Below are 112569 nucleotides of genomic sequence, written 5' to 3' on the forward strand. Positions count from 1 at the left end.
GGCAGCTCCGCCGTGAGGTCGTCACTGTGCGGCCACCATGCACCGTCGACGTATCCGCTCTGGGGCGCTTTGGCTTTCAGCCTCAGGCGCGGTGTGTGCGCCGGCGGGGTATGCCGGTTCCCGGCGTCCATGTGGTCATCTTTCGGCGTCATAGCGACGCTCCTGTCTTGACCGCGAGACCGGTCAAATCAATCGAATCGGCGACGACATGGCATTGAATAGTCAGGCACGGGGTATCGCCAATGTCTTCCACACTACACGCGCGGTGCAGGGCTACCGGCCGCATGGTGGTTGCCGCTTCGGCCCGATCGGGCGGGCTCAGCGGATGGATACCAGGTGGTCGATCGAGTCCACCGGCAAGTCGCCGTCCAGGACGGCGGTGACGACCAGTTGATTCAGCGTGATCGCGCCTTTGTGATTGTCGAGGAACGCGGTGTCGGAGGCGTCACGACCGGTGGCTATGCGAACCAGGGTCTGTCGCGGCGCTAACAGTGTCGCATCGACCACCCGCCATTGCCCGTCGACAAAAGCCTCGGCCACCGCGTGGAAGTCCATCGGGTACAGGCCCGGCGCATACACCGACACCAGGCGGGCGGGGACGTTAACGGCCCGCAGCAGGGCCACCACCAGGTGCGCATAGTCGCGACAGACACCTTCGCCGGAGAGCAAGGTGTCCACCGCCCCGTCGATTGGATCGCTTGAGCCGGGCACATAGTTCAGCCTGGTGCCCACCCATGAGCTCACATTCTCCAGCAGCGTCGCCGAATCACCGTAAGTGCCGAATTCGGTTGCGGCGAAACCGTAGAACTTATCGGCCTCGGCGTAGCGGCTGGGTCGCAGATACATCGACAGGTCGTACTCCGTCACCGGTGCGGGATCGGTTTGACCGACGATCGTCGCCGCATAGTCGGCCTTCAGTGTGCCCACCCCGGCTTCGAACTTGTGGATGCGGTTGCCATGCACGCCGCTGATCTCCGACGGCCGGATGGGCTCTCCGTTCCAGACAAAGCGCAGCGATTCGAAGACCTCGGTGCCCGGATGCGGGGCCACCGCAATCTGAAATTCCAGCGTCGTGGGAGCGGTGATTTCGACTTCGATCTCGGCGCCCACTTCGCGTCTCATAGCGTGATGATGCGCCAAACGGTGCGGATCCGCCAGGCGAGCGACGGAGCCGTCGCGGACGGGCGTGTCGCCTGCCAGTCCCGCCGCGGCTCGCATTCGAATCTTCTCTCTTCGCCCGGTTTCGCCTACGGTGGATGGCAGTGGCGGATCGAGCAGGTTGCGTTCGAAATGGTCTGCCGCCAGATGGCCGTTGGTGCGCAACTGTGGTGTTAAGCAGTCAGCACCAGGCCGGCCGCCGTCGATTAAGCACTGTGTGTACAGACGCAGCACGGCTCTCCGAGGGCCGGGACTCGTGGCTGCGGCGCCGGCTGACCGTCGCTGTCCAGACCCACCCGACCGGAGCGGGGTGCGACCCATCGGCGGCGTCGCGGTCGCGATCGCCCTTGGTCGCCGCCGATTGAAGTGAGCTGGCCGTTGTCGCGGTCAAGGAGATGGTGCGCTAATGGTCACGCGACTGTCGGGGATGGATGCGCTGTCGCTGCACACGCAGAGCTCGAGGATGCCCGCCCACACGGTCGCTCTGGTCATCATCGACGCGTCCGATCAGCTCAGCCACCAACGGCTACGCGAACTGGTGGCCGCGTCGCTGCCGCAGATGGCGCGCTTCCGCAGCCGACTGGTGGCCAAGCCGCTGGGGATTGGGCAGCCGGTGTGGGCCGAGATCGAGGACTATGACCCCTCCCCGCAGATTCATTGCGCAACGGTGCGCGCGCCCGGCGGTCGGCGCGAGTTGGCCGATCTCATCGCCCAGCTGAGCACCGGGCGAAACGATCGGCAGAATCACCTGTGGGAGGCGTGGAGCATCAACGGTCTGGCGGGCCGCCGTTGGGCACTGGCGGTGAAGATGTCGCCCGCACTGAATGACGGGGCCGCAGGGGCGGCGTCCTTGTGGCCGCGGCTACTGACTGCCGGGCCCCATGCCGACCCTGCCAAGAATCTGCCGACCGAGCCGAGCCTCGGCTCGGCTCCCACCGGCCGCGAACTGATTGCCGACGTGGTGACCGAGCTGGTCGAGAACCACGTCACCGGCATGTGGCTGATCGCCGACACCGTGTCGGGTGTGCTGCAGGCCGCCAGCAGCCGGCTGCTCCGCGCGCGCCAACGTCGACCGACGACCCCGTCGACGTCGTCGATGAGTGGGCCGGTGCCACGCACGGTGTTCAACGCGCCGCTGACCAAACGGCGCGCGGTGGCATTTGCCTCCATTCCGTTGGCGGACGTGAAGACGGTGAGCGATGCGTTCGGGGGCAGCATCACCAACGTCGTTCTCGCCGCGTGCGCGCTGTCTTTGCGCGCCTGGCTGCAACGACACGACACGGTGCCCGACGGTCCGCTGTTAATGCGGATGCCGTTCGAGTTGCCGGCCACGGAATCCCCCCGGATGGGCAGGGCGTTGACGGTGGGGCGACTCCGCATCCCGGTACACCTAGACGACCCTGTGCAGGTCCTGGCCAATCTCCACACCGCCACCGAACGGCTGAACGCAATCCGGAGCCGCAGCAACGAAAATAGTCCCGCAATTGATTCGGAGACGATGGCCTCGCTCATCCCGCCGGCGGTAGCTCACGTGGGTGCGCAGCTCTACGCTCGATCAGGCCTGCGGCGTCAGCTCGAGCCGATCTGTCATGGCAGTGTCTCCTCGACTGCCATCGAGCCGGTGCCGGCGTACTGTGCCGGCGCCAAGGTCATCGGCATGCACACCGTGGCACCACTGGCCGAGGAAAGTGGGTTGAACATCGCGATGACCTCCCGCGGCGAAGATCTGGATGTGAGCGTGTGCGCGTGCCCCGACAACGTACCGGCGGTCGACGATCTCGCGTCCGGGATCGCGCACTCACTCGACATTCTGGTGGCGGCCGCACAGGAATCTCCTCGGGGGCAAGGCCGTTCCGTCGTTACAGAGATGACGACGCACCCCGTGAATCGTTCACGCGGCAGAAGCTCTGACTGGTTCAAGTGAGCCCCCGCTGCCGTCGCGAGCGGCAGCTTGTCGTCCGTTCATGCATCCGCCCGTGGCCACTGCGGGAAGGATCAGAAGCTCCCGTACGGCGTGCCGGTCAGGATCGAGTAACCCGCCTCCCCGAGGACCGCGACTTCCAAACCGCCCAGCATCGGCAGCAATCCGACGTCGGCGGCGACCGGGTTGCCAAACGCGTTGATGAGCCCGTCGAGGGGCTGGCCGTTGACCATTTGCGCGATCCCGTTCAGGAACAGGTTGACGTCATACGACGGCAGGGAGGCGAGGGCGGCCGTCGCGATGTCTGCCGTCGGAAGCAGCGTCGAGTAGGCGGTCGAGAATGCCGTCGTCCCGGCGCCGACGATCTGGGTGTTCGCCGCCTCCAGGCCCGAGAGAAGGTCGGTGATCGTGGGCGGCCCGGCGGGCAGGGCCGGTGTGCCGGACCCCGGCGCACCTGACGCAAGCGCCTGCGCCATGTCCTGCAGCGACGGCAGCTGCGGTGGTCCCTCGGCGCGGAAGTCGCCGATCGCGGCGCCGATTCCCTGGTGGATCCCACTGATCAGGGCGGGCCCTAGGGCGGTGGTGTCGCTGCGCGGCGGCAAGAATCCGAAGGGGGTGGTCACATTGGCCGGTCCGGTGGACCAGCCGAAATTCGGGTCGCCGTAGCCCCAATTGACGACAGGCGTCAAAACCGGTTGCACCAAATCCGCGATCGGGTTCCCGACGTAGGGGATGAGCCGCACCGGATCCAGCAGCGGCAGGTTCTGGTTGGGAATCATGTAGAAGGTGGTCTGGGTGGGGCCCTGTGTCGGCAGCACAATCGCCGAATTGACCTGAGTCGACGTCAGGGTGTCATAGCCCGTGTGCACCGTCACCATGCCCGCCAGGGCATTCAAGTCGGAGAAGATGTCGATCGGGTATCGCGGGAAGTCGGCCCAGCCGTCGTATTCCAGGGTGTAAACCTTGGTGACGAAGTCGTTGGTCGGCATCGGGCCGAGGGTCGAAAAGCCCAGCGTCGGCAAGTTAAGACCCGGGAACCGCGCGTCCCAGCCCCCGTTGGGGTTCATCGAATTGCCAAGCAGCACAAAATTTATCGGTAGATTGCTCGGCGTGCCGCCGGGATCCAATAACCGCATTTCGAGCGCGGCGATGTTGGCGCCCTGCGAGTAGCCCAGTACGTTGACGGTGTTTCCGGCGGCAAGTTGCTGTTGGATCGCGTTATTCAGGGTCGTGACGCCGCGGGCTATCGATATGTTTTGCATCAGGTCTTTGATGCCGCTATCCGGATATTCTCCGGCCGGCATGGAGAGGGCTTGGACGAGGCCAACGGGGAAATTGGGCATGACGTACTTGGTGACAACGTTGGTCACGAAGTCTTGCGGAGGTATCGGTGTTCCGCTGCCACCCAAGACGAAAGTGACGACCGGGTCCCCCAGCGCCGCATTCGTCATCGCGGGCAGCGCCCCGGCGCCGCCGCCCACGCCGGCAGTGGAGCCGCTGGTCGCGGCGAGCGCGGCCCGGCCGGCGGCCTCGGTGTCGGCGTAGGCGTCACCCGCCGCCCCCAGCGCCCGGGCGAGCTCACCGTGGACCGCCGCCGCCCGCCCGATCAGCGTTCCCCACTCCTGGCCGTACGCGTTGAACAGTCTGGCCACCGCGGCGGATATTTCGTCGGCGGCTGCCGCCGCCACTGCGGTTGTTCTGCCCGCCGCGGCCGCCGCGGCCTCATGGATCGTCGAACCAATCGCCGCTACATCCGCGGCCGCTCTCGCCATCACCTGCGGCTGAGCGAGCACGTACGTCATCGGTCCCTCCCTCCCACGCCAGCATAAAGGGGGCCGGGGGGCGGGGCGGGCGTTCAGGCCAGACGTTCGTCGGGCAAGTCTTCGGCCGCAAGGCCTTTCACTGGCTAGCCGAGCACCGGGATCAGCAGCCGCGACGACGAGCGAACCGTGTTGAGGCTGCTGGTCCCGACGCCGGCGTGCCGGAAAGACATGATCGCCGGGGCCGGCGGGTCCTGGTCGTCGCTGGTGAGTATCAGGCGGATGCGGTGGCCGACCCCGAACCGTCGAGCGTTGGGGACTAAGGGGATTCGATACGCGACATCCTCGCCCAGCGGCAGGCCCCGCGCGTTGCGGCACGGCAAGACCGGCGCACCGGGCCGGCTGGCCGCCTCGTCGACCTCGCGCAGGCTGGCGCGCAACCAGCCGGCGGTCACATCGGTGGTGGTGCCGTCGGGCGCCACGTCCTGCAGCGTCGCCATCCACGCGGTGTCGAGCGCGGTCGCCGAAGCGACCAGCCGTAGTTCGATGTCGCCGACGACGTCGAGGTCCTCGGCGAGCGGTGCGCCGGTCCAGGTCAGTGCCGACGGCGGGTCGATCTTGCTGGGTTTGACGCGACCCAGGCCCGAGCCAAGGACCATGAATTCGCGACCGCCCGGCTCGCCCTCGTCCTCGCCCAGGGTGCCGTCGGCGCGCAGGGCGAGTTCGCGATGCGGGGCCCCCGATGGCGGCCACGATTCGGCGGTGCGCCACTCGTCGGCGCCGGGCAGGAAATACCGGATCGCTGGCCCCTCGGTGATGCCGGTGTCGCGGCCCTTGAGCCAATGGTCGTACCAGGCCAGCGCCTCGGTATGCATGCTTTCCCAGGGCCACGTCAGCCCGAACTTGCCCAGCATGCCCATCCGCACGCAGGCGTTGTCGGACAACCCTTTCCACGTGGCGAACGTCGAGGGGAGGTGCAGCGGCACGTTCTCCCAGTCGCAACCGAGGTAAACGGGAATGTCGATTTCCTTCAGCAGCGGCAACAGGTTTCGCGCCTCCCACCATTCGTCGCGGGTCGGATGCTTGACGGCCGCCTCCTGCCAGAGTTCGTCCCACGGGTGCGGGTTGTGCGGCAGCCTGAGCACGTGGCGCAGCATGGTCACCGCCGCCTCGCCGTTGGCGGTTTCGAACTTCTTATGCACGCGTGGGCTTTTCAGCACCCGGCGGGCCAGGCCGACGGGCTTGCTGCGCCACAGCCTGTCGCTGCGCTCGGAGGTCAGTCCCGTCATGGCCAGGAACGGCGTCACGAAAGACGAACTCAGCAAGCCGTGGTGGTTCGCGCCGTCGTACAGGTCCGCCGTCACGGCCAGCGGGAAGATCGCCTTGAGGTGGGGCGGGCGCTCGACGGCCGCTTCGAGCTGGGTCATCGCGAAGTAGCTGATGCCGATCATGCCGACGTTGCCGTCGCACCAGGGTTGCGCCGCGACCCACTCGACGAGGTCGTACACGTCGCGGCGTTCCTGAGCGTCGAACAAAGTGAAGGTGCCGCCCGAGCCGCAGGTGCCGCGCAGGTTGGCGATGACGTGCGCGTAGCCCCGCGGCACCCAGAAGTCGGTGACGCCCGCCTCGACGAATCCGGCGGGGGCGCCCAGGTCCTGCAGCTGTCGCGGGTAGGGGGAGGCGGCCAGCAGCGCCGGGAACCGGCCGTCGGCGTCGGGCCGATGGATGTCGGCCAAAAGCCGTGTGCCGTCGCGCATGGCGATGGCGGTGTTGATGTCGCTGCGCTTCGCGCATTGGGGCTCGCTGAGGTTGCGGTATTGCCGGCCGGTGGTCTGCGGGCCGTTGAGCGCCGGGGTGGTTCTTGCCATAGTTTCACGCTACGTTGAGACTAGTCTCAACGCAAGATGAAATTTCACGCTATGGTGAAACGATGCCGAAGCACCCGGGGCCGCGCGACGAGCGGGGCGTGCTGGCGGCGCGCATCCTGTCGGCGGCGCGCGACGAATTCGCCGAACACGGCTGGGCCGGCACCGCGATTCGGGCCGTCGCCCGCTCCGCCGAAGTCGACCCGGCGTTGATCTACCACTACTTCGGCTCCAAGGAAGGCCTGCTCGACGCCGCCACCACGCCGCCGCAGAAATGGCTCGATTCGGTCACCCAGACATGGGCCACGCCCAAGGCGGAACTGGGCGAGCGACTGATCCGCAACGTCCTGGAGATTTGGGCGGACGAGGACGTGGGGTCCGTGCTGCGCGCGGTGGTGCTGACCGCGGCCCATGAGACGACAACCCGCGACAAGCTGCGGCTGATCGTCGAGCGCGGGTTGATCGGTGAATCCACGCTGGGCGATGACGAGGACGAGCGGCTGCGTCGCAGCGGCCTGATCTCCAGCCAGTTGATCGGCTTCGCGTTGTTGCGTTACGTCTGGAAGATCGAGCCGATCGCGTCGATGTCCGACGACGAGGTGGTCGCGGCGCTGGGGCCCAACCTGCAGCGCTACGTCGATGGCGACATCGCCCCGAATTGACCGGGATCCGACCCGGCGGGCGGCGACAATTGCTCCCATGTTCCGGTCGTGGCGGTGGCTTTCGCTCGTGGCGGCCGCCGAACTGCTCACGCTCGGCGGTGCCGCCACCGCGCAGGCCGGGCCCGACGTGCCGCCCGTCAGCGACGCGGCGCGCGCGGCTGGATTCATCGACGTGCGCACGGTGGTGCCCGACGCGATCATCGACCTGCGCTACGCGACGACGAACAATTTCACCCACACGCAGCTGTACCCGTCCGACGCCCGATGCCTGGTGCATCAATCCATGGGCCCGGGGCTGGCGGCGGCCGCGACCGCGCTGCGCGCACAGGGTCACGTGCTGGTGTTCTGGGACTGCTACCGGCCGCACGACGTCCAGGTCGAGTTGTTCAACGCGGTCCCGAACCCCGCCTGGGTGGCCCGCCCCGGTCAGTACGCGCACAGCCATGAGTCCGGGCGTTCGGTGGACGTGACGTTCACCAGCGTGCAGGACCAGTGCCCGGCGGAGCGCCACGCCGACGGCCTGTGCCTGGCCGACATGGGCACCGACTTCGACGATTTCTCCTCGCGCGCAACGGCATACGCCACCCAGGGCGTCAGCGCCGAAGCCCAGGCGAACCGCGCCCGGCTGCGGGACGCCATGAAATACGGCGGGCTGGCGCCGTACTCCGGGGAGTGGTGGCACTTCGACGGCCCGGGTGCCGGTGTCGACCGCCCGATCCTCAACGTCCCGGTGGACTGAGTCGTCTCGCAATGCGAGATATATGTTTCATATCATGAATCTGGCGGTAGGCTTCACGCCATGAATGCAGGGCCGGCCAAGTACACGCACGGACATCACGAGTCGGTGCTACGCAGCCACCAGCGGCGCACCGCAGAGGACTCCGCGGCCTATCTGCTGCCCCACCTGAAGCCGGGTTCGTCGGTGCTCGACATCGGCTGTGGCCCCGGCACGATCACCGCCGACCTCGCCGAGCGGGTGGCGCCCGGAACGGTGCTGGCCGTCGACCAGTCCGCCGATGTCCTCGAGGTGGCCCGCGCCGAGATCGAGCGGCGCAACCTGCCCAACGTCACGTTCGCCACCGCGGACGTGCACCGGCTCGATTTCCCCGACGACGCGTTCGACGTCGTCCACGCCCACCAGGTGCTGCAGCACGTCGCCGATCCGGTGCAGGCGCTGCGGGAGATGCGCCGCGTGTGCCGGCCGGGCGGCATCGTCGCGGCGCGCGACGCCGACTACGCCGGCTTCATCTGGTTTCCGCTGATCCCCGGGCTGGATTTGTGGCTCGACCTCTACGGCAAGGCGCACCGCGCCAACGGCGGCGAACCGGATGCGGGCCGGCGGCTGCTGTCGTGGGCGCTGGCGGCCGGCTTCGACGACGTCACGCCGACGGGCAGCGTCTGGTGCTACGCGACGCCCGAAACCCGCGAGTGGTGGGGCGGGATGTGGGCCGACCGGATCCTGCACTCCAGCGTCGGTCGCGAGCTGATCGCCTCGGGCCTGGCCACCCCCGCGCAGCTCGACGACATCGCGGCCGCATGGCGCTCCTGGGCCGCGGCGCCGGACGGCTGGCTGTCGATCCCGCACGGCGAAATCCTCTGCCGGGCGTAGTGAGAAACGCAACGTCCCAGGTCAACGCTACGGTATTGGCATTCTCTTTTTTTGCAAGTACGTTATTCATCGATGGATAACGCTGCTCAGACACCGTCCGGCATCCCGCTGCGGCCCGTGTACGGGCCGGCGGACAGGACCGCGGAACCGCCGCCGCCCGGGGAGTTTCCCTTCACCCGGGGCAACTTCGCATCGGGTTATCGCGGCAAGCTGTGGACCTTCCGGCAGTACTCCGGTTTCGGCACCGCCGAGGAATCCAACCGCCGCTACCGATACCTGCTGGACCAGGGCGGGACGGGCCTGTCGGTGGCGCTCGACCTGCCCACCCAATGCGGGTATGACTCCGACGATCCCGAGTTCGGCGAGGAGGTCGGCCGGGTCGGCGTCGCGGTGGACACGTTGGCCGACTTCGAGATCCTGTTCGACGGCATCCCACTGGACAAGCTCAGCACGAGCATGACGATCAACGGCACCGCCGCGATCCTGCTGGCCTTCTATGTGGCCGCCGCCGAGCGAAAGGGCATCCCGCGGGCCAAGCTCACCGGGACCATCCAGAACGACATCCTCAAGGAGTACGCCTCGCGCGGGACCTGGATCTGGCCCCCCGAACCGTCGCTGCGGCTGATCGCCGACACCATCGAGTTCTGCGCGGCCGAGGTCCCCAGGTTCAACGCCATCTCCGTGGCCGGGGCGCACTTCCGCGACGCCGGCGCCAACGCCGTGCAGGAGATGGCGTTCACCCTGGCCGACGGCGTCACCTATTGCGACACCGTCGTCCAACGCGGGCGGATGACCATCGACCAATTCGCCCCACAGATCTCGTTCTTCTTCTATACCCACGGCGACTTCTTCGAGGAGGTCGCCAAATACCGTGCGGGACGGCGCCGTTGGGCGACGATCGTGCGGGAGCGCTACGGCGCGACGACGGACAAGGCGTCGATGTTCCGCTTCGGCTGCGTGTGTGGCGGTGCCTCCTTGTATGCCCCGCAGGCGCAGAACAACTTGGTGCGGGTGGCCTACGAGGCGATGGCGGCGGTGCTCGGCGGCGTCCAGTCGATGTTCACCGCGGCATGGGACGAACCGTTCGCGCTGCCCACCGAGGAGTCCACGACGCTGGCGCTGCGCACCCAGCAGATCCTGGCCTACGAAACCGGTGTCGCCAGCGTCGCCGACCCGCTGGGGGGCTCCTACTTCGTCGAGGCGCTCACCGACGCCACCGAGACCCGCATCATCGAGATCATGGACGACCTCGAGCGCCACGGCGGCATGGTCAGCGCGATCGAGGACGGGTACCTGCAGGGGCTGATCGCCGACGAGGCCTTCCGCGTGCATCAGGACATCGAGGCGGGCACCCGTGCCGTCGTCGGGGTCAACCGATTCGTCTCCGAAGAGCCCGAGCCCGATGTCGTCACCTACGAACTCGACGCCGAGGGCCGCGACCTGCAGCTGAAGCGGCTCTCCAAGGTGAAGGCCGAAAGGGATTCGGGCGCAGTGCAATCCACGCTCGCGGAACTGTCCCGGGCCGCCGAAGGAACCGACAACCTGATGCACAAGCTGGTCGACTGCGCCAACGCGTACTGCACGGTCGGTGAGATGGTTGCCGCGCTCAAAGGGGTGTGGGGCGAATTCCAGCAACCGGTGGTGTTCTAAATGGCGGTGCGGATTCTGGTGGCCAAGCCCGGCCTTGACGGACACGACCGCGGCGCCAAGATCGTCGCGCGCACCCTGCGCGATGCCGGCTTCGAGGTGATCTACACCGGGATCCGGCAGCGCATCGAGGACATCGCCTCGATCGCCGTGCAGGAAGACGTGGCGGTGGTGGGCCTGAGCATCCTGTCCGGCGCCCACCTGACGCTCACCGCCCGCACCATCGAGGCGTTGCGGGCGGCCGATGCCGCCGACATCGCCGTCGTCGTCGGCGGAACCATTCCGCACGCCGACGTACCCAAGCTGTTGTCCGCCGGAGCCGCCGCCGTGTTTCCCACGGGGACATCGCTGGACGACCTGGTGCGCCAAATCCGGGCGTTGACCGGCACCGCGGACCCCGAGCAGAAGGAAACACCGTGCGCGTCGGAGTGATGATCGGCGCCGAGCGTGGCGACATGACCCGCAAGGTGAGCAAGCTGGCCTCCGATATCGAATGGGCCGAGTCCGCGGGTCTGGACACCGCGTGGATGCCGCAGGTGCCCGACGACTTCGACTGCCTGACGATGGTGTCGCTGATGGCCGCGCACAGCTCGCGCATCGAGCTCGGCACCGCGGTGGTTCCGCTACAGGCCCAGCATCCGATTGCCCTTGCCCGCCAAGCGCTCTCGACCCATGCGGTGGCCGGCGGACGGTTGGCGCTGGGCGTCGGACCGTCGCACCATTGGATCATCCGCGACATGCTCGGCCTGTCGTATGAGAAGCCGGCGGCCTACACCCGTGACTACCTGCAGGTGCTCAACGCCGCCATCGCCGGACCGGGACCGGTTGACGTCGAAAACGATTCGTTCGCGGTGCACAATCCGTTGGCGATCGGGGCCGACACTCCGATGCCGGTGCTGGTCGCCGCCCTGGGGCCGGTGATGTTGCAGCTTGCCGGCGAACTCGCCGACGGCACCGTGTTGTGGATGGCCGACGAGCGCGCGATCGGTGACCACATCGCGCCGAAGATCACCAAGGCCGCCGCGGACGCCGGTCGCCCCGCACCGCGGATCGTCGCGGGCATCCCCGTATGCCTGTGTGCGCCCGCGGAGGTCGACCAGGCCAGACAGCGGGCCAACCGCATCCTGGGCGAGGCCGAGGTGTCTCCCAACTATCAGCGCCTGCTGGAACGCGGCGACGCCCGCGACGTCGGCGACCTGTGCGCGGCCGGCGACGAGGGGGCCATCCTGGCCCGGATGCGCCGCTTCGCCGACGCCGGTGTGACCGACCTGTCGGTGCGGCTGCTGCCGATCGGCGACAACCGGGACGAGTTGGTCGCCTCCAAGCGCCGCACCCGCGAAATGATCGCCTCCCTCGCGGCGGAATTGCGTTGACTCCGAGCCACATCGGGCCGCTCGCGGGGATACGCATCCTCGAGGTCGGCACCATGCTGGCGGGTCCGTACGCCACCATGTTGCTCGCCGATCTCGGCGCCGAGGTCACCAAGATCGAACCCGCCGGCGGCGAGATCTCGCGCAGCGTCGGCGCCGCGTACTTCGCCAGCCTCAACCGCAACAAGTCCAGCATCACCTTGGACCTGAATTCCGATGCGGGACAGCAACGTCTGGGCGAATTGGCCGCCGAATCCCACGCGCTGCTGGTGAACCTGAAGCCGTCCGCCATCCGCCGGCTGGGTCTGACCTACGAGGCGTTGCGACGGCACAACGAGCGGATCGTCTGCGTGGCCATCACCGGCTTCGGCCTGTACGGCGGTGACGATCCGGCCTTCGACTACGTGGTGCAAGCCGGCGTCGGCACCGCCGCCCTGACCGGCGACCCGGACGGGCCGCCGACGCTGCCCGGCTATTCCTCGGCCGACAATTCCACCGGAATGTGTGCGGCGCTGGGCCTTCTGGCCAAGGTCATCTCGGGCACGGGCGGGCAAGTGGACGTGTCGCTGCGCGACGTGATGCTGTCGCAGCTCAATTACCACGCCTCCGCCTACCTCAACAACGGCGTCGAGCCGCAGCGCCGGCCCAACGGGGCGCATTCGTACTACGTTCCGGCGCAGCTCTTTCCGACGTCCGACGGGTACCTAGCGCTGTTCATCACGCATGACGGTTTCTGGAAGTCGTTTGCCACCGAGGCGGGTATCGGCGGTTTCGACACCATGGCCGAGCGGGTCGCCCGCCGCGACGAGGTGCTGGCGGTCGTCACGGCGATCCTGGCGACCGACACCGCCGCCGGCTGGGAACGGCGACTGCGTCCCCTCGGCGTTCCGGCCGCGGCCGTCAGGACGCTGCCCGAGGCGCTCAAGGCGACCCCGGAAGTGGTTGTGACGGCGGGCGATTTCCGGCTCGTCGGGAGCCCGATCCGTGTCTTCGGCTATGAGCCCGACTACCGGCCGCCGCCGGAGCTGGCCGAGGGCTGAATTCCCGCCGCACCTGCAGGCAACGGCGGGGTCAGGTGCGCTTCGGCGTGTTTGCGGAAGGCCGCCACCAGACGGCTGCGGTCCCCGGCGCGGGTCGCCAATACGACATGGCTGGGCTCCACGCCCTCCAGCGGCACGGTCGTGATGTCCGGCCGCAAGCTGTTGCCGTGAAAGCCGGCCGTGATCGCCACCGCCTGACCGGAGGCAATCAGTTCGAACTTGTCCTCGAGCGCGTCGATGACCGGCCCGTCGGGCGCGCGGCGCCCGTCGGGACGAGGGTCGATGCGCCAGAAGGCGCTCCACGCCGGATCGGAGTGGCGCACCCGCGGCATCGGTTCATCGGCGATGTCGTCGAGCGTCACCGATTCCCGGCCCGCCAGGCGATGGTCGACCGGTATCGCCAGCACACGCGGCTCGTCATACAGGACGGTCACGTGCAGCTGGTCGGTGGGGAACGGCAGCCGGGTCACCACCGCGTCCACCCGATGATCGAGCAGCGCATCCCGCGCCTTATCCCAATCCAGGTGTGTCACTTGCACATTCGCGTCAGGTTGCTCGCGACGCAGTTCGCGCACCGCCGGCGTGACGATCATTCCCGTCGTATAGCCAATGGTGATGCGGCTCGGCTGGGCGGCGGCCCGGACCTGCGCCGTGGCTTGGGCCGCCGAGCGCAGCAGCGCCCTTGCCCGGGGAAGGAACACCTCGCCCGCCTCGGTGAGCTCGGTGCCCTGCGGCGTGCGGTCGAACAATCGGGCGCCCAACTGCTGCTCCAACCGGCGAATTTGGCGGCTCAGTGACGGCTGCGCGACGCGCAGCGCCGCGGCCGCGCGGCCGAAGTGACGATGCTCGGCCACCACAACGAAGTAGCCGACCAGCCGCAGGTCGAGATCCACGACCGGCGATACGCGGTCCGTCATGCGCCCAGTGTAGCCACCCCGCTTGCCGTGTCGTCCGCAGATACCACCGTCTTCATGCGGTGATGCGGAAATCGCATCGCGTTATATGAAAGAGGTCTTGGACAGCCCCGCCGGTCCGTCATTGACTTGACGGCATCGACCTGAGGGAACAGAAGGGACTTCCACAATGCACGTCTTTGTCACCGGCGCGACCGGTCACATCGGTTCTGCCGTCGTCGCCGAACTCCTCGAAGCCGGCCATCGAGTCACCGGGCTGGCCCGCTCCGATGAGGGAGCTGCGGCGCTGACCGCCAGCGGTGCCACGCCGCACATGGGCGATCTCGACGACCTCGACGACCTGCGGGACGCCGCCGCGGCGGCCGACGGCGTCATCCACCTCGCCTTCAAACACGACTTCGACGACTTTGTGGGAGCCGCCCAAACCGATCTGCGCGCCGTGCAGGCCCTGGGGGAGGCGCTCGTCGGCACCGACAAGCCGTTTGTGAGCACCTCGGGAACCCTCTCGCTCGCCTTCGCCGCGCCGGGGCGCCTTGCGACCGAAGACGACACCTTGCCCGCAGGACCACGGATCGACTCGGAGAACGCGGTCATCGCTCTGGCCGAGCGCGGGGTGCGTTCCTCGGTCATCCGGCTATCACCTCTGGTGCACAGCGACCTGGATCACCACGGCTTCGCCCACCATCTGATCGAGACGGCCCGCGACACCCGGATATCGGCTTACATCGGCGACGGCTCCAACCGCTGGCCCGGTCTGCACACCCTCGATGCCGCGCACCTATATCGGTTGGCCCTCGAAAAGGCGCCCGCCGGAACGCGTTTGCACGGGGTTGCCGACGAAGGGGTGCCGTTCCGTGACATCGCCCGCGTCATCGCCCGCCACCTGGGCGTGCCGGCGGTCAGCATTCCCGCCGAACAAGCCGGCCACTTCGGGTTCCTCGGCCTGTTCGCGTCTCTGGACAACCCGACGTCGAGCGCCCTCACACAGAAGGTGCTGGACTGGAAGCCCGAACGGCCCGGCTTACTAGAAGACCTCGATGCCGGCCATTACTTCGGCGAATGAACGGCGCCGTGGCCAGCTCCGTGATCGATGCGGTGCGCAACGCGTTGGGACCGGTTGGCGCGTGCCTACCGGTCTCCTTCACCAGCAATCCGCACGCCGATCTGCAGCGTGAGGCCGCCCGCCGGCTGGAAGGCGCCGGATGCCGCGCAGTCTGGACGAACGAGGTCATTGGCAAGGACGCGCTAGTGCAACTGGCCACGCTGCTGTCCGCCACCGGGAGTATGGCTTTCGGCACGTGCATCGCCAACATCTGGGCGCGGCCGGCGCAGACCATGCACGCCGCGGCCGCCCAACTGGCCCAGGCCTACCCGGGCCGCTTCGTGCTCGGTCTGGGGGTGGGCTACCCGGAGCAGGCCGCGAGCGTCGGCCAAGAATTCGGTAGTCCGCTGACTACCATGCGCGAATACGTGAATCGGATGGACAACCCCACCTGGCCGCCGGCGCCCGAGGCGCCCTATCCGAGGATCATCGCCGCGAACGGGCCGAAAATGCTTGAGCTGGCTGGTGATATTGCCGATGGGGCATTGCCGGCCATGTTGCCCGCCGCGTTCACGGCACACGCCCGGCAGACGCTGGGACCGGACAAGCTCTTGGTTGTCGGCGTGTCCGTGGAGGGTGACCCGATCGACCCGGCGGCTGTCGTCGCTCAAGTGGGCGAGCAGCTGACCGCCGGCGCCGACCATGTCACGCTGTTGCTGCCGATCGGCATCGAATTCGCCTCCGGTATACGGCAACTCGAGCGGTTGGCCGCCACGCTCGCCGCACTGCCCGGCTGCTAGCGACCACACTCGGTGGTGGTCTCGAGCAGTCGCGGGACGGGCGCGGGATTCAGTTGCAGGGCATCGGACATGTGCAACTGGCCGGCGTTGGCGATCATGTTGTCCAGGATGGCCTGCAGGTCCTCGCCCTCGAGTTCGTAGATGGCGACATACGGCCCGTTGCCGTCGACCGGGCGCAGCCGGCGCGCCGCGACGATGCCGTCGAGCTTTAGCAGTTCCGGTATGTGTATTTCGTCGTACCAGGTGTTGTACTCGTCCTCGCGATCGGGCGAACTGGGCACACTTTCCACGAGCATGATTCCCTTGGCCATTGTCGCCGCCTCTCCGTGACCACTACTCGTAGCGCACCGTGACCGAGGTGTCGGGCACGCCCTGGCACGTCAAAATGTAGCCCTCGGCCACCTCGTCCTCGTCGAGCGCGTCGTTGACCCGCATGCTCGCGTGGCCTTCCTCGAGCCGGGCCATGCACGTGCCGCAGTTGCCGGCCTCGCAGCTGAAGGGTGGCTCAAGGCCGGCCCGCCGCGCGCTCTCCAACAACGTCTCGCCGGGCACCCGTGGCACCGTCACCTTCTTCCGGTCGAGGTGGATCGTCACGGTGCCGACCTCGGCGGCATTCGTGGATGCGGGATCTACCACCCGTGGAGTCTCCTCGATGATCGTGGTGACCGTCACCATGACCGCCCCCTCCCGTACTTGCATTCTTCAGTATAGAGAATACTATTCTCACAGAGCGATAGGGTCTTCTCGAGACGGTGGGACTGCTGGAAGGAATTGGACGTGAGCGAGCCGGCGGCGCTCGTGTTCGAGGAACGTCGATTCGGCCTGCCCGAGCTCGATGCGTTGGCCGCCGGCCTGGCCGTGATGCTGGGAAGACGTGGCGTCACCGGCGGTGAGCGGGTTGCGGTCATGGCGTCGAACCGGCCGGAGTTCGTCGCCGTCCTGCTGGCGATCTGGCGGCTCGGCGCCACGGCCGTTCTCATCAGCCCGGCGTGGAAGCGCGACGAGGTCGACCACGCGCTGGGGCTCACCGCGCCGGCGCACGCCGTCGGCGACCATCCGGTACTGGCCGGTCTGATGCCCATGTTGCACCTCGACGAACCGATCCCACCCGGGGAGCCGGTGGCCGGGTCGCTGCCGCCGCGGGCCGACGCGGTGCTGGTGTTCAGTTCCGGCACCACCGGTCTGCCGAAGGCGGTGCGGCACACCCACGCCGCCTTGGACGAGGCCGTCGGGCACTGGCGCGCGGCCCTGCAGCTGACCCGGCGGGACCGCATCCAGGTCGCCACGCCGCCGTCGCACATACTCGGACTGCTCAACATCCTCACCGCGCTGCGAACGGGCGTCTGGATGCGGCTGCACAGGCGCTTCGACGTCGACCGGATGCTGCGGCACATCGAGCAGGACCGCATCACCGTCGAGATGGCGGTCGCGCCGATCGCACTCGCCATCGCGTCGCACCCCGACCTCGAGTCCTACGACCTGTCCTCGCTGCGCTTCATCATGTGGGGGGCGACGCCGGTCAGTCCGAGCGTCGCGGAGACCGTCACCCGCCGAACGGGAGTCGGTTGGGTCCCCGCCTACGGCACCACGGAATTGCCCGTCATCGCGTGTAATCCGTTGCAGGAAGCCCGGCTTGACTCGGTCGGGCGTCCCGTGCCCGGGGTGGACGTGCGGGTGGTCTCGCTGGAGACCGGCCGGCCAGTCGGCCCGGGGGAGGTGGGTGAAATTCAGGGCCGGTCGCTGTCGCTGATGGCCGGCTACCTGCCGGCCGAGGCCACCGCGGAGACCATCTGCGACGGCTGGTATCGCACCGGGGATGTCGGCTGGCTGGACGACGACGGTTGGCTGCGGATCACCGACCGTCTCAAAGAGATGATCAAGGTGCGCGGCTTCCAGGTGGCGCCGGCCGAGATCGAGAGGGTGCTGCACGGTCATCCGGCTGTCAAGGACTGTGCGGTGTTTGGCGTGCCCGACGGGATCAACGGTGAGGCGATCATCGCGGCGGTGGCAGCCCGCGGGAACGTCGACGCGGGCGAGCTGACCGCCCGGGTCGGCGAGAGGCTAGCTTCGTACAAACGCCCGAGCCGCGTCGTGTTCGTAGACGATATCCCGCGCCTGCCCTCGGGCAAGGTGCTGCGCCGCGTATTGAAGGAGACTTATGGATGTACGTCTGACCTCTGAACAGCGGCAACTGCGCGACGCCGCCGCCAAGCTGGCCGACGATCTCGGGCTGGGGGCGGTCCAGGACCTCGACGACGAGGGCCGAATCGCGCGGCTGGACAGGCAGATTGAGGCGACCGGGTGGCGGTCGCTGCGTTCCGATGGCGCCTCCGGCGTCGAGGTGGCCATCGTCGCGGAGGAGTTCGGGCGGCGCCTGCTCGACGCGCCGTTCCTCGGGCCGGCGCTGGCCGACGACCTGGCCCGGCACATCGGCGCCGACGGCGCGGGGGCGACCGTCGCGGTTGACGGCCGGGCAATCGACGCTCGCGGCGCCCGGCGCGCCCTGTTGCTCTCCGGCAACGGCGTTCTGGCGGCAGAGGTCGAAGCGACCCGCACCGGCGCCGACTTGACGCGCATCGAGGGGAACCTGGCGGGATCCCCTGAGCCCGTCGGCGAGGTGACGCCCGCGGCCGCCGCACGCTGGCGGGCCCTCGCGCTGGTCGCCACGTCTGCGGACCTGGTCGGTATCGCGCGAGGCGCACACGCCGTCGCCTGCGATTACGCGAAGATCCGCGAGCAATACGGCAAGACGATCGGGTCGTATCAGGCCGTCGCGCACCTGCTCGCCGAAAGCCTTGCGCTGATCGAGGGTTCGGTCAGCGTGTTACGCCATGCCGCGTGGGCGGTCGACGAACTCGCTCCGCCCGAAGCGATGCGGGCCGCTCAGGTCGCGAAGGTGTATTGCGCCCGAGCCACCCGCACGGTATGCGAGACCGCCGTGCAGGTGCACGGCGGCATCGGCAACACCTGGGAGTGCCTGATCCACGTCTACCTGCGCCGCGCGCTGACATCCACCGAACTCTGGCCCGTGACGCTGAAGGAGATCGACTTTGGACTTTCGTGACTCGCCGGACGAGGCCGCCTTCCGCGAGCGGCTGCGCGCCTGGCTTGCGTTGCACGCCAAGCACTATTCCGGCTCCGGGGACGAGTACTGGGAGCGCATGGCCGACTGGCACCGGGCCCTCTACGACAACGGCTTCTTCGGCCTGTCCTGGCCGCGCGACTACGGCGGCCGGGAGCTCGCGCCGGTGTATGACGTCATCGTCGACGAGGAACTGGTCCGCGCCGGTGCCCCGCCACGCCCGAGCGTGGGCTATCTGGTGTACGGCATCGGCCGGCACGGGAGCGACGAGCTGCGCAAACGCTTCCTGCCCGGCATCATCAACGGCACCGAGCGGTGGTGCCAGGGTTTCAGCGAACCCGGCGCCGGCTCCGATCTGGCATCGCTGACCACCACCGCCACGCTCGAGGGCGACACCTATGTGGTGCGCGGGCACAAGATTTGGACGAGCTACTCCGACGTCGCCGACTGGTGTCTATTGTTGGCGCGCACCGATCCCGAGGCCAAGCGCCACCGTGGGTTGTCGGCGTTCGTGCTCAGCATGAAACAGCCCGGCGTGCAACAAAGGCCGTTGCGCATGATGAACGGGGTCACCAACGAATTCGGCCAGGTGTTCATCGACGGCGCCACGGTGCCCGCGGACCGGATGGTCGGTGCGCCGGGTGAAGGCTGGGCGGTCGCCATGACCGTCGTCGGTCACGAGCGCGAACCCTCCACGCTCGGCTACGCGGCCCGATACGGAAAGCTGGTCCGAAACCTGTTCGCGCGTAACGCCGGTCCGGTGCCCGAGGAGCTCGCGTGGGCGGCGATCGAGTCGGAGATGCTGACGCATCACGTCCGGCGCCGGTTGTCCGAGCAGCTGGACGGCGTCTCGCACGGTCCGGAAGGATCGCTCGACAAGCTGCTGATGACCTGGGTCGAGCAATCCGTCGGGCACGCCGCGCTGGCGGTGGCAGGGACCCGCGATCCGGACCTGCTCAGCGCGTACTTGTACAGTCGCGCGCAGAGCGTGATGGGCGGGACATCGCAGATACAAAAGAACATCATTGCTTCGCGAATCCTTGGATTGGGAGTCTGAATGTACGACATGCCAGCCGAAATCGACGTCCGAGCCGACGGGGCGCTTCGGATCATCACGCTGAACCGGCCGGACGACCTGAACGCGGTCAACGACAACCTCCACGTGGGACTTGCCAGGCTGTGGCAGCGTTTGACCGACGATGCCACGGCCCGCGCAGCGGTGATCACCGGGGCCGGCAAGGCGTTTTCGGCCGGCGGCGATTTCGCCTACCTCAAGGAGCTGTCGGCCGACGCCGATCTGCGCGCTAAGACCATTCGGGACGGCCGCGAGATCGTGCTCGGCATGGCGCGTTGCCGAATTCCAGTGGTGGCGGCCGTCAATGGGCCGGCCGTCGGGCTCGGCTGCAGCCTGGTCGCGTTGAGCGACATCGTCTACATCGCCGAGGACGCTTTCCTCGCCGACCCGCACGTGCAGGTGGGGTTGGTGGCCGCCGACGGCGGACCGCTGACCTGGCCGCTGCACATCAGCCTGCTGCTGGCCAAGGAGTACGCACTGACCGGCACGCGAATCAAAGCGCAGCGCGCCGTCGAACTCGGGCTGGCCAACCATGTGGCGGCGGACCCGGTTGCGGAGGCGATCGCCTGCGCGAAAAAGATTTTGGAGCTGCCCCAGCAGGCCGTCGAGAGCACCAAGCGGGTGCTCAACATCCATCTGGAGCGCGCGGTTCTCGCCAGCCTGGACTATGCGCTTTCGGCCGAGCACCAGTCGTTCACGACGGAAGACTTCCGGACGATTGTCACGAAGCTGAACGAGGGCAAGAACTGAGCTACGCAAACCGCGAGCGTAACCCACTGCGCATTTTCGTCCGCTTCTTCACAGTGACCTTACGCTCGCGAGTCGTGTGCCCGCAGAAAGTCACGCATCACCGAATCGAACTTGTCCGGCTCCTCGATGAACGGCATGTGCGCGCTGGACTCGAACAACTCGAACCGTGACCCGGGAATCCGCTGGTGCATTTCCCAGGCGTGTTCCGGCACGCACTCGTCGTACCGGCCCGCGAGAACCATTGTCGGCAGGGCGATCTCGGGGAGCCGGTCGAACACGTTCCAGTCGCGGATGGTCCCGACGATGTGAAAGTCGCTCGGGCCGAACATCGTCTCGAAGACATCGGTCCCCATGTTCCTGAACGCTTCCTCGAGTTCCCTGGGCCACGGACGCACGCGGCACAGATAGGTCTCGTTCCAGGTCCGGATGGCGGCCTGGTATTCGCCCGAGTACGTCGTGCCGGCGGCTTCGTGGCGGTCGATGGCCGATTGCGTCGCCGGGTCCAGTTCGGATTTCAAGCGCGCCACCATGTTCGAGAATTCGGGTATCGACGCGATGGTGTTCGAGAGGGTCAGGCTGGCGGCGCCGGAGGCCACGTCGAGCGCGTACTGCTGTGCCAGCATCCCGCCCCACGAGTTACCGAAGACATGAAAGCGAGTCAGGCCCAGGGTATTCACCACCGCGTCCATTTCGGCCACCGCGCGCTTCATCGTCCAAAGCTGAGCGTCGGAGGGCCTTCTGGACTTTCCGCAGCCGAGCTGGTCCCAGAAAACGACCTCGCGCTCGTCGGACATCCGTTCGAGCGAATTCAAGTAGTCGTGCGGCAGACCCGGTCCGCCATGAACGACGAGCAGCGGGAGACCGGGCCCGCCGCCGACTCGCTTGAACCAGACCTTCCCGCCTGGAACGGGCACCATTCCCTGACTCATCCACCCACCATCGCAAATTTGCGCCGTTGCCGTCGCCGGTGACGCGCGCGTTCGACCCGAGGGCGCCTACTTGCAACTCATACTCTCGAAATGAGAGAATAGCATTCTCCGTTCGTGCGGTCGGCTCCCAGGCCGCGCACCGTGCCCGCTGGAAGTGGAGAAGCCCGTGCCCGAAGCCGTCATCGTGTCCGCCCTGCGCACGCCCATCGGCACCGCCCGCAAGGGCACGCTGCGCGACACCAGCGCATTCGACCTCGCGCACCACGTGCTCAGCGAGGCGGTCAAGGACCTGGACCCGACGCAGGTCGACGACGTGATCCTGGGTGAAGGCCTCTACGGCGGCGGTGTCGTCGCCCGCCACGCGGCCATCACGGCGGGTCTGCCCCACGTGCCCGGTTTGGCCAACAACCGGCACTGCGCGGCCGGTCAAGCGGCGGTGCAGAGCGCCGCGGCCAGCGTGCGCGCGGGAATGGATCAGTTGGTGATCGCCGGCGGGGTGAACTCGGCTTCGACGTCGCCGCGGTCGCGCATCCAGGTGGACGGCGAGTGGGTCGACTGGTTCCCGCCGACCCACCCGGACCGCCCCGACGCCCCCAACATGGACATGTCGATCACCGTGGGCTGGAACGCCGCGATCAAGGCGGGCGTGAGCCGCGAGGAGATGGATGCCTGGGCGCTGCGGTCCCACCGCAACGCGATCGCCGCCATCGATGAGGGCCGGTTCAAGGAGGAGATCGTTCCCATCGCCACGCCGCATGGGTTGTTCTCGGTCGACGAGCACCCGCGGCGCGACACGACCCTGGAAAAGCTCGCCGCGCTCAAGCCGCTGCACCCGGAAATCGAGGGCTTCTCCATCACCGCCGGCAACGCCTGTGGGGCCAACGACGGCGCGGCGGCGCTGACCATCGCGAGCGACGCGCTCGGCTTGCCCGGGCTGGCCACCGTGCGGTCCTGGGCGTCGGTCGGCGTCGACCCCGCGATCACCGGCCTGGCGCCGGTGGACGCCATACCGAAAGCGCTTGCCCGCGCCGGTCTTTCGGTGTCGGACGTGGATCTTTTCGAAGTCAACGAGGCCTTCGCGGCCATGTGTGTGGCCACCATCAAGCTGCTCGACCTGGACCCCGACAAGGTCAACGTCAGCGGCAGTGGCTGCTCGCTGGGCCACCCCGTGGCGGCGACCGGGGCCAGGATGCTGGTCACCCTGGTGCACGAGTTGCGCCGCCGCGGCGGCGGCATAGGGGTCGCGGCCATGTGCGCCGGCGGCGGGATGGGTTCGGCGACCGTCATCGAGGTTGCTGCGCCATAATGCACAAATGACGATCGCCGACCTGATCGCGGGTGCGCGCAACGGATCTCCGCGCGCGGCGGGTCGGTTGCTCAGCCTGGTCGAAGGCGACCGCCGCGACGAGGTGCTGGCGATTCTCGAACCATCAGCGGTTCGCGTCATCGGCATCACCGGACCGCCCGGCGCGGGTAAGTCGACGACGATCGGAGCCCTGGTCGGCGCCTACCGCGAGCGCGGCAGCCGGGTGGCCGTGCTGGCCGTGGACCCGTCGTCGCCGTTCAGCGGCGGCGCGCTGCTGGGTGACCGAATCCGAATGACCGCCCACATCAACGACTCTGATGTCCTGATCCGCTCGGTCGCCACCCGCGGTCACGTCGGGGGTCTGGCCGCCGCGGTTCCGGCGGCCATCCGGCTGCTGGGCGCGATCGGCTACGACGTGGTGCTGCTGGAAACGGTAGGAGTGGGGCAGTCGGAGATCGAGATCGCCGCCGTCGCCGACCCGACCATCGTCATCCTCAATCCGGGGGCGGGAGACGCGGTGCAGGCCGCGAAGGCCGGCGTGCTGGAAGTCGCCGACATCGTGGCGGTCAACAAGGCCGACCGCGAGGGCGCCGACCAGACGGTGCGGGATCTGCGCGCCGAAACCGGCGCCCCGATCGTGAGTCTGGTCGCCGCCCGAGGGGACGGCGTCGCGGATCTGGTGGCTGCCATCGACGATCACCACCGCACCGACAGCCGGGAGCGCCGGGTGGCGAGGACCCGCGCGCAGATGCTTTCGCTGGCGCAAACGCTGCTGCGGACGCGGCCGGATCTTGACCGGATCGCCGAGGCGGTGGTCGACGGCCACGATGATGCCTATACCGCGGCCGAAAAGCTGTTGTCGCCCCCGCCGACCGACGGCTGACTCGCCACGTCACACCGGTCGTGACGCTGCGGCTTAACGGCCAGCCCAGGACGTGTCGTGTGAAGTTATGTCTTTTCGTGTGAACTGAGGGCGGGATTCGGGCGATTTCCCCGCCTTGGCTTCACTGCCAGAGCCATGACTTCACGCCCCAACGCCTTGGCTTCACTGGCACGTGGCCTTGATCTACCGCGTTGCATTGTGTTGCATGAAAATATGACACGTTCGGCCGACGACCTGGTAACCGAATTCTGCGCGCGGTGGGCCTCCCCCGACCCCGACCAGCTGGCCGGATATTTCACCGAAGACGCTGTCTACCACAACATTCCGATGCAGCCGTTACGCGGCCGCGAGGCGATAAGAGACTTCATCGCGGGGTTCGTCGCCGCATTCGACGGTATCGACTTCAACGTGCACCGGCAGATCAGCGACGGCACACTGGTGATGAACGAGCGCACCGACGTGATGCGCCGCAAGGATGGCCAAACCGTCCCCTTGCCGGTGATGGGCGTTTTCGAGGTGCGGGACGACCGGATCGCCGCGTGGCGTGACTACTTCGATATGGAAGCCGTCACCAGCGCCTTCAGCTAGGCCTCTGGCCAACTCGACGGCGGCCCATAACTTTTCCGCACCGGAAATGCGGCCCACGTTCTCACCGCTGATCGCTGATGAGTAGGCGGTAACCGGCGTCAAGCAGCTGTTGGTCAAGGAGGTCGGGATATCGTTGATGCCATCGTCGGGAACGCAGGTCGCCCGCAAGGCGGCCTAGGCCCTCGGCGAGGGCGGCGTCATCCGCATAAGCCAGCATGGACATGCCCGCGCGGACGGTGGGATCTAGGTAAGCGTCTGGGCGCCGCCAGTAGGCGGCGCCGAACCCATCGGTGCAATCGTGTGGCACCGGCACTGTCTGTACCTGCGCGCCTCCCAACAGCTCGACGAGCTGGTCGATCGGTACCCACAACTCGTCGCTGATTCGCGCGGCGGCGGGCAAGTAATCGCGCAGCAACCAGAAGTTGCGGGTCACCGATTGATCCCAAGTCAGGATGACAATCCGATGGCGGGTCACTCGGCGTAGTTGGTCGATCCCAGCGGCGACATCGCTCCAGTGGTGCACGGTCAAAATGGCCATCGTCGCGTCCACACACTTGTCGCGCAACGGCAAAGCCTCCGCGATGGCCTGTACACATGGCGCAGATACGGCAGGTCGCTGGGCGATCATCACCATGCTGGGCTCGATAGCGGCGACCGTCTGGGCCGGTTCGTAGGAACCGGCGCCAGCCCCCACGTCAACTACGGTGCCCATCGTGGAGAGTGCGGCGTGAATCTGGGACGCGATTCGTGGGTCGGGCCGGCGCGTCGTGCAATAGCCAATGCCGATCCGGTCATAGGCATCCATCGATTCAGGATGACGGAGGTTGAACCGGCTCCGCCAGCGTTCTCACGATTCTCATGACCTGCCGGTGGGACGCGTCCAGAGCCACTTCCTACCAAGCCACGTTTCGTCGGCGAGGTGCAACGGTGAACGCGGTATCGCCTCGCAAGCGCCCGGGCGGTGAAAGCGAGGTGCTGATTGGTCAGGCGGGCCAGGCGTGTTGGGCGACCCGGTAAAAGTTCCCGGCGAGGACGGCTTCGATGTCGGGGGCGGCCCACCCGCGACCGCGCAGGTGCTGCCCGAGGCCCAAGAAGGTTTCGGGCGGCATCCACTGAATCGGTCCCCAGCGGGTGTAGCTGTCGTCGAACAGGTGCGGGTTGCGCGCGACTTCGTCGCGGAAATCCGCGAAATCAAACGAGAAGTCGGTGCTGACACCGACGTGGTCGATGCCGACGAGCTCGACGGCGTACTCCAGGTGGCGCGCCATCGCGTCGAGGGTTGGCGTGTTGGGTCCCAGGAAGATGCCGACGCCGGTGATCCCGATGACGCCGCCGGTCGCGGCGCAGGCCCGGGCCTGGTCGTCGGTGATGTTGCGCGGGTGATCCCAGACCGCACGCATGCAGGAATGGCTGTAAACAACTGGGCCACCGGAGATTGCGCACATGTCGAGGCCGGTGCGGGCGCTGCAGTGCGATCCGTCGGGAACGACGCCCACCCGGTTCATTTCGCCGACGAGCGAACGGCCCCATGCGGTCAGGCCGCCGTCGGTGGCGTCCAGGCAACCGCTGCCGGCGCGGTTGGCGTGGTTATAGGTGGGCAGCATGGTCCGCACGCCGAGCGCGGCGAGGGTGGCCAGGTTGTGGAGATCGTCATCGAGGGGACCGGAGTCCTCGAGGTCGAACACCACGGCAATGCGGCCGCCGCGGGTGATCGCGTCGACGTCGTCGAGGCTGTCGGCCAACTCCAGCTGTGGGTGAGCATCCACCGCCGAACGATAATGCCGCAGCAGGGCGATCGTGTCGTCGAAGGAGTGGGGCGAATACCCCGCATTGACGGACACCAATGCCCCCGCTGGCCGTCGGTAGCGGGTCAGCGGATCGACGTCGGTGTCCGTCTGCAGCGGCAGGCAGGTGTGCTGGTCCCACAAGAGCGACGTCATGAACACACGTACTGCATGATGTTTCGTCCAAGTTCGGGATCTCTATCAATGAAAGAATATTAAACCGCACGACCTCGACGATTTCGCCGCGTGGCGGCCCATTAGGGGTGGTCGTGTGGTTCCAGTCCGAGCGGCAGCCCGCGCTCGCGCAGCCAGTCGTGGTGCTGTTTGCCTAGCGGAGTGATCGGTTTGGCGATGCCGTCCATGTCGTCGGTAATAGCACGGACATGCATGGTCGCTTCCAGCGCGGCGAATAGCGGGTTCATGATGAGGTTGTGCCGCGAGAAGAAAGCCAAGTCGTCCGGGACTGACATGCGGCGAACGGGATGGTCAGGCGAGCGCAGATCTATCAGGCCGTGGATCGCTCGGGCTAGGGAGTCGGACGTAAATGCAACTGGTTGGGGCGCGAGAAATTCGTACCCTATTTCTGCCATCAACTGGTATGTATCGTCGGCGGTCAGTGTGGAATCGGGGCCGAAGAAGCCCGTCTTGATCATCAAGGCGTGCATGTCGCACTTGCGTCCGTCGATTGCCGCACGAACCATCTCAACGAATGAGCGTCGCCGACGCTCAGGGATGACGGTGACGCATCCGAAGTCGACGAATCCAACCCGGCCGTCGGTACCGAAGCGGTAATTTCCGGGGTGAGGATCACCGTGTAAGAGGTTCGCATGCCGGTAGGAACCTCCGATGAATCTCCAAATCACTTCGGCCCATGCGTTTTTGACGCCTTGGGCGGCGGATTGAGCTGCGGCCCAGTCCAATCCGTCGAGAAAGGTCATGGTCAGCACTTGATTGCCGGAGGCCTCATCAATTACCTCCGGTACCCGGATGAAGGGATGCCCCCGGTAAATCCTGTTGAAAGCTGTGATATTGGCAGCTTCTTGGCGGTAGTCGGTCTCTTCGGAGATCCGCGCCGCAATCTCGCGCGCGGTATCTCGTGGATTGGCCGGCAACGCGACACCCGATACTGACGCCGCGACTTGGAAGAACGTCGCTAGCAATTCGGCGTTGGCCAGGTCGCTGCGAATCGCATGGGCGACACCCGGGTATTGAATCTTGACCGCCACATCTCTGCCGTCATGCAGGACCGCGCGATGGACTTGCCCGATCGACGCGGCTGCCATCGGTTCGTTGGCGAATTCGGCGAAGAGGTCGTTGGGGTGGCGGCCTAGGTCCTCACTCAGGACCTTTTTGGCCAAAGCGGGTTCCATGGGTGGCGCGTCTGCTTGCAGTTGAGCCAATGCCTTCTGATACGGAGAAAAGCCGCCGCTGCCAATGGAACTGCTGTCGAGCATTGACAACAGCTGACCCGCTTTCATCAGCACACCCTTGGATTGCCCAAGGAGTTCGGTGTAGCGCGCTGCGGCGCGTTCATGAAAACTCGCTACGGCGCCGACATCACCGGTCTTTTCCCGCATCGAGGCGACGATCGCCCCACCGGCAGCGCGGGCGGTGAACGCGGCCAAGGGCACGGTGCGGCGGACCCTGCCCCGAGGTACCGGATCCTGACTGCCCATAAGTTCTGTTCCTAGCGGCGATGCATTCCACTCGCCACACTATCAACTTGTGATGACCAAGTATACACTTAGGAAATGCAAGTCAGCGATTTACCCACACGAGAACGGCTCGTCATCGAGGGGATGCGGCTGTTCAGCGAGCAGGGCTACCAGGAGACCAGCGTCGCTCAAATCGAAGCCGCTGCGGGTTTGGCGCCTGGGTCGGGGGCGCTGTACCACCATTTCAAGTCAAAGGAAGCGCTACTCGATGCTGGCATCGACCGCCAGCTCGATCGTCGCAATGCCATGCGTGACATCCGCGCTCTTTTCGCGGGCCTTGGAGACATGCGAAGTGAACTGACGATGCTAGGTCGATATGTGCTGGCTGTGCTCGACGAGGAGACACAGCTACTGCAGATCGCCTCGCGAGCTCCATCGGACCACTCGAAGGCCCGACTGACCAACGCCTACGCCGCTTTGTTCGAGGGTCTCTACACGGAATTGTCCGAATGGATACAGGGCTGGGTGCCCGGGTTGAGCACACAGGGGGCAGCAACCGTCGGCGCGGTCGCGGTCAACGCCCTGCTCGGTAAGCGCGCAACGCGCACCCTATTCGGCGCTACCACAACAGATTTACCCGATGAGCAATATATCTCCGAGTGGACCGCCTTGATGGAGAACCGGATCGAATCGCTGCGCTAGGAGCCCCCATGGTAACGACCTCGGAAACGCTAGCCGGCTACCTACACGACCAATTGCAGGGGCCACTAGCGGCGCTGGGTGGATTCTTCCGGATGTGCGTCCTGACAGGGAAAGCGCTGTTCCGCTGGCCTTTCCAATGGCGCGAGTTCATCCTGCAGTGCTGGTTCATCATGCGGGTGGCGTTCCTGCCGACGATCATGGTGTCGATCCCGCTGACGGTTTTGCTGATCTTCACCCTCAACGTTCTGCTGGCGCAGTTCGGCGCGGCCGACCTGTCCGGCGCGGGCGCCGCCATCGGCGCGGTCACTCAGCTCGGGCCTCAAGTCACGGTGCTCGTGGTCGCGGGCGCTGGGTCGACGGCCATCTGCGCGGACCTCGGCGCCCGCACCATCCGCGAGGAGATCGACGCGATGGAGGTGCTCGGCATCGACCCGATCCACCGGCTGGTGGTGCCCCGGGTGATCGCCGCGACCCTGGTCGCCACCTTCCTCAACGGCCTGGTGATCACCGTCGGCCTGGTGGGCGGCTACCTGTTCGGCGTGTACCTGCAGAACGTGTCGGGCGGGGCATATCTCGCCACCCTGACCACCATCACCGGCCTGCCCGAGGTCATCATCGCCACGGTCAAGGCCGCGATCTTCGGCCTGATCGCCGGGCTGGTCGGCTGCTTCCGCGGGCTGACCGTGCGCGGCGGCTCCAAGGGACTGGGCACCGCCGTCAACGAAACCGTGGTGCTCTGCGTTGTCGCCCTGTTTGCGGTCAATGTGGTGCTCACCAGCATCGGGGCGCGTTACGGGACCGGGCACTAGACAAACGCCAACTCGAAGCGGTGATCTATATGGAACTAGTCTAGATCGACCGACTTTCCGGTCGCCGCCGCATGCCCCGCCCGGTAGCCGAAAACCATTGCCGGGCCGATCGTTCCGCCGGCGCCGCCGTAGGCCCGCCCGGTCACGCCGGCCATCGCGTTGCCCGCGGCGAACAGGCCCGGTATCGGTTCCCCGCTGACGTGCAGGACGCGGCCGTCGGGATCGGTGCGCGGTCCGCCTTTGGTGCCCATGGAGCCGATGCACACGGGCACCGCGTAGAAGGGGGCGGTGTCGATCGGGCCGAGGGTCTTCCCGGCCAGGGTGGTGGCGGTGTCGTCGCCCCAGTAGCCGTCGTAGGCGCTGGAACCGCGCCCGAAGTCGGGGTCGGCGCCGGCGGCCACCTGGCGGTTCCACTGCGCAACGGTGCGGGCCAGACCGTCGGCGTCGATGCCTGTCTTGGCGGCCAACTCGGCCAGGTCCGCCGACTCGCAGAACCAATCCGGTGCGGGCTGTCCAGGCTCGATGCCCAGAAATCCGTAGCGCTGCAAGTGAACCGAATCGAAGACCATCCAGGCGCGGTCGTTGACGTAGCCCCCGCGAGGGTCCAGATACTGGAAGGCACCGGCCATCGAGTTGTAGTCGCATGCCTCGTTGACGAAGCGCCTCCCGGCGCGGTTGACGATGATGCTGCGTGGGCGTGTCCGTTCCAGCCGGACGCTGCGGCTGCGAGGCTTGCCTTCGATGGTGTCGCCGGGGATCTGCACGATCGGCACCCACCACGCTTCGCCCATGTTGGCCAGGTCCGCGCCGTGTGCCATCGCCATGCGCAGGCCGTCGCCGGTGTTGTACGGCGGGGAGACCGCGCCGTGCATGGGGCCGCGCAGAAAGGCTTGTGCCAGAGCGGGATCCCATTCGAAGCCGCCGGTGCCGAGGATGACGCCGCGGCGGGCCCGCACGCTCACGGTGTTGCCCGACAGTTCGACCCGTACCCCGGTGATCTCCCCGGCCTCGGCGATGAGTTCTTCGGCCCGGGCGTTCACCCGCGGTGTCACGCCGGCGTCCAGCAGACCCCTGAGCAGGCCCGCGATCAGGGCGGTGCCGGCCACGCACAGGTGGCCGGTGCGTTCGTCGATCGCCGCGTGCAGGCGGGCCCTGGTCTCGGCGTCGAAACCGACGTTGGACCAGTCGGCCGGAAACGAGGTGATCCGCGTCGCCCATTCGCCCAACTCGGTGAGGTCAAAGGGAACCGGGCTCTGCGACCGGCCCCCGGTGGGGCGCCCGCCCGGCAGCTCCGGCTGGTAGTCGGGGAAGCCCGTCGCGATCTCGAAGCGCACGCCGCTGTGGGCCTCGACAAACTCGAGCATCGCCGCACCGGTGCGCACGAAGGTCTCCACCAGTGCGTCGTCCATCGAACCGAGGGACTGTGCGCGCAGGTAGCGCAGGGCGTCCGCGACCGTCAATTCCCCGTCGGGAGAACGGTTGTGGGCCGGGATCCAGGCGATGCCGCCCGACACGGCGGTGGTCCCACCGACGGTCGGGGCCTTCTCGAAGACCTCCACCGAGGCGCCCGCGACCGCCGCGGTCAGTGCCGCCGTGAGTGCGGCGGCGCCGCTGCCCAGCACGACGACGTCGACTTCATGGTCCCAAGACATCGACTGCGATCCCTTCAGCTCGGTGGCTAACTCAGTAGCTCGGACAACTGCTTTGCGGCCCTGACGACCGCGTCCCTGCCGCGCAACACGACGTCTTCCCGGTGCGAGATGAGGTTGATGCAGGTGGGCGGTGACGGCGCTTGGCGGCGGACCGCCACGGCCAGGCCGTAGGTGTTCGGTTCGATCTCCCCGTGCGTCATCACCCAGCCACGCTCGCGGGTGCGCGCGACGAGCTCCCGTTCCCCCGGCCGCGGCGGCATGCTCGCGAGCAAGGCGATGCCGGCCGCGCCGCGGTCGAGCGGATACCGGCTGCCCTCGTGAAAGGAAAGTTGGTAGGCGACATGGCTGGGCACGATCACCGCGATCGCCACCTGCTGGTCGCCTTCGGCGATGAGCAATGACACGGTGGTGCCGAGTTCGTCGGCGAGCGCGCGCAGCGTCGGCAGGCTGAGTTGCCGCACGTTGCGGTCGAACGACGCGCCCAACACTGCGAGCCCGGCCCCGGGACGATAGCGCCCGTCTTCGCCCTTGGCCACGAGCCGGAATTGGGCGAGTGTCGAGAGCAATCGGTAGGCGATGGTGCGGTGCACACCGATCTGGTCGGCGAGCTGTTGCACGGTCAATCCGCTGGGGGCATCGGCCACCATCTGCAGCGCGGTGAGTCCCCGGGCCAACGTCTGAGAACCCGCTCCAGAACCCGTCATGGCCTTGACAGACCTGGGCGCGAGAGCGAAGCTCTATATATATCGCACATCAGTGTGCGATATTAGCACACCGGCTCAGCCGAAATCGAGAAAAAGATTTGCACCGTTCGAGGCCAGAGAGGAACCGTGGCGGAGTTCGAGAGCGTCTGGAGCGATCTACAGGGCGTTGCGTTTGAGCAGGGCTACCTCGAGGCAGGGGGAGTGCGGACTCGGTATCTGCGCGCGGGCGATCCCGGCAAGCCCGTGCTGGTGCTGCTGCACGGATCGGGCGGCCACGCCGAAGCCTACGTTCGCAACCTGGCGGCGCACGGCGAGCATTTCTGGACCTGGTCGATCGACATGCTCGGCCACGGCTACACCGACAAGCCCGGCCACCCGCTCGAGGTTCGCCACTACGTCGAGCACCTCATGGCCGTGCTGCGCACCATCGGTGTCGATCGCGCCTGCGTGAGCGGCGAATCGCTCGGGGGCTGGGTGGCCGCGCGCGCCGCGGTCGACCATCCCGACGTGGTCGACCGGCTCGTCCTCAACACCGCCGGCGGGTCCCAGGCCGATCCGGTGGTGATGCAGCGGATCATCACACTGTCGATGGCCGCCGCCGAGAACCCGACCTGGGAGACGGTGCAGGCGCGGATCAAATGGCTGATGGCCGACAAGTCCAAGGACTACGACGATCTGGTCGCCAGCCGCCAACGCGTGTACCGCCAACCGCGGTTCGTCGAGGCCATGCGCGACATTATGGCGTTGCAGGATCCCGAGATTCGCGCACGCAACCTGCTGGGGCCGGAGGAATACGGCGCCATCATCGCCCCGACGCTGGTGCTGTGGACGAGCGACGATCCGACCGCCGACGTGACCGAGGGCCGCCGCATCGCCTCGATGATCCCCCATGCGCGCTTCGAGGTGATGCCCGGCTGCGGCCACTGGCCGCAGTACGAGGACGCCAAGACCTTCAACCGGCTGCATCTCGATTTCCTGCTGGGACGGTGATGGGCGCCAAGGGGCAGAAGACACCGGAAACCGACGTCGACGTGGTGGTCGTCGGCGCGGGGCCGGTGGGCCTTACCCTCGCGAACATCCTTGGCCTGCAGGGAGTCCGGACGCTCGTCATCGACGAACGCGACAGCCTGATCGACTACCCCCGCGGGGTCGGGCTGGATGACGAGGCGTTGCGCACTTTTCAGTCGATCGGGCTGGTCGACCGGATCCTGCCGCACACCGTGCCCAACCAGATCTTGCGTTTCGTCGACGGCAAGCGTCGCGTGCTGGCCGAAATGGCGCCACCCGATGCGCGTTTCGGCTGGCCCAAGCGCAATGGCTTCGTGCAGCCGCTCGTCGACGCCGAATTGCTGCGCGGCCTGGACAGATTCGACCACGTCGAGGTGCGGTGGAACCGGCCGATGACCTCGTGCGTACAAACCGACGACGCGGTGCGCGTCGAATGCGGCACCGAGTGCGATGCCGCCAGCGTGCGGGCGCGCTACGTCGTCGGATGCGACGGCGGGCGCAGCATGACCCGCCGGATGATGGGGGTGTCCTTCGACGGGACGACTTCGTCGACGCGGTGGCTGGTCGTCGACATCGCCAACGACCCGCTGGGCCACCCGAACAGTGAGGTCGGTGCCGACCCGGAACGGCCGTACGCCTCGATCTCGATCGCGCACGGAATTCGCCGCTTCGAGTTCATGATTCACGCCGACGAAACCGATGAACAGGCCGAAGACCCGGCGTTCCTGACGCGCATGCTGGCGCGGATGGTGCCGCACCCCGACCGGGTCGACGTGATCCGGCGGCGCGTCTACACCCATCACTCGCGGATCGCCGGCGCGTTCCGCAGTGGCCGGCTGTTGCTGGCGGGCGACGCCGCCCACCTGATGCCGGTATGGCAGGGACAGGGTTACAACAGCGGGATCCGGGATGCGGCCAACCTGGGCTGGAAGCTCGCGGCGGTGGTGACCGGGAGCGCCGAGGACCGGTTGTTGGACACCTACGACATCGAGCGGCGCAAGCATGCTCGGGCGATGATCGACCTCTCCACGATGGTGGGCCGGGTGATTTCGCCAACCGACCGCAGGATCGCCACCGCCCGGGACCTCCTCGTGCGGTCGGCGTCAATTGTGCCCTCCCTCAAGCGGTATGTGCTGGAGATGCGGTTCAAGCCGATGCCCCGCTACGAGCAGGGTGCCGTCGTGCACCCCTCCCCGAGCCGGGCCGACTCCCCGGTGGGCACCCTTTTCGTCCAACCCCGGGTGGATACCCGCACCGAGCAGGACGTGCTGTTGGACGACGTGCTGGGCGACTGGTTCGCCGTGCTGTGCTGGAACAACAACCCGCGCAAGATACTCGGCGACACGGCGTTCGCGAAGTGGAAAGCCCTGGGCGCGCGCTTCGTTGCGCTGCGGCCCGTGACGCAGCTGCATTGGACCGGCCACGACGATCCCGATGTCGTGGTGGTCGGCGATCGGGGTGGCGCTGTCAAATCCTGGTTCGACACGCATCAGGAATCGGTGCTGTTCCTGCGGCCCGATCGGTGCATCGCCGGCGCCTGCATCGCTCAGCTCGCGCCCGAGCTGAGCGCCGCACTGCTGGACACCCTGGCCCTCACACCGGGAGGGGGTGATCTGAACAGTGACACTGGCTCTGTGCTGTATGTCGCACAGCCCGCTCCTGAATCTTCCGGGGCCGTCGCGGGACCTGCTTGACGACATCGAAGGCGCAATCGCACAGGCGCGAGAATTCGTCGAGGATTACGATCCCGAACTGGTCGTCATCTTCTCCCCGGACCATTACAACGGGTTCTTCTACAAGGTGATGCCGCCATTCTGTATCGGGTTGCGCGCCAACGGAGTTGGCGATTACGGTACCCACGCCGGACCGCTCGATGTTCCGGAGGGGCTGGCGGGAGACTGCGCGAAGGCCATCCTCGACGCCGGCGTCGACATCGCGGTGTCGGCCGGCATGGACGTCGACCACGGCACCGTGCAGCCGCTGGAGAAGCTGTTCGGCGACGCGACCGCGCGCCCGGTGATCCCGATCTTCATCAACGCCATCGCGGTGCCACTGGGGCCGTTGCATCGCTGCCGCGCGCTGGGTTCCGCCGTCGGCGCCTACCTGGCCACCCTGGACAAGCGGGTGTTGGTGCTGGGCTCCGGTGGGCTTTCCCACAGCCCGCCGGTGCCGACGCTCGCGACCGCGCCCCCAGCGGTGCTCGAGCGGATTGTGGACGGCCGGCCCATGACCCACGAGCAGCGGCAAGCCCGGCAGGCGGCCGTGATCGAAGCGGCCAAAGACTTCGCCGGCGGCCACAGTGACCTGCAGCCACTGAACCCGGCGTGGGACCACCGCTTGCTCGAAATCATCGACGACGGAAACCTCGCCGATCTCGACGGGTGGTCGAACTCGTTCGTCGCCTACGAAGGCGGATCCTCGGCACACGAAATCAGGACGTGGGTTGCGGCTTTCGCGGCGCTTCAGACAGCCGGGGCCTACCAGACCACCGTCCGTTACTACAAACCGGCAGCCGAACTGATCGCGGGCTTCGCCATCCGAACGGCGGTGCCGAAATGAGCGCCGCGCCCTCGACAGCGGACGGCTTCGACCATGTGGTCGACGTACTCATCGTCGGATCCGGCGGTGGGGGCATGGCGGCCGCGTTGACGGCCCAAGCCGCGGGGCTGGACGCGTTGGTGGTGGAGAAGTCGCCATATTTCGGCGGCTCCACCGCCCTTTCGGGAGGCGGCATCTGGGTGCCCGGGGCACCCGCGCAGCGCAGGGAGGGCTATCACCCGTCGCCCGAAGAGGTCGCCAAATACCTGCTGCAGATCACCGACGGACTGGTCAGCGAGGCGCGGATACGGCAGTACGTCCAGTCAGCGCCACAAATGCTGGAATTCCTCGAAAACCTCTCGGGGTGGTTCGAGTTCGTCTGGAAGCCGGGCTACGCCGACTACTACCCGGAGCTGCCCGGCGGCTCGGAGTTGGGCAGCACCATCAACGTGCCGCCGATCGACCTGCGAAAGCTGGGCGACGACGAGCAAAAGCTGCTCAAACCTCTGGCGCTCGCCCCCAAGGGAATCTGGTTGGGGCCCAAGGAATTGCGGACGTTCTACCGGATCAGGCAGTCGTGGGCCGGCAAAGGCGTCCTGCTCAAGCTGATTGCGCGGATGGTCCGGGCCAGGGTCTTCGGCGAACGGATGGCGGCGATCGGGCAGTCACTGGCGGCCCGGCTCCGGCTGGCCATGAGAGAACGCGGCATTCCGCTGTGGCTCGAGACGCCGATGGTGGAGTTGCTCACCGACGCCGCCGGATCGGTGACCGGCGCGTTGGTGCTCAGGGAGGGCAGGACGGTCAGCGTCGGGGGGCGCCTCGGAGTCATCCTGGCGTCGGGGGGTTTCGACCACGACCTCGCGTGGCGCAAAGAGCAACTGCCGGTGCTCGACCAGGACTGGAGCTTCGGCAACCCCGCCGCGATGGGCGACGGCATCCGCGCGGGCCAAAAAGTCGGCGCCGCAACGGAGTTGCTCGACGAGGCCTGGTGGTTTCCGGCGATCCAGTGGCCCGACGGCCGCATGCAGTTCATGCTCAACGAACGGATGATGCCGGCGCAGTTCATCGTCAACGGCGAGGGCAAGCGCTTCATCAACGAGGCGGCGCCCTACATGGACTTCGGTCACGCCATGATCGACGGCCAGAAGTCCGGAGTCACCCACATCCCCTGCTGGCTCGTCACCGATCACAGGTCGTGGAATCGCTACGTCGTCGGCGGCCATCTGCCGATACCGAAGATCCCGGGGGCGCCGGTTCCGACCGGGCGCAAGGTCCCGCGGGCGTGGCTGGAGTCGGGCGTTGTCAAGGCGGCGACGAGCTGGGACGAGATGGCGGCCAAGATCGGCGTCCCGGCGCGGCAGCTTGCCGAGACCGCCGCGCGCTTCAACGAACTGGCGCGCAAGGGCCACGACGACGATTTCAACCGCGGGGACAGCGTGTACGACAACTACTACGGCGCCCCCACGCTGCCGAACCCCAACCTGTACCCGCTGGGCGGCCCGCCGTATTACGCGTTCCGCATCGTCCTCGGCGATCTCGGCACCTCGGGCGGCCTGCGCACCGACGAGTACGCCCGGGTGCTGCGCGACGACGACACGGTGGTGCGGGGACTGTACGCGGTGGGTAACACCGCGGCACCGGTCATGGGTCGCAGCTACGCCGGCGCGGGGGCGACCATCGGGCCGGCCATGACCTTTGGCTTCGTCGCAGCGAAACACGTTGCAGCCCACGCCGCAAAGCAGACCCTGTAGTTCTCATAGGAGGTAGTAAATGAAGATCTCACTGTTCTACGAATTCGCCCTGCCGCGACCCTGGGCGCCCGACGACGAGCGGATCCTGCTGCAGGATTGCCTGGACGAGGTCGAGGCGGCCGACCAGGCCGGGTTCTCCACCGTCTGGCTCACCGAGCATCACTTCCTCGAGGAGTACTGCCATTCCACCGCGCCGGAGATCTTCCTGGCCGCGGCCAGCCAGCGGACCAAGAACATCCGGCTGGGGTTCGGCATCATGCACCTGTTGCCGGCGGTCAATCACCCCGCCCGGGTGGCCGAACGCATCGCCACCATCGATCTGCTGTCGAACGGGCGGGTCGAGTTCGGCACCGGCGAGGGCTCCTCGGTTGGCGAATTGGGCGGATTCGACGTAGATCCCGCCGACAAGCGCGCACAGTGGGAGGAGTCCCTCGAGGTCGCGATCCGCTGCATGATCGAGGAGCCGTTCACGGGATTCAAAGGCGAGCAAATCCAAATGCCGCCCCGCAACGTCATCCCCAAGCCGATGCAAAAGCCGCATCCACCGGTCTGGGTCGCGTGCACGCGCCCGGCGAGCGTACAGATGGCGGCCCAAAAGTGCATCGGCGCACTCAGTTTCGCCTACACCGGCCCGGGGCCGCTCACCGAGCGGGTCAACGGCTACTACAAGGAGTTCGAGGAGAGCGGTGTGCCCATCACGCCGCGGATCAACCCGAACATCCTGGCCATCGGCGGCGACCTGTCGATGATGGTCGCCAAGACCGACGAGCAGGCGCTCGAGCGTCTCGGGCAGGGCGGCGGGTTCTTCTCCTTCGGGATCATGCACTACTACCTGACCGGGATGCACAGCCCGGGCCGGACCGGCGTGTGGAAGCGGTATCTGGAGGAGGTCGAGAAGGACCCGACGCTGGCCTACGGCCCCGGCCGCGGCGCCATCGGATCACCGGCCACGGTGCGCGAATTCCTGCGGGGCTACGAGGAAAGCGGCGTCGACGAGATTATCCTGCTCCTCAATCCGCGTAGCCACGAGGGCACGATGGAATCCATCGAGCTGATGGGCAAAGAGGTGCTGCCGGAGTTCATCGAGCGCGACGCGAAGGCGGTGGCCGACAAGGCCAAGCGACTGGCGCCGGTCCTGGAGAAGGTCGAGGCGCGCCGGCCGGTCTCGACCGCACCGCAATTCGATGAGACCTACGCGTTCGGCGGGCTGCCCACCGGCCGCGACAAGTTCACCGCCAGCGAGATCCCCGAGGCCATGGCGGAGATCAACGAGGGCCGCGTCCAGGCGGCGCAGCGCCTCAAGGAACAAAAAGAGCAGGGGAAGTGAGACCGGGAAACATTTCGATTTAGGACCATTGGTGGGACGACTCGAGGAGCTGTGGCGCTACGACGGCCGCCGCGCCGTGGTGACCGGATGCGCGTCGGGCATCGGCGAACACGTGGTGCGGCAGCTCAGCCAACTCGGGGCGTATGTTATCGGCCTCGACAAGCGCCGGCCCTCCTTCGAGCTCAACGGGTTTCACGAGATCGACCTCGCCGACCCGGAGTCGATCGATCGCGCGGTGGCATCCATCGACGGGCCGGTCGACGCGCTGTTCAACGTGGCCGGCGTCTCGTCCGGGATCGGCGACCCCCCGCTGGTGGTCACCATCAACTTCCTCGGGCTGCGGCATGTCACCGAGGCGCTGATCGAGAAGATGCCCGCGGGGTCGTCGATCGTCAGCGTCTCGTCGCTCGCGGCCGCGGGATACCGTGACCATATTCCGGCGGTGGCGCCGCTGCTCCATACCGCGACCATGCGGCAGGGTGTCGAATGGTGTCGGGCGCACCCCGATGCGCTGGCCGGTGGCGGCTACCAATTGTCCAAAGAGGCGATCATTCTGTACACCATGCGTAATGCCGTGCCGCTTGGCGCCCGGGGCATCCGGATCAACTGCACCGGCCCGGGGGTCACCGAAACCCCGATCCTCGATCAGCTCCGCACCGCCTACGGGCAGGGGTTCCTCGACGACATTCCCAAGCCTTTGGGGCGTGTTTCCGGGCCCGACGAACAGGCCTCGGTTCTACTGTTTCTGAATAGCCGCGCGGCCAGCTATATCTCGGGCCAGGTGCTGTGGGTCGACGGTGGAAACGTGGGCGCGGCGATCGCCCGTGAGCTCGAGGAAGGGGCGCCGTGGCCAGCGTAGGCGATTTCCGGCGGGCCGCCCGCGAGGTCTCCAACTGGGGTCGCTGGGGAGCCGACGACGAGCTGGGCACGCTGAACTTCATCACCGCCGACAAGGTTGCCCAGGCCGCCGGCCTGGTGCGCCACGGCAAGGTGTTTCCACTCGGCGTGGACTTCGGTGCGTCGGGCCCGCAGGGCGCCTTCGAGTTTCGGCACAACCCAGTGCACGTCATGACCGTGGACGGCGGCGACGTGAACACGCTGGCCAAGTATGGCCCCGACTGGACGCGAAATCCATTGGCCAAGCAGCTAAGTGGATACATGACCGCCGACAATCCGTTCCGCTTCAACGATGACATGATCATCATGCCGTTGCAGGCGGCCAGCCAATGGGACGCGCTGTCGCACGTCTACTACGACGACCAGCTCTACAACGGCTTCCCGGCGGATTCGGTGACCAGCATGGGAGCCTTCCACTGCGGCATCGACAAGGTTGACGGCAAGGGCATCACCTCGCGGGGTGTCTTACTGGACCTCGTTCGCCATCGCGGGGCGGAGGTCTTCCTGGAAGCCGGTAACCCGATCTCGCCGGAGGAACTGGACGACGTCGTTCGCGCGCAAGGGGTGACGGTCGGGCGGGGCGACATCGTGTTGATCCGCACCGGTTGGTGGACGAAGTTCCTCGAGACCGGGAACAAGATGGAGGGCTATTCGGGCCTGGACTGGCGCTGCGCCTCGTGGCTGCACGACCACGAGGTGGCGGCGGTCGCGGCCGACAACCTCCAAGTCGAAGACCTGGTATCCGGCGTCGATGGGATAACCTTCCCCCTCCACCTGCTGTGCCTGCGGGACATGGGGCTGATGTTCGGCGAGTACTGGGATCTCGGCGCGCTCGCAGCCGACTGCGCCGCGGACGGGGTGTACGAATTCCAGCTCGTCGCGCCCCCGCTGAGAGTCGTTGGCGCCGTGGGCTCCCCGGTGAACCCGATCGCGATCAAGTGATGGAGGTTCACCGCAAGACGACGCTGGTCGACGGGCTGGCCACCAGCTATCTGGAGGCCGGCGAAGGCGACCCGGTAGTGCTGCTGCACGGCGGCGAGTTCGGCGGCAGCGCCGAACTCGGGTGGGAACGCAACATCGCCGCGCTCGCCACCCAATACCGCGTGCTGGCGCCGGACCAGCTGGGGTTCGGGCGGTCGGCCAAGGTCATCGACTTCGTCGACGGCCGCGGCATGCGAATTCGCCATGTCGCCCGATTCTGCGAGCTGCTGGGCATCGACTCGGCCCACTTCGTCGGCAACTCGATGGGCGCCATCAACCTGCTCACCGACGCCACGTCCGAGCGCCCCCGGTTGCCCATCCGCAGCCTGGTGGCGATCTGCGGGGGCGGGGAGATCCAGCAGAACCGGCATTTCGACGCGCTGCAGCAGTACGACGCGACCCTGCCGGCGATGCGCCGCATCGTGGAGGCGTTGTTCTACGATCCCGGCTACCCGGCGGACGAGGATTACGTCCGCCGACGGCACGAGTCGAGCACCGCGCCCGGCGCGTGGGAGGCGGTGGCAGCGGCCCGATTTCGTCGCCCCGACGCCGCACCGTCTTCGGCCCCGTCGAGCGCGCGCGCCTACGATCGCATCGGTGTGCCGACGCTCGTCGTCGAGGGGGGAGAGGACAAGCTCCTCCCGTCGGGGTGGGCCGAGCAGATCGCCAAGCAGATCGAGGGCGGCCGCTCGGAGGTGATTCCCCGGGCGGGTCACTGCCCGCAGATCGAGCAGCCCGGAGCGGTCAACGCGTTGCTGCTGGATTTTTTCGCGACGGCCTGCGGTCAGAACGTGTAGTCCAGCCGCGTCTGCATGCCGGCGTCTTGGTGGTAGGTGTTGTGACAATGCAACTGCCACAGGCCCGGATTGTCGGCGACCAGCACGGCCAGGATCTTCTGCTTGGGCAGCACGATGACGGTGTCCTTGCGGGCGCCCGGGCTGCCGTCGGCGTTGATCAGCTGGAAGGTGTGCCCGTGCAGGTGAATTGGGTGATACATCATGGTGGGGTTGTCGAACGTGATGGTGGGCCGTTCGCCCTCGCGGACGTGCAGCGGATCGGTGTCGCTGTACGGCCTCCCGTTGATCATCCAGTTGTATTGCACCATGTTGCCGCCCAGCACGACGGGCAGGTTGAGGTCGGGCTGGGGCCGCCCCAGGTTGACGGGCGTTGTGGCCGTGAACATTTCGATGGTACCCACCCGTTGGCCGAGTTCGCCCGGTTGAAACCCGGGGTCGGGTGCGCTGCCGGTGCCGGTGGAGAGCAGCGCGCGAGCCAGGTCGTTCTTTCCTTCCGCCAGCGCGACCAGCGGGAAGACGCCGTCGGCCGCGGTCACGATGACGTCGTACCGTTCCGCCATGCCGATCAGCAGGGCGTCGACCTGGGTGGGCACCACGGGAAAACCATCGGTATGGGTCACCGTCATTGAATGCCCGGCCAGCGCGACGCGAAAAGCGGTGTCGGAGCCCGTGTTGATGAATCGGATCCTGATGCGCTGCCCCGGCTTCGCTTTGAATGTCGTGGGCGCCGCCGGGATCCGGCCGTTGATCAGGTAGTAGGGATAGTCGATGTCGCCGGCATCGCCGCCGAGCAGATCGCTCTTAGTGCCGCCGTTGTCGGACATGCCAGGCATCTCCGGCATCCCGGACGTCGGCGTCGGCGAGGTCGTCGCGTTGGCCGGGGTCGTGGATGTCGTCGAAGTCGTCGGCATCGCCGAGCGGCTCGGCTTGTCCGGACCGGTGAGCTCGTTGTAGAGCTGCTGCGGGCTCTTCCCGACGCCATCCGTCCAATCGTCAAGGACGACAATCCATTCGGCGTCGTAGTCGCCCTCGCTCGGGTCGTCGACAATGACCGGGAGATAAAGACCCATGTCGGCGTCCAGGCCGGTGTGCGGATGGCCCCAGTAGGTGCCCGGATTCGGCACGGAGAAGCGGTACGTGAAGTCCTGGCCGGCCGCGATGTTCGGGGTCGCGGGCGCGGCACCGTCCATGTCGTTGCGCAGCGCGATGCCGTGCCAATGCACCGAGGTCGGATGGTCCAGCCGGTTCGAGACGGTGACGACCAGCTCGTCGCCGACCTTGGCCCGGATCAGCGGTCCGGGGATGTTGTTGCCGTAGGCCAAGGTACGGGCCACCGGCCCGCCGAGATCGACCTGCGCCTGCTGGGGCGACAGGCTGGCGGTCACGGTGCGCCCGCTGTGCGGCCGAGCCTTTTCGGCGGCGGCGATGGCGGCGGCCATTTGCGCTGTGGCGCCCGATACCTGGGAGTTGGATTGGCCGCAGCCCGCCAGCGCCAATCCCCCGGCGACGCTTGCGGCCATGAAGCCGCGCCTGGTCAGTAGGGCCCCGTCGAACGGGACCCCGCCTGTGGGCAGCACCGGCATTGCGCGCTCCTCGTCTTGCGTCGACCCGCCCCCGGCGCCTTATACCGTGCTCGGCCGTCGGCTGGAACGCAAGTACCGAGTTATCGGGCGTGCCGGTAGATCTGGGTGGCCGGTGCCGAGGGCACCCCGAGTTCGGCCGCGACGGCGTCGACCGCACGCTGGGCGACGTCGAGGTCCACCCGGCCGTCGGCGGTGTAGCAGGGGCCGACGTAGCGCTCGTAGTGGCGTTGCGCCTCGTCGCGCGTCAGCCGGTCCAGAAACGACGCCACGTAATCGACGGCGAGATCGGGTCGTTCGGCCATCGTCCGCAGCGCGCGTCGGTTGGCCCGCACCACGGCCTGCACCGCCGGGCTGTCGATCTGAAGGCGGGTCGCATCCACGGCCACCCCGACGGTGGGGATCTGAAAGTGATCTCCGACCCAGGCCAGCACGTGGAAGCCTTCCTCCTCGGCGACCTGCTCGGGTGCCATGGTGCTGCCGACATACGCGGCGTCGATCGAGCCATCGCGCAGCCTCCGCAGATCCATCTGGTAGTCGCCCGGGGCCCGCGCCACACACTCGAGGTCGCGGTCGGGGTCAAGGCCGTGCTGGCGCAGCACGATCCGCGCGAAGCACCCGGGGGCGGTGTGCCCCGCGTGTACCGCGAGCCTGCGTCCGCGAAGCTCCGCCATGGCGGACACCCCGGGTCCGCCGAGGAACCAGAACAGCGGGCGGTGGGTGTTCACGCTCAGCACCGTCCACTCGATGCCGTGAGTCAAGCGCGATAACAAGCTCCGGCCGAGGCCGATCGTCACGCAGGAGCGCAGACGCTCTGTTTCCCAAGCGATTCCATCTCGCACCGCGACGTGGACCCCTTCGTCTTGGAAGTAGCCCTCCTGATCGGCGATGTAGGCGATCAGTTCCTCGTGTATGCCGCGCCCGACGTAGGCCAGGTCGATCGTGTGCATGTCGCGTTCAGTCCATCGCGATGCCGCCGTTGACCGGCAGATAGTGCCCGGTGGTGAAACCGGAGTCCGCGCTTGCCAGGAACGCAATGGTGTGGGCGACCTCATCCGGCGTCACCAGCCGCCCCATCGGAGCGGCCTCTCCGAGCTCACGCACCCGATCCGGCGTGAGTTGGCCGGTCACCGTCGTCCCGCCGACGGTGGCAGGTGCGACGAGGTTGGCGGTGACCCCGTGCGGTGCCAGCTCGAGTGCGACGTATCGGACGAACTGGTCCAGGGCCGCCTTCGCCGTGCCGAGCGCGATCATCCCCTCGCGGGGACGGCGGGACAGCCCGGTGCTGAGATAGATCAGCCGGCCATAGCCGCGCGAAACCATCCCCGGCACAACGGCCTTCGTCAGCATGAATGCGGCATGCAGCTCCGCGTCCACCTTGCCGCCCAGCTGTTCCCAGGTGAGGTCGGCGAACGAGGTGACGACGAACGGAATCAGCGCGTTGTGCACCAGGACGTCCACACCGCCCCAGCGCTGCGCGGTTTCGTCGATCATGGCGGAGACGTCATCCGGCGCTGTGACGTCGGCCTTGATCGCCACGGCCTCGCCGCCGGACGATGTGATGCCGGCGACCACCTCCTCGGCCTCGGGGCCGCTGGAGTGATAGTTGACCACCACCCGAAACCCGCGTTCGGCAAGCACCCGCGCCGTCGCCGAACCGATCCCCCGGCTGGCTCCGGTGATCAATGCGACCCGAGGCATCATCGACCCGCCCGCCCGCTACTGGGCGCCGCTGGGCGCGGCAGAGGCCGCCCAGTCGCTGAAGTGGGTGGGGTAGATCGTCGGGTCCTCGCTGTCGAGGGGAACGATGGTGTGCTCGTCGAGTTTGGTACCGAAATAGCGGGCCTCGGGGTCGCCCACCACCTGACGTGGATCGCCGGATGCGGCAAGGGCGGTCCGGATGAAGTCGTCCATGCCGCGCTTTTCGGGCCCGGCGATATTGGTCATGCCGTTCGTCGGATCGCTGATCGTTGCGCCGGCGACCGCGGTGGCGACGTCTTTGGCGGCGATCGGCTGGAACGCCCCGACCGGCAGGCGGACGGTGTCGCCGTCGGTTGCCGAATCGGCAATGGCACTGAGGAATTCGAAGAACTGCGTCGCTCGCACGACGGAATACGGGTTACCCGATTCCTCGATCAGCTTCTCCTGGGCAACCTTGGCCCGCATGTAGCCACTGTCCGGGGCGCGGTCGGCGCCCACGATCGAGAGGGCGACGTGGTGCTGCACGCCGGCCGCGCGCTCGGCGGCGAGAAGGTTTGTGGTCGACGCGGTGAAGAAGTGCATCACCGGGTCGTCGTCGAAGGAGGGCGAGTTGGACACGTCCACCACCGTGTGCACACCCGCCACCGCCTCCGCGAGACCCTCGCCGGTCACGGAGTCGACGCCCGAGCGAGGCGAGGCCGAGATCGCCTCGTGTCCCAACGCGGTCAGATTGGCAATAACCTGCGAGCCGATGAGTCCCGTGCCGCCGATGACCAAAACCTTCATGATCGAGCCCTCCCGACGTAGCCGATGAACCGGTGAAACTCAGCATTCCACTTCGACGCGACCGCGCGAAGCCCGTCGAAAGTGAATTGATATACGCCCAGGTCGCCGGGAGCCCTAAATCAATTGCTTGACTTAACGTTGCCACCGCCGATTAACTCGTCGTGTGGTCAACGATCTGGCGGGCAAGGTAGCCATCGTCACCGGCGGGGCATCGGGGATCGGGCGCGGCACGGTGGAGAAGTTTGCGGCCGAGGGCGCGCGGGTCGTCATCGCCGACGTCGAAGTCGACAAGGGTGAGGCGCTCGCCGCTGCGCTGGGCCCCGACGCCGCCTTCCGGCGGACCGATGTCTCCGACCCCGAGCAAGTCGGGGCGCTGGTGGCCGCGGCTGTCGACAAATTCGGCGGCCTGCACGTGATGGTCAACAACGCCGGCGTCTCGGGCACCATGCACCGCCGATTCCTCGAGGACGATCTGGCCGACTTTCACCGCATCATGGCGGTCAACGTCCTGGGCGTGATGGCGGGCACCCGAGACGCCGCCCGGCACATGGCGGCCCACGGCGGCGGCTCGATCATCAACATGACCTCGATCGGCGGGATCCAGGCCGGCGGCGGGGTGATGACCTACCGCGCGTCCAAGGCGGCGGTCATCCAGTTCACGAAATCCGCGGCGATCGAGTTGGCGCACTACGAGATTCGGGTGAACGCCATCGCGCCGGGCAACATACCCACGCCGCTGTTGAAGACGTCGGCCACGAACATGGACGCCGAGCAGCTCGAGCGGTACGAGGCGGGCATCCGCGAGACGATGCGCGCCGACCGGCCGCTGAAGCGCGAGGGCACCGCCGAAGACATCGCCGAGGCGGCGCTCTACTTCGCCAGCGACCGGTCGCGCTACGTCACGGGCACCGTGCTGCCGGTCGACGGGGGCACCGTGGCGGGCAAGGCGATCCGGTCCAAGAAGCGGGAGGGGTGACAAGCACGGCTCGAGCGTGACGGTGCCGTCACGCTCGGTCCCCAGCGTGACGGCAGCGTCACGTTCGATGGCAACAAGTTAAATCAAGCGCTTGACTTAAACTGGAGGACGGAGTTGACTAGCGGCATGACCACGGCAGACAGGACCGTTCGCACCGAGCGCGCGAGCTCCACCCAGGAGGCGATCCTGGTGGCGGCCGAGCGGCTGTACGCCGAGCACGGCATGTTCGCGGTGTCGAACCGGCAGGTCAGCGAGGCCGCGGGGCAGGGGAACAACGCCGCGGTGGGCTATCACTTCGGCACCAAGGCCGACCTGGTGCGCGCCATCGAGCAAAAGCACCGCGGTCCCGTCGAGCAGCTTCGCGACCGCATGGTGACCGAGGTGCTGGAATCGGGCGGCTCGGCCGACATGCGGGCCTGGGTGGCCTGCCTGGTGCGCCCGCTCACCGACCACCTCGAGGAGCTCGGCAACCCCACCTGGTACGCGCGCTTCGCGGCGCAGGCGATGACCGACCCGGCCTACTACAACATCATCGTCAAGGGCGCGCTGAGCTCTCCGTCGCTGGTTCAGGTCGTCGACGGGATCAACGGTTGCCTGCCCAACCTGCCGGCCGAGGTGCGATTCGAACGCAACATCATGGCCCGCAACCTGTTGATGCACACCTGCGCCGACCGTGAACGCGCGTTGGCGGCGGGTTCACCCATGCACCAATCGTCTTGGCGCGCGGCGGCATCCGGCCTCATCGACGCGATCGTGGGCCTGTGGCTGGCGCCCGTGACGCCGGACGAATAGGGGGGCAGATGAAAGTTACTGTCGACCAAGACATTTGCGCGTCATCGGGTAACTGCGTCATGAACGCGCCCGGGGTATTCGACCAGCGTGACGACGACGGCGTGGTGGTCTTGCTCAATCCCCATCCAACGCCCGACCAGGCCGACGGAGCACGGCGCGCCGCCGCGGCGTGCCCCGCATTGGCCATCCACATCGAGGAATGAAATGTCGGACACACTGACGAGCACGAAGACCGAAGCGGGTCCGCGGATCCCGGACTATCCGATGGCGCGGGATGCGGGCTGCCCCTTCGCCCCGCCGCCGGACGTCATGGCGCTCGCCGACGCCCGGCCGCTGAGCAGGGTTCGGATCTGGGACGGCAGCACACCGTGGCTGATCACGGGCTACGACCAGGTGCGGGAGCTGTTCTCCGATTCGCGCGTCAGCGTCGACGACCGCACGCCGGGGTTTCCGCACTGGAACGAGGGCATGTTGTCCACCGTGCACAAGCGGCCGCGATCCGTCTTCACGGCCGACGGCGAGGAACACACCCGCTTCCGGCGGATGTTGTCGAAGCCCTTCACCTTCAAGCGCGTGGAAGGGTTGCGGCCGAGCATCCAGCAGATCACCGACGACCACATCGACGCGATGCTCGCCGGACCGCGGCCCGCCGACCTCGTCACCGCGCTGGCCCTGCCGGTCCCCTCGCTGGTGATCAGCCAGCTGCTGGGCGTGCCGTACGAAGACGCGGACATGTTCCAGCACCACGCCAACGTCGGGCTGGCGCGCTACGCGACGGGGGAGGACACCGTCAAGGGCGCGATGAGCCTCCACAAATACCTGGCCCAGCTGGTCGAGGCCAAGATGGAAAACCCGGCCGAAGACGCGGTGTCGGACCTGGCCGAGCGGGTCAAAGCCGGGGAACTGAGCGTCAAGGAGGCCGCGCAGCTGGGCACCGGACTGCTGATCGCCGGCCACGAGACCACCGCGAACATGATCGGGTTGGGCGTGCTTGCGCTGCTGCAGAATCGGGATCAGCTGGCCGTCATCCGCGATGCCGAGGACCCCAAGATCGTCGCGAATGCGGTCGAGGAACTGTTGCGCTACCTCAGCATCATTCAGAACGGTCAGCGCCGCGTGGCCCTCGAAGACATCACCATCGCCGGCGAGGTCATCCGTGCGGGCGAGGGCATCATCATCGACCTGGCCCCGGCGAACTGGGATTCGCGGGTGTTCACCGAGCCGGATCGGCTTTACCTGCACCGCTCGGGCGCCGATCGCAACGTGGCGTTCGGCTACGGCCGGCACCAGTGTGTCGGGCAGCAGCTTGCCCGCGCGGAGCTGCAGATCGTCTACCGCACGCTGTTCCGCCGGGTCCCGTCGCTGGAACTGGACATCCCGTTCGAGCAGGTGCCGTTCAAACACGACCGGCTTGCCTACGGCGTCTACGAATTGCCGGTGACCTGGTGAGCTCATTTCCTTTCCAAGCCGATTACCGTCGACAATGCCGATCCCGAATGGAGGGTCAATGATGACGACTCAAGCAAGCACCGTTTCGCTCTATCCGCCGGGAGGCTTTGGCGCACCGAAGGATCGCCGCGGGCACGCCGCCGGCAGCAACGTGGGGCTGCCGGAAGGGACCGTGGTTTTCTCCGCCGACAACCACATCTCGCTGGCCGCCGACATCTTCTACGAGCGGTTCCCCGAGGAGCTCAAGGACAAGGCGCCGCGGATCTGGTACGAGGACGGCGCCTATCAGGTGGGGCGCAAGGGCCAGTCATTCCTGCCGGGTGACTTCAGCGCGGTGCTGATGCAGTACGACGACCTGCCCGGGGCCGCCAGCACCAACATCGAGGCCCGCATCCAGGAGCTGCACGAGGACGGCGTCGACAAGGAACTGGCCTTCCCCAACGCGGTGCTGGCGCTGTTTCACTACCCGGACAAGAAGCTTCGCGAACTCGCATTCCGCATCTACAACGAGTACATCGCGGAGCTCCAGGAGCGCTCCGACGGCCACTTCTACGGCGCCGGACTGATCAACTGGTGGGATCCGCAGGGCGCGCGGCGCACCCTGGAAGAGCTGAAATCGTTGGGGCTCAAGACGTTCCTGCTGCCGCTGAACCCCGGCAAGGACGACGACGGCAACCCGATCGACTACTCGAGCACGTCCATGACCCCGGTCTGGGACGAGATCGAAGCCGCCGGCCTTCCGATCACCCACCACATCGGCGAGACGCCCCCGAAGAGCCCGACCGAGTTCAACAGCGTCGTTGTCGGCATGATGATCAACATCGACGGATTCCGGGAAACGTTCGCCAAGTACATCTTCGGCGGCATCCTCGACCGGCATCCGGCGCTGCGCCTGGGCTGGTTCGAGGGCGGCATCTCCTGGGTGCCGTGGGCGTTGCAAGACGCCGAGCACCTGGTGGCGTCATATCAGCACATGTTCAACCGGCCGCTGGAGCACGACGTGCGCTACTACTGGGACAACCACATGAGCGCGTCGTTCATGGTCGACCCCCTCGGTCTGCAGTTGATCGACCAGATCGGGGTCGACAAAGTGATGTGGTCCAGCGACTACCCGCACAACGAAAGCACCTACGGCTATTCCGAAAAGTCGCTGGCCGCCGTCGTCGACGCCGTCGGACCGGAGAACGCGGCACGCATCGTCAGCGGCAACGTGACCAAATTCCTGGGTCTGTAGTGACGGCTTTCGCGCCGGCGGGCGGGCTGGCGATCCCCGAAACACCCGACCTGACGCGGATGCGCCGCGAGACCGGAGCCCGGCTGCGGGCTGCGATGGCCGACCGCGGCGTCGACGCGCTGATCCTGCTGGGCAACAGCGCGGTGGTCTACGCCACCGGGACGAGTTGGCCGCTGGGCGACGCGGGAATGTCCTACGTCGAGCGGCCGGTCGCGGTGGTGGTCGCCGCCGACGAGTGGCCGCACCTGTTCCTGCCGTTCCGTGAGGGCGCCGCGCACGAGTCCGAGCTGCCCGCCGACCACCTGCACGGGCCCGTCTATCTCGAATTCGACGAGGGCGTGGCCGATTTCGCCCGCCGGCTGGCCGATCTGATACCGGCCGGGGCCGTGATCGCGGTGGACGAGTTCACCGGTGCCATGTCGCGCGCTGCGACGACGCTGTTTCCCCACGGCGCGCCCGCCGATGCGTCCGCCATCGTCAGTGCCGCCAAGGTCGTCAAGACCCCGGATGAACTGGCCTGCATCCGCACCGCGGTTCGGATCACCGACGAGGCGATGGTCGACGTGCACAAGGCCCTCGCTCCCGGCGTCCGCCAGATCGACCTGTCGGCCGGCTTTTTGCGGCGGGCCTTCGAGTTGGGCGCCATGGCCAGCATGCTGGAACCGATCTGGCAGGTGATGCCGCCCAGCAAGGCGGCAGGGGTGTGGACGACGCACGGCGATCTGGCCCTGCCGCTGTTGAGCACCGAGCGCGAATTGGCCGAAGGCGACGTGCTGTGGACCGACGTCAGCATCACCTACCACGGCTACTGCTCGGACTTCGGGCGCACGTGGCTGGTGGGCCGCGACCCGTCACCGCGGCAACGCGCGCAGTTCGACAAGTGGCAGGAGATCATGACCGCCGTCGAGGGCGTGGCCCGCGCCGGCGCTACCGCCGGTGATCTGGGCCGGGCCGCCATTGCGGCCAACGGTGGCAGCCGGCCGTGGCTGCCGCACTTCTATCTCGGCCACGGCATCGGCGTCAACGCGGCCGAGATGCCCATGATCGGAACGGATCTCGGGCAGGAGTTCGACGACAACTTCGTCCTGCAGCAGGGCATGGTCCTGGTGCTGGAGCCGGTGGTCTGGGAGGACGGCACCGGTGGCTACCGCAGCGAAGAGGTCGTGGTGATCACCGAGGAAGGCACGACTCGATTGACCGACTACCCCTACACCCCCTATGGCCCTCATGTCCGTTGAGGTTTGCCCCGACGATCGGGCGCTGCGCTCGGGGCGGCGCCGGCGGGCGCTCGAGCAGATGGCGGCGCACGACCTGGACGTCCTGGTCCTCGGGCGCCAGGCCAACATCCGCTACGTCACCGGCGCCCCGCAGCTGTGGGTCGCCGGAACCCGGCCGTTCGGCCCGGCCTGCGTGCTGGTGCGCGAAACCGGCGCGATCCACCTGCTCAGCACCTGGGACGAAGGCGTTCCCGACGACATCCCGCACGAGAACCTCTATGGCATCTCGTGGAACCCGGTGAACACCATGTCCGCGCTGCGGCGCATCGACGGGGCGGCCTCCGCGCGCCGCGTCGGAACCGACGCCCTCTCACCGGCTTTCGCGCAGCTGCTGCCAACCGCTTTCCCCAACGCCGAACTGGTCGACGGGGAACTCGCGATGCGCGCCGCCCGGCGCATCAAGACGGCTGAGGAGGTGGCGGCGCTGCGGGAGGCGATCGCGATGGCCGAAACAGGCCTGGCCGCCGCGGTGGCCGAGCTGCAGCCGGGCGTGCGCGAACAAACGCTGGCCGGCGTCATGCTGGAGGCGATGGCGGCCGGCGGCGTGAGTGCGCCGTCCAATCAGGAATTCGCCTGGATTACTTCGCCGGATCACCCGTGGCGGCGGGTCAACGGTGACCACCGCAACGGGCGCGTTCGAGATGGCGACCTGGTGGCGTTCTCGGCCGGCGTGCTCGCCGGCGGCTACATGGGTGAGGTCGGCCGGACATGGCCCGCGGGCGGTGTCGGCGGTGCGCCCGCCCTGTATCGCCGGTGGGACAACCTGTGCGCCAAGCTGTTAGCGGCATGCCGGCCCGGCGCGGCGGCCGGCGAACTGCTCGCCGCCTACGACGCGGCGGGCGAGCCGGCGCCCCCGATGCCTTTGGCCCGGGGCCTGGGCATGGGCTTCGACCCGCCGGTGGTGTCCAAGCACCTTCCCCTGACCGCGGCCGAGGAGCGACTGGAGCCGGGAATGGTGCTGGCCGTCACCGGCTATGTCTGGCAGCAAGGAGTCGGCGCGGTGTTCGGGCGCGAGGCGGTGTTGATCGCCGCCGACGGCCCCGAAATGCTGACGTCGAGCCCGCATTGGCAGGGATGATGCCGCGCCACATCAACCTTCGCGCCGACACGCCGAAATCCCGCGCAGTGGTTTATGTCTCGCAGGCATAGCCCGCCCGCCGAGCCAGATGACGAGAAGGTCATCCGGTACCAGAAGGACGCCGAGACCCGTATCGCCACGATCACCTTCGACCGGCCGAGCCACCTGAACGCGCCGACGATCGCGGCGCGGCTGCGCTATGCCGACCTGTTGCACCGGGCCGGCATCGACGACGACGTCAAGGTGCTGGTGGTCCGTGGCGAAGGTGACGACCTGGGCTCCGGCGCCGATCTGACCGAGGAAATGCGGGTGCAGGATTCGGTGGATCAGGGCCCACGGCTTGCCGAGTACCGAATCGGCGCGGACGAGGTCAACTTCCCGCCCGAAGGCTCTTTTCGGCGCGGCGCCACCCTCGGGCAGTGGTATGCCAACCCGAACTCCGGCATCCGCGGGCTACAGGACTTCAAGAAGATCAGCATCCTCGAGGTCAAGGGCTACTGCTACGGCTGGCACTTCTACCAGGCGGCCGACGCCGACTTGGTGATCGCCAGCGACGACGCCCTTTTCGGCCATCCCTCGTTCCGGTATTTCGGCTGGGGCCCGCGCATGTGGTGGTGGGCGCAGACCATGGGCATCCGGAAATTTCAGGAAATGGTTTTCACCGGAAGGGCTTTCACCGCCGCCGAGATGTACGACTGCAACTTTCTCAACAGGGTTGTTCCCCGGCAAGAACTCGAGGCAGAGGTGCAGAAGTACGCGCTGGCCTGCGCCCGCAACAGGCCCACGGACACCGTGTTCATGCAGAAGGTCTTCTTCGAAATCATGAAGCAGTTTCAGGGCGAATACCTGGGCAGCATGCTCAGCGGCTTCTTCGAGTCGGTGGGCGGCAAAGCCCAGCGGGACGCCGACGGCGACTTCACGCTCGACGACGCGATCCAGCGGGGACTGAGCGACGCGGTCAAGGACAACGACGACAAGTTTCCGCCGGACTGGCGCCTGAGCAAGAAGGGCCGCGGCAAGAAGGACGCCAAGGGGAAGAGAAAGCGCTAGTGGCACAACCGCTTCCCGAATTCCCGCTGGCCGGCTATACCGTGGTTGACCTCTCCACCGGGATAGCGGGCGCCTACGGCACGAAGTTGCTGGCCGACGGCGGTGCCGAGGTAGTCAAAGCCGAACCGCCGGAAGGCGATCCGCTGCGTCTCTGGTCGGCCTCGGGCGCCGCCATCCCGCCCGGTGAGGATGGCGCGCTGTTCAGCTTCCTTGCCGGATCAAAGCACAGCGTCGTTGCCGATCCCGATGTCGGTGACGACGTCGCGCTGGTCCACGGGCTGCTGGCCGCCGCGGAGGCGGTGGTTTGGTCGGGTGGGTCGAGACTGGCCGAAAGCCCGCACTTCACGCCGGCCGCCATCCACGACCGCCATTCGCACCTCACCGTCTTGTCGATCACGCCGTTCGGGCTGCAGGGGCCCTGGCGGCACCGGGCGGCCACCGAGTTCACGCTGCAGGCCTGGTCCGGGGGAATCATCGGGCTCGGACGTGGCGAGCCCGACCTCGCGCCGGTGTTCGTCGGCGGGCAGGCCGGGGAATACCTGGCCGGGGTCTACGCCAGTGCTGCGTTGCTGGCATCGCGGTACGGCGGCGGCCCGGGGCAACTGCTGGACCTTTCGATGCTGGAGACGCAGATCCTTTGTCTGACTTACTATCCCGTCACCTACTTCGAAATGCTCGGACGCCCGTGGCGGGACCAGAGACGACTCACCGTGCCGGGTGTTGCCCGCGCCAAAGACGGCCTGGTGGACCTCGGCTGTGGCACCGCGCAACAGTGGTTCGACCTCTGCGCGATGGTGGGACACCCCGAGTGGATCGATGAGGAATCGCCGCTGACGATCACCGAGCAGGCCAACGTCCACGCCGACGAGATCTACGCGTGGGTCGAGAGCAACACGGTCGACGACATCCGCGAACTGGCGACGGCGTTCCGGATCCCGAACGCGCCGGTTGCCAACGGCGCCAACGTCGCAACGCTCGACCACTTCCGCGAACGCGGATCGTTCGTGCGCAACCCGCGAGGATTTCAGCAGCCGGGGCATCCGTACCGCATCGGGCCCGCCCGGCTTCGCCCGCCGGGCCCGGCGCCGCGGCTGGGGGAGCACACGTCGCGCTACCGAACCGCCGGTGCCGCCGCCCGGCCGGCGCCGCAAGCCGCGAAAGAGCGCCCAAACCAGCTGCCGCTGAGCGGACTTCGCGTGTTGGACATGACGACGTTCTGGGCCGGCCCGTGCGGCACCCACTTTCTGGCTATGCTCGGCGCCGAAGTCATCCACCTGGAATCCGCCCGCCGTCCCGACGGCACCCGCCTGATTGCCGGCATCCCGACCACCGAAGCCCAGTGGTGGGAGAAGTCCCCGATCTTCGCGGCGCTGAACACCAACAAGAAAGGGTTGACGCTGGACCTGCAGAGCCCGCGCGGCCGGGAGCTGCTGTGCCGGCTCATCGCGACGTGCGACGTGGTCGCGGAGAACTTCACGCCCCGGGTGCTGGACCAGGTCGGGCTGGATTTCCCTGCGATTCAAGCGATCAGGCCCGACACCGTCCTGTTGCGGATGCCCGGGTTCGGCCTGGACGGCCCGTGGCGCGACAACCCGGCGTTCGCCTATGTCATCGAGGCCGCGGCGGGCGTGAGCTGGATGACCGGCTACCCCGACCGTGCGCCGTACGACCCGTATTCGATCGGCGATCCCAACGCGGGTATGCATGCGCTCAACGCATTGCTGCTGGCGCTGGAGCATCGTCGCCGCACCGGCCAGGGCGTGCTGGTAGAGGCGGCGATGGTGGACGCCGCGCTCAGCATCTGCGCCGAGCAGGTCATCGAGCACTCCGCCTACGGCGCGCTGTTGGCGCGGGCCGGCAACCGGGGACCGACCGCGGCGCCGCAAAACCTCTACCGCAGCGCCGATATCGACGAATTCGGCCGCCCCGACAGCTGGGTCGCGATCGCGGTCGCGACCGACGACCAGTGGGCGCGCCTGGTCGAGGCGCTCGGGTCGCCCCCGTGGGCGAGCGATCCCGGGCTGGCCACCGCGGCCGGCCGGGCGGCGCACCACGACCTGATCGATGAGCACCTGGCCAAGTGGTGCGGCCCCCGCGGCCGCGACGAGATCGTCACCGCCCTCTGGCAGGCCGGCGTGCCGGTGGCCAAGGTCATGCAGCCGCATCGCCAGACGGAATTGGAACAGCTGGCGTTCCGGCGCTTCTTCGAGGAGGTCGACCACCCGGTGAACGGTCCGGCGCGGCTGAGCACCGTCCCGATGAGGTTCTCCGCCGGACCCGGCACGTTTCACGCCCGGCACGCACCGCTGCTCGGCGAGCACAACCGCGAATTGCTGACCGAGCTGGGTTTGACCGACTCGGAGATCGCCGACCTGGAAGCCGACGGCGTGATAGGGCAGGCGCCCGCGATTCGCGCCGCGACGTGACCGGTGGTGGTCGATCCGTCACATCCGTGACCGCTGCGGAGTCTAGCGGGTATGAACGCACTACTGCATCGAAGCGTCTTGGCCCTGTTGGGCTTCGGCGGCGCTGTCACGGGCGGGTGGGCCTACGCGGCGCCGCGCCACTGGTATGACACCTTTCCCGGCATGGGCATGAGCTGGCTGCCGCAGCTTGGCCCGTACAACGAGCACTTCGCCAAAGACGTCGGGGCGATGTTTCTGGCATTGACCGCCGTCACCGCCGTGACGTTCGTGCTGGTGGCCAACCAAACCCTCGTCAGGGTCACCGCGCTGATGTGGCTCGTCTTCAACGCGCTGCACTGCGTGTATCACCTGTCGATGCTGCAGATGTACGACACCCGGGATGCGACGGTGAACGGAATTCTATTGCCCCTGGCCGTGTTGGCTGCCGTGGCATTGTTCATCCCGGTACGGGTCTCTAGTGAGCCCAGCCCTCGGCGGCCTGTTCGTCGAACGTACCGTCAATCCGCTCGAACCGACGCTTGACCGACGCGCGCGCCGCCTCGTGCGGCAGCACGTACAGGCGGTTGGCCACGATCGCGTCGGCCGTCAGCCTGGCGACCTCGTCGACACTCACGCCCTCGTCCTGCGCCGGCAGCGGGCCGAGCGAGCCCGTCACGTCGGGCGTCGACGCCAGCCCGTAATCGGCGCCCCGGATGCGTTCCGAGTTGGAGATCAGCTTGGTCTCCACCACCATCGGGCATAGCACCGATACGCCGATGCCGTTGTCCTTGACCTCGCGGGCCAGCGTCTCCGCCAGGGCCACGACGCCGTACTTGGCGACGCCGTACGCACCCAGGCCCGCGTTGGGCACCAGTCCGGCGAACGACGCGGTGAACGCGATGTGGCCCTCGGTGCCCTGCTCCAACATCCTCGGCAGGAAGGCCTCGACGGCGTGGATCGAGCCCCACAGGTCGATGTCGATCACCCAGCGCCAGTCGTCGTGCGTCATTGCCGAGATCGGGCCCGCGACCACGATCCCGGCGTTGCTGAACAGCACGTCAACGCTTCCGAGCAGGCGAAAGGCCTCGTCCGCGAGGTGAACCATCTCCTCGAGATGCCGCACGTCGCACTGCACCCCGTGCGCGTCAAAGCCCTCGGCGCGCAGGTGCGCCACGGCCTGTTCCAGCGCCGGCTGGTCGACGTCGGCGAGCACGAGCCGCGCCCCGCGGCGGGCAAACTCGGTGGCGGTGGCCAAACCGATGCCGCTCGCGCCACCGGTGACCACCGCGGCGCGTCCTTCGAATCCGTCCATACGACGGCAGCCTATTTCAGGCAGCTACCCGCATCGATGGGCAGGGTCACCCCGGTGACGTAGCGGGACTCATCGGAGGCGAAGAACAGCACCGCGTTGCTGATGTCCAACGGTTCCACCCACGGCACCGGCAGCGTGTGGAACATCTGGCAGATCGGCGCCATGTCGTCGGGGCCCGGGTTCTCCAAATCCGGCCGGAACATGCGCCAAGTCCCCTCGTTCATGATCATCGCGGTGCTGACGTGCGTGGGATGTACGGAATTGACGCGAATCATCTTCTGCCCCAACTCAACCGCGAAGGCACGCATCAGCCCGACAACGCCGTGCTTGGCGGCGACGTAGTGGCCGGTGTGCGGGTAGGCCTTGAGTCCGCCGACCGAGCTGGTCAGGATGATCGATCCGCCGCGGCCGCCGGCCAGGATGTGCGGAACACCGGCTTTCACCGTCTTCCACACGCCCGACAGGTTGACGTCGATCATCTCCGTCCAGTCCTCTTCGCTGGTTTTGTCCAGCGTTTCACCGCCATTGCCGATGCCCGCGTTGGCCACGATGATGTCGAGCCGGCCCAGCTGCTCCACACCGCTGTCGACGGCGGCCTTCAGCGCGGCGTAGTCGCGCACGTCGACTTCGGCCGTGACGACGCGGCGGTTGTGGCCCTTGACGAGGTCGGCCGTCTCCGCCAGATCCTCGGGCGTCGACGCCGGAATCGCCGTGTCCGCGAGGCCCTCACGGATGGGCTTACAGATGTCGACGGCGATGATGTCGGCGCCCTCTTGCGCCAACCGCACCGCGTGGCTGCGGCCCTGACCGCGCGCCGCCCCGGTGATGAAAGCGACTTTGCCTTCAACACGTCCAGTCATTAGCTCTTACCTCATTTCTCAACGGCTCAGCCGAGAACGGCCGGCATGGTCTCCCATCCCCGAACGGTGGAAGTCGGGGACAGCTTGGCGTCGGCAAGGTCGACGTCCCAGTCGGGAAAGCGCTTCAAGATCTCTTCGAGCGCGATGCGCCCCTCCAGGCGGGCCAGCGCCGAGCCCAGGCAGTAATGGGTGCCGACACTGAACGTCAGGTGTTGGCGAGGCTCGCGGCGGATGTCGAAAACGTCTCCGTCCGGCGGGAATTGGCGGTGATCACGGTTGGCCGCGCCGACGAGCATCATCATCACGCTGCCCGCGGGCACCCGCTGGCCGTAGTACTCGACATCGCGGGTGACGTACCTGGCGACGTGGGGCGCCGGCGGTTCGAAGCGCAGCAGCTCCTCGATCGCCGCGGGGATCAGCGACCGGTCGGCGACCAGCGCGCGGCGCTGCTCCGGGTGTTCGGCCAGCACCTTGCCGGCCCACCCGATCAGCCGGGTGGTGGTCTCGTTGCCGGCGCCGGAGACCACGCTGATGTAGATGAGGAGTTCCTCGCGGGTAAGCCGGCGCACGGTCCCGGTCTCGTCCTCGAACTCGGCGTGCAGCAGTTCGGTCATGATGTCGTCGGAGGGATGCTCGGCGCGCCAGTCGATGAACTGGCCGAAAAATTCGCCGTTCATCATGTGGTCGGCCGTCGCATCCATCGGCTTGCCCGCCTCGGTGCGCAGGTTCGCGTTGGCGCGATCCCGCGCGGCTTGCTGGTATTCCTCGGGAATGCCCAGCAACATGCCGATCACCCGCATCGGCATCTGCGCCCCGAGGTCGGCGACGAAGTCGAACCGGTCCGCACCGACCAGCGGATCCAAACTGCGAGCACAGAATTCGCGGATCTTGGGCTCGAGGTCGTTGATCTTGCGCGGCGTGAACATCCGGGACAGCAGCCTGCGATGGACGTCATGGATCGGCGGATCCTCGAACAGGATCACCCCCGGCGGAATGTCGATGTTCGCCTTGATCAGCTCGAGGATCGCGCCCTTCGCCGAGCTGAAGGTCTGGTAGTCGACCAGCCCGCGGTCCACGTCGTCGAAACGGCTCAGCGCGAAGAAGTCATGCTGCTCGTTGTAGTACAGCGGCGCCTGTTCGCGCAGCCGCCGAAACATCGGGTAGGGGTCGGCGTTCAGCCCCACGTCGTACGGATCGAAGTGGATTTCGCTGGGCGCGCTCAGTGTCACGGGTGGTCAATCCCTCTCGCCGGAACCGCGTTCCCCCCGGAATCGCGGATCGTGCCGCATGTGACTCTGTCATCACCCGTCGACGGGTGTCAACGGCGAATCCGTTTTGGCTAGGTGTCGTTCTAGATATTAGAGAATCTGATTCTCAGGAGGCAAACTGCGTGCGCTATTTGCTCAGGTTCCCACACCGGAAGGGGCCGCCCCGAGGGGTCAGCCGACGAATCCGCGTGAGCAGAAATCCCACACCTCGTCGGCGGTGATGGGGTGAATCGTCGCGTCGTCGGAGCCGCCGCTGGATTGCGCGATGAACATGACGGTCTGCATGGCCATGGCGGCGATCCGCCGGGGGTTGACCCCCGCGCGCAGCTTGCCGGCGTCGGAGGCCGCCTCCATGAGCTCGGTGAGCAACGCCAGCAGGGGGGCGTGGGCGACCTTGACCTCGGCGGGATGCGTCACCAACAACCGTGGCGCAAAGTCGGTGAACAGGGGGCGCTTGGCCGTCGGGTCGGGGCGTGACGCCTCGTACAACAGCTCGATGGCGACCTTCAGACGCTCCAGCGGATCGGTCTGGCTCTCGGTGGCCGCCCGGATCTGGTCGGCCGAACGGCTCAGCGCGTCCTCGAACAGCGCGAGCAGTAGCTCATGCTTGCCGTCGAACTGCAGGTAGAAGCTGCGCAACGACTGGCGGGAGCGGTCGACGACCTCCTGGACGGTAAAGTCGGTGCTGCCCTTTTCGATGATGATGGCCTGCGCCGCGTCGAGGAAGCGCTGAACGCGCTGCGCCGCCCGCAATTTCGCGGTTTTGATGGATCGTTCGACGGCGCGCTGCTTCCAGGCGGGCTCTTCGCTTGGGCTCGTCACGGTCGGCTCAGGGGATTGCCGCGTGGGGAGAACATGATTGGACTCTACCGGAGAACGCCGTGCCATCGGTGCGCTCGACCCCCTATGGACGCCGTGTCGGAGATTGTAACTTTCTCACGACGAGAATACTATTCTCTTAGACGCGTGTATGGAAGCGCAATCGCAAGAGCATAACCAGCCGTGCCGGAGAATCCGGAAACCGCCATTCGAGGAGTGCAGTGCAGCTGACCTTTGACGCCGACGTCGAGGCGTTCCGCGCCGAGTTCGTGGCCTTCTTGGACGCACACCTCCCGTCGGAGGCCGAGGCGGTCGAGCGCCCGCGGTCGAGTTCGCACATCCCGGAATGGGCCCGGCGCTGGCAACGGCTGCTCTTCGACAGCGGCTGGCTGCTGCCCGGCAATCCACCCGAATTCGGGGGCCGCAACGCCACGCTCCTGCAGCAATACGTGTACCTGGAGGAGTTGGGGCGCCGGCGCATCTATCAAAGCTTCAATCCGCAGGGTGTGGGCATCATCGCGGCGTCGTTGTTGACGTTCGGCACCGAGGAGCAGAAGCGGCGATGGGCGGTGCCGATTCTGCGTGCCGAGATCACCGCGTCGCTGGGGATGAGCGAGCCCGGCGCCGGCTCGGACCTGGCGTCGCTGAAGACACGGGCGGTGCTGGACGGGGACCACTTCGTCGTCAACGGGCAGAAGGTCTGGACGTCGGGCGCGCACGACGCCGACGTGCTGTTGGCATTCGTGCGCACCGATCCGGGCAAGCCGAAACACAAGGGCATCAGTGCGTTGATGATCCCCACCGATACCCCCGGTGTGGTGCGCCGCCCCTTCGCGTCGATGTGTGACGACGACGAAATCGACTTCAACGAGGTGTTTTTCACCGACGCGCGGGTGCCGGCCGAGAATCTGGTGGGTGAACTCGACGGGGGCTGGCGCGTCGCGACCGGTTCGCTCGGCCACGAACGGGTCATGCTGTGGATGGGATATGTCGACTTATTGCGCGAGCTGACAATCGATTTCACTCCGTCGGGAGCCCTTCAGCGCGACCGCTACGCGACCCTGGTGATGGATTCCTATGCGCTGCGGCTGTTGGGATCGGCGGCCCTGGCGCGCGCGGCCGGCGGGCAGGAGGACGTGCCCGCGCAGTCGGTGCTCAAGCTGCTCGGCTCCGAGGCCCTGCAGCGCGCCTCCGAGGACGCGCTGGGCGCCGCGGGCGCCGACGGGCTCGCGTACCACGCGGTCACCGCGCCGTTCGCTCCGCTGAACCTCGACAGCCACTACCGCAGCTGGTTCGACCGGTACGCGCGCAGCTTCGCCGCGACCATCGCCGGCGGCACGTCCGAGATTCAGCGGAACATCATCGCCGAGCGGGTGCTCGGCCTGCCGCGCAACTAGCGGGCGTCCGACCAGGCGTAGTAACCGATCGCGACGAGTCCGGCGGCGATCGACACCGCCCCTAATGCCATGCCCGCGAGGGCGATTCGCGGGTTGTCCGCTTCGCCGCGCTGCACTCGCCTGCGGGCGACGTCGCCGGTTATCACCGCGGCTATCCCGAAGGGCACCCCGATGAGCAGCCAGCAGGTGAGGAGCGCAACTAGGCCCACGAGCAGCGAAGCGACGCCGACCTCGTTTCGCGGCGCATCGGGTTGACTCATCGCGTCCCATCCTCGTGGTTGCCAGACGAGTCTACGCGCAGGAACGCGGTCGGCCGTTACAGCTGGGCCAGCCTTGGCGCAAAGCCTTTGGCTCGCAATATCGTTCCGGCCTCGCGGGTCAACTCCCGGCTGCTGCCCAGCAGCGCGTCGAGCAGCAGCGACCGCTTGACGTGGCGATGCAGCGGGTGCTCGGCGGTAAAACCGATGCCGCCCAGCACCTGCTGGCAGTGCCGCGCGGCGGTCAGCGCGGCCTGACCGGCCGCGGCCTTGGCGAGCAGGGCGGCCAAGCCGTCCGCGTCGTCCGGCGGTGCGGCGGCGGCCAGGGTCGCTTCGGCGCCCTCGATCGCGACCAGCGTCTCGGACAGCCGGTGCCGGATCGCCTGAAAGGAGCTGATGTGCCGGCCGAATTGAACGCGATCCAGGGCGTGCTGGCGTGCCAGGGACAGCATCGCCCGGCTGCTTCCGACCAGCCACCAGCCGACCGCCCGCCGGCCGGTGGCCAGCGCCGCCCGCGGCAGCGGATCCCCGTGCGCCACGTGGTGTATCGGCAGCTCGCCGTCGAGCGCCGAACCGGAACCGTCGCCGGGCTCCCACTGCACCCAGCGGCCGCCGGCAAACGGCAGCGGCGGGGTGCCCCCGGCCGCCGCGCCGGCCGCGCTCAGCACGACGTCGTTGAGCACGGAGGCGTGCGCGCCGGTCTCGCCCAGCAGCCGGAACACCAAAGGTATTGCGATATCGGGTATTTCATCGAGCATGTCGCGCCAGCCGACCTCGGACAACGCCGCGTCGAGCTTGGCACCGCTCGCGGCGGTCATGGTGGTGCGCAGGGAATCGGCCAGCATGCGCAGCGCCTCGGGATCCACGATTCACTCCTTCCTGAGGTCGAGCAGCCGGCGGGCGATGATGTTGCGCTGGATCTCGGCGGTTCCGCCATAGATGGTGGCCGCGCGCGAGTACAAGTACTCCGCGCGCCACGGTGTGTCGTCGAGTTCGACCGTCGCGGGCAGCAAATCGCGGACGGTGTCGTAGAGCCGTTGCTCGGCGGTGGCCAGCAGCACCTTGTCGATGGAGGTGTCGGCCCCGAGCCGCGCACCGTCACCCAGCCGGCGCTGGGTGTCACGCGACCGGCAGCGCACCGTGTGAAGCGCGAGATAGGCCGCGCCGAGCGCGGATTCGTCCGGGTCCCCGGCGGCTGAAGTCTCGGCGATGAGTTCATCGAAGCGCGAATACAGGTAGGCGATCCGCTGCCAGAAGCAGGTGGAACGCTCATAGGGCAGCAGGTCCATCGCCAGTCGCCAGCCGTCGCCCGGCCGGCCCAGCATCCGGGCCGCCGGGACCACCACATCGTCGTAGTACACCTCGCAGAACTCGTCGACGCCGTGCATGGTGCGCAGCGGACGAATCGTGATGCCCGGGGTGTCCAGGTCGACGAAGAAGGCCGTGATTCCGTCATGGCCCGGCGCGGTGCGGGTGAGCAGGACGCAGCGCGTCGAGAACTGCGCGAAGCTGGTCCAGACCTTCTGTCCGTTGATGATCCAGTTGTCGCCGTCGGGCGTGGCGCGGGTGGTCAGCGAGGCGAGGTCGCTGCCGGACCCCGGCTCGGAAAAGCCCTGACACCATTGCTCGCGACCGCTCAGCAGCCGCGGCACCATTTCGGCGGCGAGTTCGGCCGGCGCGTAGTCGATCATCGTGGGCGCCAGCACCTCGAGCATCGAGTACGGACCGGGTTCGGCGAGCCGCCGCCCGACGACCTCTTCGCCGACGATCGCACGCAGCACGGCGGGCCCGCCCAGCCCGCCGACTTCCACCGGCCAGCCGTAGCGCATCCAGTCGGCGTCATACAGCGCGCGGCTGACCCGGGCGAATTGCCGCATGTGGCCCTGCAGCGAATGGTCGGGCCCGGGGCTCAGGTCATTGTCATCGAGCCACGCGCGCAGGCCCGCCCGGAACTCCTCGACGTTCACGTCTCGGCTCTCAGGGCTGCGGGCGGCCGACCGCGTGCGGGCGCCCGGAATCGTGCACGCCGCTGCGGCGGATGAACGTCATCGCCCGGGTCTTCAGCCGCCACCCGTCGGTGGTGCGGACGTAGGTGTCGCGGTAGTAGCCGATTCGCATGTCATGGGTGGCGTGCTCGATGAAGCACAGCGGCTGGGTGCCGCTCGCCGCGTCGCCGTCGAGGTCGATCACCGCGGTTCCGGTGAGGAACAAGCCCTTTGGGGCCGCGGCCACCAGCTCCGGGAACCTGTCCAGCCGGTAAGTGTCACCGAAGGCGCTATAGGTGCCATCGGGGGTGAACACGGCGACGAGCCCGTCGATGTCCTCCTGGGTGATGGTGACCGCGTAGCGGGCGAGCAGCTGCTGAATCTCGACCAGGTCGTCAGTTCTGCTTGGTTGACTTGTCGACATAGACCTTGCCGCCTTTCATGACGAAGCTGACGTTCTGGGTAACCCGTATGTCTTCCAACGGGTTTCCCGGAACCGCGATGATATCGGCGAGCTGGCCCGGCGCGAGCCGTCCCCGGTCGGTCGCGTTGATCAGCTCCGCGGCGGTCACCGTGGCGGCCCGCAGCACCGCCAGTGGCGGCAGGCCCCAGTCCACCAGGGTGACCAGCTCGTCGGCGTTGCGGCCGTGCGGAATCGCGGGGGCATCGGTGCCCACCGCGATCTTCACGCCCGCCTCGTAGGCGGCCAGTATCGAGGTGCGCGCCTTCGGAAACATCTCGGCCGCCTTGGCCTGTAGCTCCGGCGGCGCGTGCGAGACGTCCATCGCATCGCCGTCGGCCAGCCGCCGGGTGCTGACCAGAAAGGTGCCGTGTTCGACGAGCTGCGCGATGGCGTCGTCATCGATGAGGAAGCCGTGCTCGATGCAGTCGATGCCGGCGGCGACCGCGTGCTTGACCGCCTCGGCTCCGTGCGTATGCGCGGCGACGCGCAGTCCCCGCCGGTGCGCCTCGTCGACGATGGCGCGCAACTCTTCGTCCGAATAATGTTGCGCACCAGGCGGTCCCGTCAGCGACATCACCCCGCCCGAGCAGCACACCTTGATCAGCTCGGCGCCGTGTTTGATCTGGTAGCGCACCGCCTTGCGGATCTCGTCGATGCCGTTGGCGATCCCCTCCTCGACCGTGAGATCCAGCACGTGCGGCGCGAACGCGGCGAACATCGTCGGGTCCAGATGGCCGCCGGTCGGGGTGATGGCGTGGCCGGCGGGTACCACCCGCGGCCCGTCGATCCAGCCCGCGTCGATCGCCTTGCCCAGCGCCACGTCGAGCAGGTAGCCACCCGTCTTGACGAAGAGCCCGAGGTTGCGCACGGTCGTGAACCCGGCGCGCAACGTCCGGCGGGCGTTGCCGACCGCCCGCAGCACCCGCGTCGGCGGGTCGTCCTGCACCTGGGACAGGCCGGGTCTTTCCCCGCGCCCGCCCATCAGGAGGTTGACCTCCATGTCCATCAGCCCGGGCAGCAGGATCTGGTCGCCCAGGTCGATCACCTCGCCCTGGGCGTCAGCACCCCCACCGTCGCCGATTGCGGCGATGCGGTCGCCGTCGATGTGCAGGACGCCGGGCCGAACGATCTCACCGGCGTCAACGTCGAGCAGCCCGGCGGCCTTGAGCGTCAGCACCTCTTAGATCACCGGCTCCCTGATCAGTTCCACCCACGCGGCGCCGCTGTCGGGCACGCGCGGCTGCTTCCACGCCTCGATCGGGAACGACACCATGACGAGTGACTGCATGATGTGCATCAGCGCGCGGGCGTCCTCGGGCAGGTCGTCCAGCGGGAACTTGTCGCAGTAGGCGATGACGTCGTCGAGGCGGGGGAATGCCGCATCGTAGAACGCCTGCATCTCGGTCATGGTAGACGCCAACCGCTTGGCGTAGCGCTCGGGTTCGGTGGCCAGGTCCCAATCCAAAAAGGGCTCCAGGTCGGCGAATTCAGACGGTAACTTTGCCATTGCCCTGGTACTCCTTCGCCCAATTGGCCACGTAGTCGCCGGTCGTCTTGTGCAGATGACGGATCAGGACTTCCTGATCGCACAACAGGAACCTGTTGACGACCCTGGTGCCGATCATGGTCTGGGTGGCCTCCAGCGTGTTGGCGTCCTGCAGCGCGTACTCCTTGAACGTCACGGCCGCCAACTCCTGGGCCAAGCGTTCCCGCGCGTTGCGCGGCGGAACGAAATACAGCGTGCACTCGAAGGTGTGCTTGTCGACGGCGGTCGGCCAGTAGTGGTAGGTCAAATACCAGCCCGGCTCCCAGATCAGCAGCATGAAGTTCGGGTAGAACAGCCACGAGTCGATGCCCCACTGCGGCACCCGCTTGACGTTGACACCCGGCGGCAATTCGAGGTTCTCGATGATCTCCGGCTTGTCCCACGGACCGAACAAACCGCTGCGCAACACCTGGTCCAACGGCTTGACCATGGACATGTCCGGGGGCGGCGCCTGACCGCCCCACGTCGATTGCAGGCTGTGCGGGCCGGCCAGTTCGTAGTGCAGCGCCTCGTAGCCATACTTCTGGATCTTGGCGGCTTCCTCCTTGGTGTACTGCCCCTGGTGCAGGATCGGCGCGTGGTAGAACTCGATGAACGCGTCGATGAACAGCTTCCAGTTGCTGCCGACCTCGGCCCGGTAGGAGTAGGTCTCCGTCATCTCCCCGAAGGGATAGCCCTCGATGCTCTTGGCCAGCGGCCCGAGGTAGTCGGTGAGCGGCGCCGCGTTGTCGTCGAAGTTGATGAAGATGAATCCTTCCCACACTTCGCAGCGCACGGGCACCAGGCCGTACTGGCTCTTGTCGAGGCCGAAGAACTCGTCCTCCTGCTGGACGAAGGTGAGGTCGCCGTCGAGGCTGTAGCGCCACGCGTGGTACTTACAGGTGAACTGCCGGCAGGTGCCCGCGGTCTCCTCTTGCGGAAAGTCGTTCCACACCAACTTGTTTCCGCGGTGGCGGCAGACGTTGTGGTACGCCTTGACCGCCCCCTCCTTGGTCTTGACGACGATCACCGACATGCCCTTGCCCGCCGAGGGCAGCTCCTTGGTGAAGTAACTGCCGGTGCGCGGCAGCCGCTCGACCCGACCGACGTTGAGCCAGGTCTTCTTGAAGATCGCCTCGCGCTCGGCCTCGAAGAATGCCGGGTCGATCGAATCGGTGTAATCGACGGGCGCGGTCCCCAATTCGGGGTAGTTCTCTGTCCAGCTGCCGGCCGCCGGCTTGGGGAAGTGGGGCAAGGCTCTAACCTTTCTGGTTCTCGGGCTGTACGCCGAAAGCGTTGATGGCCATCGCGAGCGCGATGTAGCCGCCGATGGTGAATACCAGGTCCATCCGCTGGCGCTCGTCGAGCCGTTCGCACAGGGCGGTCCACGTCTGATCCGAGATATTCGACTTCTCGTCGAGCTCGTCGACGGCGGTGAATACGGCGCGCTCGAACTCGTCGTCGGCTTCGCCGGTTCGCGCGGCGGCGATCTCGGCCTCGGTCAGGCCGGCTTCCTTCGCGATGTCCACGTGGTGTGACCACTCGTAGGCGCATTCACGCCGGTGGGCGACTCGCAGGATCGCCTGCTCGCGCACGCGCGGCGGGAGGGAGGAACCGAGCAGCAGGTACCCGCCGAACCGCAGGTAGGCCCGGGCCAGTTTCGGGTGACGCGCGAGCGTCGACATGAGCGTGCCGGCGTCCCGGGGATTTCGCCGTTCCGGTGGCAACATGCCCGACAGTGCCTGCTCGACGGCATCGTCCCATTGATCGGCAGGCAGCGGCTGCAGGCGCATCCGCGGTCTCCTCTCGGCGTCCTCGCAAGCAACTCTCGGTCAAAGAGAATCAGATTCTCATTTCTAACTAACAGAGTTGCATGATTCGGTCGGCTGGTCAATGCCGACCGCGAAGATGCGGACCGGACGCGCGCCCGCGCGGCCCCGAGCGCGGCGCTGCCGGTCCCGGGCCTGCCGCGGGAACGCGGGGGTCGCGCAGGGGCGGCATTTCTGTTGTCCCTTCGTCGCTTCGGGGGCGCGCCCGGCCTGATTGCGTAGCCGCTGGTCAGGCGCGGGCGGTTCGCGCGCGGGGTCGCTGGATGTTGATTCTCGCTGCACGAGAAGATAGTTTTCAAATAGTGATCTTGGCGCCCGGCGATGATTCGCCGATGCTGTGCGGGAGCGGCGCGTCCGAATCGCTCAGCTGGATCAGACTTGGAGAGGACTGGCCATGAACAAAGAAGACATGATCCTGATCAGCGTCGACGACCACACCGTCGAGCCGCCCGACATGTTCAAGAACCACCTGTCGAAGAAGTACATCGACGACGCGCCCCGGCTGGTGCACAACCCCGACGGCTCCGACATGTGGAAATTCCGCGACACCGTGATCCCGAACGTGGCGCTCAACGCGGTCGCCGGCCGGCCCAAGGAGGAGTACGGCATCGAGCCAACCGGGCTCGACGAGATCCGGCCGGGTTGTTACAACGTGGACGAGCGGGTCAAGGACATGAACGCCGGCGGCATCCTGGCCTCGATCTGCTTTCCGTCGTTCCCCGGTTTCGCCGGGCGGCTGTTCGCCACCGAGGACCACGACTTCTCGATCTCGCTGGTGCAGGCCTACAACGACTGGCACATCGACGAGTGGTGCGGGGCGTACCCCGCGCGGTTCATCCCGATGGCCATCCCGGTGATCTGGGATGCCGAGGCGTGCGCCGCCGAAGTGCGCCGGGTGTCGAAGAAGGGCGTGCACGCGCTGACCTTCACCGAGAACCCGGCCGCGATGGGCTACCCCAGCTTCCACGATGAGTACTGGAACCCGCTGTGGAAGGCGTTGTGCGACACCAACACCGTGATGAACGTGCACATCGGCTCGTCGGGCCGGCTCGCGATCACGGCGCCCGACGCGCCGATGGACGTGATGATCACGCTGCAGCCGATGAACATCGTGCAGGCCGCCGCGGACCTGCTGTGGTCGCGGCCGATCAAGGAGTACCCCGACCTGAAGATCGCCCTGTCCGAGGGCGGCACCGGCTGGATCCCCTACTTCCTCGAGCGGGCCGACCGTACGTTCGAAATGCACTCCGCGTGGACCCACCAGAACTTCGGCGGCAAGCTGCCCAGCGACGTCTTCCGCGAGCACTTCCTGACGTGCTTCATCAGCGACAAGGTGGGCGTCGCGCTGCGCAACATGATCGGCATCGAGAACATCGCCTGGGAGGCCGACTATCCGCACAGCGACTCGATGTGGCCGGGTGCGCCCGAGGAACTGTGGGAGGTGTTGTCCCGCAACGACGTTCCCGACGACGAAATCAACAAGATGACCCACGAGAATGCCATGCGCTGGTACTCGTTCGACCCGTTCACCCACATTACGCGCGAACAGGCGACGGTCGGCGCCCTTCGCAAGGCCGCCGAGGGGCACGACGTGTCCATCAGGGCGCAGGGCCACGAAAAGGACTCCCGAGGCGGCTCGTCGTTCGCGGATTTCGCGGCCAACGCGAAAGCCCTTACCGGCAACACGGACTGACCGCACCCCCGGACTAGCTTGTGCGCCGGTGCCTGTAACCGATTGAAGGAGACCTAGCCGTGCCCGGCGCAGGAATGAACTTCGAGCTGACCGATGACCAGGAGCTGATCCGCCGGTCGGTCGCCGAATTGGCCGGGAAATTCGACGACCAGTACTGGATGGAAAAGGACCAGGCGCACGAGTTTCCCGCCGAGTTCTACAAGGCCATCGCCGACGGCGGCTGGCTGGGCATGACGATCCCCACCGAATACGGCGGCCACGGCCTCGGCATCACCGAGGCCACCATCCTGCTCGAGGAGGTGGCGAAATCCGGTGGCGCCATGAACGCCGCCAGCTCGATCCACCTGTCCATCTTCGGCATGCAGCCCGTGGTGGTGCACGGTTCCGACGAGCTCAAGGCCCGCACGCTGCCCAAGGTTGCGACGGGCGAAGTGCACGTCTGCTTCGGCGTGACCGAACCCGGCGCCGGGCTCGACACCTCGCGCATCACCACCTTCGCCAAACGCGACGGCGATCGCTACATCGTCAACGGCCGCAAGGTGTGGATCTCCAAAGCCATGGAGTCCGACAAGATCCTGCTGCTCACCCGCACCCAGAGCTACGAGGAAGTCACCAAGAAGACCGACGGGATGACGCTGTTCATCACCGATCTGGACCGCAGCCGCGTCGACGTGCGCCCGATCCGCAAGATGGGCCGCAACGCCGTCAGCTCCAACGAGTTGTTCATCGACAACCTGGAAGTGCCGGTCGAGGACCGAATCGGCGAGGAGGGCAAGGGGTTTCAGTACATCTTGGATGGCCTGAACCCGGAGCGGATGCTGATCGCCGCCGAGGCCCTTGGCATCGGCCGGGTGGCGCTGGACAGGGCGGTGAAGTACGGCAACGAGCGGGAGGTCTTCGGCCGGCCGATCGGCATGAACCAGGGCCTGCAGTTCCCGCTCGCCGACTCACTGGCCCGCCTCGACGCCGCCGAACTCATGCTGCGCAAGGCCACCTGGCTGTACGACAACGGCAAACCCTGTGGCCGTGAGGCCAATACCGCCAAGTACCTGTGCGCGGATGCGGGTTTCACCGCCGCGGACCGCGCGTTGCAGACCCACGGCGGCATGGGGTACGCCGAGGAATACCACATCACGCGCTACTTCCGTGAGGCCCGGCTGATGAAGATCGCTCCGGTCAGCCAGGAGATGATCCTGAATTTCCTGGGATCCAATGTTTTGAAACTGCCCAAGAGCTATTGATGACCAATCCGCCCTTCGCGCGCACCGGGGGATCGGCGTTGGTGAGCGGGGCCCGCGGCCAACACGACCACCCGAATTTCGTTGCGGCGCCGGGCCGAACCCGCACCGGGAGGGCGCTGCCGGTGAACGGCGGCATGGTGAAGTGAGTAAGCCCGACGAACGCGTGCTGCTGTCCGAGGATCGCGGCGGCGTGCGCACGCTGACCCTGAACCGTCCGCGGCGCAAGAACGCGATCAACCCTCAGCTGTGGCTGGCGTTGCGGGACGCCCTCGACGAGGCCGGTCGCGACCGCGGCGTGCGCGCGCTCGTCCTCACCGGTGCCGGGGGGAGCTTCTGCTCCGGCGCCGACATCTCGGTGCCCGAGGACATTCATCCGAAATACAAGCTGCAGCGCCTGACCGACGTCGCCCTGGCCTTGCATGAGCTCCCGGTTCCGACGGTGGCCAAGGTGACCGGGGTCGCGGTCGGGGCGGGATGGAACCTGGCGCTGGGTTGCGATCTGGTGGTCGCGACGCCGGAATCCACGTTCTGTCAGATCTTTTCCAAGCGCGGCCTGTCGATCGACCTGGGTGGTTCCTGGCTGCTGCCGAAACTTGTTGGCCTGCAACAGGCCAAGCGGCTCGCGCTGCTCGCCGAGACGATCGATGCGGCCGAGGCACAAGCCCTCGACCTGGTGACCTGGGTGGTGTCCGGCGCGGAGATCGACGCGTTTGTCGAAGATCTCGCCGACCGGCTCGCGGCCGGTCCGCCGTTCGCGCTCGCCCAAACCAAGGCCCTGCTGAACGAGGGCGCCGACCGCACCATGCGCGACGCGCTGGCCAACGAGGCCCGCGCCCAAATCGGCAACTTCGCGACCGCGGACGCGGCGGCCGCCTATGCCGCCTTCGCCGACAGACGCGAGCCGTCGTTTACTGGTCGGTGGGCGTTGTCGAGATCCGACGGAGAACAAACGGAGTGAAGATGCGTGAGACAGTCATCGTCGAGGCGGTACGGACGGCGGTAGGCAAGCGCAACGGCGGGTTGTCCGGCATGCACGCCGCCGACCTGTCCGCGGTCGTCCTCAACGAGGTGCTGGAACGCGCCGGGGTGGGCCCCGAGCTCGTCGACGACGTGATCTGGGGATGCGTCTCCCAGGTCGGCGACCAATCCAGCAACATCGGGCGCTACGCGGTCCTGGCGGCCGGCTGGCCGGAAACCATCCCCGGGACCACGGTCAACCGGGCGTGCGGTTCCAGCCAGCAGGCGCTGGATTTCGCCGTCCAGGCGGTGATGTCGGGTCAGCAGGACGTCGTCGTCGCCGGCGGTGTGGAGGTGATGAGCCGCGTACCGCTCGGCGCGGCAAGGGCCACCGGCATGCCCTACGGCCCGAAAGTCCTTGCGCGCTATGACGACTTCTCATTCAACCAGGGCCTGTCGGCGGAGATGATCGCGAAGAAATGGGGGTTTTCCCGCGGGCAGCTCGACGAGTACTCCGCCCAGTCCCACGAGCGCGCGGCCGCCGCCCAAGACGGCGGCGCGTTCAACGAGCAGATCGTTCCCGTGTTCACCGATGACGGGGCCGTGGTCGCCGACGAGGGTGTGCGCCGCGGGACCACCGTGGAGAAGCTGGCCGGCCTCAAGCCCGCGTTCGTCGACGACGGCGTCATCCACGCGGGCAATTCCTCGCAGATCTCCGACGGGGCGGCGGCGCTGCTCGTGACCACGTCGGAGATGGCGGTCGAGTTGGGGTTGACGCCGCTGGTGCGCTACCGCGCCGGCGCCGTCACCGGGGCGGACCCGGTGCTCATGCTCACCGGCCCCATTCCGGCGACCGAGAAGGTGCTGACCAAGGCCGGCGTCTCGCTCGCGGAGGTGGGAGTCTTCGAGGTCAACGAGGCGTTTGCGCCGGTCCCGCTGGCCTGGCTGGCGGAAACGGGTGCGGACCCGGGCCGGACGAATCCGCTGGGCGGTGCCATCGCCCTGGGGCACCCGCTGGGCGCGTCCGGCGCGGTGCTGATGACGCGCATGGCGCACCACATGCGGGATAACGGCATCCGATACGGGCTGCAAACGATGTGCGAAGGCGGCGGCACGGCCAACGCCACCCTGGTCGAGCTGGTCTCATAGCGCTCGCTGCGCGCGGTCTCTTCTGAGACCCTTGTCACAGCGGGCAAACCAACCTACTGTGTGTTCAGTAGGTTGATCGATCCCAGGGGAGCCCACTTGTCCGTCGCCCGGCGATACGACACGCTGCTCGCCAAGGGAGAGGACCGCAAGCAGCGGATCCTCGACGTCGCGCAGCGCCTGCTCACCCGCAACGGCTGGCGCAACACCACCCTCGCCCAGATCGCCGGCGCGGCCGGGGTCACCCCCGCGGGTCTGCTGCATCACTTCGAATCCAAGGAGCAGTTGCTGCACGCGGTGCTCGACGCCCGTGACGCCGACGACGAGTCCCACGCCGACCGGAAGGGTGATCTGCTGGTCGAGATCGCGCGGGTCGCCGATCGCTTCACGCGGGCGCCCGACATGGTCGGCACGTTCACCGTGCTGCTGATCGAGAACATCGATCCCGACGCCCCGCTACACGACCGCATGCTGTTCAGGCAGCGCGAGGCCATCGACATCGTCGCGGAGCTCATCCGGAGCGGCCAGGCCGACAGGCGGTATCGCACCGACATAGACCCCGCCGTCAAGGCAGTAGAAATCCTCGCCTTCGTCCACGGAATGGAAACAATATGGTTGCTCGATCCTTCGATACCGCTGACCGCCGCGTTCAAGGAGTACGCGGAGGCGCTGGCACGGGACTTCGCGCCGCCGGCGACGAGCGGGACGACATGAGGTACCGGCTCGACGTCGTCGCCTCCAGCGTCGTCGACGTGGTGCGGTTCGCCGGCGGCTGGCTCTTCGACCGGGCGATGGCGGGCTGGGACGTCACCGTGCTGCTGACCGACCTGGCCGACCACCCCGACACCCGGCCGCTGCAGATCGTCGGCGCCCAGACGCTCGACCTCGAAGACGCCCTGGCGGCGGTGGACTCGCGGCCCCGTCCCCAGGCCCTGGCGGCCGCGGCGGACCTGTTCGGGTGCGACTCGCGGGTGCGGCAGGGCGTGTTGCAGGCCCTCGATCACGGGGTCACGGAGGTGACGCTGTGGGGGGAGAGCTGGCCGGCCGAGCTCGATGAGAGCGTCGGGCTGGTCCAGCACCGGCTGAGCATGGCCGCGAAGATCTTCAAGGCCCAGGCGCTTGGGGCGACGGCCGCGCCGCACGGCTCGATCGGTTACATCGAAACGTTCCGTAGCGGGCTGCTGGCGGGGCCGTCGGTAGCCGCCGACCTGGTTCCCGCGAGCTAGTCACCTCCTTCACCGTCGGCGGGGGCAGCGTCGTTTGACGACGACCCAGCCGTGTGGAAATGTAATATTCATCTCTGAGAGGCTCATTCTCACTGCTGAGATTCGAACGGAGCGACACGGTGAACGACTTCGCCAACATGGACTTCTTCCGCGGCAAAGAGCTCATCGCCGACCCCTACCCCTACTACGAGGCTCTCCGGCAGCAATGCCCGGTGACGCGGGAATCCCACCACGATGTCACGATGATCACCGGCTGGGACGAGGCGTGCGCGGTGCTCAACGACGCCGAGACCTGGTCCTCCTGCATCTCCGTGACCGGCCCCTTTCCGGGTTTTCCGGTGCCGATCGAAGGGGACGACATCACCGAGCTGATCGAGCAGCACCGAGACGAGCTGCCGTTCAGCGACCAGCTGCCCACGCTGGATCCGCCGACCCACACCAACCACCGCTCGCTGCTGATGCGGCTGATCACGCCGAAGCGCCTGAAGGAAAACGAGGACGCGATGTGGGCGCTCGCCGACCAGGCACTCGACGATTTCCTGGCACCCGGCCATGGCGAATGGATCAAGGGCTTTGCCGGCCCGTTCACGCTACTGGTCATCGCCGACCTGCTGGGCGTGCCGATGGAGGATCGCGACAAGTTCGTCAAGGGCATCGCCGAGCATGCGGGGGGCGGCGTAGGGGGCACCGGCAAGGAGTCGCTGTCACACAGCCCGCTGGAATTCCTCTACGGCCTTTTCTCCGATTACATCCGGGACCGCCGGCGCGAGCCCCGCGACGACGTGCTGACCGGCCTGGCCACCGCGACCTACCCCGACGGCTCGATCCCCGACGTCGAAGACGTGGCCCGCGTGGCCAGCAACGTCTTCTCGGCCGGCCAGGAGACCACCGTGCGGCTGCTCGGCGCCGCGCTGCAGACCATCGGGGAGCGCCCCGACATCCAGGCGCAGCTGCGCAAGGACCGCAGCCTGATCCCCAATTTCATCGAGGAGTCGTTGCGCCACGAGAGCCCGGTGAAAGGCGATTTCCGGTTGAACCGGGTGCCCGTCAACGTCGGCGGGGTGGACCTGCCCGCGGGCACCACCGTGATGGTCGTGCAGGCGGCCGCCAACCGGGACCCGCGCCGGTTCACCGACCCCACCACGTTCGACCCGGCCCGCAAGAACGCCCGACAGCACATTTCGTTCGGGCGCGGCATCCACAGCTGCCCCGGCGCGCCACTGGCGCGCGCCGAAACCCGGGTCGCGATCGAGCGCCTGCTGGACCGGACGTCCGACATCAGGATCAACGAAAGCGTCCACGGTCCGGCGAATGACCGCCGCTACCAATACGTTCCGACCTATATCCTGCGCGGGCTGACGGAACTGCACCTGGAGTTCACCCCGGCATGAAAGTCACTGTCGACGACCAGCGCTGTCGCGGCCATGGCGTGTGTACGACGCTGTGCGCGGAAGTGTTCAGCCTGACCGACGATGGCTACGCGGAGGCGATAAGCACCGATGTCCCAACGGAATTCGAGGACGCCACCCGGGAGGCCATCCAGTGCTGTCCCGAGCAGGCCATCAGCGATGTAACGAAGGAGACGTAGTGCCAAAGGGATATGTCATCCTCACCGAGGCCATCAAGGATCCGGAAGGCATGAGGGCCTACGGCCGGGCCGCGGGAGCGGCGATGGGTGGTGTCAACATCCTCGCAGTGGACACCGCTCCCAAGGTCATCGAGGGCAGCTGGCACGGCGACCAGACCGTCGTGCTGGAATTCGAATCGGTGGATGCGGCCCGGGCGTGGTACGAGTCCGAGGCTTACCAAACGGCGGCGAAGCTGCGCCAAGCCGCCGCCGACTGCAACGCGGTCATCCTCTCCGGATTCGAAATGCCGGTGGCGGATCGCTAGTCAACGATGGAGATCGCCTGGCGGGGGCACTGGCGCACGGCCTCGCGGACGTCCGCCTCGGTCTCCGGGGTGACCTCCGGCTTCAGGACGGTCAGCATGTCGTCGTCGCCGAGGTGAAATATCTCCGGGTTGATGCCCATGCAGACGCCGTTGCTTTCGCAAAGACCCCAATCGACTTCGATTTTCATTGCGCCCCCTCTACCGAAGCACCTTCACCGGTACATTCTTCCAGCCGGCGACGTTTTGCATGTTCACCCGCGTGCACCCGGCCCAGTCCACCTCGTAGCGCGGCATGAAGTCGAGCAGCCTCTCCAGCGCGATCCTGCTTTCCATGCGGGCCAGCGCCGCGCCGAGGCAGCTGTGAATCCCGTACCCGAGACCGAGGTGTTGCGCCTCGGTGTGGTCGCGCTCGATGTCGAACGTCTCGGCGTCGGTGAAGGCATCGGGATCGCGGTTCGCCGCGGCGCCGCAGAGGAACACCGGCTTGCCCGCGGGGATCACGCCACCGCTGACGTGCGCCTCCTTCAGGGTGTAGCGGACGTTGTATTGGACCGGCCCCTCGTAGCGCAACAGCTCTTCGACCGCGCCGGGGATCTTGTCGCGGTCGTCCTGCAGCTTTTGCCACTGGTCGGGGTGGCGGGCGAAGATGACCGCCGCGTTGCCGATCAGCTTGGTGACCGTCTCGGCGCCGGCGCCACCCAAAAGGGTGGCGAACGCGGTGATCTCGATGTCGTCGAGCTTGCGGGGCTGGCCGTCCTCGCCGGGAACCTCGGCCGCGATCAGCCTGCTGATCATGTCTTCCTGCGGGTCCGCGCGGCGCTCCTGGATGAGGCCGAAGTAGTACATCGCGGTGTCGATGTTGGCCTGCATCCCGGCTTCGCTGATCTCGATCTGTCCCGGTTCGTGATGCAGGCTGGTGTCGATCCAGTGCCGCACCTGCTGGCGGTATTCCTCTGGCACCCCGGCCATCCGGGTGATGACCTCCACCGGGAACGGTCCGGAGAAGTCCTGGACGACGTCGAATTGGTCGGGATTGGCCGCGCCCAGGTACTTGTCGATCACCTCGATGACCGTCTCGCGCTGCGATTGAATGGCCCGCGGGGTGAACGCCTTGTTGAGCAGGCTGCGCATGTGCCGATGCTCCGGTGGGTCCATGAAGATGATCGACTTCTGCTCGGGGGAGAGCCCCCGCCGCACCATTGCGAGGTCGCAGCCGCGCGCCGAGGAATACGTCTCGAAGTCTTTGAACGCGGCCGCGACGTCCTCGTGCCGGGTCAGCGCGTAGAAGTCCTCTTTCTCGTCGTAATACAGTGGCGCGTCCTCGCGCATCCGTCGGTATATGTCGAACGGGTTGTTGAAGTAGTCCTCGGAGTACGGATCGAAGACAACCTTCGGTTTGGTCACTGCATGCTCCTCATCGGCGGGCTGAAACCGTTACAGCGGATTGCCTGACTGTAACGCTAACGGTAGCGGTTTCGTGTGGAACGGGGAAGATCAAAACGCCGCCTCATCAGACCCTTCCGGTGTTACTCGCGAGGGGGCCAACGCGGCCGATGACCTCGTCGAGCGCACCGAGATCGCTGCCCAGTTCCGCGGCGACGCCGCGCGCGACGGCCACGTCCTTGCCGACGAATTCGCCGGCTACCTCGACGAACGCGGCGATCGAGCCCCCGGCCGCGACGATGTCCAGGACCCGGCTGGTGGCGCTGCCATGGGGCAGCGCGTTCAGCAGGGTCGATTCCGGCACGCCGAGGCGTTCGCCCAGCCGGATCGACTCCGCCAACAGCCCGATATGGCCGGCGAACAGGGCGTTGTTGACCAGTTTGACCTTTTGGCCGGCTCCGAGCGGCCCGACGTGCAGGACCGGATCGCCGTAGCAGCCCAGCACCGGTCGCACCCGCGCCACGGCCTCGTCGGTGCCGCCCACGAACAGCGTCAGCCTGCCGGCCGCGATGTCGTGCGGGCCGCCGCTGACCGGTGCATCGACCACGCCGACATCGCCGGCACGGGCGGCGATCGCCTCGATCGTGCTCGGGCTCGCGGTGGTGTGCACGGCCAGCGTCGACCCCGGCGGCATCGTGGCCAGCAGGGGCCCGTCCAGGCAGACCTGCCGCACCTGGTCGTCGGTGAACACGCAGACCAGCACGACGTCGGCCCGCGCGCCCGCCTGGGCCGCGTCGCTCACCGGGCGCGCGCCCACCAGCTCGAGGCTGCGGCGCTGCTCGTCCGTGCGGCCCACCACCCGGACGTCGTGGCCGGCCTCGACGAGGCGGGCCACCATCGGGCGCCCCATCCGGCCCGCCCCGATGAAGCCGACCCTCATCGGGCCTTCATCGCGGATGCCCCATCGAAGCCAGCGTGGCGTCGGCGGCCTGGAGCACGGCGCCGGGGTCGGCCGAGGCCCGTTCGGCGAGTTCGGCGACCAGGCGGACGTCCTTGCGCAGCAGCGTCCCCGCCAGGCCGGCCAGCCGTTTCAGGCCGCCGGCCCCGCCAAGGGCGTTGAGCGCGAAGCTGTTTGCACTGCCGCGAGAGACGACTTCGGTGAACCGATCGGGGGAGACGCCGAGCGCGGCGGCCAGCGACAGGGCGGCGGCCGCGGTGCCCAGGTTGGCGGTGAACAGCAGGTTGTTGAGCAGTTTGGTGGTTTGCCCGGACCCGAGGTCGCCGAGGTGAACGACCGGGTCTGCGTAGCTTTCGAACACCGGACGGCAGCGCTCCAAGACGTCGGCGTCGCCGCCGACCATCACCAACAGGCGGCCCTCCGCGGCCGCCCCGCCACCGCCGCTGACCGGCGCGTCGACGACCGAAACACCGTGGGCGCCCGCCCTTTTCGCGAGCCCGCGGCACGTGTTGGGATGCACCGTGCTGTGCACGGCGATGACGCCGCCCGGTTCCATCGCCGAAAGCAACCCGCCCTCGCCGGAGGTGATTTCCTCGACGTCGGCGTCACCGACCACGCACAGGCAGACCAGGTCGCTGGCCGCGGCGAGGTCGGCCGGCGACGCGGCCAGGATCGCCGGGGTGTCGGCGAACGGCTCGAGCGTCGCGGGCCTGCGCGCCCACAGCGTCGTCTCGTAGCCGGCCTCGACGATGCGCCGCGCCATGGGGCCGCCCTGGCTGCCCAGCCCGATGAATCCGACCCTCATCCGGCCTCCAGATCGCCTTGCGTGTCAACCGTTTTCGCCCGGCCCGCGACGCATTCGTCCACGAACGAAAAAACCTTTGCGTGATACTGCGCGGCGGTGTGGCCCAGGCTGATGTTGTGGCCCGCTTGCGGTTGCCGGTGCACGGTGAACCGCGGCGCGCCGGTGAACAGCGCGGTGATCTCGGCGACCGCCGAATCGTCGGTCTGCCAGACCCGTTCGTGCTCGGCGATGCTGAAATGCACCGGGACGCGCACGGCCGGGGCCAGCTCCGGAAAGGTTTGGCGGGCCCAGTTCGACACCATCCGGTCCTCATAGGCCGGCGCCGACGGGGAAACCGTTGCGCCGCCGAGGACCTCGGGTGGGTACAGCTCCGCCGGGCTCCACAGCAGGTCGCGCATGCCCGGCGGGCGGCTTTCGCGGGTCGCCGTTTTCAGGATTTCCCGGGCGGCGGGGTGGTAGTGCCGGCCCGTGCCCGCGAGCTCGAGGCCGAGCAGATCGCCGCCGCGCTCGTCGGCCGCCATCCGCATCGTCAGCTCGCACCCGCCCGAATGGCCCAGCACGAACAGTCCAGCGCCGCTCGGCCGTTCGCCGAGGATGCGGTCGATCGCCCCGTAAGCGAGGTTGACGCGCTGCTCGCCCTCGACCATCGCCTCGGGATAGGGAGCCGAGCTGCCATAGCCGGGCCGGTCGAGCGCCACCACGGTGAATCCCGCTGCGGCGCCGGCCCGTAACAGAGAGTACGACGGGTGTCCCGGACAGTCGAAATAGATGGCGGTGGTGCCGCCGCCGTGGATGGCCACGATCACGGCCTTGGGCTCGGGCGCCTCGGCGACCAGCGCCGACATTGGCACGCCGTCGACGATCACAAGGCGGGGGCGGGGCGCGGCGCTCATGCGTCCGCCCGCAGCAACAGGACTCCGCTGGGGGTGAGGCCGCCGCTGCTGACCACGCCGACGCGCGCATCGGTGACCTGCCGATCGCCGGCATCCCCGCGCAGCTGGCTGACCGCCTCGTGCAGCAGGCCCATGCCGTGGGTGCGGCCGTGCGACAGCTGGCCGCCGTGCGTGTTGAGCGGCAGCAGGCCGTCGCGGGCGATGTTCTTGCCGCCGTCGAGAAACTCCTTGGCCTCGCCGATGCCGCAGAACCCCAGCGCCTCGATCCAGGACAGGCAGTTCATGGTGAAGCCGTCGTAGAGTTCGGCGACGTCGACGTCGGTGGGGCGCAGCGACGTGCGGGTCCACACGTGCGCGGCCTGGCCGAGCACCTGCGGCTCGTGGGTGAGAGTGCTTTGGTCCCAGTCGATTCGCTCGATGATCTGCGTGCCCACCGCCTCGACCAACACGGGCGGCTTGGCCAAGTCGCGCGCCGCGTCGACGGCGGAGACGATGACGGCGATCGCGCCGTCGCAGGGGACGTCGCAGTCATAGAGGCCGAACGGTGTGGTGATGGGCCGCGCGTTGAGGTAGTCGTCCATCGTCATCGGGGTCCGATAGACCGCGGTCGGATTGAGCTCGGCGTTGGCGCGCTGGTTCAGGGCGATCCAGCCGAGCGTTTCTTTCGTGGTGCCGTACCGGTGGAAGTGCCGCTGCGCGTTCATCGCCAGCGTGTGTGCGGCCGAGGTCGCGCCGAACGGGTAGGTCCAGCCAGGGGCGCGGCCCCCCGATAAATGGGACGGCGTGATCTTGCCCTGCTTCATCAGCTCGTTGTGGGTGGCTTCCCACAGCGTCCGGAAGCACAGCACGTGCCGGGCCAGGCCCGCGGCCACGGCCAGCATGGCGGCGATCACCGAACCGCCTGGACCGAAGGTCTCCATGGCACCGTTGTGCCAGGTCGGGCGGATTCCCAGCGCCGCCTCCAGGGCGGTCACCCCGCCCTCGCCGAAGCCGCCGACGTTTATCGCCCCCGGGTAGGTGGACAGCCCGTCGATGTCGGCGAGCGCCAGCCCGGCGTCGGCGATGGCCGCCTCGCAGGCCTGGACCGTCAGCGACAGCGGCGGCTCCATCAGCCGCCGCCCGATCGGTGACATGCCGATCCCCGTGAGCGCCACCTTGTCTTCGAACTTCTCCGGCGTCAGCATGGGGCGGACGTGCTCCCCGAAGCGCTCGGGCTCGATCTCGTCGGTGGGCAGCCGGCCGGGCGCGGTGTCCGGCAGGGGCCGGAACAACGGCAGCCAGACGTCCTCGATCTGCTCGAAGACGACCTCCACCTGCTGACCAAGCTCGAGCCGATCCGCCTCGCATTCAACGATGTTGGTGGTCAGCCGGACGCGCGGGTCTTCCGCGATCGCGACCTGGGCCACCACGTACGGCGCCGGCAGCCCGGGCAGGCTGAACCGGTGGTTCACCGTGAACCCGGCCAGCGTCGCCTTGCCGGAGACGGCCCGCACGCCGATGTCCCGCGAGCGGCAATACCGGCACACCGGCGCCGGCGGGTGGATCAGCGATTCGCAGGCCTTGCATTCCTGAAACCGCAGCGTGCCGTCGGCTCCCGAGGTCCAGAAGAATTCGTTGTCCAGTGTGAGCAGGGGCAGCGGTCGTCCGGGTGCTGCTGACACGTCACCTCCGGAAGTCGGCCGCTCGTCCGAAAGGCCCGAAAACTAGGGTAGGCCGGTTATACAAATCGGAGAATTACGTTATCACTTCCCGGCGCGCACGAGCCAGGCCGCACGGATCGCAGCGCGGCCGGGTCACCGGGTAAATCCCCACTCCGCCTCGTTCTCTTCGGTCTTGAGGTGATCGGCGGGATCCTCGGCGTCGGTGAGCGGCAGCTGGGGGGCGGCGGATATGCGCTCACCGATCTCGGCGATGGCGTGCACCGGGCAATCCATCAGCGCCCGCATGACCGCGTCGCGGTCCGACTCCGCCACCGTGCCGTCTCCGATGAGGGACGCGTACCCCCAGTCGTCCAGCGAGAAGTATCCGGGCGCGTACTTGGCGCAGATGCCGAAGCCGTCGCACACGGTGCGGTCGAGCCGGATTCTCACGCTTGCCTCACCGCCTCCGCCTCGTAGGGACGGCCGGCACGGAACGCGCCGTGGGCGCAGTCGGGGCAGGTGCCGCCGAGGTGCGCGCCGACTTCGTCCGGGAACTGATCGAGCAGGCTGGCGGCCACGTTGGTGGCGGCGTCCAGCGTCGCGCACGCGCCGCGTCCCCGCAGCAGCACCGACCAGCGGCGCAATCGCTCGACGTCTTCGGCCGTCGCGGCGCCGTCGCGGAGCGCACCCGCGGCGGCGGCCATCGCCGCCGTTCCGTTGAAGCATGACCCGCATTGGCCCGCGTTTTCGCGGTCGAAGTACGCAAGCACCGATGCCGCGACCGCGACGGGGCACTCGTCGGTGATCACCGAGATCGCGCCGCAGCCCAGACCGCTGCCGAGCCGCCGCATCGTCTCGTGGTCCAAGGTCGTCTCCAGCACCGAGCGGTTGAGCAGGCCGGCGAAATAGCCGCCCATCAGGGCTCCGCGCACTTGGTCGGGCGAAACCGCGTGCAGTGCAAGCAGTTCGGTAAACGGCAGGCCGTGCGGAAGCTCGTAGAGCACCGGCGGCCGGCCGGCCCCGGTGATGGTGGCCAGGAAGGTCCCCGGCGACAGCGAGGTGCCTAGGGCGCGGAACGCCGCCGAACCGTGGCACTGCAGGTAGGGCAGGTTGGCCAAGGTTTCGACGTTGCTCACCAGCGTGGGCCGCTCGTCGACGCCCGCCTCGAATGGGCGCGGCGGCTTGTCCGTCGGCTTCGCCGGGCCTCCGTTGATCGCACGGACCGCGGCCGTCTCCTCCCCGGCCACGTATCCGGGCTGCACCGTCGACATGCGGACGTCGACGCCCCCGAAAGCGTCCGGCTCGAGCTCGCCGAGCGCGGTTTCGACGCTGTGCGCCGACTCCGGATCGGACACATAGACGTAGACGCGGTGCGCGCCCACGATGGCGGCGGCCAACCGCAGCCCATCCAGGACCAGGTGCGGGCGGTTGCGCAGCAGCCATCGGTCCTTGATCGAAGCCGGTTCTCCCTCTTCGCCATTCGCGACGACGACGGTGCCACCCGCAATGCGCCCGTTATCGCGCACCGCGCGCAGCTTCACCGCCAACGGGAAGGCGGCACCGCCGCGGCCGACCAGCCCGCTGGATTCGACCTCGCCCAGCAACTCGCCGGCGTCGGTGAGCGGGCGGTATCCGCCCAGGCGCCGATACGCCGCGAGGTCCTCGCGCCGTTCGGCCAGTAGCCGCGGTTCGAGCCCGGGCGGCGCGGCGGTGGCGATGGTGGTGGATTGGGTGGTGTTCACGGCTGGCCTGCCATCGTCTTAGTTAGGCTTGCGCGCATGCGAACTGCGGTGGTGCGCGTCAACGTGGATCCCGAAAGCGCGTTCACCGCCGCGCAGCTACGAGACGGCATGGCTGTGCTCCTCGAGCTCGCGGGTGAGGTGGGCGCCGACGTGGTCCAGAACGACCTCGCGGCCATGCCCGCGGGCCGCCGCGAGGTCGAACTGCTGATTGCGGCCGAAGACGGCGACGCTGCCCGCGACGCCGCAATCGAGTTGTGCACCAACGTGTTCGGCACCAAAGCGGTCCCGGGAGTGGTGACCTTCATCAGCCGGGGAACCGACGATGACGCGCACGGTGTGTTGTCCGGCTTCGGGCTTACCGGTGAGATTGAGCGGACCCCCGGCGGCGATGGCTTCGATGTCGTCTACGTGACGCTGCGCGAGACGGACCTCGAACGCATCCCGGAAAGCCGGGTTCACACGGCTCTGGAGGCCTCGCTGAACTGCGAGGTCCACATTCGTACCGTTTAGCGCCATTACGATCCCAGGAACTCGAGGATCGCCGGCGCCGCCTGCACCCACGTGTCGAACATGTTGAAGTGCTGCACCCGGCCCGCCGCGCGGTCCTCGGACGCGCGCTCCCAGGCGTCCTCCGGCCACGGCGGGTCGATCAGCTTCGATCCCTTGATCAGGCAACTGACCTCGAGCGACGTTCGCTTCGGGTGATCCATGTCGTTCTCGCCGCCGCGAATGATCAAGGTGGGCACCTTGATCCGGTCGAACATCTCGTCCTCGACGCCCGGAATCGTCTGTCCCGGCTTGGACACGAAGGCGTTGAGCCAGCGCAGCATCACCTTGAGGAACTCGTCTTTGTCGAAGTCGAGGAAGCGCTGCTTGTTGTTCGGGTTCTCCTCGATGCGATCGCGCCACTCCTGCACCTTCACCACGCCGTCCATCCCGGTGCCGCGCACCGCGAGAATGCTGGGGATGATGTAGAAGGAGCCCAGCACGAAAGTGCCGTAGATGCCACCGACGATGTTCCAGACCACGAGCTTGGTGACCATGTCGGGGTAGAGCATCGTGGTCAGCATGGAATCCCTTGCGCCGCCGGAGCCGCCGGCGAGAATGCAGCGCTCGAAGCCCAGCCCGGTGACCAGCTTGTGCAGCGTCTCGGCCCGCATGTGCGACTCGCTCTGGCCGTAGAACTGCACGTCGGAGGCGCCGCAGTTGGGCCGGTCCCACAGCAGCACCCGGTAGCCGCCCGCGGCGAGCGCGTCGCCGAGCGGACGCAGGCCCTCGATCTCCTTGCTGAACCGGCCGCCCGGCGTGAGGGCGATGAGATCGCCCGAGTCGCCCAGGATTTCGTAGACGACGTTTCCCCCGTTGATCTCGATTGAAGGCACCCGATTCTCCTGTATTTAGGCCTGCACCAGAACGTCGTTGCCGACGACGCGCACCGGATAGGTGCGGATGCTCCATTCGGGCTTTACCGCGGTCGTACCCGTCGCCAGCTCGAAACCCCATTGGTGCCAAGGGCAATAGATGAACTCGAGGTCACGCACCATGACCGAGTCGCCCGGCGCGGTTTCGTCGACGATCGTGCGCCCGCGAGCGCGCCCCGAACACAGCGGACCGCCCTGGTGTGGGCAGTAATTGGCGATGGCATAAAAGCTGCCGTTGACGTTGTAGACGCCGACGCCGTGCCGCCCGATCGGTACGAGTTTGTGTGTGCCCGGTGGGATTTCGTCCACGGTGGCAACGACGTGCTCGCGACCCTGGGCGAGACGCGGCTCGGGGCACCGCGCGGTTGCCCCTTCCTTTTCAGACGTCAATTCAGAGCACCCTGGTCTGACCCTCGAGGACCGGAACGGTCTCGGGCAGGTGATAGGTCGCGATGCCGTTCTTGTACATCACCGCGTCGCGGGCGGCCTTCGGAAGGTGCTTGACCAGCCAGCGCGGGTCATCGAACGTCCAGTGCGGGTAGTCCGAGGAGAACAGCAGGATCTTCTCGCATTCCATCCATTCCAGCGCGCGGGTCAGCTCCGTCTTGTCCTCGGGATAGTCCAGCGGCTGGGTGGTGAACTTGATGTGGTCCTTGACGTACTCCGACGGCTTGCGCTTGATGTCGACCCACGACTTGCGCGATTGATAGATCGCATCCATGCGCCACATCAGTGGCAGGATCCAGCTGAATGCGTGCTCGACGAACACGATCCGCAGCGTGGGGAAGCGGTCGAAGACGCCGTCGAAGATCAGGCTCATCACCTGATTGGCGGCCAGCAGCGAGTAGGTCACCATGAAGTCGTGGTTGTAGCTGGGGAATCCCACGGGCGGGATCGGCAGCTCGTCGAATTGGCTGCGCGACAGGTGGCAGCTGACCGTGATGTCGTGCTTGGTCGCGGCGGCCCAGATCGGGTCGTACTTGGGATGGCCCCAGGACGGCTTCGGCTCGGCCTTGATCAGGATCTGCGCCATGAAGGGGTGTCCGGCCCAGCGCTCGATTTCGCGCACGGCCGCCTCCGGCTCCTCGATGGCGAGGCAAATCGAACCGCGCCACCGCTCGTGCCAGTTGTTGTGGCTGTCGAGCCAGTGATTGGCCTGCCAGTCGTTCAGCGCGTACGACATCGCGTGCTGCGCTTCGGGCAGTCGGGCCGGGTAGGCGGCGGGTTCCAGGATCGCGATGTCGGAGCCGGCCTCCATGATCAGCTGGCGGAACGCCATATCCGGGTCGCTGCAGGGGAACTCGCCGTTGGACGGGAACGAATCCACCCGCATCGCGTAGCTGTGCGCGTAGTCCGGGGCGTCGTAGTAGATCAACTCGCCCACATGGCGGTTGAGGAAGTACTTGCTGCGCCAGGGCTCGGGGATGTAGGGGACGAGCTCGCCGCGCTTGGGCGCCGGGTGAACATCCGAGTCGACGCACCGGACGGCGATGCGCTCGGCAGCGGGAACCCGCTCCTGCGAATGGGTCAACGTCATCTGAATCTCCTCAGTCTGCCGTGTTAGCTCTACTGTGCGCCCACTCCGGCGGGGATGTCTATGCCGTACAGGCGCGCCGCATTGCGCCAGCACACTTTGTCGCGCTGCTCGGCCGACAGCGCCGTGGGCAGCTTCGTGGCGTCACCGAACTGCCAATGCGGGTAGCTGGAGCCGAACATCACCATGTCTTCCTTGCCGGTGAAGCCGAACCATTCGCCGGCGAACTCGACGTCACCGGGGCCGTCCAGGCTGCCCTGCACGAAATAGACGTGGCCGGGCAGGTAATCGCTCGGGATGCGCGGCGCCCACGGCGTCTGTTCGAGATGCGGCCGGCCGAAGGTGTCCATCCGCCAGATGAACGGCGTCACGAAGTCCGCCGCACCGTCGGCCCAGACGAATTTGAGGCCGGCGAAGCGCTCGAAGACGCCCTCGGCGATCATGTTCATCAGGTGATAGATGTAGTTCAGCGCCATGAAGCTGACGTACTGCTCGTAGGTGCGGGTGTTCCCGGACGGCGTCGGCGGAAACATGATCCCGTTGCCCACCTCGATGTGCGCGGCCACTGGCAGGCCCGCGTCGGCCGCGGCCTCCCACAGCGGCCAGAACTGCGGCTTGCCGTAGACCTCGCGCGACTGCAGCGGCACACCGATCTGAACCACGCGCGGATGCCCGCGCCATTTCTCGATCTCCCGCAGCGCCCCGGCGATGTCGTCGGGATTGACCCGGATGGTGCCGCGGAACCGCTCGCCGAACTCGCCGGAGTCCAGCCAGTTCGACACCATCATCTCGTTGTGTGCGGCGTGCAGCGCGCTGCCCAGGTGCCGGTCCGGCATGATCCCGCGTCCCATCGGATGCAGGACCGCCACGTCGACGCCACGCTTCGAAAAAAGTTCGTGGGCAACGAATTCGGGATCCGAACCGGGGTACTGGCCGTCCGGGCCTTCGGTGTTGGGCGCGTACTCGCCGCCCGGGGCGCCGTACCAGTCCATCTCGTAGTCGGGGAAGCCGCGGCTCTTGAACGGCTCGCGCAGCGTCTTCCGCAGGGCCCGGTTGGACGGGAAGAAGATGTGCACGCTCGCGTCGATCAGCGGTGTGCGGGTGCCATCAGGGTGTTCGATCACGTAAGCCATCCTTCGGCTCGGTCAGCCAAAGCGAGCCCAGGCGGGTCATATGATAGATAATCTAACATTCTCTTCGACGGTCAATCAACGGGTTTCCGGTAAGCGTTTCGTTTAGTCATCTTCCCTGCTAGCAGGGATTTCCTGGCCGCGGTCGCAAGTATCGTTCTTGAAACTGGATAATACCATTCTCGCGTCCTGGCGCGGGCCCCGTGAACGGATCGACGGGCTAGCCGGGGCGCCGGGCCACCCGCACGCCGGCCGCCCTTTCCAACGGCTTGATGACCGTCGTGAAGTCGGAGTCGGGGCCTTCGTCGCGTGCGCAGGCCTCCCAGAGCCGGCCGATCGTCGTGGCGATCTGTGCCGGTACGCCCAGCGCGTGCGCCTCCTCGAGGTAGAGCCGCACATCCTTGACCATCAGCCCGGTGGCAAAGCCGTAATCGAAGGTCCGCGGGAGGATCGCCCGCGGGAACTTGTCGCGGCTGGCGCTCGTCCCGCCCGACCCCGCGTTGAGCACGTCGATCATGACCTCGGGGTCCAGGCCGGCCTTGACGCCCATCACGACGACCTCCGCCGTGGCGGCCAAGACGTTGGCCGCCAGCATGTTGTTGGCGAGCTTCATCGTCTGAGCCGAGCCGGGCCTGTCACCGACGTAGAACGGCTTGCCGAGCGTTTCGAGTGCCGTTCGTATGACGTCGAATTCGTCGCGGGGTCCGGACACCATGAGGGCCAGCGATCCGTTCTGGGCCCCGCCGACGCCGCCGCTGACCGGGCTGTCGATCGCCGCGATGCCGCGCCTGCCCAGCAGGCCGTGGATCTGGGTGGCCGTGCGGCTCCCGACGGTCGACAGGTCGACATAGCGCTTGACCCGCGAGCCCTCGATGACGCCGCCGGCGCCCGTCGCCACCTGGAGCGACGCGGCCGGTGACGGGAGGCTGGCCAGCACGGTGTCGGCGCGATCGGCCACGTCCTTCGCCGAGCGGGCGGCGCGGGCCCCGAGCGCCACGATCCGATCGAGCGCGTCGCCGCGCGTGTCGAACGCGACGACGTCGTGGTTGTCCCGAACGAGGCGAACTGCCATGGGAAAGCCCATGTTTCCCAAGCCGATGAACCCGATCTGCATCGCGGGACCCTAGTCCCGGTCCGCTTCGGCGAACGCCTCGTTCGCGATGCGAAAGCTGTCGACGGCGGCGGGCACGCCGGCGTAGATCGCGACCTGAAGAAAAATCTCACGGATTTCCTCGCGCGTGACGCCGTTGGTCAGCGCCGCCTTGACGTGGGTGCGCAATTCGTTGGGGCGGTTGAGGACCGAGATCATGGCCAGGTTCAGCATGCTGCGAGTCTTGAGGGCCAGCCCCTCGCGCCCCCACACCGCGCCCCAGCAGTACTCGGTGACGAGGTCTTGCAGAGGTTTGGTGAACTCGGTCGCGGTCGACAGCGCCCGGTTGACGTATTCCTCGCCCAGCACCGCGGAGCGGATTTCAAGTCCTCGTTGGTAGGTTTCGCGATCCACTGGTCTCTCCTTCGACGGCTCCCGGGCGCTCTTTTGATATGACCTTCGTATAGCAGCACCCAGCCACTAGGGAGAAGACGTGACCGGAGCAACCAGTGACATCTGGGAGGTGATGTCGACCGCCCGGACGATCCGGCGGTTCACCGACGAGCCGGTCGACGACGCGACCCTGGCGCGCTGTCTCGAAGCCGCTCGCTGGGCCCCGTCGGGCGCCAACGCGCAGGGCTGGCGGTTCGTGGTGCTGCGCTCGCCCGAGCAGCGGGCCGTGGTGGCCAAGGCGGCGGCCCACGCCCTGGAGGTGATCGAACCCGTCTACGGGATGAGCCGGCCCGCCGACGGCGACAACAGCCGCCGCGCCCGCACCTACCGCGCGACCTACGAATTGCACGATCGCGCGGGCGAGTTCACGTCGGTGTTGTTCGCCCAGCAGCACTACCCGACGGCGTCGGAGCTGCTGCTGGGCGGGTCGATCTTTCCCGCGATGCAGAACTTCCTGCTGGCGGCACGCGCGCAGGGCCTGGGCGCGTGCCTCACCAGCTGGGCTTCCTACGGCGGGGAGCGGCTGTTGCGCGAAGCCATCGGCATCCCTGATAGCTGGTTGGTCGCCGGCCACATCGTGATCGGGTGGCCCAAGGGCACGCACGGGCCGGTGCGCCGCCGTCCGCTGGCCGAGTTCGTCAACCTCGACCGCTGGGGTGAGCCGGCCGACCCGCTGGTGGCCACGATCTAGCCCGTTGGGTACCCCATAGCCGGTTTTAGAGATTACCGCTTCCAAGTAAGAGAATGTTATTCTCGCGAAGGCGGTGACGACAGGAGGCGGCCCGGATGCTGTTGGAGTTCGATGCCGATCAGCGGCTGTGGCAGAAGACCGTTCGCGACGTCGTCGCCAAGCAGTGCCCGCCGTCGCTGGTGCGCAGCGTGGCCGAGGACGGCGGCGACCAGACGCCCCTCTGGGAAGGATTGTGGAAGTCGTATGTCGACCAGGGCTGGACCGAGCTGAACGATCCGGCCGGCGCCGTGGAGTTGGCCATCGTGCTCGAGGAGCTGGGTCACGCGACCGACCCCACTCCGTTCCTGGCGACGATGAGCCAGTACGCCCCGTTGGCCGCGGATCGGTTCGACCCGCACGAGGCCGGCACCGCGGTGTACGGCGGGGTCTGCGCGCACCGGGACGCCGACGGCTGGGTGCTGGACGGCACGGCGCGCCACGTCCTCGACGGCGACCGGGTCGACCGCTTGGCCGTGGTGACCGATGCCGGCGTGTTCGTTGTCGCGGCCAACCAGGTGTCGGCCCGCCGCGCGGCGGTGTTCGACCCGGTCCTGCACGTCGCCGACCTGTCGTTCGGAGAAGTCCGCGTGCCCGACAGCGCCCGGCTGGCCGTCGACGCGGAGCGTGCGCGCCACGTCGCGTTGACGGGCATGGCGATCACGACGGTCGGGGCCTGCCAACGCATCCTCGACATGGTCCTCGACCACGTCCGCAACCGGCAGCAGTTCGGGGTGCCGATCGGCTCCTTCCAGGCCGTCCAGCACAAGGCCGCCGACATGCACGTCGCGGTGGAACGCGCCCGGGCGCTCGCCTACTTCGCCGCGCTCACCATCGCGGCCGACGATCGGCGGCGCCGGCTCGCCGCCGCCATGGCCAAGGCGTCGGCGGGGGAGTGCCAGTCGCTCGTATTCCGGCACGGCCTACAGCTTTTCGGCGCGATGGGATTCACCTGGGAGAACGACCTGCAGTTCGCGCTCAAGCGCGCCAAGGCGGGCGAGCTCATGCTCGGCGGCGCCGCGCAGCATCGGGCGCAAATCGCCGAGGAGTGCCGTGCAGCTGACTTTTGATCCGGACGTCGAGGCGTTCCGGGCGGAGTTCGCGGCATTCCTCGACGAAAACCTGCCCGACGCAAGCGAAACGGCGGAGCGCCCCCGGTCGGTCTCCCACATGCCGCAGTGGGCGCGCGACTGGCAGCGCCTGCTGTTCGACAACGGCTGGTTATTGCCCAGCCAGCCCCCGGAATTCGGTGGTCGCAATGCGTCGGTCATTCAGCAGTTCGTCTATCTCGAGGAGCTCAGCCGCCGCCGGATCTACCACAGCTTCAACCCGCAAGGCGTGAACATCGTTGGGGCCTCGCTGTTGTCGTTCGGCAGCGACGAACAGAAGCGGCGCTGGGCGGTGCCGATCCTGAGGGCCGAGATCACCGCCTCCCTCGGGATGAGCGAACCCAGCGCGGGCTCGGATCTGGCGTCGTTGCGAACCCGCGCGGTGCGGGATGGCGACCACTTCGTCGTCAACGGGCAGAAGGTGTGGACCTCCGGGGCGCACGACGCCGACGTGTTGCTGACCTTCGTGCGGACGAACCCGGATGCGCCCAAGCACAAGGGAATCAGCGCGCTGATCATCCCCACCGACACCCCGGGGCTGGTGCGCCGGCCGTTCCCGTCGATCTGCGGTGCCGACGACCTCGATTTCAACGAGGTGTTCTTCACCGACGTGCGGGTACCGGCGGAGAATCTGGTCGGCGAGCTCGACCAGGGCTGGCGCGTGGCCAATGGGTCGCTGGGGCACGAACGCACGATGATGTGGCTGGGTTTCGCCGATCGCCTGGACAACATGATCGAGGACTTCCATCCCAGCACCGATGTCGAGCGCGACCAGTACGCCAGCACCATCATGGACAAGCATGCGTTGCGCCTGTTGGGTTCGGTCGCCTTGGCCCGCGCCGCGCGCGGCGAAGACGACGTGGCGGCGATATCGGTGCTCAAGCTGCTCGGGTCCGAGGCCGAGTTGCGTGGCATGGAGCTCGCGCTGACGTCGGCGGGCTCCGACGGGCTCGTTCACCCGGGCCTGACCGGACCGTACGCGCACATGAACCTGGACCACTACTTCGCCAGCTGGTTCGAGCGTTACGCGCGCAGCTTTTCCGGGACGATCGCCGGCGGCACCTCGGAGATTCAGCGCAACATCATCGCGCAGCGGGTGCTCGGCCTACCGCGCGGCTGACGGCGCGCGCTAGCGCTGTCCGTGAGCCACCGCTTCGGTGTGGGGTTGGTGCGAGGGCGCAGACTCGGTACCCGGCAACGGAATTCGGGGCACGTCCGGCGTGCCCAGTCGGCCGGCCAGCCAGGGCAGCGCGGTGCTGAAGACCGTCCCCGCGGTCGGCCAGTCGTGCTTCCCGGGGTGGGCGACCACCGCGCAGTCGATGCCGTTCGCCCGGCCGAGCGCGCACAGCGACCCAGCGGCCGCGGCCTGGTTGCCCGGGTCGGCGGCGGCGCCGCGCCCGGCGAGGGCCATGGCGGCGCTGTCGACGCTCGTGACTTCGCGGCTGGGTGTCGGCGAACCGCCCGACGAGATCGCGAACCAACCGGACACCCCGGTGTAGCGGCCGTGGCGGTTGATCACCGTCGTCGGGTCGAATGCCGCCCACGCCTCGGCGTTGCCGCCGAACAGGCTCGCGATGGTCTGCGCCTTGGTGCCCGTGTTGGGGGTCAAGTCGCCTTCGATGTCGACGAACGCGCTGAACAGGGTGGGGTGCATGACGGTCAGGTCCACCGCGCAGGTCCCGCCCATCGACCACCCCACGACGCCCCAGTGGGAGGGGTCCGGGCTGACCCCGAAGTTCGAGACGACGTAGGGCACAACGTCTTTCGTCAGGTGATCGGCCGCGTTGCCACGGCTTCCGTTGACGCATTCAGTGTCATTGTCGAACGCGCCGCCCGCGTCCACGAACACCAGCACCGGCGCGCTGCCGCCATGTGCGGCCGCGAAGGCGTCGACAGTCTCCACCGCATTGCCCGCCCGCACCCAGTCGGCGGGCGAACTGAGCATGCCACCGATCATCATCACCGTCGGCAGCTGCGGCGGCGGGTAGCTCGCGAACCATGCCGGTGGCAGGTACACGAGTTCCTCGCGGTGCCTGAATTGCGAGGCGTCGGAAGGGATCTGCACCGGCACCAGGCTGCCGCGCACCGGCTTGGTGCCCTTCGCCGCCATCGAGACGGCGGTGGCCTTGTCGGTCTGGTTCGGCAGCGGGCGGGAGGTGAGCTGGTCCCACGCGCTCTGCACCGTCTGGAAGTACCCGACCCATTGGTTGAGCACCAGCAGCGAGCACAGCAGGCACAGCGGCACGGCCAGGATCGACAATCCCCGCCGCCACCAACGCGCGCCGCGCCAGCCCAGGATCAGCACGGCGGTGGCCAGGCCGACCAGCGCGATCCACACGTAAAGTTCGCGCGGCGCCGGTTCGGTGTTCAGACCGGCGATCGACCAGTGCGCCCCGCCGGCCGTCACGCCTCCCACGACGGCGGCCAACGGCAGCCACAACAGGCGCCAGCGGCGCGATCGCCACCCGATGGCCAGCGCCAGCGCGACCGCGGTGAGGACCTCGACCGTCAGCGGTACCCAGCCATGGATCAGCGAGATGTGGTTGCTCACCGTCAGCTGCATCGTGATTCCTCCTCCCAGCGGCTAGCGATCCGCGCTGAGAGAAGGGTCAATCGCGAGCCTCTACAAAGCCTCCAAGGATTCTTGGAGCCCCGCGAGACAGGCCGGCGACGCCGGCGACCGGCGAGCAAACGCAGAATCGCCGTATAGCAGGCCGTTAAGTGCGATTCTGTGTCTGCTCGCGCGGGAAGTCGTCAGTCGATGACCGCGGCGTCTTTGCGCTCGGTGATCGGCCGGGCCAGCCCTTGCTCGTCGCAGATGCGTTGCAGTTTGGCGAGCGTCTCGTCGAGGCTCGCGCCGACCCGCTTGCCGGGCGTGAAGGTGGCCGGCAGCTTGCGCATGCCCTGGATGACGCCGATGGTCTCGTAATGGACGGTGCCCTCGGGGTCACACCGGTAATCGGGCATCCGGTCGAGAACCGCCGTAAGCATGGACTTGAATACGGTGCGCGCCACGTTTGACCCGGCGCACCGGTGCAGGCCGAGCCCAAAGCTGAAGTGCCGGTTGCCTTTGCGGTCGAGGATGATCTCGTCCGGATCGTGGAACACGGCGGGGTCGCGGTTGGCCATCGCCCACGAAATCCACAGCCGCTCACCCTCTTTGAACTGGATACCGTCGAGCTCGACGTTATCGGAGAAGGTCCGGCCATCGCCCGGTGCCGGGGTGAAGTAGCGGAGGAACTCCTCGGTCGCGGGATCGAGCAGCGTTTCGCGTTGCTTGCTGAGTAGTTCGCGTTGGTCGGGATGCTCCGAAAGCCATTCCAGCGAATGGGCGGTCAGCGCCGTGGTGGTGTCGAAGCCGCCACCGATGATCAATCCAAGGTTTCCGATGATTTCCAGGTCGGGCGCGGGCTCACCGTCGATCCGCATTTCGAGCAGGGCATTGACCAGCCCGGGCCGCGGATTGTTGCGGATCTCGATCATGTTGTTGATCAGGTCGATCCCCATCTGCCGGTGCATCTCGGTGACCCGTTGGATGTCCGGCGAGTGCTCCGGGGTGTACACCGCGGCATGTGTTGGCTCGCTGTACATCTGCCAGTTCTTCAGCGGGATGCCCATCATGGCCAGCGTCAGCACGGCCGGCACGATGTTCGCCAGGTCGTCGACGAAGTCGATCCGGCCTTCTTCGATCTTCTCGTCGAGGCAGGCGCGCGTCACGTCATCGATGAACGGCTCCCAGCGCTTGACCGCGGCCGGCGACAGGTAGGGGTTGAGTACGGAGCGGTAGGTTTTGTGTTCGGGGTTGTCCATCTCCAGGATGCCGCCCCGGATACCGTTGATGCGGCTGGCCGTCGGGATGGAAATGCCCTTGTAGCCACGGCGTTCGTTGTTGACGTCGTGGTCGTTGGAGACCGCCGGGCAGCGGGCGAGCTCGAAGACCTCGTGGCTGCCGGCCGCCACCCAGTGCCCGCCGTAGGTGTCGCTCCAGGCCATGGGGCACCGGGCGTGCATCTCCTCGGTGATGTCCTTGAACCGCGAGCGGTACTCCGCGGAATGCCGATCGAAGTGATACCGATTCCGCTTACGGTCGCTGTCGCTGTCGCTGTCGCTGTCGCTGACGACATCGTCGACACTCAAGGCGCTGTCTCCCTTTACGTTTCGTCCGTGACGATGATGGCCTGCTCCGGACAGGAGTGGGCGGCCTCGCGGACCTGATCCTGCTTGTCGGCCGGCACCACCTCGTCGATCGCCGATGAACTGCCGTCGATGTCGCTGAGCTGGAAGGAATCCGGAGCGATCATCGCGCAGAGCGTGTGGCCCTGGCAGCGTTCCGGATCAACCCAGACCTTCACGGTGTCTCCTTCGAATGGCTTAGTTGTCTTTTCCTCAGTCGTGGTCGTACCACTTGAGATAGCCGCCGGCGTCGACGCGCAATTGCATTCCCGTCACGTACCTGGCCTCGTCGGAGGCCAGCCATAGGACCGCGTTACTGATGTCCTCGGGCTCGACGTAGGGGATTCTCATCGCCTGCTGCACGCCGAAAACCGGCTCGGCGTCGGCCCGCGTCGGGTGTTCGAGGTCCGGTCGGAACGAGCGGTACATCGGTTCGCTTTGCAGCATCGGGGTGTTGGTGTTGGTCGGGTGAATCACGTTGGCACGAATCCCCAACGGCGCCAACTCGGTTGCCAGGTCGTGGACATAATGCGACAGCGCCCGCTTGGAGTGGATGTAGGCCATGCCGCCCGGGTCGCTGCCGGGGTTGTCCTTCTTGGCGGTGTCCATCAGCGCGGCGGTGGATCCGGTGGCGATGATCGAGGCGCCGGATTTCAGGTGCGGCAGCGCGACCTGGATGGCGTTGATGGTGCCGATCAGGTTGGTGTTGATGACGTCGCACCACGCCTGCAGCGGCGGGTCACCTTTCATGCCGGCGACGCCGGCTTGCGCGACGACGATGTCGAGCCCGCCCAGCTGTCCGACCCCGTCGTCCAGCGCGGCGCGCAGTTGCGCGGCATCGCGCACGTCGGCCTGGGCGATGACGGCGGCCCGGCCGGTTTTCTCGATGAGGCGGGCGGTTTCGTCGAGGTCCTCCGGCGCGGCCATGGGGTAACCGATGGTGTCGATGTCGCGGCACAGGTCGACGGCGACGATGTCGGCGCCTTCCTCGGCCAGCCGCACGGCGTGGCTGCGGCCCTGGCCGCGCGCCGCGCCGGTGACGAAGGCAACCTTGCCCTTGACGCGCCCTGGTGCGCCGTCTGCCACTGCCTCTCCTCTGGTGTCGATGTTCAGGTGTTGCGGCCGCCGTTGACGCCCAATATCTGACCGGTGATGTAGCCGGCCTCCTCGGAAATCAGGAAGGCGCACGCCGCCGCGATGTCTTCCGGCTTGCCCATCCGGCGCACCGGGGTCCGGGCGATGGTTTCCTCGATGTTGCCGAGGAACCCGTTTCGTTCGGCGGCGCGCAACATCGGGGTGTCGATGAATCCCGGTGGCACGGCGTTGACGGTGATGCCGCTGGGCCCGTATTCGAGCGCCAGCGACTTGGTCAGGCCGTTGACCGCCGACTTGGCCGCCACGTAGTGGCTCATGTACGGAGCACCCGAATGCGTACTCGACGACGAGATGTTGACGATCCGCCCCCATCCGGCCTCGACCATGTCGGGCAGCACCGCCTGAATCGTGTGGAAGACGCCGTTGAGGTTGACGTCGATGACGCGCCGCCAGTCCTCGAAGGTGATGTTGGCGAAGCGCTTGAAGCCATCGAGGCCCGCCGCATTGACGAGAACGGTCACCGGCCCGAGCCGGGCCCGGATCGCGGCCAACGCGGCATCCACCTGCGATCGATCGGTGACGTCGGCGGTGAAAGCGAAGTCGGCTTCCGACGCTCTGAGATCGATCGTGGCGACGTCAAGACCGTCGGCGCGCAGGCGTTGCGCGACTGCTTGACCGATGCCGGACCCGCCACCGGTGACAACCGCGGTCTTCACTTTCCCGCCACCAAGCCAGCCCCGACTCCACGAGCGGTCATTTCAGCCACAAAGAATCTCCCTTGCAATTATGAGAACCTTACTCTCGCCGCGGAGCGCCGTGCAACACGCGTCCAAAACAGGGTACGGCCTGCGCCGAGAGGCCTGTTGCCGCAGCGCCTGGCCGAGAACGCCGCTGGTCGGCGGCCCCGTCCCATTCCTGAGAGTTTCTTGAATTATCGAGACCCGAATGTAAGATTCGCCGGAGACGAGAATCAAATTATCGTGACCGTCACCACATACATCCGACGCATAGGGAAGTAGGGATGCCAGTGCAGGACACGGCTGACACCGCCTTGGGGACCGCCTCAGCGACCATCGCGGATGCCGCGCCCGAGTCACCGGTCGACCGCCGGCTGCTGATCGACGGCCGGCTCGTGACCACCGACCCGACATTCCCCTCGATCAACCCCGCCACCGGTGCCGTCGTCGGGCGCGCTCCGGACGCCGGCGCCGAGCAGGCCGAAGCGGCGATCGCGGCGGCCCGCCGTGCCTTCGACACCACCAGCTGGTCGACCGACGTCGCGCTGCGGGCGCGCTGCCTCGACCAGTTGCACCGGGCGCTGGTCGACCACGCCGAGGAGCTTCGCGAGTTGACCATCGCCGAGGTCGGCGCCACCCGGGCGCTCACCCAGGGCGCTCAGCTCGACGACCCGATCAAGATCGTGCGTTTCTACGCTGACCTGCTGCCCGCCTATCAGTTCTCGGAAGACCTCGGCGAGGTCGAGTCGCGGGGCATGCGCCATCACCGTTGGGTGGAGAAGGAAGCCGCGGGGGTGGTGGGCGCGATCATCGCCTACAACTATCCGAACCAGCTCGCGCTGGCCAAGCTGGCCCCGGCGTTGGCCGCCGGGTGCACGGTGGTGCTCAAGGGCGCGCCGGACACCCCGCTCATCACGCTGGCTCTCGGCGAATTGATCGCCAACCACACCGACATCCCGCCGGGCGTGGTGAACGTGCTCGCCTCGTCGGACGCCTCCGTCGGGGTCGCGCTGACCACGAGCCCCGACGTCGACGTGGTGACCTTCACGGGTTCGACGGCGGTCGGCCGCCGGATCATGGCCGCCGCCAGTGAGACCGTGAAGCGGGTCTTCCTGGAGTTGGGTGGCAAGTCGGCCGTGATCATGCTCGACGACGCCGACTTCGCCGGCGCCGCGATGTTCGCCGCCTTCAGCATGGTGACCCACGCCGGTCAGGGGTGCGCGCTCACGTCCCGGCTGCTGGTGCCCAAGTCGCACCACGACGAGATCGTGGAGCTGATCGCGCAGAACTTCGCCAAGGTGCGCCACGGGGACCCGGCCGATCCGAAGACGTTCATGGGACCGCTGATCAACGAGAGCCAGCGCGACAAGGTCGACGGCATGGTGCGCCGGGCCGTCGCCGCGGGGGCGACCCTGGTGACCGGCGGCAAGCGGTTGGATCCCGGCTACTTCTACGCGCCCACGTTGCTCACCAACGTCGACCCCGACAGCGAGATCGCCCAGGAGGAGGTCTTCGGGCCGGTGCTGGTCGTCATCGGATTCGACGATGACGACGACGCGGTGCGCATCGCCAACAACTCCATCTACGGTCTGGCCGGCGCGGTGTTCAGCCGCGACCAGGACCGGGCGCTGGCGGTCGCACGCCGGATCCGGGCCGGATCGTTTTCCGTCAACGGCGGCAACTACTTCGGGGCCGACAGCCCCTTCGGGGGCTTCAAGCAGTCCGGCATCGGCCGCGAGATGGGCGTCGCCGGGCTGGAGGAATTCCTGGAGCGAAAGACCATTGCCGTGCCGGCCGTCGCGGCTGCGGGGGGTCAGGGATGAGGCCGCTGGAGGGCATCCGCGTCCTGGAGGTGGCGATGTACGGCTTCGTCCCGTCGGCGGGCGCGGTCCTTGCCGAATGGGGAGCCGACGTGGTCAAGGTCGAGCACGCCGTGACGGGCGACCCGCAGCGCGGACTGCGGCAGACCGGCATGTTGCGCGTCGAAGGCGACCCGAACCCCAACATCGAACACGCCAATCGGGGCAAGCGCAGCATCGGACTGGACATGTCGGTGCCCGAGGGCAGGGAGGTGCTCTACGAGCTGGCCCGCCGGTCCGATGTGTTCCTCACGAGCTTCCTTCCCGCTCATCGGAAGAAGTTCGGCATCGACGTCGATGACATTCGTACGGTCAACCCGAACATCGTCTACGCCCGCGGCAGCGCACTCGGCCCGCGCGGCGCCGAGTCGGAAAAGGGCGGCTACGACATGACCGCGTTCTGGTGCCGCGCCGGCACCGCGGCCACCATCACCCCCGCCGGGATGCCGGGCATGATCGCGCCGCCCGGACCGGCCTACGGCGACACCATCTCCGGCACCAACCTCGCCGGCGGCATCGCCGCGGCGTTGCTCAAGCGCGAACGCACGGGTGAACCGTCGGTCGTCGATGTGTCGCTGCTGGGTAGCGGCCTGTGGTCGATGGGACATACGGTCGCGCTGACAAAGCATCTGGGCCAGCGGATGGAGGCACCGCCGCCGGGTGTGCACGGGGCGCCCAACAATCCGTTGGTGGGGCTCTACACCACGTCCGACGGCCGGTACATCTCCTTCGTGATGATGCAGCCCACCAAGTTCTGGGCGGACGTGTGCCGGCACGTCGACCTGCCGGAGTTGGCCGACGATCCGCGCTTTGCCACCGCCGAGACGATCGCCGCCAATACCCCGGATGCGGTCGAGAGCTTGACCAAGGCGATCGCAGCCCGCACTCTTGCCGAGTGGAGCGAACGCTTTGCCACGCTTGCCGGTCCGTGGGCGCCCGTGCAGGACACCTTGCAGGCCGTCGACGACGCTCAGATCCGGGCGAACGAGTACCTGGTTCGCGCGGGTGAACTGGACCTGGTCGCCAACCCGGTGCAGTTCGACGTCGCGCCGCCGCACACCGGGCCGGCGCCCGGATTCGCCGAGCAGACCGACGAGATCCTGATGGAGATCGGGCTCGATTGGGACCGCATCATCGAACTCAAGACGGCCGGTGCAGTCACTTGAGAACTACAGGACCGGAGCTGTGTCAAACGTTCGAGCCGAACGGCGCTTTTCGCCCGATGGGCTGTCCGATAACGGTTTTAAATTTTTCATTCCACCAGGACGCGGCATGAGTCATAATCGCCGGACGCTTCAAGACAGTGGGCCCCTCGTTTTGAAGCGCCAACTCACGCGACAGAACGGAGGTGTGGCGTGAGGATGGTAGCGGTTGCCGCGCCAGAGGCAGACGCCGGAATGTCGCTGCCCGCTACGTATTTCGCCGTCGGCAGCATGCGTTCGTGGCCGTCGGTCCGGCCGAATACCCGGCAGCCCGCGCTTCGGAAAAGCGTGCAGAACAAGACTATCGGTCTCGAAACGCCGCGAGGGGCTGATGTCGATGGCGACTAAGCGGGCCGGCCCGGAGCGATGGACCGGCGGGATCTCGCTCGGGCGGGGCTCCAAGCCGATGGAGGCGGTCGGGGGGCTGTTCGCGATGTCGGCGGATGCGATCAAGTTCGCGTTCCGCCGTCCGTGGCAGTGGCGTGAGTTCCTGGAGCAGTCGTGGTTCATCGCGCGCGTCGCGCTTGCGCCCACGCTGTTGGTGGCCATTCCGTTCACCGTCCTGGTCAGCTTCACGCTCAATATCTTGTTGCGCGAGCTGGGCGCCGCGGACTTGTCCGGGGCCGGGGCCGCTTTCGGCGCGGTGACCCAGGTCGGCCCTCTGGTGACCGTGTTGATCGTCGCGGGCGCCGGCTCCACCGCCATGTGCGCGGATCTGGGTTCGCGGACCATCCGCGAGGAGATCGACGCGATGGAGGTGCTGGGCATCAACCCGGTGCAGCGCCTGGTGACCCCGCGCATGCTGGCCGCGGGCCTGGTGGCGCTGCTGCTCAACAGCCTGGTCGTCATCATCGGCATCGTGGGGGGCTATGTCTTTTCGGTGTTCGTCCAAGACGTCAATCCGGGTGCATTCGCCGCGGGGATCACGCTGCTGACCGGCGTTCCCGAGGTGGTCATTTCGTGCGTCAAGGCAGCGCTTTTCGGCCTGATCGCCGGTTTGGTCGCGTGCTACCGGGGGCTGACGGTGTCCGGCGGCGCCAAGGCCGTGGGCAACGCCGTCAACGAGACGGTGGTGTACGCGTTCATGTCGCTGTTCGTGGTGAATGTCGTTGTCACAGCGATCGGCATCCGAATGTCAACCAAGGGCCACTGAGGAGGTGTAGGGAAAGACCGTGATCACGCTACGCGCCACCTATCCGCGCCTGACGCGACAACTCGACAAGCCGGTCGCCACCCTGAGCCGAATCGGCGATCACACGCTGTTTTACGGTCAGGCGTTGGCCGGGGTTCCTTTCGCCGTCCGTCATTACCGGCGGGAAGTCATCCGGCTCATCGCCGAAATCAGCATGGGCGCGGGGACTTTGGCCATGATCGGCGGCACGCTGGTCATCGTCGGCTTCTTGACGCTGGCCGCCGGCGGCACCCTGGCGGTCCAGGGCTACAGCTCGCTGGGCAATATCGGCATCGAGGCGCTGACCGGGTTCTTGGCGGCCTTCATCAACGTTCGCATCGCGGCGCCGATCGTTGCGGGAATCGGCTTGGCGGCCACCTTCGGTGCCGGCGTGACCGCGCAGCTGGGTGCCATGCGCATCAACGAAGAGATCGACGCGCTGGAATCCATGGCCATCCGGCCGATTTCATATCTTGTCAGCACCAGGATCGCGGCGGGAATGATAGCGATCACGCCGTTGTATTCCATCGCCGTCATCCTGTCGTTCTTCGCCAGCCAATTCACGACCGTGGTCTTGTTCGGCCAATCCGGCGGCCTGTATCAGCACTATTTCTCGACGTTCCTCAACCCGATCGACTTGCTGTGGTCGTTTTTGCAAGCGGTGCTGATGGCGATCACGATCTTGTTGATTCACACGTATTTCGGCTACTTTGCTTCGGGCGGACCGGCCGGTGTCGGTGTGGCGACCGGCAACGCGGTGCGAACCTCGTTGATCGTGGTCGTGTCGGTGACGCTGCTCGTCTCGCTGTCCATCTACGGCACCAACGGCAACTTCAACCTGTCGGGCTAGGGAGGGTGGTGAAAGGACAATGACGCGTAACCTCGGGCCGGGCCCGATCCATCGATCCGAAACCACCAGTGCCGCACGACCTGTCGCCGCGTCACCCGGCCGCCATTTCGGCGTGCAGTCCTACGCGCGTCCCCTGGCCGGGCTGGTGACCATCGTCCTGATCGGCCTGATCTTCGCCGTCGCGGTAGGCCTTTTCCAAGGCTCCTTCACGACGAGCGTGCCCGTCACCGTCGTCTCGCCGCGCGCCGGCCTGGTGATGAACCCGGACGCCAAGGTGAAGATGCGCGGCGTCGAGGTCGGAAAGGTCGCCTCGATCGACGTGCGGCCGAACGGCGAAGCCGTCCTGCACCTTGCGATGCAACCGTCGCAGATGCACCTCATTCCGGCCAACGTGCTCGTCGATATCGCGTCGACGACGGTGTTTGGCGCCAAGTTCATTGAACTGGTGCCGCCCGCCGAGCCGTCGGCGCAGCCGCTGCGCGCCGGCCAAGTCCTCGAGGGCAAACACGTCACCGTCGAAATCAACACGGTATTCCAGCAACTCACGTCGCTGTTGTCGACGATCGATCCGGCCAAGCTCAACGAGACCCTGGGCGGCATAGCGTCGGCGGTCAACGGCCGCGGCCACAAGATCGGCCAGATGCTGCGCGATCTGGATTCCTTCCTGGCCACCCAGGAGCCCAGCCTTCCCGCGCTGAGTCACGACCTCGAGGCGCTGCCCGCGGTGAGCGAGGCCTACGCCGACGCGGCGCCGCACCTGCTCGCCACGGCCGACAATGCCGTCCGGATCAGCAAGTCGATCGTCGACGAGCAACAGAACCTGGACGCGTTCCTGATCAGCTCGATCGGCTTGGCGGACCTGGGCAATGACGTGGTGGGCGGGAACAGGCAGGCGCTGACCGATGACCTGCACCTGCTGGCGCCGACCACCGACCTGCTCAACCAGTACCACCAGGCGCTGTACTGCGGCATCGCCGGGTCGCTGGGGAACCTGCACGCGCCGGACCTGCCCGAGCCGATGGTCAAGGTGACCGTCGTCCTCGGCCTCGGCGCCGAGCGCTACCGCTACCCGTCCAACCTGCCCAAGGTTGCGGCGACCGGCGGTCCGCAGTGCATGGATCTTCCGGTGGTGCCCTTCGACGTTGCGCCGCCGTTCGTGGTGACGGACAACGGCTCCAATCCGACGCAGTACGGCAACCAGCAACTGCTGCTCAACTCCGATGCGCTCAAGCAGTTGCTGTACGGGCCGCTCGACGGGCCCCCTCGCAACACGATGCAGATCGGAATGCCCGGATGACGGGCTCGCGCGGGATGATCCTCAAGTTCGGGACGTTCGCCACGGTGATGGTTGTGCTGACCGTGTTCTTGTTCTTCATCTTCGGGCAGTACACCACCGGTTCGACGAACGGATATTCGGCGCTCTTCACCGACGTGTCGCGGCTGAAGCCGGGACAGACGGTGCGCGTGGCCGGGATTCGGGTGGGCACGGTCAACAGCGTCAGCCTGCGCGCCGACAAGAAGGTCGTGGTGAAGTTCGACGCGGACCGCAGCGTGGTGCTCACCACCGGCACCCGCGCCCAGGTTCGGTACCTGAACCTGGTCGGTGATCGCTACCTCGAGCTCGTCGACGGACCCGGATCCACCAAGGTGCTGCCGGCCGGGGCGGAGATCCCGATCGATCGCACCGCGCCGGCCCTCGACATCGATCTGCTGCTCGGCGGGCTGAAACCCGTTACCCAGGGCCTCAATCCGCAGGACGTCAACGCGCTCAGCGCGGCGCTCATCCAGGTCTTCCAGGGCGAGGGCGGAACCCTGCAGTCGCTGCTGTCGAAGTCGACGTCGTTTTCCAACACGCTGGCCGACAACAACCAGACGGTGCAGGAGCTGATCGACAACCTCAACACCGTGGTGGCCACCGTCGACAAGGACGGCACCAAGTTCTCCGGCGCCATCGACCGGCTGGAGAAACTGGTCAGTGGATTCGACCAGGACCGCGACACCATCGGTACCGCGATCACCGCCCTGGACAACGGGACCGCCTCGATCGCCGATCTGCTCACCCGCGCCCGCCCGCCGCTGGCCGCCACGGTGGACCAGACGAGTCGGCTGGCCCCGCTGCTGGACCAGGACAAGAACCTCGTCGACACCTCGCTGCAGAAGTTGCCGCACAACTACCGCAAACTGCTCAGGCTCGGTGCGTACGGCGCCTGGTTCCCCTACTACCTGTGCGGACTGGCGCTGCGTGTGTCCGATCTGCAGTACCGCACCGTGGAAGTGGGCATCAAGCACCAGACCACCGGGCGTTGCGCGGAACCGAAGGATCCCGATGAATAAGTATCGCGGAGCGGGCCTCATCAAGGCCGGATTCATTGGCGCCGTTCTGATCGCGCTGATCATCGCCGTCGGGCTGAACCCCGATCAGCTGGTACAGCGGGCCACCACGGTCCGCTACCAGGCGCTGTTCGCCGATGCCGGCGGCCTCGCACTCGGCAACGACGTGACCATCTCGGGAATCAAGGTCGGCAGCGTGACGGGCATGTCGCTGCAGCACGGCGACGTGCTGGTGACGTTCACCGCCAAGGGCAATGTCCTGCTCGGCTCGGCCAGCACCGCACACATCAAGACCGGTTCGCTGCTGGGGCAGCGGGTGCTCACGGTCGACTCGGCGGGCACCGGCAACTTGCATCCGATGGCCGTCATCCCAGTGTCACGCACCTCCTCGCCGTACTCGCTGTCCGAGGCCGTCAGCGATCTGACGACCGACCTGCAGGGAACCAACACCGAGTCACTCAACCAGTCCCTTGACACGCTGTCGGCGACGCTGAATCAGGTTGCGCCGCAACTGGGTCCGGCGTTCGACGGGATCAGCCGACTGTCCCAGACTCTCAACGCCCGCAACCAGACACTCGGGCAGCTGCTCAAGGGCGCCGCCGATGTCACCGGCGTCCTCGGGCAACGCAGCCAGCAGCTCAACACGCTGATCCTCAACGCCAACGATTTGTTGTCGATGCTGGTGGCGCGGCGGCAGGCGATCGTGCGCCTGTTGGCCAGCACGTCCGCGGTGGCCAGGCAGCTGTCCGGCGTGGTGCATGACAACGAAGCGAAGCTGGCGCCGTCGCTGGAGAAGCTGAACTCGGTGACGGCGGTCCTGGAAAAGAACCGCGACAATCTCGCCAAAGCGCTTCCGGGACTGGCGAAGTACGAGCTGACGCAGGGAGAGACCGTTTCGAGCGGCTACTACTACAACCCGTTCATCCCCAACCTCTTCCAGCTGGAATTCTTCCAGTGGTTGTTCGACTACGCCTTCGGGTTCCGCGCCTACGGCGCCCCGGGTCAACCCCCCGACACCGCCGGGCCACGGGCCTTCTTCCCGTTCCCGTTCAACGAGGACCCGGGAGGGCGGCCATGACGGGACTCCGGGCGATGCCGCGCAACAAGCTCAAGGCGGGACTGGCGATCGTGCTGGCGGGGCTCGTCGTTGTCGGCGCGGCGATCGCCATCCGTAACACCTTCTTTCGCCCGACGACGATCACCGCCTACTTCCCCACCGCCACCGCGATCTATCCGGGCGACGACGTGCGGGTGTCCGGCATGAAGGTCGGCACCATCGCGTCCATTCGTCCGGAGGGGACCCGGGCGAAGCTGGTGATGCACGTCGATCGCAACGTGCCCATTCCCGCGGACGCGAAGGCGGTGATCGTCGCCCAGAACCTGGTGGCGGCGCGCTACGTGCAGCTCACCCCGGCCTACCGGACGAGCGGCCCCACCATGCACGACGGCGGGGTGATCCCGATCGAACGGACGGCGGTGCCCGTCGAATGGGACCAGGTCAAGGACCAATTGATGCGTCTGGCAACGGAATTGGGTCCCAACAGCAAGGTGTCCACCCCGTCGGTCGCGCGGTTCATCGACAGCGCGGCCGACGCGTTGGGTGGCGGCAACGGCGAGAAGCTGCGCCAGACGCTGGCCCAACTGTCCGGGGTGGCCCGGGTCTTCGCCGAGGGCAGCGGCAACCTCGTGGACATCATCAAGAATCTGCAGTCCTTCATCGGGGCCCTGCGCGACAGCAACGTTCAGATCGTGCAGTTCGACAACCGGCTGGCCACGCTGACCAGCGTGCTCGACGACAACAAGTCTGATTTGGACGCGGCGCTGACGGACCTGTCGAGCGCGGTCGGTGAGGTGCAGCGGTTCATCGCGGGCAGTCGCGATGCGACCTCGGAGCAGGTCTCGCGATTGGCCGACGTGACGCAGATACTCGTCGACCAGAAGACGGCGTTGAAGAACGTGCTGCACATCTCGCCGACGGCGCTGGCGAACGCCTACAACGCCTACGACCCGGACTCCGGGAACATCCGCGGTGGCGTCGGCCTGCAGAACTTCACCAACCCCACGTACGCTTGGTGCGCCGGCATCGGGGCCATCGAAAACGTCACCGCCGTCGAGACGGGCAAGCTGTGCGGCTTGTATCTGAGCCCGGCGCTGAAGGTGTTCAACCCCAACTTCATCGTCAACTTCAACTACCTTCCGATTCCGGTCAACCCGATCCTGTCCCCGTCGTTCGCCCCGGAAAACGTCGTCTACAGCGAGGACCGGCTGAAGCCCGGCGGGGAGGGCCCCAGGCCCGGCCCGCCCTTGCTACCGCCGGCCGTCTCCGCGTACACGGGGCTGCCGGGCGACCCGGTGGGACCGCCGGGTTCGGTGCCCCTGGGGCGCATACCCGGCGGTCCCACCGGGTCCGGGTTCGGTGCCCCTGGGGCGCATACCCGGCGCGGCGATGCCCGAGCCCCCGCCGGGCGAACCGCCGCCCGCCGCAGCGCCGCCCGCCTCACCGCCGCCGGCCGCCCCGGCGAACCTTCAGGACATGTTGCTGCCGGGTGAAGGAGCGCAACCATGAGCGCCCGTGTCGCGGTGAGGCGGGTGCTCGGCATCGGTTGCGCCGTCATGCTCGCCGTGAGCGGATGCGCCTTCAACGGCCTGAACTCGCTGCCGCTGCCCGGCGCGGTGGGACGAGGTCCGGGCGCCACCACCTACCACGTGGAGCTCGCCAACGTCGTGACGATGGAACCGAATTCGCCGGTCATGATCGACGACGTCATCGTCGGCAGCATCAGCAAGATGACGGTGCGCGGGTGGCACGCCGACGTCGAGATCTCTGTGCAACCCGGCACGGTGATCCCCGCCAATGCGGTCGCGAGCGTCGGCCAGACCAGCCTGCTGGGTTCCATGCACCTGGCACTGAATCCGCCGCTGGGCCAGCAGGGCGTCGGACGGTTGCAACCCGGCGCCACCATCCCGCTGAACCGGTCCTCCACCTACCCGTCGACCGAACAGACGCTATCTTCGCTGTCGGTTGTCCTCAACGCCGGGGGGCTGGGCCAGTTCGGGGACATCATCCACAACTTCAACGCCGCCCTGTCCGGAAACGAAGGCGCGGTTCGCGATCTCCTCGAGCGGCTCGACAGGTTCGTGGGCACACTCGATCAGCAGCGCGACAACCTGGTCGCGTCGATACGGGCGCTGAACCGCCTCTCCGGCACATTCGCCGCTCAGCGCGACGTGATCACCCAGGCGCTGTACAAGATTCCGCCGGCGCTGGACGTCCTCGTCAAGGAGCGCCCGCGCATCACGACCGCGCTGAACAAGCTCGGGACGTTCAGCAACACCGCGACCCGGCTCGTCAACGACGCGGGGGATGACCTGGTGAGGAATCTGAAGAATCTCGCTCCGGCACTGGGCGCGCTCGCCGACATCGGTCCGGATCTCGACGCCGCCATCGCATACGCGCCGACGTTCCCGTGGACCCAGAGCATCATCGACCGATACATCCGGGGCGACTATCTCAACGGGTATTTCATCATCGATTTGACGAACGCCGGTCTGCGCAAGGGCATCCTGCGCGGCACCCACTGGGAACGGATCGGCGCCGAGGCCGTACCCGGGCCCGGGGATCCCGAATACCTGCAATACAGATACGGTGCTCCGCCCGGGGCGCCGGGCGCGCTCAGCAAACCCGGACCAGTTGGGGAACCGGCACCGTTCGGGCCACCGCCACCCTGGGGGCGGCCGCTGCCGGGACCGCCGCCGTCGGCGGCGCCGGCGCCGGTCAACCCGCAGTCGGGAGACGCACCGCCACCCGCGGCGCCGCCGCCGGTGTCACCGTTGATCGCGGGCTTGACGTGGCTCGGTCCCGATGCGCAGAAGGGGCCATCGTCGTTGCCCGGCCCCGCGCCGGCGCCAGCGGCCGACCAGGGCGCCCCGGTGCCGGGTGCGACGCCGACCACGAGCCAGCCGACGGACGGGGGCTCGTAGATGCTGACCCGTTTTGTCCGTATCCAGTTGGCGATCTTCACGATCGTCGGGATCGTCGGTGTGGTCGTCATGGTGTTGTGGTACATCCAGGCGCCGACCCTGCTCGGCATCGGCAAGATGACCGTCACGTTGAAACTGCCCGCCACCGGTGGCCTGTACCGCTTTGCCAATGTGACCTACCGCGGGGTGCAGATCGGCAAGGTGACCGCCGTGGGGCTGACCCCTGACGGCGCGAAAGCCACTCTGTCCCTTGATACTTCGCCGAAGATTCCGGCGGACCTGAAAGCCGAGGTGCTGAGCATCTCCGCGGTCGGTGAGTACTACGTCGATCTGCGGCCCCGAAACGACTCCCCGCCCTACCTCCACGACGGCTCGGTGATCGCGATGAACGACGCGACGATCCCCCAGCCGATCGGCCCCGTGCTGGACCAGTCCAGCAAGCTGATCAACAGCATTCCCAAGGGCAAGCTCGGTCAATTGCTCGACGAGTCGTTCAGTGCATTCAACGGCGCCGGTTACGATTTCGGTTCGCTGTTCGACAGTTCGTCACGGCTCTCGGGTGACCTCAACGGCGTCGCCGACCGGACCCGGAGCCTGACCGAAGACACCGGGCCGTTCTTGGACGCGCAGGCCCAGACGGCCGATTCGATCCGAACGTGGGCGCGCAGCCTGGCCGGATTCAGTGGGCAGCTGGCGAAAGACGACCCGCAGTTCCGCACTCTGCTGCAACGGGGGCCGGGAGCCTTGGACGAGGCGTCGCGGCTGCTCGATCAGATCAAACCGACGCTGCCGGTACTGCTTGCGAACCTCACCACGATCGGCCAGATCGGCGTGACCTATCACGCTTCCCTCGAACAGATCTTGGTCTTGCTGCCGCCGTTCACCGCGGCGATCCAGTCGTTCATCGGCACGAAGTCCCCGACGGGGTTGGCCACGGGCGCCTTCAACCTCATCATCAGCGACCCGCCCGCGTGTACGGTCGGCTTCCTGCCGCCGAGTCAATGGCGTTCCCCGGCCGACACCCGCACCATTGACACGCCGGACGGGCTGTACTGCAAGCTGCCCCAGGATTCACCGATCGCGGTGCGCGGTGCCCGCAACTATCCCTGCATGGGGCAGCCCGGGAAACGCGCCCCGACCGTCGAAATCTGCGAGAGCGACAAGCCTTTTCAGCCGCTGGCGATGAGACAGCACGTCTTCGGCACGTACCCGCTGGACCCCAACCTCATCGCGCAGGGGATCCCGCCCGATGACCGGGTCAACTGGAACCGGGAGAGAATCTTCGGGCCGGTGGAGGGAACGCCGCTTCCCCCGGGCGCGGTTCCGCGGGGAACGCCGCCGGGATCGGCATTACCGCCGCCCGCGGCGCCGCTCAGCCCGTTGGCGCAAATGGGGGAGGTGTCGCCCATAGCGCCGATCGATGTTCCCGCTTCCCCTGCCGGTTCACCGGCGCCAGCCGCGGCGAGCGCGCCGCCGGCCGCACCGCCCGCGGGGCCGTCGGCGGCGCCAAGTGCGTTCGGCCACAGTGAGTCTCAGACGGGTCCGTCGGTGGCGATCGCCCAATACAACCCGCGCAACGGCACCTACGTGACGCCGGACGGCCAGGTTTATCGCCAGGCGGATCTGGCCGCGCCGACCACGCCCAAGGCGCCGAAGACGTGGAAGGACATGTTCGCCACGTGAAACACGTGGCGCGCCTTTAGGTTACAAGCGGCGGGTCAGCCGATTTTGTCCAGCCTGAACGGCTGGTCGATGTAGAGCGGCTTGTTGGTGCCGCAGGCGCCGCTGGGCCCGGACGTCTGTTCCCGCCCGGCCAGGACCGTCGACCCGAGGACTTTCTCACCGGTCTCCGGGTTCGCGGGATAGAAATGTATGACGTCGTGACCGACGAATGAGGTGCCGTCGGGGCAGGTCGTCCAATTCGGAATGTCGCGTTTGACGAACCAGGTGGACCCCTCGTTCATAAATATCGGTGCGGTCCAGCCCTGATCGCTGACGACCGTACCGTCGCACCGGTAGGCCGTGGAACACGACGTGGTGATCGTCCAGGTGCTTCGGACCACCGGCTCCTGGTGAAAAATCTCGTTGGTCCGGGCCCAGTCGCCGACCACGGTGGCGGTGTACTTGCCGTTGATGGAGGGGTCATAGGCCCACGCCGACGGCGCCACGCCTATACCGCCGGCTATGCCGACGGTCACCAGGGTTGCGCTAATCGCCACATTTATCGGACGCATCGTGTGCTCCTTGACGCCCTAAATACCGCCAATTCCAAGCGAATCGAATTCACAGACTAACACCGACCTCGCATGTCACGGAATGGTTTAACTCGACGCTTGGGTGGGATTCACAGGACATCGAATTTATCGATGAGCCACGATCCTTTTACCTTCGCCATCTCTACCTTCAGGCTGCTCGAGGTCACCACCGGTTCCGGCTTCGCCTTGCTCGTGGTCTTCTGCTTGATGAAGACAAGCACTGCAGCCGAATTCGGGTGCATTTCCGACACTGCGGCCTTGACCACCGTGGCCATCGTCGTGACTTGGCCGCGCTGCGCCGACGGGCCCACGACCTGGTCGACGAACCGTTGGTAGTAGGCCAGATAGTCTTCGGTGAGCCGGGATTTGGCGTTGGCGAAATCGCGTTCAAGGGTTTCGGGCGAGTAGGACAGCAGCGCCACCGCGCCGTCGCTGGCCGCCCTGATGACCTGCTGCTCCGCGGCACGGTCGGTCTGCACATCAGGGCGGTAGTCGAAGTAGAAGATCCGGGCGGCGTTACCCAGGGTGGCAATCAGCAAAAGCGTCAACAGAATTGGGCGCCACCGCGCCAGGCAGCGACGTGTCCAGCGCGCGATCGCACGGGTTCGGCGGGCGGGGGTCGGCCGCTGAGCGGCCTCGGCGGGCGCCGCGCTGTCGACCATCACGGGACGAACTCGAGTCTCGAAATCTTCAACTGCCCAGCGTCGCGTTCGACGGTAACGACGATTCGCATCGACCGCGATTCCGGCTTGGCCTGACCGGGCTTGATGATCTCGGATTTCGCCGCGACCAGGACAACCGCGGAATCCTGGCTCATGGACTGCACAGCGGCGGCTTGCACCGAGCCCGTGGAGTTGACCTTGGACTGCTCGACCGCTTTTACGGCATCCTCGCCGCCCATCAAGATGCTGACCTTGAAGGTCCCGGTCGTGTCGTCGACGAAGCGCTGCAGATCTTCTCTGGCCTTACTCGCATCGATCGTCATCATCGTCACGATGGCATTGCGGGCGGCGGCGGCGAACTCCGAGCTGCGCTGCCGTTCCTGCGCGACGCCGCGGTGATGCCACACCAGGTAGCCGCTGCCTGCCAGCGAGGCGCAGACCACCCCCACCGCCGCGACCGCGGCCATGGCCTTCCGGCTTGGGCGGCGCGGCCGCCACCGGCGGGAGCGCGCCGACTCCTCGGCGCCGTTGTCATCGCCCGGCGCACCGTCGAGCTGTTGGCGCAGTCGTAGAGCGCGGGCGCGGGCGGCCTCGGCACGGGCTTCCGCCTCGGCGACCTCTGCGGCTTCGGGGATCTCTGTGAGCGGGGGAGGCGGTGGCGGCGACGGGGCCACCACGAGTCGATCGCCGGCGTCGGTGGCCCCAGCGGGAAGCTTGCGCCGAGGCACTGGATCACCTCCTCGTCCGCGCCTACAGGAGAGCCACATTATCACTGCCAGACGGGCACGCCGGCGGCGGCGACGGAGGAATTGGATGCGTATCTTCTCGAAGCCGGAGAATTCTATTCACAGAGGTGGGCCAAGTAATTTAAAGTGTTTCCGTGCGATTCATCGTGGCAGCGGCCGCCGCATGCTTAGGCCTTTTGCAAGGTCTGGGGCTGTTGGCGGCGCCGCCGGCAAGCGCCGGACCGGTCAATTGCGATTATCCGGACTGCACGCCCGGCATCATGCCGCACCAAGTGCTCGGTGCGCCGTGCGACAACACCACGTACTACGTGTTCGGGACGGCCGACTATTACGTGTCTTTCGCCACGCAACCCGGTCGCCTGATGTTCTGCGGCTCGCCAAGGCGGTATGAGCCCCGCTGGTTCCGGTCGCCGCCGATGGCCGGCGTCAAGGTCGAGGGCTCGTCCTGCGTCGACTACCCGGAGTACTACGTGGCGCAGGCGCCGGACGGGCTGTTCCTGGTCTGCAATGCGCATGACGGAACACAGGTTTGGGAGCGCGGCGACACCTGATTGGCGGCGCGACTTACGGCCGGGTGTTCGGAATCTCCGGCCAGTCCTGGAACGGGCTGGGCCCCCAGTAGTCGCCGTTGTGAATCGTGCCGTCCATGTCGCGGTGGTGCGCGTCGTGACACGTGGTCGGATCCCATTGGGGGCCCCATGCCGGGTCGAACGGCTGGCCCGGGCACCAGTGGTAGCCGACGAACGGCCAGGGCGGGTTGTCGGCGTGAGCGCCGGCTGCGGTGGCCACGCCGACCAGTCCCAGGCCGGTGGAGGCCATGACCGCTGCGGCAGCGAAACGCGCGACTTTGCTCATGGCAGAACCGTACCCGAGCGCGCTGGCACCGGACCAGGAAAATTGCTGGAAACAGCGGTCAGTCGGCCGCGTCGATCAGCCGGCGCGTGATGCGCCCCACCTGGGCGCGCAGGGCGTCGTCGTCGATGTCCGCCACCAGGGGGGATATCACCCCGACGGCGATGGCGCCCGACAGCATCGCCGCCGCGACCCGCGCGTCCTCGGCGGCGTCGTCGAGCAGCACGCCGTAGAGCCGCTGGATGAATTGCTGGAACGGCTCGTGCTCGCCCAGCAACCGCACGATGACGGGATCGAACTGCAGGGTGCTTGCCGCGCCGCGCCGTTCGATGGCGACGTCGATGACCCGATCGAGCAGTGCCTCCCGCGCCCTGCTCCGGTGGTCATCCGCCTCCGCGGATTCCAGCGCCTCCTCGAGACCCCCGAGCTCGCGCTCGGTGAGCGCGATGACGATTTGCTCCTTGGTCTTGAACTGGTGGTAGACGGCGGCCTTGGTGACCCCGATGGTGTCGGCGATCATCTGCAGCGAGGTTCCGCCCACGCCGTGCTCGGCGATCAGCTGCAG

At 67.3% G+C, this 112569-nt stretch carries 114 protein-coding genes and 2 pseudogenes (2 of these 116 only partly in view); 63 read left to right on the top strand and 53 right to left on the bottom strand.

All coding sequences use genetic code 11. From position 1 onward, the window contains the following. Both MTAB308_RS20980 and MTAB308_RS20985 read right to left on the bottom strand, forming a co-directional pair. A protein-coding gene (locus MTAB308_RS20980) for a DUF5994 family protein (protein WP_077101784.1) crosses the window boundary here: on the bottom strand, positions 1–152 show its beginning. It extends 319 nt beyond the left edge of the window; only the first 152 of its 471 coding nucleotides appear in the window; it begins with the start codon at positions 150–152; the stop codon falls past the left edge of the window. A 166-nt stretch (positions 153–318) separates the two neighbouring features. Continuing rightward, complete coding sequence (locus MTAB308_RS20985; RefSeq protein ID WP_173842261.1) at positions 319–1122, bottom strand: transglutaminase-like domain-containing protein; 804 nt, start codon at positions 1120–1122, stop codon at positions 319–321. A 442-nt stretch (positions 1123–1564) separates the two neighbouring features. Between MTAB308_RS20985 and MTAB308_RS20995 the strand changes: the two genes are divergently transcribed. Further along, on the top strand, positions 1565–3082 hold the full coding sequence (locus MTAB308_RS20995; protein WP_077101791.1) for a wax ester/triacylglycerol synthase domain-containing protein: 1518 nt from the start codon (positions 1565–1567) through the stop codon (positions 3080–3082). Between the two features lie 71 nt (positions 3083–3153). On the opposite strand, the gene MTAB308_RS21000 is transcribed toward MTAB308_RS20995, so the two are convergent. Then, positions 3154–4881, bottom strand: a complete 1728-nt coding sequence (locus MTAB308_RS21000; RefSeq protein ID WP_077101793.1) for a PE family protein — start codon at positions 4879–4881, stop codon at positions 3154–3156. A gap of 104 nt (positions 4882–4985) precedes the next feature. After that, a complete protein-coding gene (locus MTAB308_RS21005) occupies positions 4986–6707 on the bottom strand; it encodes a CocE/NonD family hydrolase (protein WP_077101795.1) in 1722 nt (573 codons plus the stop codon). Positions 6708–6769: 62 nt separating this feature from the next. Here MTAB308_RS21005 and MTAB308_RS21010 point away from each other — a divergent pair, with 62 nt between their 5' ends. From MTAB308_RS21010 to MTAB308_RS21040, 7 genes are all read left to right on the top strand, one after another. Continuing rightward, positions 6770–7366, top strand: coding sequence for a TetR/AcrR family transcriptional regulator (locus MTAB308_RS21010; RefSeq protein WP_077101797.1), 597 nt, complete (start codon positions 6770–6772; stop codon positions 7364–7366). Between the two features lie 37 nt (positions 7367–7403). Then, entirely contained in the window at positions 7404–8105 is a 702-nt protein-coding gene (locus MTAB308_RS21015) for a M15 family metallopeptidase (protein ID WP_077101799.1), read from the top strand. Positions 8106–8165: 60 nt separating this feature from the next. After that, on the top strand, positions 8166–8975 hold the full coding sequence (locus tag MTAB308_RS21020; RefSeq protein ID WP_077101801.1) for a methyltransferase domain-containing protein: 810 nt from the start codon (positions 8166–8168) through the stop codon (positions 8973–8975). 72 nt (positions 8976–9047) lie between these two features. Continuing rightward, positions 9048–10625, top strand: a complete 1578-nt coding sequence (locus MTAB308_RS21025; RefSeq protein WP_077101803.1) for a methylmalonyl-CoA mutase family protein — start codon at positions 9048–9050, stop codon at positions 10623–10625. Beyond that, a complete protein-coding gene (locus tag MTAB308_RS21030; protein ID WP_077101805.1) occupies positions 10626–11054 on the top strand; it encodes a cobalamin-dependent protein in 429 nt (142 codons plus the stop codon). Further along, entirely contained in the window at positions 11039–11995 is a 957-nt protein-coding gene (locus MTAB308_RS21035) for an LLM class F420-dependent oxidoreductase (protein WP_077101807.1), read from the top strand. Before MTAB308_RS21030 ends, MTAB308_RS21035 begins: the two co-directional genes overlap by 16 nt. 53 nt (positions 11996–12048) lie before the next feature. Then, entirely contained in the window at positions 12049–13032 is a 984-nt protein-coding gene (locus MTAB308_RS21040; protein ID WP_425436350.1) for a CaiB/BaiF CoA transferase family protein, read from the top strand. On the opposite strand, the gene MTAB308_RS21045 is transcribed toward MTAB308_RS21040, so the two are convergent. Beyond that, the gene (locus tag MTAB308_RS21045) at positions 12999–13949 is read right to left on the bottom strand and encodes a LysR family transcriptional regulator (protein ID WP_077101811.1); all 951 of its coding nucleotides are present in this window, start codon (positions 13947–13949) and stop codon (positions 12999–13001) included. The two genes, MTAB308_RS21040 and MTAB308_RS21045, sit on opposite strands and share 34 nt — an antisense overlap. Before the next feature lie 166 nt (positions 13950–14115). Between MTAB308_RS21045 and MTAB308_RS21050 the strand changes: the two genes are divergently transcribed. Both MTAB308_RS21050 and MTAB308_RS21055 read left to right on the top strand, forming a co-directional pair. After that, on the top strand, positions 14116–15009 hold the full coding sequence (locus tag MTAB308_RS21050) for an SDR family oxidoreductase (RefSeq protein WP_077101813.1): 894 nt from the start codon (positions 14116–14118) through the stop codon (positions 15007–15009). Next, positions 15006–15788 (top strand): LLM class flavin-dependent oxidoreductase, encoded by a 783-nt coding sequence (locus MTAB308_RS21055; RefSeq protein ID WP_077101814.1) that lies wholly within the window; start codon positions 15006–15008, stop codon positions 15786–15788. The genes MTAB308_RS21050 and MTAB308_RS21055 overlap by 4 nt, the downstream gene beginning before the upstream one ends. Here the strand turns inward: MTAB308_RS21055 and MTAB308_RS21060 are convergent. Both MTAB308_RS21060 and MTAB308_RS21065 read right to left on the bottom strand, forming a co-directional pair. Beyond that, positions 15785–16099, bottom strand: coding sequence for a DUF4286 family protein (locus tag MTAB308_RS21060; RefSeq protein ID WP_077101816.1), 315 nt, complete (start codon positions 16097–16099; stop codon positions 15785–15787). The two genes, MTAB308_RS21055 and MTAB308_RS21060, sit on opposite strands and share 4 nt — an antisense overlap. Positions 16100–16121: 22 nt before the next feature. Beyond that, positions 16122–16460 carry a 2Fe-2S iron-sulfur cluster-binding protein gene (locus MTAB308_RS21065; RefSeq protein ID WP_077104601.1) on the bottom strand — a complete coding sequence of 113 codons (339 nt, stop codon included), beginning with the start codon at positions 16458–16460 and terminating at the stop codon, positions 16122–16124. Positions 16461–16565: 105 nt separating this feature from the next. Here MTAB308_RS21065 and MTAB308_RS21070 point away from each other — a divergent pair, with 105 nt between their 5' ends. The 4 genes from MTAB308_RS21070 to MTAB308_RS21085 are packed head-to-tail and all read left to right on the top strand — an operon-like array spanning position 16566 to position 20695. Further along, positions 16566–17969 carry a class I adenylate-forming enzyme family protein gene (locus MTAB308_RS21070; RefSeq protein WP_077101818.1) on the top strand — a complete coding sequence of 468 codons (1404 nt, stop codon included), beginning with the start codon at positions 16566–16568 and terminating at the stop codon, positions 17967–17969. Beyond that, the gene (locus tag MTAB308_RS21075; RefSeq protein ID WP_077101820.1) at positions 17947–18852 is read left to right on the top strand and encodes an acyl-CoA dehydrogenase family protein; all 906 of its coding nucleotides are present in this window, start codon (positions 17947–17949) and stop codon (positions 18850–18852) included. Before MTAB308_RS21070 ends, MTAB308_RS21075 begins: the two co-directional genes overlap by 23 nt. After that, complete coding sequence (locus tag MTAB308_RS21080; protein ID WP_077101822.1) at positions 18839–19927, top strand: acyl-CoA dehydrogenase family protein; 1089 nt, start codon at positions 18839–18841, stop codon at positions 19925–19927. The genes MTAB308_RS21075 and MTAB308_RS21080 overlap by 14 nt, the downstream gene beginning before the upstream one ends. After that, on the top strand, positions 19928–20695 hold the full coding sequence (locus tag MTAB308_RS21085; protein ID WP_077101824.1) for an enoyl-CoA hydratase/isomerase family protein: 768 nt from the start codon (positions 19928–19930) through the stop codon (positions 20693–20695). It begins immediately after the preceding gene. A 59-nt stretch (positions 20696–20754) separates the two neighbouring features. Here the strand turns inward: MTAB308_RS21085 and MTAB308_RS21090 are convergent, their stop codons facing one another. Further along, a complete protein-coding gene (locus MTAB308_RS21090; protein ID WP_083746620.1) occupies positions 20755–21612 on the bottom strand; it encodes a proline iminopeptidase-family hydrolase in 858 nt (285 codons plus the stop codon). A gap of 178 nt (positions 21613–21790) precedes the next feature. On the opposite strand from MTAB308_RS21090, the gene MTAB308_RS21095 reads away from it, so the two are divergent. The 3 genes from MTAB308_RS21095 to MTAB308_RS21105 all read left to right on the top strand — a co-directional run bounded on the left by MTAB308_RS21095 (position 21791) and on the right by MTAB308_RS21105 (position 24401). Further along, the gene (locus tag MTAB308_RS21095; protein ID WP_077104603.1) at positions 21791–22930 is read left to right on the top strand and encodes a thiolase family protein; all 1140 of its coding nucleotides are present in this window, start codon (positions 21791–21793) and stop codon (positions 22928–22930) included. A gap of 7 nt (positions 22931–22937) precedes the next feature. Further along, on the top strand, positions 22938–23813 hold the full coding sequence (locus tag MTAB308_RS21100; protein WP_077101828.1) for an ArgK/MeaB family GTPase: 876 nt from the start codon (positions 22938–22940) through the stop codon (positions 23811–23813). Between the two features lie 213 nt (positions 23814–24026). Next, complete coding sequence (locus tag MTAB308_RS21105; protein ID WP_077101830.1) at positions 24027–24401, top strand: SgcJ/EcaC family oxidoreductase; 375 nt, start codon at positions 24027–24029, stop codon at positions 24399–24401. A gap of 61 nt (positions 24402–24462) precedes the next feature. On the opposite strand, the gene MTAB308_RS21110 is transcribed toward MTAB308_RS21105, so the two are convergent. The 3 genes from MTAB308_RS21110 to MTAB308_RS21120 all read right to left on the bottom strand — a co-directional run bounded on the left by MTAB308_RS21110 (position 24463) and on the right by MTAB308_RS21120 (position 27861). Then, complete coding sequence (locus MTAB308_RS21110) at positions 24463–25206, bottom strand: class I SAM-dependent methyltransferase (protein WP_077101832.1); 744 nt, start codon at positions 25204–25206, stop codon at positions 24463–24465. A 178-nt stretch (positions 25207–25384) separates the two neighbouring features. Continuing rightward, entirely contained in the window at positions 25385–26341 is a 957-nt protein-coding gene (locus MTAB308_RS21115) for a dipeptidase (RefSeq protein WP_077104605.1), read from the bottom strand. Positions 26342–26442: 101 nt separating this feature from the next. Beyond that, a complete protein-coding gene (locus MTAB308_RS21120; protein WP_077101834.1) occupies positions 26443–27861 on the bottom strand; it encodes an ABC1 kinase family protein in 1419 nt (472 codons plus the stop codon). Between the two features lie 75 nt (positions 27862–27936). Here MTAB308_RS21120 and MTAB308_RS21125 point away from each other — a divergent pair, with 75 nt between their 5' ends. After that, positions 27937–28542 carry a TetR/AcrR family transcriptional regulator gene (locus tag MTAB308_RS21125; protein WP_077101836.1) on the top strand — a complete coding sequence of 202 codons (606 nt, stop codon included), beginning with the start codon at positions 27937–27939 and terminating at the stop codon, positions 28540–28542. An 8-nt stretch (positions 28543–28550) separates the two neighbouring features. Next, on the top strand, positions 28551–29351 hold the full coding sequence (locus MTAB308_RS21130) for an MlaE family ABC transporter permease (protein ID WP_077101838.1): 801 nt from the start codon (positions 28551–28553) through the stop codon (positions 29349–29351). Between the two features lie 35 nt (positions 29352–29386). Here the strand turns inward: MTAB308_RS21130 and MTAB308_RS21135 are convergent, their stop codons facing one another. Both MTAB308_RS21135 and MTAB308_RS21140 read right to left on the bottom strand, forming a co-directional pair. Beyond that, positions 29387–31003, bottom strand: a complete 1617-nt coding sequence (locus MTAB308_RS21135; protein WP_077101840.1) for an FAD-dependent oxidoreductase — start codon at positions 31001–31003, stop codon at positions 29387–29389. Between the two features lie 26 nt (positions 31004–31029). Then, complete coding sequence (locus MTAB308_RS21140; protein WP_077101842.1) at positions 31030–31707, bottom strand: IclR family transcriptional regulator; 678 nt, start codon at positions 31705–31707, stop codon at positions 31030–31032. A gap of 126 nt (positions 31708–31833) precedes the next feature. On the opposite strand from MTAB308_RS21140, the gene MTAB308_RS21145 reads away from it, so the two are divergent. From MTAB308_RS21145 to MTAB308_RS21180, 8 genes and pseudogenes are all read left to right on the top strand, one after another. Continuing rightward, positions 31834–32697, top strand: a complete 864-nt coding sequence (locus MTAB308_RS21145; RefSeq protein ID WP_077101844.1) for an alpha/beta fold hydrolase — start codon at positions 31834–31836, stop codon at positions 32695–32697. After that, the gene (locus tag MTAB308_RS21150; RefSeq protein WP_077101846.1) at positions 32697–34409 is read left to right on the top strand and encodes a bifunctional 3-(3-hydroxy-phenyl)propionate/3-hydroxycinnamic acid hydroxylase; all 1713 of its coding nucleotides are present in this window, start codon (positions 32697–32699) and stop codon (positions 34407–34409) included. Before MTAB308_RS21145 ends, MTAB308_RS21150 begins: the two co-directional genes overlap by 1 nt. Further along, the gene (locus MTAB308_RS21155; RefSeq protein WP_245831462.1) at positions 34357–35274 is read left to right on the top strand and encodes a 3-carboxyethylcatechol 2,3-dioxygenase; all 918 of its coding nucleotides are present in this window, start codon (positions 34357–34359) and stop codon (positions 35272–35274) included. The genes MTAB308_RS21150 and MTAB308_RS21155 overlap by 53 nt, the downstream gene beginning before the upstream one ends. After that, positions 35271–37020: pseudogene (locus tag MTAB308_RS21160) on the top strand (FAD-binding protein). The gene MTAB308_RS21155 and the pseudogene MTAB308_RS21160 overlap by 4 nt, the downstream one beginning before the upstream one ends. Positions 37021–37023: 3 nt before the next feature. Next, a complete protein-coding gene (locus MTAB308_RS21165; RefSeq protein WP_077101852.1) occupies positions 37024–38331 on the top strand; it encodes an LLM class flavin-dependent oxidoreductase in 1308 nt (435 codons plus the stop codon). A gap of 31 nt (positions 38332–38362) precedes the next feature. Next, positions 38363–39190: a coniferyl-alcohol dehydrogenase gene (locus MTAB308_RS21170; protein WP_077101854.1), complete on the top strand. Its 828-nt coding sequence runs from the start codon at positions 38363–38365 to the stop codon at positions 39188–39190. Beyond that, positions 39178–40170, top strand: a complete 993-nt coding sequence (locus MTAB308_RS21175; RefSeq protein ID WP_077101856.1) for a cyclase family protein — start codon at positions 39178–39180, stop codon at positions 40168–40170. The genes MTAB308_RS21170 and MTAB308_RS21175 overlap by 13 nt, the downstream gene beginning before the upstream one ends. Beyond that, positions 40170–41006 carry an alpha/beta fold hydrolase gene (locus tag MTAB308_RS21180; RefSeq protein WP_077101858.1) on the top strand — a complete coding sequence of 279 codons (837 nt, stop codon included), beginning with the start codon at positions 40170–40172 and terminating at the stop codon, positions 41004–41006. Before MTAB308_RS21175 ends, MTAB308_RS21180 begins: the two co-directional genes overlap by 1 nt. Here MTAB308_RS21180 and MTAB308_RS21185 read toward each other — a convergent pair. The 4 genes from MTAB308_RS21185 to MTAB308_RS21200 form a co-directional block, all read right to left on the bottom strand. Continuing rightward, complete coding sequence (locus tag MTAB308_RS21185; protein WP_077101860.1) at positions 40994–42589, bottom strand: multicopper oxidase family protein; 1596 nt, start codon at positions 42587–42589, stop codon at positions 40994–40996. The genes MTAB308_RS21180 and MTAB308_RS21185 overlap by 13 nt on opposite strands. Before the next feature lie 80 nt (positions 42590–42669). Then, positions 42670–43536 carry an ABC transporter substrate-binding protein gene (locus MTAB308_RS21190; RefSeq protein ID WP_077101862.1) on the bottom strand — a complete coding sequence of 289 codons (867 nt, stop codon included), beginning with the start codon at positions 43534–43536 and terminating at the stop codon, positions 42670–42672. A gap of 7 nt (positions 43537–43543) precedes the next feature. Continuing rightward, positions 43544–44287, bottom strand: a complete 744-nt coding sequence (locus MTAB308_RS21195; RefSeq protein ID WP_083746621.1) for an SDR family NAD(P)-dependent oxidoreductase — start codon at positions 44285–44287, stop codon at positions 43544–43546. Positions 44288–44305: 18 nt separating this feature from the next. Next, entirely contained in the window at positions 44306–45073 is a 768-nt protein-coding gene (locus MTAB308_RS21200) for an SDR family oxidoreductase (protein WP_077101866.1), read from the bottom strand. A 163-nt stretch (positions 45074–45236) separates the two neighbouring features. Between MTAB308_RS21200 and MTAB308_RS21205 the strand changes: the two genes are divergently transcribed. The 10 genes from MTAB308_RS21205 (at position 45237) to MTAB308_RS21250 (ending at position 55877) form a co-directional block, all read left to right on the top strand. Then, the gene (locus MTAB308_RS21205) at positions 45237–46049 is read left to right on the top strand and encodes an SDR family NAD(P)-dependent oxidoreductase (RefSeq protein ID WP_077101868.1); all 813 of its coding nucleotides are present in this window, start codon (positions 45237–45239) and stop codon (positions 46047–46049) included. 126 nt (positions 46050–46175) lie between these two features. Beyond that, complete coding sequence (locus MTAB308_RS21210; RefSeq protein WP_077101870.1) at positions 46176–46841, top strand: TetR/AcrR family transcriptional regulator; 666 nt, start codon at positions 46176–46178, stop codon at positions 46839–46841. A gap of 8 nt (positions 46842–46849) precedes the next feature. Beyond that, on the top strand, positions 46850–47044 hold the full coding sequence (locus tag MTAB308_RS21215) for a ferredoxin (RefSeq protein ID WP_077101872.1): 195 nt from the start codon (positions 46850–46852) through the stop codon (positions 47042–47044). Position 47045: 1 nt separating this feature from the next. Continuing rightward, complete coding sequence (locus MTAB308_RS21220) at positions 47046–48290, top strand: cytochrome P450 (protein ID WP_077101874.1); 1245 nt, start codon at positions 47046–47048, stop codon at positions 48288–48290. 172 nt (positions 48291–48462) lie between these two features. Next, positions 48463–49524, top strand: a complete 1062-nt coding sequence (locus tag MTAB308_RS21225; RefSeq protein ID WP_173842262.1) for an amidohydrolase family protein — start codon at positions 48463–48465, stop codon at positions 49522–49524. A 59-nt stretch (positions 49525–49583) separates the two neighbouring features. Beyond that, positions 49584–50762, top strand: coding sequence for a M24 family metallopeptidase (locus MTAB308_RS21230; protein WP_173842263.1), 1179 nt, complete (start codon positions 49584–49586; stop codon positions 50760–50762). Further along, positions 50752–51879, top strand: coding sequence for a M24 family metallopeptidase (locus tag MTAB308_RS21235; RefSeq protein WP_077104609.1), 1128 nt, complete (start codon positions 50752–50754; stop codon positions 51877–51879). The genes MTAB308_RS21230 and MTAB308_RS21235 overlap by 11 nt, the downstream gene beginning before the upstream one ends. Before the next feature lie 54 nt (positions 51880–51933). After that, positions 51934–52929, top strand: coding sequence for an enoyl-CoA hydratase/isomerase family protein (locus MTAB308_RS21240; protein WP_077101879.1), 996 nt, complete (start codon positions 51934–51936; stop codon positions 52927–52929). After that, a complete protein-coding gene (locus MTAB308_RS21245; protein WP_245831463.1) occupies positions 52929–55355 on the top strand; it encodes a CaiB/BaiF CoA-transferase family protein in 2427 nt (808 codons plus the stop codon). Before MTAB308_RS21240 ends, MTAB308_RS21245 begins: the two co-directional genes overlap by 1 nt. 51 nt (positions 55356–55406) lie before the next feature. Next, entirely contained in the window at positions 55407–55877 is a 471-nt protein-coding gene (locus MTAB308_RS21250; RefSeq protein ID WP_077101881.1) for a hypothetical protein, read from the top strand. On the opposite strand, the gene MTAB308_RS21255 is transcribed toward MTAB308_RS21250, so the two are convergent. From MTAB308_RS21255 to MTAB308_RS21270, 4 genes are all read right to left on the bottom strand, one after another. Next, the gene (locus tag MTAB308_RS21255; protein WP_077101893.1) at positions 55810–56646 is read right to left on the bottom strand and encodes an SDR family NAD(P)-dependent oxidoreductase; all 837 of its coding nucleotides are present in this window, start codon (positions 56644–56646) and stop codon (positions 55810–55812) included. The two genes, MTAB308_RS21250 and MTAB308_RS21255, sit on opposite strands and share 68 nt — an antisense overlap. Before the next feature lie 11 nt (positions 56647–56657). Next, positions 56658–57506 carry a mycofactocin-coupled SDR family oxidoreductase gene (locus tag MTAB308_RS21260; protein ID WP_077101895.1) on the bottom strand — a complete coding sequence of 283 codons (849 nt, stop codon included), beginning with the start codon at positions 57504–57506 and terminating at the stop codon, positions 56658–56660. Positions 57507–57532: 26 nt separating this feature from the next. Next, entirely contained in the window at positions 57533–58735 is a 1203-nt protein-coding gene (locus MTAB308_RS21265; protein WP_077101897.1) for a cytochrome P450, read from the bottom strand. Between the two features lie 210 nt (positions 58736–58945). After that, complete coding sequence (locus tag MTAB308_RS21270) at positions 58946–59596, bottom strand: TetR/AcrR family transcriptional regulator (RefSeq protein WP_066915795.1); 651 nt, start codon at positions 59594–59596, stop codon at positions 58946–58948. A 218-nt stretch (positions 59597–59814) separates the two neighbouring features. Here MTAB308_RS21270 and MTAB308_RS21275 point away from each other — a divergent pair, with 218 nt between their 5' ends. Further along, positions 59815–60990, top strand: coding sequence for an acyl-CoA dehydrogenase family protein (locus MTAB308_RS21275; protein ID WP_077101899.1), 1176 nt, complete (start codon positions 59815–59817; stop codon positions 60988–60990). Here MTAB308_RS21275 and MTAB308_RS21280 read toward each other — a convergent pair. Genes MTAB308_RS21280 through MTAB308_RS21315 form a run of 8 tightly spaced genes read right to left on the bottom strand, consistent with a single transcriptional unit; the run spans position 60987 to position 67013 of the window. Further along, entirely contained in the window at positions 60987–61250 is a 264-nt protein-coding gene (locus MTAB308_RS21280; RefSeq protein ID WP_077101901.1) for a DUF4190 domain-containing protein, read from the bottom strand. The genes MTAB308_RS21275 and MTAB308_RS21280 overlap by 4 nt on opposite strands. A gap of 56 nt (positions 61251–61306) precedes the next feature. Further along, a complete protein-coding gene (locus tag MTAB308_RS21285; protein WP_077104613.1) occupies positions 61307–62092 on the bottom strand; it encodes an acyl-CoA dehydrogenase family protein in 786 nt (261 codons plus the stop codon). Positions 62093–62116: 24 nt separating this feature from the next. After that, a complete protein-coding gene (locus MTAB308_RS21290; RefSeq protein WP_077101903.1) occupies positions 62117–63214 on the bottom strand; it encodes an acyl-CoA dehydrogenase family protein in 1098 nt (365 codons plus the stop codon). A 10-nt stretch (positions 63215–63224) separates the two neighbouring features. Continuing rightward, positions 63225–63656: a nuclear transport factor 2 family protein gene (locus MTAB308_RS21295; RefSeq protein ID WP_077101905.1), complete on the bottom strand. Its 432-nt coding sequence runs from the start codon at positions 63654–63656 to the stop codon at positions 63225–63227. Beyond that, entirely contained in the window at positions 63628–64872 is a 1245-nt protein-coding gene (locus MTAB308_RS21300) for a metal-dependent hydrolase family protein (RefSeq protein WP_077101907.1), read from the bottom strand. The genes MTAB308_RS21295 and MTAB308_RS21300 overlap by 29 nt, the downstream gene beginning before the upstream one ends. A 3-nt stretch (positions 64873–64875) precedes the next feature. Next, positions 64876–65202 (bottom strand): hypothetical protein, encoded by a 327-nt coding sequence (locus tag MTAB308_RS21305; protein ID WP_077101909.1) that lies wholly within the window; start codon positions 65200–65202, stop codon positions 64876–64878. Continuing rightward, positions 65183–66475: an aromatic ring-hydroxylating oxygenase subunit alpha gene (locus tag MTAB308_RS21310; protein WP_077101911.1), complete on the bottom strand. Its 1293-nt coding sequence runs from the start codon at positions 66473–66475 to the stop codon at positions 65183–65185. The genes MTAB308_RS21305 and MTAB308_RS21310 overlap by 20 nt, the downstream gene beginning before the upstream one ends. A gap of 4 nt (positions 66476–66479) precedes the next feature. Further along, positions 66480–67013: a carboxymuconolactone decarboxylase family protein gene (locus MTAB308_RS21315; RefSeq protein ID WP_077101912.1), complete on the bottom strand. Its 534-nt coding sequence runs from the start codon at positions 67011–67013 to the stop codon at positions 66480–66482. 430 nt (positions 67014–67443) lie between these two features. On the opposite strand from MTAB308_RS21315, the gene MTAB308_RS21320 reads away from it, so the two are divergent. The 10 genes from MTAB308_RS21320 to MTAB308_RS21360 all read left to right on the top strand — a co-directional run bounded on the left by MTAB308_RS21320 (position 67444) and on the right by MTAB308_RS21360 (position 75205). Then, a complete protein-coding gene (locus tag MTAB308_RS21320; RefSeq protein WP_077101914.1) occupies positions 67444–68742 on the top strand; it encodes an amidohydrolase family protein in 1299 nt (432 codons plus the stop codon). A 74-nt stretch (positions 68743–68816) separates the two neighbouring features. Beyond that, positions 68817–69983: an acyl-CoA dehydrogenase family protein gene (locus MTAB308_RS21325; RefSeq protein WP_066915777.1), complete on the top strand. Its 1167-nt coding sequence runs from the start codon at positions 68817–68819 to the stop codon at positions 69981–69983. Then, positions 69983–70129 (top strand): hypothetical protein, encoded by a 147-nt coding sequence (locus MTAB308_RS29060; protein WP_157900998.1) that lies wholly within the window; start codon positions 69983–69985, stop codon positions 70127–70129. Before MTAB308_RS21325 ends, MTAB308_RS29060 begins: the two co-directional genes overlap by 1 nt. Then, entirely contained in the window at positions 70126–70941 is an 816-nt protein-coding gene (locus MTAB308_RS21330; RefSeq protein WP_077101916.1) for an enoyl-CoA hydratase/isomerase family protein, read from the top strand. Before MTAB308_RS29060 ends, MTAB308_RS21330 begins: the two co-directional genes overlap by 4 nt. A 2-nt stretch (positions 70942–70943) precedes the next feature. Beyond that, positions 70944–72089 (top strand): thiolase family protein, encoded by a 1146-nt coding sequence (locus tag MTAB308_RS21335; protein ID WP_077104615.1) that lies wholly within the window; start codon positions 70944–70946, stop codon positions 72087–72089. 96 nt (positions 72090–72185) lie between these two features. Further along, positions 72186–72800 (top strand): TetR/AcrR family transcriptional regulator, encoded by a 615-nt coding sequence (locus MTAB308_RS21340; protein WP_077101918.1) that lies wholly within the window; start codon positions 72186–72188, stop codon positions 72798–72800. After that, positions 72797–73312 (top strand): hypothetical protein, encoded by a 516-nt coding sequence (locus MTAB308_RS21345; RefSeq protein ID WP_077101920.1) that lies wholly within the window; start codon positions 72797–72799, stop codon positions 73310–73312. Before MTAB308_RS21340 ends, MTAB308_RS21345 begins: the two co-directional genes overlap by 4 nt. Before the next feature lie 137 nt (positions 73313–73449). Beyond that, positions 73450–74703 (top strand): cytochrome P450, encoded by a 1254-nt coding sequence (locus MTAB308_RS21350; RefSeq protein WP_077104617.1) that lies wholly within the window; start codon positions 73450–73452, stop codon positions 74701–74703. After that, positions 74700–74900 (top strand): ferredoxin, encoded by a 201-nt coding sequence (locus MTAB308_RS21355; RefSeq protein WP_077101922.1) that lies wholly within the window; start codon positions 74700–74702, stop codon positions 74898–74900. The genes MTAB308_RS21350 and MTAB308_RS21355 overlap by 4 nt, the downstream gene beginning before the upstream one ends. After that, positions 74900–75205 (top strand): DUF1330 domain-containing protein, encoded by a 306-nt coding sequence (locus tag MTAB308_RS21360; protein ID WP_077101924.1) that lies wholly within the window; start codon positions 74900–74902, stop codon positions 75203–75205. Before MTAB308_RS21355 ends, MTAB308_RS21360 begins: the two co-directional genes overlap by 1 nt. Here MTAB308_RS21360 and MTAB308_RS21365 read toward each other — a convergent pair. The 8 genes from MTAB308_RS21365 to MTAB308_RS21400 form a co-directional block, all read right to left on the bottom strand. Further along, on the bottom strand, positions 75202–75393 hold the full coding sequence (locus MTAB308_RS21365) for a ferredoxin (protein ID WP_077101926.1): 192 nt from the start codon (positions 75391–75393) through the stop codon (positions 75202–75204). The two genes, MTAB308_RS21360 and MTAB308_RS21365, sit on opposite strands and share 4 nt — an antisense overlap. A 10-nt stretch (positions 75394–75403) precedes the next feature. Further along, a complete protein-coding gene (locus tag MTAB308_RS21370) occupies positions 75404–76609 on the bottom strand; it encodes a cytochrome P450 (protein WP_077101928.1) in 1206 nt (401 codons plus the stop codon). A gap of 106 nt (positions 76610–76715) precedes the next feature. Then, the gene (locus tag MTAB308_RS21375; protein ID WP_077101930.1) at positions 76716–77528 is read right to left on the bottom strand and encodes an NAD(P)-dependent oxidoreductase; all 813 of its coding nucleotides are present in this window, start codon (positions 77526–77528) and stop codon (positions 76716–76718) included. A 7-nt stretch (positions 77529–77535) separates the two neighbouring features. Continuing rightward, a complete protein-coding gene (locus tag MTAB308_RS21380; protein ID WP_077101932.1) occupies positions 77536–78351 on the bottom strand; it encodes an NAD(P)-dependent oxidoreductase in 816 nt (271 codons plus the stop codon). After that, positions 78348–79244: an alpha/beta hydrolase gene (locus tag MTAB308_RS21385; protein WP_077101934.1), complete on the bottom strand. Its 897-nt coding sequence runs from the start codon at positions 79242–79244 to the stop codon at positions 78348–78350. The genes MTAB308_RS21380 and MTAB308_RS21385 overlap by 4 nt, the downstream gene beginning before the upstream one ends. After that, positions 79241–80905 carry a thiolase C-terminal domain-containing protein gene (locus tag MTAB308_RS21390; RefSeq protein ID WP_077101936.1) on the bottom strand — a complete coding sequence of 555 codons (1665 nt, stop codon included), beginning with the start codon at positions 80903–80905 and terminating at the stop codon, positions 79241–79243. Before MTAB308_RS21390 ends, MTAB308_RS21385 begins: the two co-directional genes overlap by 4 nt. 132 nt (positions 80906–81037) lie before the next feature. Beyond that, positions 81038–81334 carry a ferredoxin gene (locus MTAB308_RS21395; protein ID WP_077101938.1) on the bottom strand — a complete coding sequence of 99 codons (297 nt, stop codon included), beginning with the start codon at positions 81332–81334 and terminating at the stop codon, positions 81038–81040. After that, positions 81331–82626, bottom strand: a complete 1296-nt coding sequence (locus MTAB308_RS21400; RefSeq protein ID WP_077101939.1) for an NADH-ubiquinone oxidoreductase-F iron-sulfur binding region domain-containing protein — start codon at positions 82624–82626, stop codon at positions 81331–81333. Before MTAB308_RS21400 ends, MTAB308_RS21395 begins: the two co-directional genes overlap by 4 nt. 36 nt (positions 82627–82662) lie before the next feature. On the opposite strand from MTAB308_RS21400, the gene MTAB308_RS21405 reads away from it, so the two are divergent. Further along, positions 82663–83136 carry a hypothetical protein gene (locus MTAB308_RS21405; protein WP_077101941.1) on the top strand — a complete coding sequence of 158 codons (474 nt, stop codon included), beginning with the start codon at positions 82663–82665 and terminating at the stop codon, positions 83134–83136. A gap of 5 nt (positions 83137–83141) precedes the next feature. On the opposite strand, the gene MTAB308_RS21410 is transcribed toward MTAB308_RS21405, so the two are convergent. From MTAB308_RS21410 to MTAB308_RS21435, 6 genes are all read right to left on the bottom strand, one after another. After that, positions 83142–84008 (bottom strand): alpha/beta fold hydrolase, encoded by an 867-nt coding sequence (locus MTAB308_RS21410; RefSeq protein ID WP_077101943.1) that lies wholly within the window; start codon positions 84006–84008, stop codon positions 83142–83144. Positions 84009–84023: 15 nt separating this feature from the next. Then, complete coding sequence (locus tag MTAB308_RS21415; protein ID WP_077101945.1) at positions 84024–84437, bottom strand: Rieske (2Fe-2S) protein; 414 nt, start codon at positions 84435–84437, stop codon at positions 84024–84026. Between the two features lies 1 nt (position 84438). Then, entirely contained in the window at positions 84439–85584 is a 1146-nt protein-coding gene (locus tag MTAB308_RS21420) for an amidohydrolase family protein (protein WP_077101947.1), read from the bottom strand. Between the two features lie 29 nt (positions 85585–85613). After that, entirely contained in the window at positions 85614–86705 is a 1092-nt protein-coding gene (locus tag MTAB308_RS21425) for an amidohydrolase family protein (RefSeq protein WP_077104619.1), read from the bottom strand. Positions 86706–86931: 226 nt separating this feature from the next. Beyond that, positions 86932–87825, bottom strand: a complete 894-nt coding sequence (locus tag MTAB308_RS21430) for an NAD(P)-dependent oxidoreductase (protein ID WP_077101949.1) — start codon at positions 87823–87825, stop codon at positions 86932–86934. 9 nt (positions 87826–87834) lie between these two features. Next, a complete protein-coding gene (locus tag MTAB308_RS21435; protein WP_077101951.1) occupies positions 87835–88215 on the bottom strand; it encodes a carboxymuconolactone decarboxylase family protein in 381 nt (126 codons plus the stop codon). Between the two features lie 112 nt (positions 88216–88327). Here MTAB308_RS21435 and MTAB308_RS21440 point away from each other — a divergent pair, with 112 nt between their 5' ends. The 3 genes from MTAB308_RS21440 (at position 88328) to MTAB308_RS21450 (ending at position 91210) form a co-directional block, all read left to right on the top strand. Beyond that, positions 88328–88945 carry a nitroreductase family protein gene (locus tag MTAB308_RS21440; protein WP_077104621.1) on the top strand — a complete coding sequence of 206 codons (618 nt, stop codon included), beginning with the start codon at positions 88328–88330 and terminating at the stop codon, positions 88943–88945. Positions 88946–89040: 95 nt separating this feature from the next. After that, positions 89041–90051 (top strand): acyl-CoA dehydrogenase family protein, encoded by a 1011-nt coding sequence (locus tag MTAB308_RS21445; protein ID WP_077104623.1) that lies wholly within the window; start codon positions 89041–89043, stop codon positions 90049–90051. Beyond that, positions 90035–91210, top strand: a complete 1176-nt coding sequence (locus MTAB308_RS21450; protein ID WP_077101953.1) for an acyl-CoA dehydrogenase family protein — start codon at positions 90035–90037, stop codon at positions 91208–91210. The genes MTAB308_RS21445 and MTAB308_RS21450 overlap by 17 nt, the downstream gene beginning before the upstream one ends. A gap of 9 nt (positions 91211–91219) precedes the next feature. On the opposite strand, the gene MTAB308_RS21455 is transcribed toward MTAB308_RS21450, so the two are convergent. The 5 genes from MTAB308_RS21455 to MTAB308_RS21475 all read right to left on the bottom strand — a co-directional run bounded on the left by MTAB308_RS21455 (position 91220) and on the right by MTAB308_RS21475 (position 96074). After that, positions 91220–92653, bottom strand: coding sequence for an alpha/beta hydrolase (locus MTAB308_RS21455; RefSeq protein WP_077101955.1), 1434 nt, complete (start codon positions 92651–92653; stop codon positions 91220–91222). Between the two features lie 191 nt (positions 92654–92844). After that, the gene (locus MTAB308_RS21460; RefSeq protein WP_077101958.1) at positions 92845–94227 is read right to left on the bottom strand and encodes a cytochrome P450; all 1383 of its coding nucleotides are present in this window, start codon (positions 94225–94227) and stop codon (positions 92845–92847) included. 14 nt (positions 94228–94241) lie between these two features. Next, the gene (locus MTAB308_RS21465; protein WP_077101960.1) at positions 94242–94442 is read right to left on the bottom strand and encodes a ferredoxin; all 201 of its coding nucleotides are present in this window, start codon (positions 94440–94442) and stop codon (positions 94242–94244) included. Positions 94443–94476: 34 nt separating this feature from the next. Beyond that, entirely contained in the window at positions 94477–95349 is an 873-nt protein-coding gene (locus tag MTAB308_RS21470) for a mycofactocin-coupled SDR family oxidoreductase (RefSeq protein ID WP_077101962.1), read from the bottom strand. 23 nt (positions 95350–95372) lie between these two features. Next, positions 95373–96074, bottom strand: a complete 702-nt coding sequence (locus tag MTAB308_RS21475) for an SDR family NAD(P)-dependent oxidoreductase (RefSeq protein WP_077101964.1) — start codon at positions 96072–96074, stop codon at positions 95373–95375. A 305-nt stretch (positions 96075–96379) separates the two neighbouring features. Between MTAB308_RS21475 and MTAB308_RS21480 the strand changes: the two genes are divergently transcribed. The 10 genes and pseudogenes from MTAB308_RS21480 to MTAB308_RS21530 all read left to right on the top strand — a co-directional run bounded on the left by MTAB308_RS21480 (position 96380) and on the right by MTAB308_RS21530 (position 109172). Continuing rightward, positions 96380–97918: an aldehyde dehydrogenase family protein gene (locus MTAB308_RS21480; RefSeq protein ID WP_077101966.1), complete on the top strand. Its 1539-nt coding sequence runs from the start codon at positions 96380–96382 to the stop codon at positions 97916–97918. Next, positions 97915–99120 carry a CaiB/BaiF CoA transferase family protein gene (locus MTAB308_RS21485; protein WP_077101968.1) on the top strand — a complete coding sequence of 402 codons (1206 nt, stop codon included), beginning with the start codon at positions 97915–97917 and terminating at the stop codon, positions 99118–99120. The genes MTAB308_RS21480 and MTAB308_RS21485 overlap by 4 nt, the downstream gene beginning before the upstream one ends. A gap of 373 nt (positions 99121–99493) precedes the next feature. Next, positions 99494–100309 carry an MlaE family ABC transporter permease gene (locus tag MTAB308_RS21495; RefSeq protein ID WP_077104625.1) on the top strand — a complete coding sequence of 272 codons (816 nt, stop codon included), beginning with the start codon at positions 99494–99496 and terminating at the stop codon, positions 100307–100309. A 22-nt stretch (positions 100310–100331) separates the two neighbouring features. Next, positions 100332–101177, top strand: coding sequence for an MlaE family ABC transporter permease (locus MTAB308_RS21500; RefSeq protein WP_077104628.1), 846 nt, complete (start codon positions 100332–100334; stop codon positions 101175–101177). Positions 101178–101196: 19 nt separating this feature from the next. Continuing rightward, positions 101197–102474, top strand: coding sequence for an MCE family protein (locus tag MTAB308_RS21505; RefSeq protein ID WP_077101972.1), 1278 nt, complete (start codon positions 101197–101199; stop codon positions 102472–102474). Beyond that, positions 102471–103511 carry an MCE family protein gene (locus MTAB308_RS21510; RefSeq protein WP_077101974.1) on the top strand — a complete coding sequence of 347 codons (1041 nt, stop codon included), beginning with the start codon at positions 102471–102473 and terminating at the stop codon, positions 103509–103511. Before MTAB308_RS21505 ends, MTAB308_RS21510 begins: the two co-directional genes overlap by 4 nt. Further along, positions 103504–104586, top strand: coding sequence for an MCE family protein (locus tag MTAB308_RS21515; protein ID WP_077101976.1), 1083 nt, complete (start codon positions 103504–103506; stop codon positions 104584–104586). Before MTAB308_RS21510 ends, MTAB308_RS21515 begins: the two co-directional genes overlap by 8 nt. A 14-nt stretch (positions 104587–104600) precedes the next feature. Then, positions 104601–106074, top strand: a pseudogene (locus MTAB308_RS21520) (MCE family protein). After that, positions 106071–107489: an MCE family protein gene (locus tag MTAB308_RS21525; RefSeq protein WP_077101978.1), complete on the top strand. Its 1419-nt coding sequence runs from the start codon at positions 106071–106073 to the stop codon at positions 107487–107489. Before MTAB308_RS21520 ends, MTAB308_RS21525 begins: the two are co-directional and overlap by 4 nt. Further along, positions 107490–109172 carry an MCE family protein gene (locus MTAB308_RS21530; protein WP_077101980.1) on the top strand — a complete coding sequence of 561 codons (1683 nt, stop codon included), beginning with the start codon at positions 107490–107492 and terminating at the stop codon, positions 109170–109172. Between the two features lie 35 nt (positions 109173–109207). On the opposite strand, the gene MTAB308_RS21535 is transcribed toward MTAB308_RS21530, so the two are convergent. The 3 genes from MTAB308_RS21535 to MTAB308_RS21545 all read right to left on the bottom strand — a co-directional run bounded on the left by MTAB308_RS21535 (position 109208) and on the right by MTAB308_RS21545 (position 111134). Then, positions 109208–109723, bottom strand: coding sequence for an Rv2253/PknI dimerization domain-containing protein (locus tag MTAB308_RS21535; protein WP_077101982.1), 516 nt, complete (start codon positions 109721–109723; stop codon positions 109208–109210). 110 nt (positions 109724–109833) lie between these two features. After that, a complete protein-coding gene (locus MTAB308_RS21540; RefSeq protein WP_077101984.1) occupies positions 109834–110406 on the bottom strand; it encodes a twin-arginine translocation pathway signal in 573 nt (190 codons plus the stop codon). After that, entirely contained in the window at positions 110406–111134 is a 729-nt protein-coding gene (locus MTAB308_RS21545) for a hypothetical protein (RefSeq protein WP_245831465.1), read from the bottom strand. Before MTAB308_RS21545 ends, MTAB308_RS21540 begins: the two co-directional genes overlap by 1 nt. 152 nt (positions 111135–111286) lie before the next feature. Here MTAB308_RS21545 and MTAB308_RS21550 point away from each other — a divergent pair, with 152 nt between their 5' ends. After that, positions 111287–111703, top strand: a complete 417-nt coding sequence (locus MTAB308_RS21550) for a hypothetical protein (protein ID WP_077101988.1) — start codon at positions 111287–111289, stop codon at positions 111701–111703. A 13-nt stretch (positions 111704–111716) separates the two neighbouring features. On the opposite strand, the gene MTAB308_RS21555 is transcribed toward MTAB308_RS21550, so the two are convergent. Next, positions 111717–112007 (bottom strand): Mtp family mycobacterial-type pilin, encoded by a 291-nt coding sequence (locus tag MTAB308_RS21555; RefSeq protein ID WP_077101990.1) that lies wholly within the window; start codon positions 112005–112007, stop codon positions 111717–111719. A gap of 58 nt (positions 112008–112065) precedes the next feature. Next, positions 112066–112569, bottom strand: partial view of a TetR/AcrR family transcriptional regulator gene (locus MTAB308_RS21560; protein WP_077101992.1) — the 3' portion only. It continues 78 nt past the right edge of the window; 504 of the gene's 582 nt are visible here — the last part of the coding sequence; its start codon lies off the right edge, out of view — the gene reads right to left on this strand; it ends in the stop codon at positions 112066–112068.

It is taken from the genome of Mycobacterium terramassiliense (assembly GCF_900157385.1).
GTDB classification, from domain to species: Bacteria; Actinomycetota; Actinomycetes; order Mycobacteriales; family Mycobacteriaceae; genus Mycobacterium; species Mycobacterium terramassiliense.

Bases quoted from the DNA above. Each gene is read 5' to 3' on its own strand.
- MTAB308_RS21140 (WP_077101842.1), bottom strand. From the start codon at position 31,707: ATGACGGGTTCTGGAGCGGGTTCTCAGACGTTGGCCCGGGGACTCACC.
- MTAB308_RS21180 (WP_077101858.1), top strand. From the start codon at position 40,170: ATGGAGGTTCACCGCAAGACGACGCTGGTCGACGGGCTGGCCACCAGC.
- MTAB308_RS21530 (WP_077101980.1), top strand. From the start codon at position 107,490: ATGCTGACCCGTTTTGTCCGTATCCAGTTGGCGATCTTCACGATCGTC.
- MTAB308_RS21045 (WP_077101811.1), bottom strand. From the start codon at position 13,949: ATGACGGACCGCGTATCGCCGGTCGTGGATCTCGACCTGCGGCTGGTC.
- MTAB308_RS21555 (WP_077101990.1), bottom strand. From the start codon at position 112,007: ATGAGCAAAGTCGCGCGTTTCGCTGCCGCAGCGGTCATGGCCTCCACC.
- MTAB308_RS21210 (WP_077101870.1), top strand. From the start codon at position 46,176: ATGACCACGGCAGACAGGACCGTTCGCACCGAGCGCGCGAGCTCCACC.
- MTAB308_RS21445 (WP_077104623.1), top strand. From the start codon at position 89,041: ATGCTGTTGGAGTTCGATGCCGATCAGCGGCTGTGGCAGAAGACCGTT.
- MTAB308_RS21190 (WP_077101862.1), bottom strand. From the start codon at position 43,536: ATGCACACGATCGACCTGGCCTACGTCGGGCGCGGCATACACGAGGAA.
- MTAB308_RS21385 (WP_077101934.1), bottom strand. From the start codon at position 79,244: ATGAGCGCCGCGCCCCGCCCCCGCCTTGTGATCGTCGACGGCGTGCCA.
- MTAB308_RS21150 (WP_077101846.1), top strand. From the start codon at position 32,697: ATGGGCGCCAAGGGGCAGAAGACACCGGAAACCGACGTCGACGTGGTG.
- MTAB308_RS21305 (WP_077101909.1), bottom strand. From the start codon at position 65,202: ATGGCAAAGTTACCGTCTGAATTCGCCGACCTGGAGCCCTTTTTGGAT.
- MTAB308_RS21255 (WP_077101893.1), bottom strand. From the start codon at position 56,646: ATGGACGGATTCGAAGGACGCGCCGCGGTGGTCACCGGTGGCGCGAGC.
- MTAB308_RS21200 (WP_077101866.1), bottom strand. From the start codon at position 45,073: ATGAAGGTTTTGGTCATCGGCGGCACGGGACTCATCGGCTCGCAGGTT.
- MTAB308_RS21455 (WP_077101955.1), bottom strand. From the start codon at position 92,653: ATGCAGCTGACGGTGAGCAACCACATCTCGCTGATCCATGGCTGGGTA.
- MTAB308_RS21120 (WP_077101834.1), bottom strand. From the start codon at position 27,861: ATGGGCAGTCAGGATCCGGTACCTCGGGGCAGGGTCCGCCGCACCGTG.
- MTAB308_RS21280 (WP_077101901.1), bottom strand. From the start codon at position 61,250: ATGAGTCAACCCGATGCGCCGCGAAACGAGGTCGGCGTCGCTTCGCTG.
- MTAB308_RS21195 (WP_083746621.1), bottom strand. From the start codon at position 44,287: ATGCCTCGGGTCGCATTGATCACCGGAGCCAGCCGGGGGATCGGTTCG.
- MTAB308_RS21165 (WP_077101852.1), top strand. From the start codon at position 37,024: ATGAAGATCTCACTGTTCTACGAATTCGCCCTGCCGCGACCCTGGGCG.
- MTAB308_RS21525 (WP_077101978.1), top strand. From the start codon at position 106,071: ATGAGCGCCCGTGTCGCGGTGAGGCGGGTGCTCGGCATCGGTTGCGCC.
- MTAB308_RS21015 (WP_077101799.1), top strand. From the start codon at position 7,404: ATGTTCCGGTCGTGGCGGTGGCTTTCGCTCGTGGCGGCCGCCGAACTG.
- MTAB308_RS21090 (WP_083746620.1), bottom strand. From the start codon at position 21,612: ATGGTGCCCGTTCCAGGCGGGAAGGTCTGGTTCAAGCGAGTCGGCGGC.
- MTAB308_RS21215 (WP_077101872.1), top strand. From the start codon at position 46,850: ATGAAAGTTACTGTCGACCAAGACATTTGCGCGTCATCGGGTAACTGC.
- MTAB308_RS21185 (WP_077101860.1), bottom strand. From the start codon at position 42,589: ATGCCGGTGCTGCCCACAGGCGGGGTCCCGTTCGACGGGGCCCTACTG.
- MTAB308_RS21020 (WP_077101801.1), top strand. From the start codon at position 8,166: ATGAATGCAGGGCCGGCCAAGTACACGCACGGACATCACGAGTCGGTG.
- MTAB308_RS21515 (WP_077101976.1), top strand. From the start codon at position 103,504: ATGAATAAGTATCGCGGAGCGGGCCTCATCAAGGCCGGATTCATTGGC.
- MTAB308_RS21115 (WP_077104605.1), bottom strand. From the start codon at position 26,341: ATGACGTCGCTCTTGTGGGACCAGCACACCTGCCTGCCGCTGCAGACG.
- MTAB308_RS21355 (WP_077101922.1), top strand. From the start codon at position 74,700: ATGAAAGTCACTGTCGACGACCAGCGCTGTCGCGGCCATGGCGTGTGT.
- MTAB308_RS21285 (WP_077104613.1), bottom strand. From the start codon at position 62,092: ATGCTGGCCGATTCCCTGCGCACCACCATGACCGCCGCGAGCGGTGCC.
- MTAB308_RS21365 (WP_077101926.1), bottom strand. From the start codon at position 75,393: ATGAAAATCGAAGTCGATTGGGGTCTTTGCGAAAGCAACGGCGTCTGC.
- MTAB308_RS21295 (WP_077101905.1), bottom strand. From the start codon at position 63,656: ATGTCGACAAGTCAACCAAGCAGAACTGACGACCTGGTCGAGATTCAG.
- MTAB308_RS21315 (WP_077101912.1), bottom strand. From the start codon at position 67,013: ATGCGCCTGCAGCCGCTGCCTGCCGATCAATGGGACGATGCCGTCGAG.
- MTAB308_RS21260 (WP_077101895.1), bottom strand. From the start codon at position 57,506: ATGACTGGACGTGTTGAAGGCAAAGTCGCTTTCATCACCGGGGCGGCG.
- MTAB308_RS21125 (WP_077101836.1), top strand. From the start codon at position 27,937: ATGCAAGTCAGCGATTTACCCACACGAGAACGGCTCGTCATCGAGGGG.
- MTAB308_RS29060 (WP_157900998.1), top strand. From the start codon at position 69,983: ATGACCAATCCGCCCTTCGCGCGCACCGGGGGATCGGCGTTGGTGAGC.
- MTAB308_RS20995 (WP_077101791.1), top strand. From the start codon at position 1,565: ATGGTCACGCGACTGTCGGGGATGGATGCGCTGTCGCTGCACACGCAG.
- MTAB308_RS21320 (WP_077101914.1), top strand. From the start codon at position 67,444: ATGAACAAAGAAGACATGATCCTGATCAGCGTCGACGACCACACCGTC.
- MTAB308_RS20985 (WP_173842261.1), bottom strand. From the start codon at position 1,122: ATGAGACGCGAAGTGGGCGCCGAGATCGAAGTCGAAATCACCGCTCCC.
- MTAB308_RS21220 (WP_077101874.1), top strand. From the start codon at position 47,046: ATGTCGGACACACTGACGAGCACGAAGACCGAAGCGGGTCCGCGGATC.
- MTAB308_RS21345 (WP_077101920.1), top strand. From the start codon at position 72,797: ATGAGGTACCGGCTCGACGTCGTCGCCTCCAGCGTCGTCGACGTGGTG.
- MTAB308_RS21010 (WP_077101797.1), top strand. From the start codon at position 6,770: ATGCCGAAGCACCCGGGGCCGCGCGACGAGCGGGGCGTGCTGGCGGCG.
- MTAB308_RS21030 (WP_077101805.1), top strand. From the start codon at position 10,626: ATGGCGGTGCGGATTCTGGTGGCCAAGCCCGGCCTTGACGGACACGAC.
- MTAB308_RS21375 (WP_077101930.1), bottom strand. From the start codon at position 77,528: ATGAGGGTCGGCTTCATCGGGGCGGGCCGGATGGGGCGCCCGATGGTG.
- MTAB308_RS21135 (WP_077101840.1), bottom strand. From the start codon at position 31,003: ATGTCTTGGGACCATGAAGTCGACGTCGTCGTGCTGGGCAGCGGCGCC.
- MTAB308_RS21040 (WP_425436350.1), top strand. From the start codon at position 12,049: ATGCTGGCGGGTCCGTACGCCACCATGTTGCTCGCCGATCTCGGCGCC.
- MTAB308_RS21075 (WP_077101820.1), top strand. From the start codon at position 17,947: ATGGATGTACGTCTGACCTCTGAACAGCGGCAACTGCGCGACGCCGCC.
- MTAB308_RS21130 (WP_077101838.1), top strand. From the start codon at position 28,551: ATGGTAACGACCTCGGAAACGCTAGCCGGCTACCTACACGACCAATTG.
- MTAB308_RS21250 (WP_077101881.1), top strand. From the start codon at position 55,407: ATGAACGCACTACTGCATCGAAGCGTCTTGGCCCTGTTGGGCTTCGGC.
- MTAB308_RS21505 (WP_077101972.1), top strand. From the start codon at position 101,197: ATGACGCGTAACCTCGGGCCGGGCCCGATCCATCGATCCGAAACCACC.
- MTAB308_RS21485 (WP_077101968.1), top strand. From the start codon at position 97,915: ATGAGGCCGCTGGAGGGCATCCGCGTCCTGGAGGTGGCGATGTACGGC.
- MTAB308_RS21230 (WP_173842263.1), top strand. From the start codon at position 49,584: ATGCGCCGCGAGACCGGAGCCCGGCTGCGGGCTGCGATGGCCGACCGC.
- MTAB308_RS21105 (WP_077101830.1), top strand. From the start codon at position 24,027: ATGACACGTTCGGCCGACGACCTGGTAACCGAATTCTGCGCGCGGTGG.
- MTAB308_RS21380 (WP_077101932.1), bottom strand. From the start codon at position 78,351: ATGAGGGTCGGATTCATCGGGCTGGGCAGCCAGGGCGGCCCCATGGCG.
- MTAB308_RS21335 (WP_077104615.1), top strand. From the start codon at position 70,944: ATGCGTGAGACAGTCATCGTCGAGGCGGTACGGACGGCGGTAGGCAAG.
- MTAB308_RS21100 (WP_077101828.1), top strand. From the start codon at position 22,938: ATGACGATCGCCGACCTGATCGCGGGTGCGCGCAACGGATCTCCGCGC.
- MTAB308_RS21050 (WP_077101813.1), top strand. From the start codon at position 14,116: ATGCACGTCTTTGTCACCGGCGCGACCGGTCACATCGGTTCTGCCGTC.
- MTAB308_RS21510 (WP_077101974.1), top strand. From the start codon at position 102,471: ATGACGGGCTCGCGCGGGATGATCCTCAAGTTCGGGACGTTCGCCACG.
- MTAB308_RS21005 (WP_077101795.1), bottom strand. From the start codon at position 6,707: ATGGCAAGAACCACCCCGGCGCTCAACGGCCCGCAGACCACCGGCCGG.
- MTAB308_RS21055 (WP_077101814.1), top strand. From the start codon at position 15,006: ATGAACGGCGCCGTGGCCAGCTCCGTGATCGATGCGGTGCGCAACGCG.
- MTAB308_RS21440 (WP_077104621.1), top strand. From the start codon at position 88,328: ATGTCGACCGCCCGGACGATCCGGCGGTTCACCGACGAGCCGGTCGAC.
- MTAB308_RS21495 (WP_077104625.1), top strand. From the start codon at position 99,494: ATGGCGACTAAGCGGGCCGGCCCGGAGCGATGGACCGGCGGGATCTCG.
- MTAB308_RS21085 (WP_077101824.1), top strand. From the start codon at position 19,928: ATGTACGACATGCCAGCCGAAATCGACGTCCGAGCCGACGGGGCGCTT.
- MTAB308_RS21155 (WP_245831462.1), top strand. From the start codon at position 34,357: ATGTCGCACAGCCCGCTCCTGAATCTTCCGGGGCCGTCGCGGGACCTG.
- MTAB308_RS21235 (WP_077104609.1), top strand. From the start codon at position 50,752: ATGTCCGTTGAGGTTTGCCCCGACGATCGGGCGCTGCGCTCGGGGCGG.
- MTAB308_RS21430 (WP_077101949.1), bottom strand. From the start codon at position 87,825: ATGCAGATCGGGTTCATCGGCTTGGGAAACATGGGCTTTCCCATGGCA.
- MTAB308_RS21110 (WP_077101832.1), bottom strand. From the start codon at position 25,206: ATGGATGCCTATGACCGGATCGGCATTGGCTATTGCACGACGCGCCGG.
- MTAB308_RS21540 (WP_077101984.1), bottom strand. From the start codon at position 110,406: ATGGTCGACAGCGCGGCGCCCGCCGAGGCCGCTCAGCGGCCGACCCCC.
- MTAB308_RS21420 (WP_077101947.1), bottom strand. From the start codon at position 85,584: ATGACGTTGACCCATTCGCAGGAGCGGGTTCCCGCTGCCGAGCGCATC.
- MTAB308_RS21535 (WP_077101982.1), bottom strand. From the start codon at position 109,723: ATGCGTCCGATAAATGTGGCGATTAGCGCAACCCTGGTGACCGTCGGC.
- MTAB308_RS21350 (WP_077104617.1), top strand. From the start codon at position 73,450: ATGGACTTCTTCCGCGGCAAAGAGCTCATCGCCGACCCCTACCCCTAC.
- MTAB308_RS21240 (WP_077101879.1), top strand. From the start codon at position 51,934: ATGTCTCGCAGGCATAGCCCGCCCGCCGAGCCAGATGACGAGAAGGTC.
- MTAB308_RS21405 (WP_077101941.1), top strand. From the start codon at position 82,663: ATGCGAACTGCGGTGGTGCGCGTCAACGTGGATCCCGAAAGCGCGTTC.
- MTAB308_RS21060 (WP_077101816.1), bottom strand. From the start codon at position 16,099: ATGGCCAAGGGAATCATGCTCGTGGAAAGTGTGCCCAGTTCGCCCGAT.
- MTAB308_RS21480 (WP_077101966.1), top strand. From the start codon at position 96,380: ATGCCAGTGCAGGACACGGCTGACACCGCCTTGGGGACCGCCTCAGCG.
- MTAB308_RS21325 (WP_066915777.1), top strand. From the start codon at position 68,817: ATGAACTTCGAGCTGACCGATGACCAGGAGCTGATCCGCCGGTCGGTC.
- MTAB308_RS21000 (WP_077101793.1), bottom strand. From the start codon at position 4,881: ATGACGTACGTGCTCGCTCAGCCGCAGGTGATGGCGAGAGCGGCCGCG.
- MTAB308_RS21025 (WP_077101803.1), top strand. From the start codon at position 9,048: ATGGATAACGCTGCTCAGACACCGTCCGGCATCCCGCTGCGGCCCGTG.